Origin of the sequence: Ruegeria sp. HKCCA5839 (assembly GCF_013035585.1) — a bacterium.
In the GTDB taxonomy this organism is placed as follows: Bacteria; Pseudomonadota; Alphaproteobacteria; order Rhodobacterales; family Rhodobacteraceae; genus Ruegeria.
This window is the reverse complement of the sequence record NZ_WQIE01000001.1, coordinates 737255-852050: the sequence shown is the minus strand read 5'-3', so window position 1 is coordinate 852050 and position 114796 is coordinate 737255. Positions and strand designations below refer to the sequence as shown.

The 114796-nt window shown below is 58.6% G+C and carries 108 protein-coding genes and 1 tRNA gene (2 of these 109 cut by a window edge); 55 read left to right on the top strand and 54 right to left on the bottom strand.

Features of this window, described 5'->3' with window-relative positions:
* A protein-coding gene (locus GOV38_RS04145; RefSeq protein WP_171207718.1) for a serine protease crosses the window boundary here: on the bottom strand, nt 1–774 show its beginning. 963 nt of this gene lie to the left of the window's left edge; 774 of the gene's 1737 nt are visible here — the first part of the coding sequence; the start codon lies at nt 772–774; its stop codon lies off the left edge, out of view.
* A 207-nt stretch (nt 775–981) separates the two neighbouring features.
* Between GOV38_RS04145 and GOV38_RS04140 the strand changes: the two genes are divergently transcribed.
* Nucleotides 982–1911: a glycine--tRNA ligase subunit alpha gene (locus GOV38_RS04140; RefSeq protein ID WP_171207717.1), complete on the top strand. Its 930-nt coding sequence runs from the start codon at nt 982–984 to the stop codon at nt 1909–1911.
* A gap of 8 nt (nt 1912–1919) precedes the next feature.
* On the opposite strand, the gene GOV38_RS04135 is transcribed toward GOV38_RS04140, so the two are convergent.
* Nucleotides 1920–2552, bottom strand: a complete 633-nt coding sequence (locus tag GOV38_RS04135; RefSeq protein WP_171207716.1) for a MarC family protein — start codon at nt 2550–2552, stop codon at nt 1920–1922.
* A gap of 78 nt (nt 2553–2630) precedes the next feature.
* On the opposite strand from GOV38_RS04135, the gene GOV38_RS04130 reads away from it, so the two are divergent.
* The 8 genes from GOV38_RS04130 to glmM all read left to right on the top strand — a co-directional run bounded on the left by GOV38_RS04130 (nt 2631) and on the right by glmM (nt 13535).
* The gene (locus GOV38_RS04130; protein WP_171207715.1) at nt 2631–3152 is read left to right on the top strand and encodes a DUF6446 family protein; all 522 of its coding nucleotides are present in this window, start codon (nt 2631–2633) and stop codon (nt 3150–3152) included.
* Between the two features lie 9 nt (nt 3153–3161).
* Nucleotides 3162–4373 (top strand): sodium/glutamate symporter, encoded by a 1212-nt coding sequence (gene gltS / locus GOV38_RS04125; protein ID WP_171207714.1) that lies wholly within the window; start codon nt 3162–3164, stop codon nt 4371–4373.
* Nucleotides 4374–4382: 9 nt separating this feature from the next.
* The gene (gene glyS / locus GOV38_RS04120; protein WP_171212971.1) at nt 4383–6602 is read left to right on the top strand and encodes a glycine--tRNA ligase subunit beta; all 2220 of its coding nucleotides are present in this window, start codon (nt 4383–4385) and stop codon (nt 6600–6602) included.
* Nucleotides 6603–6669: 67 nt separating this feature from the next.
* Complete coding sequence (locus tag GOV38_RS04115; protein WP_171207939.1) at nt 6670–9231, top strand: pyruvate, phosphate dikinase; 2562 nt, start codon at nt 6670–6672, stop codon at nt 9229–9231.
* 186 nt (nt 9232–9417) lie between these two features.
* Nucleotides 9418–10059 carry a cell wall hydrolase gene (locus GOV38_RS04110; protein WP_171098384.1) on the top strand — a complete coding sequence of 214 codons (642 nt, stop codon included), beginning with the start codon at nt 9418–9420 and terminating at the stop codon, nt 10057–10059.
* 179 nt (nt 10060–10238) lie between these two features.
* Entirely contained in the window at nt 10239–11159 is a 921-nt protein-coding gene (locus GOV38_RS04105) for a dihydroneopterin aldolase (RefSeq protein ID WP_171207712.1), read from the top strand.
* 2 nt (nt 11160–11161) lie between these two features.
* Nucleotides 11162–12157 carry a dihydropteroate synthase gene (folP, locus tag GOV38_RS04100; protein ID WP_171207938.1) on the top strand — a complete coding sequence of 332 codons (996 nt, stop codon included), beginning with the start codon at nt 11162–11164 and terminating at the stop codon, nt 12155–12157.
* A gap of 34 nt (nt 12158–12191) precedes the next feature.
* Nucleotides 12192–13535: a phosphoglucosamine mutase gene (glmM, locus tag GOV38_RS04095; protein ID WP_171098390.1), complete on the top strand. Its 1344-nt coding sequence runs from the start codon at nt 12192–12194 to the stop codon at nt 13533–13535.
* Here glmM and GOV38_RS04090 read toward each other — a convergent pair.
* Nucleotides 13532–14434, bottom strand: a complete 903-nt coding sequence (locus GOV38_RS04090; protein ID WP_171207711.1) for a DMT family transporter — start codon at nt 14432–14434, stop codon at nt 13532–13534. The genes glmM and GOV38_RS04090 overlap by 4 nt on opposite strands.
* Before the next feature lie 78 nt (nt 14435–14512).
* Here GOV38_RS04090 and GOV38_RS04085 point away from each other — a divergent pair, with 78 nt between their 5' ends.
* Together GOV38_RS04085 and GOV38_RS04080 are read left to right on the top strand one after the other, a co-directional pair.
* Nucleotides 14513–14824 (top strand): helix-turn-helix transcriptional regulator, encoded by a 312-nt coding sequence (locus GOV38_RS04085; protein WP_171128955.1) that lies wholly within the window; start codon nt 14513–14515, stop codon nt 14822–14824.
* On the top strand, nt 14821–15276 hold the full coding sequence (locus tag GOV38_RS04080) for an SRPBCC domain-containing protein (RefSeq protein ID WP_171207710.1): 456 nt from the start codon (nt 14821–14823) through the stop codon (nt 15274–15276). The genes GOV38_RS04085 and GOV38_RS04080 overlap by 4 nt, the downstream gene beginning before the upstream one ends.
* Nucleotides 15277–15321: 45 nt before the next feature.
* On the opposite strand, the gene ilvC is transcribed toward GOV38_RS04080, so the two are convergent.
* On the bottom strand, nt 15322–16344 hold the full coding sequence (gene ilvC, locus GOV38_RS04075; protein WP_171207709.1) for a ketol-acid reductoisomerase: 1023 nt from the start codon (nt 16342–16344) through the stop codon (nt 15322–15324).
* A gap of 131 nt (nt 16345–16475) precedes the next feature.
* Between ilvC and GOV38_RS04070 the strand changes: the two genes are divergently transcribed.
* On the top strand, nt 16476–16931 hold the full coding sequence (locus tag GOV38_RS04070; protein ID WP_171098398.1) for an Lrp/AsnC family transcriptional regulator: 456 nt from the start codon (nt 16476–16478) through the stop codon (nt 16929–16931).
* Nucleotides 16928–17419 (top strand): Lrp/AsnC family transcriptional regulator, encoded by a 492-nt coding sequence (locus GOV38_RS04065; RefSeq protein WP_171207708.1) that lies wholly within the window; start codon nt 16928–16930, stop codon nt 17417–17419. The genes GOV38_RS04070 and GOV38_RS04065 overlap by 4 nt, the downstream gene beginning before the upstream one ends.
* On the opposite strand, the gene GOV38_RS04060 is transcribed toward GOV38_RS04065, so the two are convergent.
* Nucleotides 17386–18087 carry a GntR family transcriptional regulator gene (locus tag GOV38_RS04060; protein ID WP_171098401.1) on the bottom strand — a complete coding sequence of 234 codons (702 nt, stop codon included), beginning with the start codon at nt 18085–18087 and terminating at the stop codon, nt 17386–17388. The two genes, GOV38_RS04065 and GOV38_RS04060, sit on opposite strands and share 34 nt — an antisense overlap.
* 230 nt (nt 18088–18317) lie before the next feature.
* Here GOV38_RS04060 and GOV38_RS04055 point away from each other — a divergent pair, with 230 nt between their 5' ends.
* The gene (locus GOV38_RS04055) at nt 18318–19445 is read left to right on the top strand and encodes an aminotransferase class V-fold PLP-dependent enzyme (protein WP_171207707.1); all 1128 of its coding nucleotides are present in this window, start codon (nt 18318–18320) and stop codon (nt 19443–19445) included.
* Between the two features lie 10 nt (nt 19446–19455).
* On the opposite strand, the gene GOV38_RS04050 is transcribed toward GOV38_RS04055, so the two are convergent.
* The 3 genes from GOV38_RS04050 to GOV38_RS04040 all read right to left on the bottom strand — a co-directional run bounded on the left by GOV38_RS04050 (nt 19456) and on the right by GOV38_RS04040 (nt 21705).
* Nucleotides 19456–20652 (bottom strand): UbiH/UbiF family hydroxylase, encoded by a 1197-nt coding sequence (locus tag GOV38_RS04050; RefSeq protein WP_171207706.1) that lies wholly within the window; start codon nt 20650–20652, stop codon nt 19456–19458.
* 72 nt (nt 20653–20724) lie between these two features.
* On the bottom strand, nt 20725–20973 hold the full coding sequence (locus GOV38_RS04045; protein ID WP_171207705.1) for a hypothetical protein: 249 nt from the start codon (nt 20971–20973) through the stop codon (nt 20725–20727).
* A gap of 87 nt (nt 20974–21060) precedes the next feature.
* Nucleotides 21061–21705, bottom strand: a complete 645-nt coding sequence (locus GOV38_RS04040; RefSeq protein ID WP_171207704.1) for a pyrimidine 5'-nucleotidase — start codon at nt 21703–21705, stop codon at nt 21061–21063.
* 100 nt (nt 21706–21805) lie between these two features.
* Here GOV38_RS04040 and GOV38_RS04035 point away from each other — a divergent pair, with 100 nt between their 5' ends.
* Entirely contained in the window at nt 21806–22453 is a 648-nt protein-coding gene (locus GOV38_RS04035; RefSeq protein WP_171128966.1) for a GntR family transcriptional regulator, read from the top strand.
* Between the two features lie 2 nt (nt 22454–22455).
* Here the strand turns inward: GOV38_RS04035 and GOV38_RS04030 are convergent, their stop codons facing one another.
* Entirely contained in the window at nt 22456–24327 is a 1872-nt protein-coding gene (locus GOV38_RS04030) for a glycosyltransferase (protein WP_171207703.1), read from the bottom strand.
* 80 nt (nt 24328–24407) lie between these two features.
* Nucleotides 24408–25574 carry a glutamine-hydrolyzing carbamoyl-phosphate synthase small subunit gene (gene carA, locus GOV38_RS04025; RefSeq protein ID WP_171207702.1) on the bottom strand — a complete coding sequence of 389 codons (1167 nt, stop codon included), beginning with the start codon at nt 25572–25574 and terminating at the stop codon, nt 24408–24410.
* Nucleotides 25575–25758: 184 nt separating this feature from the next.
* On the opposite strand from carA, the gene GOV38_RS04020 reads away from it, so the two are divergent.
* On the top strand, nt 25759–26244 hold the full coding sequence (locus GOV38_RS04020) for a GatB/YqeY domain-containing protein (RefSeq protein ID WP_171098417.1): 486 nt from the start codon (nt 25759–25761) through the stop codon (nt 26242–26244).
* 1 nt (nt 26245) lies between these two features.
* Here GOV38_RS04020 and GOV38_RS04015 read toward each other — a convergent pair whose 3' ends face one another.
* The 3 genes from GOV38_RS04015 to ctaD all read right to left on the bottom strand — a co-directional run bounded on the left by GOV38_RS04015 (nt 26246) and on the right by ctaD (nt 29167).
* Nucleotides 26246–26737 (bottom strand): DUF2244 domain-containing protein, encoded by a 492-nt coding sequence (locus GOV38_RS04015; RefSeq protein WP_171207701.1) that lies wholly within the window; start codon nt 26735–26737, stop codon nt 26246–26248.
* A gap of 46 nt (nt 26738–26783) precedes the next feature.
* Entirely contained in the window at nt 26784–27383 is a 600-nt protein-coding gene (locus GOV38_RS04010) for a 2-hydroxychromene-2-carboxylate isomerase (RefSeq protein WP_171098421.1), read from the bottom strand.
* 125 nt (nt 27384–27508) lie between these two features.
* Nucleotides 27509–29167, bottom strand: coding sequence for a cytochrome c oxidase subunit I (gene ctaD / locus GOV38_RS04005; protein WP_171098423.1), 1659 nt, complete (start codon nt 29165–29167; stop codon nt 27509–27511).
* A gap of 278 nt (nt 29168–29445) precedes the next feature.
* Here ctaD and GOV38_RS04000 point away from each other — a divergent pair, with 278 nt between their 5' ends.
* Nucleotides 29446–29865: an HIT family protein gene (locus tag GOV38_RS04000; protein WP_171207700.1), complete on the top strand. Its 420-nt coding sequence runs from the start codon at nt 29446–29448 to the stop codon at nt 29863–29865.
* A gap of 381 nt (nt 29866–30246) precedes the next feature.
* Here GOV38_RS04000 and lipB read toward each other — a convergent pair whose 3' ends face one another.
* Nucleotides 30247–30897: a lipoyl(octanoyl) transferase LipB gene (gene lipB, locus GOV38_RS03995; protein WP_171098427.1), complete on the bottom strand. Its 651-nt coding sequence runs from the start codon at nt 30895–30897 to the stop codon at nt 30247–30249.
* A gap of 39 nt (nt 30898–30936) precedes the next feature.
* Nucleotides 30937–31596, bottom strand: coding sequence for a DsbA family oxidoreductase (locus GOV38_RS03990; RefSeq protein WP_171207699.1), 660 nt, complete (start codon nt 31594–31596; stop codon nt 30937–30939).
* A gap of 143 nt (nt 31597–31739) precedes the next feature.
* Between GOV38_RS03990 and GOV38_RS03985 the strand changes: the two genes are divergently transcribed.
* The 6 genes from GOV38_RS03985 to GOV38_RS03960 all read left to right on the top strand — a co-directional run bounded on the left by GOV38_RS03985 (nt 31740) and on the right by GOV38_RS03960 (nt 38243).
* Nucleotides 31740–31826, top strand: a tRNA-Leu gene (locus tag GOV38_RS03985).
* 393 nt (nt 31827–32219) lie between these two features.
* Entirely contained in the window at nt 32220–33203 is a 984-nt protein-coding gene (locus tag GOV38_RS03980; protein ID WP_171207698.1) for a glycosyltransferase family 2 protein, read from the top strand.
* A 5-nt stretch (nt 33204–33208) separates the two neighbouring features.
* Entirely contained in the window at nt 33209–34156 is a 948-nt protein-coding gene (locus GOV38_RS03975; protein ID WP_171207697.1) for a hypothetical protein, read from the top strand.
* A complete protein-coding gene (locus GOV38_RS03970; protein ID WP_171207696.1) occupies nt 34153–36150 on the top strand; it encodes a hypothetical protein in 1998 nt (665 codons plus the stop codon). Before GOV38_RS03975 ends, GOV38_RS03970 begins: the two co-directional genes overlap by 4 nt.
* Before the next feature lie 73 nt (nt 36151–36223).
* Nucleotides 36224–37216, top strand: coding sequence for a glycosyltransferase family 2 protein (locus GOV38_RS03965; RefSeq protein WP_171207695.1), 993 nt, complete (start codon nt 36224–36226; stop codon nt 37214–37216).
* A 34-nt stretch (nt 37217–37250) separates the two neighbouring features.
* Entirely contained in the window at nt 37251–38243 is a 993-nt protein-coding gene (locus GOV38_RS03960) for a hypothetical protein (protein ID WP_171207694.1), read from the top strand.
* Here GOV38_RS03960 and GOV38_RS03955 read toward each other — a convergent pair.
* On the bottom strand, nt 38240–38542 hold the full coding sequence (locus GOV38_RS03955; protein WP_171207693.1) for a DUF6476 family protein: 303 nt from the start codon (nt 38540–38542) through the stop codon (nt 38240–38242). The two genes, GOV38_RS03960 and GOV38_RS03955, sit on opposite strands and share 4 nt — an antisense overlap.
* Between GOV38_RS03955 and GOV38_RS03950 the strand changes: the two genes are divergently transcribed.
* The 5 genes from GOV38_RS03950 (at nt 38541) to GOV38_RS03930 (ending at nt 42975) form a co-directional block, all read left to right on the top strand.
* The gene (locus tag GOV38_RS03950; protein ID WP_171207692.1) at nt 38541–39569 is read left to right on the top strand and encodes an RluA family pseudouridine synthase; all 1029 of its coding nucleotides are present in this window, start codon (nt 38541–38543) and stop codon (nt 39567–39569) included. The genes GOV38_RS03955 and GOV38_RS03950 overlap by 2 nt on opposite strands.
* 152 nt (nt 39570–39721) lie before the next feature.
* Nucleotides 39722–40618, top strand: a complete 897-nt coding sequence (gene rpoH / locus GOV38_RS03945) for an RNA polymerase sigma factor RpoH (protein ID WP_171098456.1) — start codon at nt 39722–39724, stop codon at nt 40616–40618.
* Between the two features lie 140 nt (nt 40619–40758).
* The gene (locus GOV38_RS03940) at nt 40759–41733 is read left to right on the top strand and encodes a Gfo/Idh/MocA family protein (RefSeq protein ID WP_171207691.1); all 975 of its coding nucleotides are present in this window, start codon (nt 40759–40761) and stop codon (nt 41731–41733) included.
* A gap of 64 nt (nt 41734–41797) precedes the next feature.
* Nucleotides 41798–42067, top strand: a complete 270-nt coding sequence (locus tag GOV38_RS03935) for a DksA/TraR family C4-type zinc finger protein (protein WP_171207690.1) — start codon at nt 41798–41800, stop codon at nt 42065–42067.
* 11 nt (nt 42068–42078) lie between these two features.
* Entirely contained in the window at nt 42079–42975 is an 897-nt protein-coding gene (locus GOV38_RS03930) for a DMT family transporter (protein WP_171207689.1), read from the top strand.
* 2 nt (nt 42976–42977) lie between these two features.
* Here GOV38_RS03930 and GOV38_RS03925 read toward each other — a convergent pair whose 3' ends face one another.
* From GOV38_RS03925 to GOV38_RS03910, 4 genes are all read right to left on the bottom strand, one after another.
* Nucleotides 42978–43463: a GNAT family N-acetyltransferase gene (locus GOV38_RS03925; RefSeq protein WP_171207688.1), complete on the bottom strand. Its 486-nt coding sequence runs from the start codon at nt 43461–43463 to the stop codon at nt 42978–42980.
* A complete protein-coding gene (locus GOV38_RS03920; RefSeq protein WP_171207687.1) occupies nt 43460–45280 on the bottom strand; it encodes a M3 family oligoendopeptidase in 1821 nt (606 codons plus the stop codon). Before GOV38_RS03920 ends, GOV38_RS03925 begins: the two co-directional genes overlap by 4 nt.
* Nucleotides 45281–45362: 82 nt before the next feature.
* On the bottom strand, nt 45363–46346 hold the full coding sequence (locus GOV38_RS03915; RefSeq protein WP_171207686.1) for an alpha/beta hydrolase: 984 nt from the start codon (nt 46344–46346) through the stop codon (nt 45363–45365).
* Nucleotides 46346–46636, bottom strand: a complete 291-nt coding sequence (locus GOV38_RS03910; RefSeq protein WP_171207685.1) for an SCP2 sterol-binding domain-containing protein — start codon at nt 46634–46636, stop codon at nt 46346–46348. Before GOV38_RS03910 ends, GOV38_RS03915 begins: the two co-directional genes overlap by 1 nt.
* 30 nt (nt 46637–46666) lie before the next feature.
* Here GOV38_RS03910 and GOV38_RS03905 point away from each other — a divergent pair, with 30 nt between their 5' ends.
* The 6 genes from GOV38_RS03905 (at nt 46667) to GOV38_RS03880 (ending at nt 52574) form a co-directional block, all read left to right on the top strand.
* The gene (locus GOV38_RS03905) at nt 46667–47275 is read left to right on the top strand and encodes a tetratricopeptide repeat protein (protein WP_171207684.1); all 609 of its coding nucleotides are present in this window, start codon (nt 46667–46669) and stop codon (nt 47273–47275) included.
* Between the two features lie 23 nt (nt 47276–47298).
* Nucleotides 47299–50121 (top strand): helicase-related protein, encoded by a 2823-nt coding sequence (locus GOV38_RS03900; protein ID WP_171207683.1) that lies wholly within the window; start codon nt 47299–47301, stop codon nt 50119–50121.
* 6 nt (nt 50122–50127) lie between these two features.
* Complete coding sequence (locus GOV38_RS03895) at nt 50128–50493, top strand: RNA-binding S4 domain-containing protein (RefSeq protein WP_171098476.1); 366 nt, start codon at nt 50128–50130, stop codon at nt 50491–50493.
* A gap of 65 nt (nt 50494–50558) precedes the next feature.
* Nucleotides 50559–50897 carry a ferredoxin FdxA gene (gene fdxA, locus GOV38_RS03890; protein WP_171098478.1) on the top strand — a complete coding sequence of 113 codons (339 nt, stop codon included), beginning with the start codon at nt 50559–50561 and terminating at the stop codon, nt 50895–50897.
* A 283-nt stretch (nt 50898–51180) separates the two neighbouring features.
* Nucleotides 51181–51690, top strand: a complete 510-nt coding sequence (locus GOV38_RS03885) for a CarD family transcriptional regulator (protein WP_171098480.1) — start codon at nt 51181–51183, stop codon at nt 51688–51690.
* A gap of 122 nt (nt 51691–51812) precedes the next feature.
* Nucleotides 51813–52574, top strand: a complete 762-nt coding sequence (locus GOV38_RS03880) for an ion channel (RefSeq protein WP_171129014.1) — start codon at nt 51813–51815, stop codon at nt 52572–52574.
* On the opposite strand, the gene cobS is transcribed toward GOV38_RS03880, so the two are convergent.
* On the bottom strand, nt 52571–53335 hold the full coding sequence (cobS, locus tag GOV38_RS03875) for an adenosylcobinamide-GDP ribazoletransferase (protein WP_171207682.1): 765 nt from the start codon (nt 53333–53335) through the stop codon (nt 52571–52573). The genes GOV38_RS03880 and cobS overlap by 4 nt on opposite strands.
* A 79-nt stretch (nt 53336–53414) precedes the next feature.
* Here cobS and cobT point away from each other — a divergent pair, with 79 nt between their 5' ends.
* Entirely contained in the window at nt 53415–54428 is a 1014-nt protein-coding gene (gene cobT, locus GOV38_RS03870) for a nicotinate-nucleotide--dimethylbenzimidazole phosphoribosyltransferase (RefSeq protein ID WP_171207681.1), read from the top strand.
* Between the two features lie 32 nt (nt 54429–54460).
* On the opposite strand, the gene GOV38_RS03865 is transcribed toward cobT, so the two are convergent.
* The 3 genes from GOV38_RS03865 to GOV38_RS03855 form a co-directional block, all read right to left on the bottom strand.
* Entirely contained in the window at nt 54461–56344 is a 1884-nt protein-coding gene (locus tag GOV38_RS03865; RefSeq protein ID WP_171207680.1) for a monovalent cation:proton antiporter-2 (CPA2) family protein, read from the bottom strand.
* A gap of 19 nt (nt 56345–56363) precedes the next feature.
* Nucleotides 56364–56819, bottom strand: a complete 456-nt coding sequence (locus GOV38_RS03860; protein WP_171098490.1) for an Lrp/AsnC family transcriptional regulator — start codon at nt 56817–56819, stop codon at nt 56364–56366.
* A gap of 178 nt (nt 56820–56997) precedes the next feature.
* Complete coding sequence (locus GOV38_RS03855; protein ID WP_171207679.1) at nt 56998–59022, bottom strand: hypothetical protein; 2025 nt, start codon at nt 59020–59022, stop codon at nt 56998–57000.
* A gap of 164 nt (nt 59023–59186) precedes the next feature.
* Here GOV38_RS03855 and GOV38_RS03850 point away from each other — a divergent pair, with 164 nt between their 5' ends.
* The gene (locus GOV38_RS03850) at nt 59187–59879 is read left to right on the top strand and encodes an SIMPL domain-containing protein (RefSeq protein WP_171207678.1); all 693 of its coding nucleotides are present in this window, start codon (nt 59187–59189) and stop codon (nt 59877–59879) included.
* A gap of 44 nt (nt 59880–59923) precedes the next feature.
* Here GOV38_RS03850 and GOV38_RS03845 read toward each other — a convergent pair whose 3' ends face one another.
* Both GOV38_RS03845 and GOV38_RS03840 read right to left on the bottom strand, forming a co-directional pair.
* Nucleotides 59924–61216, bottom strand: a complete 1293-nt coding sequence (locus tag GOV38_RS03845; RefSeq protein WP_171207677.1) for an O-acetylhomoserine aminocarboxypropyltransferase/cysteine synthase family protein — start codon at nt 61214–61216, stop codon at nt 59924–59926.
* 72 nt (nt 61217–61288) lie between these two features.
* A complete protein-coding gene (locus tag GOV38_RS03840) occupies nt 61289–62284 on the bottom strand; it encodes a hypothetical protein (RefSeq protein ID WP_371808492.1) in 996 nt (331 codons plus the stop codon).
* Nucleotides 62285–62601: 317 nt separating this feature from the next.
* Here GOV38_RS03840 and GOV38_RS03835 point away from each other — a divergent pair, with 317 nt between their 5' ends.
* Both GOV38_RS03835 and preA read left to right on the top strand, forming a co-directional pair.
* A complete protein-coding gene (locus GOV38_RS03835) occupies nt 62602–63936 on the top strand; it encodes an NAD(P)-dependent oxidoreductase (protein ID WP_171207676.1) in 1335 nt (444 codons plus the stop codon).
* Nucleotides 63937–64005: 69 nt separating this feature from the next.
* Complete coding sequence (gene preA, locus GOV38_RS03830; RefSeq protein ID WP_171098502.1) at nt 64006–65310, top strand: NAD-dependent dihydropyrimidine dehydrogenase subunit PreA; 1305 nt, start codon at nt 64006–64008, stop codon at nt 65308–65310.
* A gap of 154 nt (nt 65311–65464) precedes the next feature.
* Here the strand turns inward: preA and GOV38_RS03825 are convergent, their stop codons facing one another.
* Complete coding sequence (locus tag GOV38_RS03825; RefSeq protein WP_171212970.1) at nt 65465–66358, bottom strand: EamA family transporter; 894 nt, start codon at nt 66356–66358, stop codon at nt 65465–65467.
* 80 nt (nt 66359–66438) lie between these two features.
* Between GOV38_RS03825 and GOV38_RS03820 the strand changes: the two genes are divergently transcribed.
* Nucleotides 66439–66927 carry a MarR family winged helix-turn-helix transcriptional regulator gene (locus tag GOV38_RS03820; RefSeq protein WP_171098505.1) on the top strand — a complete coding sequence of 163 codons (489 nt, stop codon included), beginning with the start codon at nt 66439–66441 and terminating at the stop codon, nt 66925–66927.
* A 209-nt stretch (nt 66928–67136) separates the two neighbouring features.
* Here the strand turns inward: GOV38_RS03820 and GOV38_RS03815 are convergent, their stop codons facing one another.
* Nucleotides 67137–67745, bottom strand: a complete 609-nt coding sequence (locus tag GOV38_RS03815) for a TetR family transcriptional regulator C-terminal domain-containing protein (protein ID WP_171212974.1) — start codon at nt 67743–67745, stop codon at nt 67137–67139.
* Nucleotides 67746–67917: 172 nt separating this feature from the next.
* Here GOV38_RS03815 and GOV38_RS03810 point away from each other — a divergent pair, with 172 nt between their 5' ends.
* The 10 genes from GOV38_RS03810 (at nt 67918) to GOV38_RS03765 (ending at nt 77228) form a co-directional block, all read left to right on the top strand.
* Nucleotides 67918–69168, top strand: coding sequence for a Zn-dependent hydrolase (locus GOV38_RS03810; protein WP_171129033.1), 1251 nt, complete (start codon nt 67918–67920; stop codon nt 69166–69168).
* A gap of 92 nt (nt 69169–69260) precedes the next feature.
* Nucleotides 69261–70715 (top strand): dihydropyrimidinase, encoded by a 1455-nt coding sequence (gene hydA / locus GOV38_RS03805; RefSeq protein WP_171207674.1) that lies wholly within the window; start codon nt 69261–69263, stop codon nt 70713–70715.
* Between the two features lie 54 nt (nt 70716–70769).
* The gene (locus tag GOV38_RS03800) at nt 70770–71567 is read left to right on the top strand and encodes an ABC transporter ATP-binding protein (protein ID WP_171207673.1); all 798 of its coding nucleotides are present in this window, start codon (nt 70770–70772) and stop codon (nt 71565–71567) included.
* A complete protein-coding gene (locus tag GOV38_RS03795) occupies nt 71557–71991 on the top strand; it encodes a GNAT family N-acetyltransferase (RefSeq protein WP_171129039.1) in 435 nt (144 codons plus the stop codon). The genes GOV38_RS03800 and GOV38_RS03795 overlap by 11 nt, the downstream gene beginning before the upstream one ends.
* The gene (locus GOV38_RS03790) at nt 71988–72920 is read left to right on the top strand and encodes an ABC transporter permease (RefSeq protein ID WP_171207672.1); all 933 of its coding nucleotides are present in this window, start codon (nt 71988–71990) and stop codon (nt 72918–72920) included. The genes GOV38_RS03795 and GOV38_RS03790 overlap by 4 nt, the downstream gene beginning before the upstream one ends.
* Nucleotides 72917–73762 carry an ABC transporter permease gene (locus GOV38_RS03785; protein ID WP_171098516.1) on the top strand — a complete coding sequence of 282 codons (846 nt, stop codon included), beginning with the start codon at nt 72917–72919 and terminating at the stop codon, nt 73760–73762. Before GOV38_RS03790 ends, GOV38_RS03785 begins: the two co-directional genes overlap by 4 nt.
* Nucleotides 73763–73821: 59 nt before the next feature.
* A complete protein-coding gene (locus GOV38_RS03780; protein ID WP_171098519.1) occupies nt 73822–74811 on the top strand; it encodes an ABC transporter substrate-binding protein in 990 nt (329 codons plus the stop codon).
* Between the two features lie 140 nt (nt 74812–74951).
* Nucleotides 74952–75665, top strand: coding sequence for an ABC transporter permease (locus tag GOV38_RS03775; protein ID WP_171129043.1), 714 nt, complete (start codon nt 74952–74954; stop codon nt 75663–75665).
* The gene (locus tag GOV38_RS03770; RefSeq protein WP_171207671.1) at nt 75658–76392 is read left to right on the top strand and encodes an ATP-binding cassette domain-containing protein; all 735 of its coding nucleotides are present in this window, start codon (nt 75658–75660) and stop codon (nt 76390–76392) included. Before GOV38_RS03775 ends, GOV38_RS03770 begins: the two co-directional genes overlap by 8 nt.
* A gap of 20 nt (nt 76393–76412) precedes the next feature.
* On the top strand, nt 76413–77228 hold the full coding sequence (locus GOV38_RS03765; RefSeq protein ID WP_171207670.1) for a substrate-binding domain-containing protein: 816 nt from the start codon (nt 76413–76415) through the stop codon (nt 77226–77228).
* Between the two features lie 39 nt (nt 77229–77267).
* Here the strand turns inward: GOV38_RS03765 and GOV38_RS03760 are convergent, their stop codons facing one another.
* From GOV38_RS03760 to GOV38_RS03720, 10 genes are all read right to left on the bottom strand, one after another.
* Entirely contained in the window at nt 77268–78140 is an 873-nt protein-coding gene (locus tag GOV38_RS03760) for a helix-turn-helix transcriptional regulator (protein WP_171207669.1), read from the bottom strand.
* Nucleotides 78141–78266, bottom strand: coding sequence for a hypothetical protein (locus GOV38_RS22450; RefSeq protein WP_256367816.1), 126 nt, complete (start codon nt 78264–78266; stop codon nt 78141–78143). It lies immediately after the preceding gene.
* 17 nt (nt 78267–78283) lie between these two features.
* Complete coding sequence (locus GOV38_RS03755) at nt 78284–79543, bottom strand: c-type cytochrome (protein ID WP_171207668.1); 1260 nt, start codon at nt 79541–79543, stop codon at nt 78284–78286.
* Nucleotides 79544–80743 (bottom strand): formate dehydrogenase subunit gamma, encoded by a 1200-nt coding sequence (locus GOV38_RS03750; protein ID WP_171207667.1) that lies wholly within the window; start codon nt 80741–80743, stop codon nt 79544–79546.
* 76 nt (nt 80744–80819) lie between these two features.
* Nucleotides 80820–81416 carry a formate dehydrogenase FDH3 subunit beta gene (fdh3B, locus tag GOV38_RS03745; RefSeq protein WP_170792313.1) on the bottom strand — a complete coding sequence of 199 codons (597 nt, stop codon included), beginning with the start codon at nt 81414–81416 and terminating at the stop codon, nt 80820–80822.
* Nucleotides 81417–81431: 15 nt separating this feature from the next.
* Nucleotides 81432–84326 carry a formate dehydrogenase subunit alpha gene (locus GOV38_RS03740; protein WP_171098531.1) on the bottom strand — a complete coding sequence of 965 codons (2895 nt, stop codon included), beginning with the start codon at nt 84324–84326 and terminating at the stop codon, nt 81432–81434.
* Between the two features lie 104 nt (nt 84327–84430).
* The gene (locus tag GOV38_RS03735) at nt 84431–84619 is read right to left on the bottom strand and encodes a ubiquinol-cytochrome c reductase iron-sulfur subunit N-terminal domain-containing protein (RefSeq protein WP_171098533.1); all 189 of its coding nucleotides are present in this window, start codon (nt 84617–84619) and stop codon (nt 84431–84433) included.
* Nucleotides 84620–84677: 58 nt separating this feature from the next.
* On the bottom strand, nt 84678–85289 hold the full coding sequence (locus tag GOV38_RS03730) for a molecular chaperone (RefSeq protein WP_171129065.1): 612 nt from the start codon (nt 85287–85289) through the stop codon (nt 84678–84680).
* Nucleotides 85276–85869 carry a DUF3306 domain-containing protein gene (locus tag GOV38_RS03725; RefSeq protein ID WP_171207666.1) on the bottom strand — a complete coding sequence of 198 codons (594 nt, stop codon included), beginning with the start codon at nt 85867–85869 and terminating at the stop codon, nt 85276–85278. The genes GOV38_RS03730 and GOV38_RS03725 overlap by 14 nt, the downstream gene beginning before the upstream one ends.
* On the bottom strand, nt 85866–86420 hold the full coding sequence (locus GOV38_RS03720; protein ID WP_171207665.1) for a DUF3305 domain-containing protein: 555 nt from the start codon (nt 86418–86420) through the stop codon (nt 85866–85868). Before GOV38_RS03720 ends, GOV38_RS03725 begins: the two co-directional genes overlap by 4 nt.
* 245 nt (nt 86421–86665) lie before the next feature.
* Here GOV38_RS03720 and GOV38_RS03715 point away from each other — a divergent pair, with 245 nt between their 5' ends.
* A complete protein-coding gene (locus tag GOV38_RS03715; protein WP_171207664.1) occupies nt 86666–88621 on the top strand; it encodes a 4Fe-4S binding protein in 1956 nt (651 codons plus the stop codon).
* Here GOV38_RS03715 and GOV38_RS03710 read toward each other — a convergent pair.
* The gene (locus GOV38_RS03710) at nt 88615–89343 is read right to left on the bottom strand and encodes a cytochrome c (RefSeq protein WP_171212969.1); all 729 of its coding nucleotides are present in this window, start codon (nt 89341–89343) and stop codon (nt 88615–88617) included. The two genes, GOV38_RS03715 and GOV38_RS03710, sit on opposite strands and share 7 nt — an antisense overlap.
* Before the next feature lie 139 nt (nt 89344–89482).
* Here GOV38_RS03710 and GOV38_RS03705 point away from each other — a divergent pair, with 139 nt between their 5' ends.
* From GOV38_RS03705 to GOV38_RS03695, 3 genes are read left to right on the top strand one after another with little or no spacing between them, the layout of a single operon-like run.
* A complete protein-coding gene (locus GOV38_RS03705; protein ID WP_171129074.1) occupies nt 89483–90544 on the top strand; it encodes an Mrp/NBP35 family ATP-binding protein in 1062 nt (353 codons plus the stop codon).
* Entirely contained in the window at nt 90541–91239 is a 699-nt protein-coding gene (locus tag GOV38_RS03700) for a biotin/lipoate--protein ligase family protein (protein ID WP_171207662.1), read from the top strand. The genes GOV38_RS03705 and GOV38_RS03700 overlap by 4 nt, the downstream gene beginning before the upstream one ends.
* Nucleotides 91236–91715, top strand: coding sequence for a DUF6505 family protein (locus GOV38_RS03695; RefSeq protein ID WP_171207661.1), 480 nt, complete (start codon nt 91236–91238; stop codon nt 91713–91715). The genes GOV38_RS03700 and GOV38_RS03695 overlap by 4 nt, the downstream gene beginning before the upstream one ends.
* A gap of 3 nt (nt 91716–91718) precedes the next feature.
* On the opposite strand, the gene GOV38_RS03690 is transcribed toward GOV38_RS03695, so the two are convergent.
* The 9 genes from GOV38_RS03690 to rocF form a co-directional block, all read right to left on the bottom strand.
* Nucleotides 91719–92219, bottom strand: a complete 501-nt coding sequence (locus tag GOV38_RS03690; RefSeq protein ID WP_171207660.1) for a flavin reductase family protein — start codon at nt 92217–92219, stop codon at nt 91719–91721.
* Between the two features lie 79 nt (nt 92220–92298).
* Nucleotides 92299–93711: a 3'-5' exonuclease gene (locus tag GOV38_RS03685; protein WP_171207935.1), complete on the bottom strand. Its 1413-nt coding sequence runs from the start codon at nt 93709–93711 to the stop codon at nt 92299–92301.
* Between the two features lie 4 nt (nt 93712–93715).
* Nucleotides 93716–94234 carry a hypothetical protein gene (locus tag GOV38_RS03680; protein ID WP_171207659.1) on the bottom strand — a complete coding sequence of 173 codons (519 nt, stop codon included), beginning with the start codon at nt 94232–94234 and terminating at the stop codon, nt 93716–93718.
* Between the two features lie 93 nt (nt 94235–94327).
* The gene (locus GOV38_RS03675; protein ID WP_171207658.1) at nt 94328–96151 is read right to left on the bottom strand and encodes a DUF294 nucleotidyltransferase-like domain-containing protein; all 1824 of its coding nucleotides are present in this window, start codon (nt 96149–96151) and stop codon (nt 94328–94330) included.
* Nucleotides 96152–96259: 108 nt separating this feature from the next.
* Nucleotides 96260–98044 carry a sodium:solute symporter family protein gene (locus GOV38_RS03670; protein WP_171098559.1) on the bottom strand — a complete coding sequence of 595 codons (1785 nt, stop codon included), beginning with the start codon at nt 98042–98044 and terminating at the stop codon, nt 96260–96262.
* A 7-nt stretch (nt 98045–98051) separates the two neighbouring features.
* On the bottom strand, nt 98052–98336 hold the full coding sequence (locus tag GOV38_RS03665) for a DUF4212 domain-containing protein (protein ID WP_170451294.1): 285 nt from the start codon (nt 98334–98336) through the stop codon (nt 98052–98054).
* 181 nt (nt 98337–98517) lie between these two features.
* Entirely contained in the window at nt 98518–99201 is a 684-nt protein-coding gene (locus tag GOV38_RS03660; protein ID WP_171207657.1) for an adenylate kinase, read from the bottom strand.
* Between the two features lie 7 nt (nt 99202–99208).
* Entirely contained in the window at nt 99209–101173 is a 1965-nt protein-coding gene (gene acs / locus GOV38_RS03655) for an acetate--CoA ligase (RefSeq protein ID WP_171207656.1), read from the bottom strand.
* Between the two features lie 498 nt (nt 101174–101671).
* Nucleotides 101672–102592 (bottom strand): arginase, encoded by a 921-nt coding sequence (rocF, locus tag GOV38_RS03650; RefSeq protein ID WP_171207655.1) that lies wholly within the window; start codon nt 102590–102592, stop codon nt 101672–101674.
* Between the two features lie 86 nt (nt 102593–102678).
* On the opposite strand from rocF, the gene GOV38_RS03645 reads away from it, so the two are divergent.
* Both GOV38_RS03645 and mprF read left to right on the top strand, forming a co-directional pair.
* Nucleotides 102679–103107, top strand: a complete 429-nt coding sequence (locus GOV38_RS03645) for an Lrp/AsnC family transcriptional regulator (protein ID WP_171129094.1) — start codon at nt 102679–102681, stop codon at nt 103105–103107.
* Between the two features lie 123 nt (nt 103108–103230).
* Nucleotides 103231–105837, top strand: coding sequence for a bifunctional lysylphosphatidylglycerol flippase/synthetase MprF (gene mprF, locus GOV38_RS03640; RefSeq protein WP_171207654.1), 2607 nt, complete (start codon nt 103231–103233; stop codon nt 105835–105837).
* A 3-nt stretch (nt 105838–105840) separates the two neighbouring features.
* On the opposite strand, the gene GOV38_RS03635 is transcribed toward mprF, so the two are convergent.
* The 6 genes from GOV38_RS03635 to metG all read right to left on the bottom strand — a co-directional run.
* Entirely contained in the window at nt 105841–107391 is a 1551-nt protein-coding gene (locus GOV38_RS03635) for an efflux transporter outer membrane subunit (protein WP_171207653.1), read from the bottom strand.
* Nucleotides 107392–107402: 11 nt separating this feature from the next.
* Nucleotides 107403–108548 (bottom strand): HlyD family secretion protein, encoded by a 1146-nt coding sequence (locus tag GOV38_RS03630; RefSeq protein ID WP_171207652.1) that lies wholly within the window; start codon nt 108546–108548, stop codon nt 107403–107405.
* 21 nt (nt 108549–108569) lie between these two features.
* Nucleotides 108570–108947, bottom strand: a complete 378-nt coding sequence (locus tag GOV38_RS03625; RefSeq protein WP_171207651.1) for a DUF3302 domain-containing protein — start codon at nt 108945–108947, stop codon at nt 108570–108572.
* A gap of 127 nt (nt 108948–109074) precedes the next feature.
* Nucleotides 109075–112212: an efflux RND transporter permease subunit gene (locus GOV38_RS03620; RefSeq protein ID WP_171207650.1), complete on the bottom strand. Its 3138-nt coding sequence runs from the start codon at nt 112210–112212 to the stop codon at nt 109075–109077.
* 3 nt (nt 112213–112215) lie between these two features.
* Nucleotides 112216–113316, bottom strand: a complete 1101-nt coding sequence (locus GOV38_RS03615) for an efflux RND transporter periplasmic adaptor subunit (RefSeq protein ID WP_171130466.1) — start codon at nt 113314–113316, stop codon at nt 112216–112218.
* Between the two features lie 304 nt (nt 113317–113620).
* On the bottom strand, nt 113621–114796 hold the 3' portion of the coding sequence (gene metG / locus GOV38_RS03610) for a methionine--tRNA ligase (RefSeq protein ID WP_171207648.1). It continues 543 nt past the right edge of the window; 1176 of the gene's 1719 nt are visible here — the last part of the coding sequence; its start codon lies beyond the right edge, outside the window; its stop codon occupies nt 113621–113623.

Genomic DNA, 114796 nt, shown 5'->3' with positions numbered 1-114796 from the left:
TGAGCTGGCTTTGAAATGCGCAAAGGGGGCTTCGTACCGGTCAAAGGCCAAAACGCCCAGCGGCAGGTCCAAAGAAATCCCGGCCTGCGCATCGCTGTGGCGCGCCATGCCAACACTAATCAGCGGGGCATTGAACTCGTCCATCAATGTCTTGCGTTGCAGCGTCGTAAGGACACCCGTGGCCTCAAACCCATTGAATCGCTGCCATTCCGCCATCGAACGCCGTGTGCCAGCACCAAAAGCGCCGTCGATTGTCGATGCGTAGTAACCGCCAGCTTTCAATGCCGTCTGCAGATCGCGACGCTCTTGCGCGCTGAGCAACCGCTCACCTTGCAAAGCTTCTGCGCGTGTTTCGTCCGAGGATTGAACGCTCAATCCAAGCTGCTGGTTTGGTTCTGCTGCGGGTTCAACCGGGGTCGAGATGACACCACGGTCCAATACATTTGCGCCAACCGGCCAGAATTGCTGACCCAACTGGTTCGACAGGGCGATGAAACTGTCGCCGGGTATTTGCCCTTCGGCTCGGTAGACGCGCAAGACCTGTTCCGCATCCGCGCGCAGGTAGGGGCCGATCACAATAGCGTACCACCCGGAATTCAGGCGAAACCCGTTCACATCCGGTAGCAGGTCACCATAGGCCTGCGCCCGCTCTTGGGCTTCAAAAAGCGTTGGGCGCGCTTCGACTTGCACCCATACGCCCTGATCCTCCTGGGCTTGCGCAGCGCCCAGACCAATGGTGAAAATAAAGAATATTGCAGCAAATACGCGTGTCATTGTCTGCCCGTTTTATGCAGTGTTTTGTCTGAGGCGGAGACTACGCGAAATAAGCCCCCGAACGCCATGCCTGTGTTACGGGGAATTTGCACTGTGGCCGCGCAGTGACAACCTGTGTGCAAAGGCCCGTTGACGCCCATGGACCCCTTGCATAGGAAGGGCAAAACCGACCGGAACCGGGTGCCCGATGCGCCTAAAGGGAATGTCATGACCGAACCGTCCAGTGCGCCACGCTCTTTTCAGGAAATCATCCTGCGGCTTCAGACCTATTGGGCCTCGAAGGGCTGTGCGATCCTGCAGCCCTATGACATGGAGGTCGGGGCAGGGACGTTCCACCCGGCCACAACACTGCGTGCTTTGGGCTCCAAGGCCTGGGCTGCGGCCTATGTGCAGCCGTCACGCCGTCCGACCGACGGACGCTATGGTGAGAACCCCAACCGGTTGCAGCACTATTACCAGTACCAGGTGCTGATCAAACCCAGTCCGCCGGATCTGCAGGAGCTGTATCTGGGCAGCCTCGAGGCCATCGGCATCGATATGGAGCTGCATGACATCCGCTTTGTCGAAGATGACTGGGAAAGCCCCACGCTGGGCGCCTGGGGCCTGGGGTGGGAGGTCTGGTGCGACGGGATGGAGGTCAGCCAGTTCACCTATTTTCAGCAGGTCGGTGGCCATGACTGCGCGCCTGTCTCGGGTGAGTTGACCTATGGGCTGGAACGTCTGGCGATGTATGTGCTGGGCATCGATCATGTCATGGATATGCCCTTCAATGATCCGCAGTCGCCCAGCCCGCTGACCTATGGCGATGTCTTCAAACAGACCGAGGAAGAATACGCCCGCTGGAATTTTGACGTCGCCAATACCGAGGTTCTGCTGCGCCATTTCGAAGAGGCCGAGGCCGAATGCACGGCCATTCTGGCGCAAGAGGATATCGACCCGAAGACCGGGAAACGGATCATCATGGCTCACCCAGCCTATGACCAGTGCATCAAGGCCAGCCATATGTTCAACCTACTGGACGCGCGGGGCGTGATCTCGGTAACCGAGCGTCAGGCCTATATCGGGCGCGTGCGGGCTTTGGCCAAACAATGCGCAGATGCATTTGTTCAGACCAAAGCGGCCGGGTTCGAGGCCTGATGGCCGCCTCAGGCCAAGCCGGGCAGCAACACTTTCAAACCGTCTGCGATCATGCTGATGGCAATGGCCGACAAGATCATGCCCATAAAGCGGCTCATGATCACGCGGGCCGTGTCCGACAGATGGCGCGCAATGGCCGCCGCGTTCCAGAAGGTCACGAACAGCAACAGGACAACTGCTCCGAAAACGCCGGCATAACCAAGCGCTTTGACGGGTTTGTCAATCTGGTGCGCATAAAGGATCAGTGTCGTGATCGTGCCGGGCCCGACCAGAATGGGAAAGGCCAGAGGGTAAAAGGCGACCGTTGCGGGCTCGGGATAGGCATCCTTTTCCCCCGTTGTTCCATGATGCGAGCTGCTTTCATGTCCGTTCAGCATGTTCAACCCGATCATCAGAACAACCAGCCCGCCTGCCACCCGCAGATGGTTGACGCTAATGCCGAACAGACCCAGCGCCTGGTTGCCCACGGCTGCAAAGGCGCTGCCCAGGATCAGACAATAGACGGCCGTTTTGACCGCAACCTTGCGCTGATCTGCAGGGGGCAGGCCATCTGTAACGCTCAGGAACACCGGCAGGTTGGTGATCGGGTTCATGATCGCAAAAAGGGCCCCGAAAAACCCGACGATAAATGTGGTGTCCATCTTCAAAGCCCTATATCTGAACGGGTTAACTGGGAAACTGTCCGATTTTTCTCGAAGATGAAAGAGGTTGCGTAGGTCATGACCGGCAAACTGCTTGCGATTATCCTTTTGGCCTCAGCCGCTTTGGCCGGTGGTGCGATGTATTACCTGCAGGTCTATGGGTTCTATTACGAGGTCGAGGCGCAACCCGGGCAGGATGTGACCCTGCTGCCGGATGATACAGATACGCCGGTCGCCATTTCTTACGAGCAGTTTCAGGCTATTGACGCGGACAGTTCTCCAATCCGGTATCGGGCCTGTTTTCAAACCGAATTGGGGTTTGATCAGTTACAAGCCTATCAACGTGTCGAAAACCCTGAACCGCTTACAGCGCCGGGATGGTTTGACTGCTATGATGCGGTCGAACTGGCGGATGATCTGAAATCCGGGCGGGCGCAGGCGTTCCTGGGGGCCAAAAACATCCGCTATGGGGTCGACCGGATCGTAGCCATCACCGAAGATGGGGCAGGATATGTCTGGCATGCGCTCAACAATTGTGGGGAAAAGGCCTATGACGGGACAGTGGTTGGCGAAGAATGCCCGCCGCGTCCGGAAAGCTGAAGGACAGCCATGAGCTATGCGGTTGAAATCCCGCAGTTTCTAACCGCAACGCTTGGTTTTGCGGTCTATCTGCTCGGCGCCGAGCTTAACGCGCGGGTGGCTGTTCTGCGACAGTTCAACATCCCCGAGCCGGTAACCGGTGGGTTGCTGGCCTCGTTGGTGGTGTTGGCGCTGTATCTGGTCTTTGGGCTTGAGCTGTCGTTCGAGCTTCAGACCCGGGATTTCCTGCTAGTCCTGTTCTTTGCGGGTATCGGGCTGAATGCGCGGATCGCTGATTTGATTTCGGGTGGCAAGCCCTTGTTTTTGCTTCTGATCCTCACTCTGACGACGATCGTCGCCCAGAACGTCATCGGTGCGGTGGGCGCGACGATCTTTGGCTATCCGGCGCAGGCGGGTGTTCTGTTTGGCTCGGCGGCGCTGATCGGGGGGCACGGGACAGCCATCGCCTGGGCCCCGGCGGTAGGGGACGCTACCGGGCTCGACGGCGCGACCGAGCTGGGCGTGGCCGTCGCAACGCTGGGCCTGGTTCTGGCGGCCCTCGTGGGTGGCCCAATTGCGCGGCTGTTGATCGAGGGCCGCAATTTGTCGCCGGACCGACCGGATGAAGAACTCACCGTCGGATTGCCGGACGAGGCCGGGAAGAGCAAATCGCAGATTGATCACCTCACGATCATGCGGGTGCTTCTCTACCTCAATATCGCGATTATTTTCGGCTATATGCTGAACGAGGTTATCCTGGCGGCTGGCCTCAAACTGCCACTTTTCGTGCCCTGCCTGATCATGGGGATCGTGATCGCCAATCTGCGCACAGCGCTGTTTCCTTCGGCACCGCCGGTCTCTCAGACGCCCTCGCTGGCGCTGATATCCGAATTTGCGCTGGGGGCCTTTCTGGCCATGTCACTCATGAGCCTGCAACTTTGGACCATTGCCGAACTTGGTCTGGCCATTGCCGTGATCATGACCGCGCAAACCCTGTTCACTGTGGTCTTTGTGATCTGGGCGCTGTTTCCGATTATGGGGTCGAACTACCGCGCCGCCGTTCTGGCCGCAGGCTTTGGCGGCTTTGCTTTGGGCGCCACACCCACAGCGATTGCAAATATGACAGCCGTAACCAAGCGATATGGCCCGTCGCCTATTGCCTTTATCGTGCTCCCCCTTGTATCCGCATTCTTTGTGGATATTGCCAATGCCATCGTCATCCAGACGATTGTAAATTTCTAAGGACCGAAAATGCCCGACCTGCTGATCGAACTGTTTTCCGAGGAAATCCCCGCGCGCATGCAGACCCGCGCCGGTGAAGACCTGAAAAAGCGGATCACTGATGGTTTGGTCGAGGCTGGCCTGACCTATTCCGGGGCCGCCGCCCTGACAACGCCGCGTCGTTTGACCCTGGCGGTCGAAGGGCTGCTGTCTGAAAGCCCCACGGTGCGTGATGAACGCAAGGGCCCCAAAGTGGGCGCGCCGGACAAGGCCATCGAAGGCTTCCTGCGCGGCGCAGGGCTGACCCGCGATCAGTTGGAAAAGCGTGAGACCCCCAAAGGCGCGGTCTATTTCGCCATGATCGAAAAACTGGGCCGGCCGGCGGCTGAGATCGTGGCCGAGGTTCTTGAGGCCACCATCCGCAACTTTCCTTGGCCGAAATCCATGCGCTGGGGCAGTGGCCCCATGCGCTGGGTTCGTCCGCTGCACTCGATCCTGTGCATCCTGAGCGATGAGGCAGGAGCGCAAATCGTGCCGCTTACGGTCGAGGGGATCACGGCCGGAGACAGCACGCAGGGTCACCGATTTATGGCGCCAAACCGGTTTTCGGTAACCTCCTTCGAGGATTACGCCGCCAAACTCAAGCGCGCCTTTGTGGTTTTGTCGCCCGAAGAACGAGCCGAGCATATCTGGAACGACGCCCAGAACATGGCTTTTGCCGCCGGTCTTGAGGTGGTCGAAGACAAGGGCCTGCTGGCCGAGGTTGCCGGGCTGGTTGAATGGCCCGTGGTGCTGATGGGGCAGATCGACGACGAGTTCCTCGACCTGCCGCCCGAGGTGCTGCAAACCTCGATGAAAGAGCATCAGAAGTTCTTTTCGGTGAAGAACCCCAAAACGGGTCGGATCGAACGGTTCATCACCGTGGCCAACCGCGAAACTGCCGATAATGGCGCGACCATTCTGGCGGGGAACCAAAAGGTACTGTCGGCGCGTCTGGCGGATGCGAAATTCTTCTGGGAGAACGACCTGCGCGTCGCCAAATCGGACATCACCCAATGGACCCGCGCATTGGAGAATGTGACCTTCCACAACAAGCTGGGCACGCAGGCCGAACGCATCAACCGCATCGCCGCTCTGGCCCGCGAGCTGGCCCCGGTGACAGGCGCGGATGCGGATCAGGCCGAGAAAGCCGCGCGTCTGGCCAAGGCCGACCTGAGCTCTGAGATGGTTTATGAATTCCCTGAACTTCAAGGGCTTATGGGGCGGTATTACATCGAGGCCGCAGGCGAAGACGCCGCCGTAGCCGCGGTGGCGCAGGAACATTACTCGCCGCTGGGACCGTCCGATGACGTGCCCACCGCGCCTTTGTCGGTGACCGTAGCGCTGGCCGACAAGCTGGACACGCTGACCGGGTTCTGGGCGATTGATGAGAAGCCCACCGGATCGAAAGACCCGTTTGCGCTGCGCCGTGCGGCGCTGGGGGTTATTCGGTTGATTTTTGGTAACGATCTACATCTTCGGTTGGATCGCTTTTTTGACAGTCAGTTGGTTCGGGCGGAAAGCGCCATCAACGACGCACTACCGGATGCAAATGTCCGCGATCTTCTTGAAGAAATCGCGCGTCATGGCGTTTTTGGTGGAGCTTTTCAGACCGTCAAAGAAAAAATTGGCGGATTACCTGCGGCGGCATTTCTTGAGTTGGAGAAAAAGGTTCCCGACGCATCCGACGACCTCCTCTCTTTTATCCACGACCGCCTCAAAGTCTTCCTGCGCGACGAGGGCATTCGCCACGACATTATCGACGCCTGTATCGCAATGGAGGGCAATGACGACCTCAACCTGCTGGTCAAGCGCGCCCGCGCTCTGAATGCGGTGATTGCGACTGAGGATGGGGAAAACCTCGTGCAGGGCTTCAAACGCGCCAACAACATCCTGACGCAGGCCGAAGAGAAGGATGGGGTCGAATACTCCTATGGCGCGGATGTGAAATTTGCCGAGACGGACAGCGAAAAGGCGCTTTTCTCCGCTTTGGAACAGGCCGAAGGTCAGATCAATGCGGCGCTGAAGGGCGAAGATTTTCCGACGGCCATGGCAGCTATGGCGGCGTTGCGCGGGCCGGTGGATGCGTTTTTTGAGGATGTGCAGGTCAATACCGACAATGACATCCTGCGGCGCAACCGTCTGAACCTGCTCAGCCAGATACGGCAGATCTGTTCGTCGGTTGCGGATTTGTCGAAGATCGACGGCTAAACCCTTGGGCGCGTAGGGCACGCGCCTAGATCACCCTTGCGTGACCGGCCCATCTGCCTATGCTGCGGTGAAACCAAAAGGTGCCGCAGTGCAGAATAATCCTCATACCACTCTGATCACCTCTGACGCGCCGGTCGCAGCCAATACCCATGGCGGGCGGGCGAAATGCTTGCAACGCTTGGTGCGGCTGGACATGCCGGTGCCCCGGACTGTGGCGCTGTCGTTTGAGTCGGTGCATCAGATTGCGAATGGGAATGTGCCTGATATCTCGGCGGTGTTGGAGCAGTTCGAACCCACCGCGCTATTGTGCGTGCGGCCCAGTTCCGAAGATCCCGATTGGGGCGGCCCCGGCGCGGTTCTGAATATCGGCATGAATGACGCGCGCTATCTGGATCTGTCGGCGGATATGGGCCGCGATGCGGCGGCGGCGCTCTATCTGCGATTTGCGCAAAGTTACGCGACCCATGTGGCGCGTCTTGACCCGGATGTCTTCGACGATATCGACGCTGATGGCCGCGAAGGTCTGAGCCTGACGCTGCGCGCTTATGAGGATGAGACCGAAGAAGCCTTTCCTCAGGAGCGTGGGGAACAGCTGGTCGGAGTTCTGCGCTCCATGGCCCGCGCGTGGGAGGGCACGTCAGCCCGGCTGCTGCGTCAAGCCAAGGGCGCGCCTGCGGATGCCGGGCTGGGGCTGGTCATTCAGGAAATGATCCCCGGTGTCGGGCAGGGCGAGTGTGGCTCAGGCGTGTTGCAACTGGTTGATCCGGCCACGGGAAAGCCGCAGATCACCGGGCGATACCTGAGCCAAAGCCAGGGGCGCGATGCGTTGGGGGAAGGCGTCTCAGCCCTGTTTTTGCAAAAGGATGAGCGCGGCCCCTCGCTGGAAGATGTCGCGCCCGAGGCGTTTTCCGACCTCAAGGCCCATGCGGCGCTGATGCGTGAGAAACTGCGCGAAGAGATGCAGGTCGAGTTCGTTGTCCAGAACGGCAATGTGCATATTCTCGACGGTGTCCGGGTTCAGCGCGGATCGCGCGCAGCGGTGCGGATTGCCGTGCGGCTGGCCGAAGACGGAATCATCCCCCCACAAGAGGCGGTGATGCGGATCGATCCGCATTCGCTGAACGAGCTGCTGCACCGGCAGGTTCATCCCAGCGCCAAGCGCGATGTGTTGACCACCGGCATTGGCGCCAGCCCGGGCGCTGCGACTGGCCGGTTGGTCTTTACTGCTGCCGAAGCACAGGCCGGTGCCGCGCGGGGAGAGCCCTGTATTCTGGTGCGTCGTGAAACCTCACCCGAGGATGTGCGGGGGATGCATGCGGCGGTGGCGGTTCTGACGGAAAAGGGCGGCATGACCAGCCACGCGGCGGTGATCGGGCGCGGGCTGGGTCTGCCGTGTATTGTCGGGGCCTCAGAGATGCGGTTCCAGACCAAGTTGAAACAGCTAGCCGCCCCCGATGGCCGGGTGTTCAAGACCGGAGATGTCCTGACGATCGATGGTTCGTCTGGGCAGGTTCTGGTCGGTGAGCCAGCCATGCTGGAAGCCGCATTGGATGATAGTTTTCAAACACTTATGGGTTGGGCTGATGCCGAGCGAGACATTGCCATCCGCGCCAATGCCGATACGCCCGCCGACGCGCAGACCGCTCGAAACTTTCAGGCCGAAGGGATTGGTCTGTGCCGGACGGAACACATGTTCTTTGATCCCGGCCGCCTGACCGTAATGCGCGAGATGATCTTTGCGCAGACGCCCTCGGGCCGGGCGGCCGTGTTGGAGCGCTTGCTGCCGATGCAACGGCAGGATTTTGTCCAACTGTTCCGCATCATGGAGGGTCAACCGGTCTGTATCCGCCTGTTTGACCCACCGCTGCACGAGTTTCTGCCCACCACCCGTAGCGGACAGCGGGAAGTGGCTGAAGCATTGGATCTGCCTGTGTCGGATGTCGAACGGCGGGTGGATTCGATGAGCGAATACAACCCGATGCTGGGTCTGCGCGGTGTTCGTCTGGGTGTGACTGTCCCCGAGATCTACGACATGCAGGCCCGCGCGATCTTTGAGGCGACGCTGGAGGCGTCAAAAGACGGCGCACCGGTTGTGCCCGAGGTGATGATTCCTCTGGTCTCGGCCAAGCGTGAGGTTGAACTGGTCAGGGCACGTATCGACAAGGTCGCCACCGAAGTTGCGTCGGAACAGGGGCAGGAGTTCGACTATCGTCTGGGCGTGATGGTCGAAACACCGCGCGCGTGTTTGCGGGCGAACGAAATCGCGCCGCACACTGCCTTTATGAGTTTCGGGACCAACGACCTGACGCAGATGACATATGGCCTGTCGCGCGATGACGCGGGCCGGTTCATGTCGGCCTATGTGCGGTTGGGCGTGTTCAACGAAGATCCGTTTCACGTGCTGGATGCAGATGGCGTGGGCGAGTTGCTTCGGTTGGGAGCCGAGCGAGGGCGGGAGGCGCAACCGGGTGTAACCTTGTCGGTTTGCGGTGAACATGGCGGCAACCCCGAATCAATTGCAATCTGTCGCGCGCTTGGATTCGACTATGTCTCTTGTTCGCCCTTCCGGGTTCCGGTGGCTCGGCTGACTGCCGCTCAACTGGCGATTTCTTCTAAACTTGGGGGTTGACGCGGCTCAGGCCCCATAGAAATAGTAGCATCGCACACGCACCATTGTTGAAAGTTTTTAACCGCGTGAGCAATTTTTTACTTGCATTTGCCGAAAAACTGGACGTTCGGCGAATTGTCGGCTATCAGCCTCGTCGCGCCCGCCGGGGGAGGGTTTGGCGCGTATGTGCCTGTGCGAGGTTATCTGATGAAGAGCTACATATTGGCTGTTGCCGTTTCGGCAGCAACCGTGCTGCCCGGTTTGTCATACGCAGACCGGCAGACCGTTGAATCGACAAAGGAAGAACTGGTCGCCCGCAATGAGCTGCCAGCACAAAGCTTCAAAGACTATCTGACTCTGTTCAAGCCGCGCAAAGCGCCGGAACAGATTGAAATGAGCTATACCAAAGACTGGTTGGACCAGCAGCCCGATGCCACCGGAGATGAGCATTTCCGTTGCTTGGCCGAAGCGCTGTATTTCGAGGCACGCGGTGAAAGCGTGAAAGGCCAGTTCGCGGTGGCAGAGGTTATTCTGAACCGTGTCGACAGCACGCGGTTCCCCGACTCGTTGTGCGGTGTGATCCAGCAGGGTACTGGCAAGAAATACCAGTGTCAGTTCACCTATACTTGTGATGGCCAGAAAGAGGTCATTCATGAGAAACGCGCCTATGAGCGCGTCGCCAAGGTTGCACGTGCCGCGATTGATGGGCTGACCGAGGATCTGACCGAGGGGGCTACGCATTACCACACCAAGGCAGTGCGTCCGTCTTGGTCACGCGTTTATAAGGAAACCGCGCGGATCGGTGTGCATATCTTCTATCGCCACAACTACCGGACAGCCAGCAACTGACCAAAGCGCCATCGCGGATTCTGCGGTGGCGTAGCGCGATGTCGTTGACAGATGATGGGGCGTGCGTTGTCGATGGACGACGCATTCAGTGGCTGGAATGGCGTTTACAAGGGTGTTATAGGCCTGCAGACCGCCTAGAAGGGGCGAACTGATCACCCGAGGCCAAAGAGGCGAGACCCATGAGTTCCGAAATCCGCCTTGCGTTTGCGCACCCGTCCGAGCGATCCGAAGCTACCGCGCCGCGTGGGCCGCTGGACCGGATTTCTCTGCGCGATCATATTGTCGACGTCGAGATCGGAGCGTTTCAGGCCGAGCGTGGCACCACTCAGCGTATCTGCTTCAACATCGTTGTCGAAGTGCGACCTTTGACCGGCCCTATTGATGACGATGTCGATCGTATCCTGTCTTATGACAAGGTGACCGAGGCCATTTCTTTTGAGCTGGCGGCAGAGCGGCTGAACCTGCTCGAAACACTGGCAGATCGTGTGGCCGAGCGAATTTTACTTGAGCCACAGGCTGTAAGAGCCTTTGTTCGAATAGAAAAACTTGATCGCGGTCCGGGCGCGCTTGGGGTTGAAATCGTACGTGGCAAAGACGCAGTTGACCCCGACTTGGTCGAGGAAGAACGCCCGCATCCCCGTTTGGTTTTTTTGTCCAATGAAGCGATCGCGTCGGACAAACTGACAAGTTGGATCGATCAGTTGGAAAGCCGTCAGCGTCCGTTGATCCTTTGTGTTGGTGCCGCTGATCTGCCTGTATCGCAAACCGGTCACGCGATGACCCAACGCCGCATCGACCTGCTGGCAATCGAACAGAACGCCTGGGTTCTGGCCGCGCGTGATCATCGCTGTGTTGTGGTCTCGACCCGGACCGAGTTGGATTGGGCGATGCGCAACGGTCAAATCTGTGTCTGGGCACCGTCCAAGATCGTGTTGGATGCGGTGGACGGGCCGTCAGCGGCCCCGTCAGATGCTGTGGCCTTGGCCGCGTGGTTTGCGTCGACGTTTGAAGCCAGCGAAATGATGGTGATCGGAGGCGAATTGCCGGATGCGCCAAAAACGCCTTTGCGCGCGGTATCCGTCGATCAGAAAACCCTGTGACAATGTATTTCCGCCCGCTGGTCCAACATGGTCCTGCACGTCCAAACGGGTCTGTGCCTTTGGCGGGGCGGCAGGATCTGTGGTTTACCCATGCCGAGCAATTGCAGCGGGGTAAGCGTGCGCAGGTCGTGCCTGTGCCGGACATGCCCAGTGACTGGCAAGATCGCCTGACGCGTCCGCGCGCCTCAGTTGCGGCACTGGATATGTCGCGGCCTCAGATTATGGGGATCTTGAACGCGACCCCCGACAGTTTCTCGGATGGCGGGTTGCACAATTCGGTTGAAGCTGCACGGGATGCGGCCCGAGATATGGTGCAAAACGGCGCCAGAATTCTAGATGTCGGCGGAGAATCCACGCGGCCCGGCGCCGATTTTGTTCCCGAGGACGAAGAGATACGGCGGATCCGCCCAGTGATCGAAGCGATCAGTGCCGAGACAGAGGCTGTGATCTCGATCGACACACGTAAAGCTTCGGTCGCGGGGGCCGCGTTCGAGGCAGGGGCAGGGCTGATCAACGATGTCTCGGGCTTTACCTTTGATACCCAGCTTGCACCTTTTTGTGCAGAACACGACGCCCCGGTTTGTGTGATGCATATGCAGGGCGATCCGGCAACGATGCAGGATGACCCGCGTTATGAGGATGTCTTGCTGGACGTGTATGATTTTCTGGCGCAGCAGATTGAGCGGCTAATCGCATTGGGTCTGAAACATGAGCGGATTATTGTTGATCCCGGTATCGGATTTGGGAAGACCCAAGAGCATAATCTGGAGCTTTTGAGAAATATCAGCCTTTTCCATGGGTTAGGTTGCCCAATCCTGCTTGGAGTGTCGCGTAAGGGGCTGATCGGTCAGATCGGGAAAGAACCACGCAAGGATGCGCGCGCGCCGGGATCAATCGCTGTGGCTTTGGCTGGATTGTCTCAGGGTGTGCAGATCATTCGTGCGCATGATGTCGCTGAGACCGCTCAGGCCTTGCGTCTGTGGGCTGCCGTCCGGTAATTCGGACGCAGGCAGGTGTTTCAGGAGAGTATTGATGCGTAAATTGTTCGGAACCGACGGGGTGCGTGGCACCGCGAACACGCATCCCATGACGGCCGAGATGGCCCTGCGCATCGGCGCGGCTGTGGGGCGATATTTCCGCCGCGATGCCTCGGGTGTGCATCGGGTGGTCATCGGTAAGGACACGCGGCTTTCGGGCTATATGCTGGAGAACGCTCTGACCGCCGGGCTAACCTCGACCGGGATGAATGTGTTGCTGTTGGGGCCGGTGCCGACACCAGCGGTCGGGCTGATGACCCGGTCCATGCGGGCCGACCTTGGGGTGATGATTTCGGCCAGCCACAACCCGGCAGAGGACAACGGCATCAAGTTTTTTGGCCCCGACGGGTATAAGCTGTCCGATCAGGCCGAACTAGAGATCGAGCGGCTGATCGAAGAGGGTGTCAAACCTGCCCAGGCGCAGAATATCGGGCGCGCGCGTCGGGTGGATGATGCGCGGTTTCGCTATGGCGAGCGGGTGAAATCATCCCTGCCGCGTGATGTGCGCCTGGACGGGCTGAAAGTGGTGATCGACTGCGCCAATGGTGCTGCGCACCGTACCGCGCCTGAAGTCCTGTGGGAACTGGGTGCCGAGGTTATCCCGGTTGGAATTGCGCCGAACGGAAAGAATATCAACCTCGATTGTGGCTCGACCCATCCCGAATTTGCGGCTGAAACGGTTGTGGCCCATGGCGCGGATGTTGGGATCTGCCTGGATGGCGATGCAGACCGGGTGGTGATCGTCGACGAAACCGGCACCGTGGCAGATGGTGACCAGCTTATGGCCCTGCTGGCCTCGGCCTGGAGTAAGGCAGATCAGCTAAAAGGCGGGGCTTTGGTGGCCACCGTGATGTCCAATCTGGGGCTGGAGCGGCATCTAAGCGCGCAAGGTTTGCGTTTGGAGCGCACTGCCGTTGGTGACCGCTATGTGGTTGAGCGGATGCGTGAGGGCGGGTTCAACCTGGGCGGTGAGCAATCCGGCCATATCGTGATGAGCGATTATGCCACCACTGGCGACGGGCTGATGGCCGGGCTGCATTTCCTGGCGGAAATGGTTTTGTCCGAGAAAAAGGCCTCCGAGCTGTCGCGCCAGTTCGAAACGGTCCCGCAGCTGCTCAAGAACGTGCGCTATGGCGAAGGGCAGGTGCCGCTGGAGGCTGACAGCGTCAAATCTGCGATTGCGGAAGCCGAGGCGCAGCTGAACGGCAAAGGGCGTTTGCTGATCCGCAAGTCCGGGACCGAACCTTTGATCCGGGTGATGGCAGAATGCGAAGATGACGGTCTGTTGACACAGGTGGTGAACGGGATCGTGGCCGAGGTTGAGGCAGCAGCAGGCTAAGCGCGGGTCAGCATTCGTTTCAGGCTGAACCACTGGCTGATGGCCATACCGGTCAGGATCAGCGCAAGCGCGCCGAAAAAGCGCAGGGGCAGGGCCTCGGACAGGATCCAGGCCCCGAACACCATCGACCAGACCGGAACCTGATAGTTCACAAGCGTCAGGAAAACCGACCCGGCGCTGCGCGTTATGGATACCCGCAGCGAGGTGGCAAAGGCGGTTGGTACAAGGCCCAAAACGAGCAAAGCAAGCGTTGGACGGGGCCCTTGCCAGGTTGGTAGCCCCTCGGTCATCAGCAGGATCGGTATCAACACCACGGCACCGACAAGCAGCATCAGCGCAGCCAGGACCAGCGGGTCAATCGGTGGACACCGACGTGTCATGATCGACGAGCTGGCATAGCACAGGGCGGCGCAGATGCAGGCCAGTTGCGCAAGCGGCTCTGCACCTTGTCCCAATTGCGCCAAACCCGGCCCAATCAGCACCAGCGCGCCGGTAAAGCCAAGGCAGACACCAATCAGGCGGCGCAGGTTCATCGGCTCATCCGAAAAGAAGTGCGCAAGCGGCAGCACCATCAGCGGGATCGCGGCCATCGATAGCCCGGCAAAGGCCGAAGGCACAATTTGTTGCCCCCAGCTGAGCAGCATGAACGGCACTGCGGTCGACAACAAGCCGATCAACACAATGGATGTCGCCAGAGCAGGTGTCAGCGTTGGAATGCGGCGACCGGACAGTCGCATCAAAAGCAGCAATGTCACCGCTCCCAGGGTGGTACGTGCCGTGGCAACGGTGATCGGGCCATACCCCTCAAGCGCCATGGCCACGACCATGAAAGTCGCACCCCAAATGAGGCCCAAAGTGAAGACGCCGCTCCAGTCACGCTTTGAAGGTTGTTCAACCATTCCATCCCCTTATCTCGCAGGCTGACCCGTGTCACGAAGGGAATTTGACAAAGAGTAAGTTTATACTTACCGTAAGCTATGACTTACGATAAAGCTCTGTCAGCCCTTGGGGATACCACACGCAGACACGTGTTCGAGGCGGTGGCGCGCAAGCCGCAATCAGTGGGGCAGATCGCGGCGGACATGCCTGTTAGCCGTCCTGCTGTGTCGCAGCACCTTCGCGTGTTGTCCGATGCGGGGCTGGTGATGTGTCAGGCTCAGGGCACGCGGCGCATCTACACGGCCTGTCCCGACGGGCTGGATGCGCTGCGGTCATGGCTTGATCGCTACTGGTCGGAGGTGATGAGCCGATTTGCGGATGAGGTAAATTCAGGGAAGGAAGACGCGTGACCGATCCTATTGTGAAGACTGTTGTTGTCAAAGCCGAGCCCGCGCGCGCCTTTGATATCTTTGTAAACCGTATCGCGAAATGGTGGCCTCTGGAGGGGCACGCGGTATCGGCGGCCCATAACCAGCCCGCGCTTGGCGTGACAATCGAACCTCGGGTCGGTGGGGCGGTTTATGAGACCATGTATGATGGCAACCGCGCAGAATGGGGTGAGGTTTTGGTCTATGAAGAAGGCCAGCGCATCGCGTTCACATGGCACCCGGGGACAAATACGGATTACCCCACCCGTGTTGAGGTGAGTTTTGAAGCGCAAAACGACGCTGAGACCAAGGTGACGCTGACCCATTCAGGGTGGGAGGTCTGGGCAGCCGAGGCTGCGGACAAACGCAAAAACTATGACAGCGGCTGGGATTTTGTGCTGGGCGAGCGTTATGCGAACGCTGTTGCCAATTGAAAAGGGCGGCCCTGTTGGCCGCCCTTTCACCGACAGAAGTCAGGCTTAGTTCTTTTCTTTGTCGACCATTTTACCAGCCGAGATCCAGGGCATCATGGCGCGCAGCTTGGCGCCTGTTTCCTCGATCATGTGCTCGTCATTGGCACGGCGCGACGCTTTGATGGTCGGCTGACCAACGGCGTTTTCCAGCATGAAGTCGCGGACGAACTTGCCTTGCTGGATGTCGTTCAGAACCTCTTTCATACGCGCTTTGGTCTCGTCGTATTTCAGGATACGCGGGCCGGTGACGTATTGGCCGTATTCGGCTGTGTTCGAGATCGAGTAATCCATGTTGGCGATGCCGCCTTCATAGATCAGGTCAACGATCAGCTTCACTTCGTGTAGACACTCGAAATAGGCCATTTCAGGCGCGTAGCCTGCCTCGACCAGAGTTTCAAAGCCGCAGCGGATCAGCTCTACCAGACCACCGCATAGAACAGCTTGCTCACCGAACAGGTCGGTTTCGCATTCTTCGCGGAAGTTGGTTTCGATGATGCCCGAACGGCCGCCACCGATGGCCGAGCAATAGGACAGGCCGATTTCCAGCGCTTTGCCGGTTGCATCATTGTCAACGGCCACCAGGCAAGGCACGCCGCCACCTTTGGTGTATTCGCCGCGTACAGTGTGGCCGGGGCCTTTGGGTGCCATCATGATGACGTCAACGCCTTCTTTCGGCTCGATCAGGCCGAAATGCACGTTCAGGCCGTGGGCGAATGCAATCGCGGCGCCCGGCTTGATGTTGCCATGGACATATTTCTTGTAGGTCTCTGCCTGCAATTCGTCGGGCATGGTGAACATGATCACGTCGCACCACGCAGCCGCTTCGGCGATGCCCATCACCTCCAGACCCTCTGCTGCGGCTTTCTTGGCCGAAGGTGAGCCGTCGCGCAGGGCGATAACCAGGTTCTTCGCACCTGAGTCACGCAGGTTCAGCGCGTGGGCATGGCCTTGGCTGCCATAGCCCAGGATGGCCACTTTTTTGTCTTTGATCAGGTTGATGTCGCAATCGCGATCGTAATAGACGCGCATTTCGCCGGTCCTTTCTGTTTCGATTGCTGTGCTTCTATCCTGCGGGATGAGTATTGGCGATAGGGTCTGGATTGAGTATTGAAGAAAAAGGTGAAGAATAATTCGCGAAATAAGAAGAACCTGAAGAAATCATGCTTGACGATATCGACAGGCGCATCCTGCGCATCTTTCAGGCCGAACCCAGCCTGACCACAGCCGAACTGGCCGAACGATGCCGGATCAGCGCGGGCGTGTGCTGGCGACGGATCGAGAAGATGCAGGCGGCGGGCATCATCGAGGGGCAAGAGGCCGTGATCGACTGGGCCGCATTGGGCTATGCGGTTGAGGTTTCCTTGCGGATTACGCTGGACAAGACGCAACCGCGCGCCTTTGACGAGTTTACCGAAGCCGCGCGGGACGTGTCGGAGGTGATCGAGATCCAGACCTTCCTGGGGCGTGTTGACGTGCGCCTGTCTGTGCTGGCGCGTGACATGACACATTATCAACAGGTGTATCGTGACCGCATTCTGACCCTGCCACACATCGCGGATATCGAGGCGCTGATGCATATCGCGCGTGTCAAACGCGATGAGGTGTTGCCGGTATGATCGAATTGGATGAGGTCGACCGCAAAATCCTGCGCGCGCTTGCACAGGATGTGACACAAAGCGCTGGTGCGTTGGGGCGCCGCTTTGGGCTGTCGCAGCCCGCAACCTGGCGGCGTATTCGCAGGTTGGAACAGGCCGGGGTGATCAAAGGGCGCAGGCTGCGTCTGAATGCCGAAGCGCTGGGGTTTGGGGTAACCGTGTTTCTGGGCGTCAAGCTTGGCCGCAAAGGGCAGATCAGCCTGGAAGATTTCGAACGCGCCGTCAGCGCCATCCCCGAGGTTCAGACCGTTGAGCACGTGTTGGGGCTCTATGATTACCGATTGCGGGTTGTGGCGCGGGATCTGGCCGATTTCGAGCGCGTCCTGCGCCGCCGGATCATGACACTGCCTGGTGCCGGCGACGTTGAGGCAAATGTTCTGCTCAGCGAAGAGCGCTTGCCGGGCCCGATCGGTGATCAGTACTTCGACCGGATACAATACCCAGGATGATGGGTCAGGCGGGCGAACGTCATAGGCTGGCCGTCTTTCCACGTCGTGCGTTCCAATTGGATCATCGACGTTCCGGTCGTGGTGCCCATGAACTCGGCCAGGCGGCCATCGGCGGAAATGGCGGAAAAGGCGATTTCGGCTTCGGTAAAGGGGGCTGCGTTCAACAGCCATTCATGGGGGCCGGAATGGTTCAGATCCGCCGTTTCGATTTCAGGAACCGTTTCAATTACCACCCAGCGTTCTTCCAGCTGGAAGGGGCGGTTGTCCGCGTAATGCATGCAAACGATATGTAGAACGCGTGCGTCCGGATCGACATTCAACTGCGACGTCAGCCAGCGTGGGCTTGAAACCACATTCCGCTCGACCAGCGCATAGCGATAGTCCGAGTTCTGTTGTTCGACGGCCTGGCGCGCCAGGGAAATCTCAAGCTTGGCTTGTTTTCTGGGTTCTTTTTTGACCCGTGTGCCGCTTTTGCGTTTGCGTTCGACAAATCCCTGATCGGACAGTTCGCGCAAAGCCCGGTTGACAGTGGCGCGAGCGCAGCTGAACTCTTCGGCCAGCTGAGTTTCGGTCGGTAGTAAAGAACCTTGTGGCCAAACTCGGGTTTCGATCCGTCGTTTGACCTCGTCCCGGACAACTTGAAAACTGATCCGTCTTTGTTCAGTCACGAATTCAAGACCTCTTCTATTAAAAAGTGAGTGCATATGCTCAGAAACACGCAATGGTGTAAAGGGAGGGTGACTCTGTTTAGCGTCACTTCTTCTCGACTGTTCTGATTTGCTAGCACAAGAAACCGTAAATTTAGCGGTGACTTTACGGAGAAACGCAGCAGATTTGGAACGCTTTACCTTGCGTTCAACAGCGTGCAGAAAGGGGCAAGCCAAGGAAAGGACAAAGCATGCCCGCGCTATTGGATAATGTCGATCCCACCGGTCTGGAAGAGTTTTCGGTTGTCTTCACGGATCGCTCTCTCAACCACATGTCGCAAAATTTTCAAGAGGTTATGCGCGATATCTCGTCCATGCTGCGCGAGGTGTACAAAGCGGATGCAGTCGCCATCGTACCCGGAGGCGGCACCTACGGGATGGAAGCTGTCGCCCGCCAATTTGCCAAAGGAGCCAACGTCTTGGTGGTTCGCAATGGTTGGTTTTCCTACCGGTGGAGCCAAATTATCGAATCCGGCGGGTTAACGGCGTCGGCGACGGTGATGAAGGCGCGGGAAACCGGGAATTCAAGCCCGTCGCCATTTGCGCCCGCGCCAATCGAAGAGGTGGTTGCAACAATTCGCGAGCAACGCCCGGATATCGTTTTTGCGCCGCATGTCGAAACCTCGGCGGGATTGATCCTGCCTGACGACTACGTGGCTCAAATGGCGGCTGCTGCACATGAGGTCGGCGCGTTGATGGTGCTGGATTGCATCGCCTCAGGCTGTGCCTGGGTGGACATGAAGGCAACCGGCGTAGACGTCCTGATCTCGGCCCCGCAAAAGGGGTGGAGCGCGTCTCCTTGTGCCGGTTTGGTCATGCTGTCCAAGCGAGCCGAGGCGCGGTTGGCCGAGACAACCTCGGACAGTTTTGCGGTGGATCTGAAAAAGTGGCGTCAGATCATGCAGGCCTATGAAGAAGGCGGCCATGCCTATCACGCCACGATGCCAACCGATGCGCTGCGCGCCTTTCGCGACACGATGCAGGAAACCCGCGCTTACGGGTTCGAAAAGCTGCGTCAGGCCCAGTGGGCCTTGGGCGATGGCGTACGGGCGATGCTGCGCGACAAAGGGATCGTTTCGGTCGCGGCAGATGGATTTGGCGCGCCGGGCGTCGTGGTCAGCTATACAGCGGATCCCGAGGTGCAGAACGGTAAGAAATTCGCAGCTTTGGGCATGCAGATCGCAGCAGGCGTGCCGTTGCAATGTGATGAGCCCGCAGGGTTCAGCACGTTCCGCCTTGGCCTGTTTGGTCTGGATAAGCTGTATGATGTCGATGGCACCATTGCCCGGCTAAAGCGGGTGCTGGATCAGGTTCTGTAAGGGCAGCGCCTCAGCGCATTCCAAGACCCATCTGCATCAGCGTTTTGCGCACCGGTGGCAGGGAATAAAGTACATTCAGACCCATCGCCCGCGCATCACGCAGCGGACGCGCCTCGATCATCGAGGCGCGGTTCAACAGATCGATACCTTTGACGCGCAGCTCGATCTCGGAATGGCGGGCTTTGTGATAGGCGTCCAGCATGGCTGCATCGCCCAGCCCCTCGGGGTGGGCCTGCGCCAATTCCAGCAGACAGCGCAGATCGCCCAGGGACATATTTAGCCCCTGTGCACCGATAGGCGGGACCACATGCGCCGCTTCGGCCATCAGGGCCAGACGTTCACCGGACAAGCGCTCAGCCGATTGGCTGATGATCGGCCAGATTGTGCGCCGCGAGGCCAGTTTCAGTGGTCCGAACAATCCGCAGGATCGTTCGGTCATCGCCGCCTCGAAGGCCTCTGGTTCCAGGTTCAACAGTTCCACTGCACGGGGGCCACGTTCCATCCAGACAATTGCGGAGGACGGCTGCCCTTGCCAGTCTGGCAGGGGCACAAGGGTAAACGGCCCGCCTGAGCGGTGGATCTCGGTCGAGACATTGTCATGCGGGATCGGGTGGGTGACCGCAAAGGCCAGCGCTTTCTGGCCATAGCGCGTGGTGCGGGTGGCGATCCCAGCGGCTTCGCGCATCGGCGAGTTTCGCCCGTCAGCAGCAATGACCAGTTTGCAGTGGATGCGGCTTCCGTCGCTTAGGCCGACGCGCGCCTCATTGGTGCGGGTGAACAGGTTGACTGTGCCCGTGCCGGGGCGAAAATCCACGTTGGGCAGATCGGCCAGCCGGGCCACCATCTCGCGCCGCAAAAGCCAGTTGGGCAGGTTCCATCCAAAGGGCTTGTCCGAGACATCCGAAGCATTGAAATCGCGTACCACGCGGGGTTCTGGCACATCACCGCCCGCATCCACGATTCGCATGATCTGCAAGGGCGCGGCATCGGCGGCCAGCCGGTCCCAAAGCCCGCAGTGTTCAAGCAGGGTTTGGGCAGGTTGCAGAAAGGCGGTGCTGCGCAGGTCTGACCCGTCCACATCGCGTTCGGTGATCGGAGGGGTCGGATCGACGCATATAACGTCAAAGCCAGCCGTGCCAAAGGCTGCCGCGGCTGTCAGGCCTGCGATTCCGCCGCCAGAAATAAGGATGTCACAGCTGTCACTCATGGGCATGTCTCCGTTCCCGCAGACCTTAGTGCCGCCGGGTAGGGCGTGCCAAGCGACATCCTGTCTCGTGCGTCATCCGCGTGAGATGAGGACCAGGATCAGGAACATGACCGGCACCATCAGAAGCGCGGGAATATAGAGCCCGGGCAGACCGAACAACAGGATCGAACAGCCCCACATGCTAAAGATCGCTGCGGCGGTGTAATAAAGATCCTCGGGCTGTGCATTGGCGGCATCCCGGGCCATCCAGCCAAACAGGGGCACTGCAAACAAAACGCGCTGCCACAAGGGCAAGCGCTGCGGCATCTCTAGCGCAGTCATTGGGGTCTCCGATTCTGTTCGTCGCTAGGCTGGATATGGGGCGAATGCTGAGACTGCGAAACGCACAGATCGTCGCAGTGTGACAGCCTATCGCAGGCGGCCCAGAAAAGCGGTCAGGTCATCGGTGTGGTGATGAATATGGTCGGCCTCATGCGGGTCAGGCGCGACGTGCACGGTGCGCATTCCCATCTGATGCGGCGCAGCCAGATTGCGGGGGTCATCCTCGAACATCGCGGCCTTTTGCGCCTCGATTCCGTCCTGCGCAAAGATCGCCTCGAACGCGGCCTTTTCAGGCTTGGGGCGATAGCCCGCATGTTCGACACCATAGATCGCGTCAAACAGCCCATCCAGCCCGCGCGCCGCCAAAACACGCTCGGCATAGGGCGCTGATCCGTTAGTGTAGACAATGCGACGCCCGGGCAGGGCGCGGATATGGCCGGCCAAGGTGGTGTCGGGCTCCATATGGCTCATGTCTACCTGATGCACCGCATGCAGATAGGGATCAGGATCCAGATCATGTTCTGCCATCAGCCCTGCCAGCGTGGTGCCGTATTCACGCCAGTAATGCGACCGCAGCCTATCGGCCTCAGGGCGGTCGACGCCGATCGCCTGCACCACATAATCCGTCATCAGCACCTCGATCTGATCGAACAGACGCATATGCGGTGGGTAGAGCGTATTGTCGAGGTCGAACACCCATTGGGTGACATGAGAAAAAGCCGGTTTCACCATGGTTCGGGTTTAGGCCGACCGCCCGGTGTTTTCAATGCCACCCTTGATTGCCTCCCCCTGGGACGGATAGACAGGTTCGAACGAATGAATGGAAGTTGTGATGCCCCAGTCGAGACAGTCCAACAAGGACGCCTATGCTTTGATCCTCGAAGCCATTGATGTCGGCGTCTATAAACCGGGCGACCGTCTGGTCGAAAGCGAGCTGGCAGAACGGTTTGGCGTGTCGCGCACCCCGATCCGAGAGGCGTTGCAGCGGCTTGAGACGCAATCGCTGCTGGAACGCGATGGCCGGTCGCTGATCGTTGCCTCGCTGGATCACAACCAGATGGCCGAGCTTTACGTGGTGCGAAGCGAGTTGGAAGGGCTGGCCGCCGGGCTGGCCGCGCGTCATGCGACCGCCGAAGAGATCAAAGTGTTGCAGGATATGGTTGCCGAGGACGCCGCGCTGGTAGGGGATCCACCTGCGTTGTCACGGGCGAACCGTCGGTTTCATGAACAGATCCATCTGGCCTCGCACAACCGGTATCTGGTGCAACAACTGGATCTGGTGCATCGCAGTATGGCGCTGATGGCCACCACATCGCTGGCGGTGCAGGGGCGCGGCGAGATCGCATTGCGAGAGCACAAGGCCATTGTGGATGCCATCGCTGCCCGCGACGAAGAGGGTGCGGCGCGCGCGCTGAAAGACCACATTTCGGATGCCTTCATGACGCGGCTAAAACAAGATGCGGTTGATCGCGAAAAATAGCATCAGCTGACCGGAGATTCTTCTGACGCATGTCCATGTTGCGTCTTGTCCCAGAAGAACGGTTTTACCATCAATTCCCAAAGGCCTTTATAGGCGGCCAGTACACCCAACGGGTAATAAAGGATCATGGTGGGCACCCAAGGGATCAAGAAACGCCGTTGACCTGCGACAACGCCCAACGCTCCGGCTGCGATGTTTGTCAATTCGGCCAAAAGAAACAGCCCGAAAAACACCGGCAACACAGCGGGGCTTGCAACTGTTTCAAACGGGTGCGCCATCCCCAAAGCCGAAAGCCAAAACACCCAAAGCACTGGGGCCAAAAGAAACTGTCCAACCGTTCCCAAAAAGAAGGCCTGAACCCCCAGAAATTTGCGCCAACCAAGCTCTTGCAGTAGTTTTTTGGGTGACCGCATATGCACCAGATAGGTGACCATGAAGCCCTTGAGCCAGCGTGAACGCTGTTTGACCCAGGGCCAGGCGCGGAAATTGGCCTCTTCATAGGTGGTGGTTTCCACAATCTCGGTCCGGTATCCGGCGCGGCAGAGCCTGACGCCCAGATCAGCATCCTCGGTCACGTTGTGAGCATCCCACCCGCGCAGCTTCAGCAGCTTGTCGCGCTTGAAAAAGAATGTGGTGCCCCCCAACGGTACTACCAGCCCAAGCTTGGCGATCCCCGGCAGGATCACCCGAAACCAACTGCTGTATTCAATGGTAAAACAGCGCGACCGCCAATTGGTGCGGGGGTTGTAGTAATCGAGCATGCCTTGCAGGCAGACCACATCCTCGGACGCCTGGGCAAAGCGGCGCACAACGGTTTCGATCTGGTTGGGGACAGGCGCGTCCTCGGCGTCCCAAACGCCCAGGATCTCACCCCGGCAGAAATCAAGCGCATAGTTCATCGCGCGCGGTTTGGTCGTTAGCTTACCCAGCTCGGGCACCTCGACCGTTCGGATCCAATTTGGGAGCCGAACGTTGCCGAGAGTGGCGCGGGTAACCTCGTCGCGCTCTTCCAGCACCAGAACCACATCCAGCAGTGCTTTGGGATAGGTTACCCGCGACAGGCGTTGGACTAAGGCCGTCGCAATCTCACGCTCTTTATAAAGCGGGACCATGATCGATACGGTGGGCAGGCGAATGAAAGGTCGTTTTTCCGGCTCAGGTTCAGGCTCATATCGCAGCAGGTAGGTCATAAGCCCCACCAGTCTAAACATCATGAAAAGACATAGAGTCAGAATGGCCGCACCCAACAGCAGAGCCAGCCCCAGTTGAGGCAGGGAAAAACAACCTGCGCCCAGGGCGGCCAGTGCAATCACGGGCCAGATGCGGGACCGCGCGGTCCAGTTGCGACAACTGTGGGCGGGCCTGACTCGCGCCGCTGCCTTGCGGGCGAGATCTCTTTCATAAAGCCTGCGAATATTCGTCTCGATCTGGTTTGGGTCCGCCAAGACCGGGGCAACGCTATGTCCCTTTTTGCGCAACGCTTTGGACGCCTTTTTGAACAGGTCTGGGCGAGCGGTTGCGATCAGCAGAACGGGGCCCATACGCATCCAGGGTATGAGGTTATGTTCCAGCCAGAACCCGACCGGCATGACGTCGCACAGGTTCGCATCGGCCGGGGTCTGTTCCAGATCAGCAATCTGCAACCCGCTTTGATGGGACAAGGCGGCCATAACTTCTTCGCGCGCGGCCCAGCCTTCGCCAACAAGGATTTCACCCAAGGGTGCTTTCAGACGCGTTTGCAAATGTAGCGCCTTGGCAAGTTGGCCGGGTGTGATGACACCCAGTTCGACCAGAAAGGCACCGATCGGCTTGCGTTTGTCCAGGGCCGGGACCGGGGTCGCGCGTGCGAGATGCTGGAGATTTAACTCAACCATAAAAAAAGACCCTGCCGGTTTAACCTTCGGCAGGGTGCTTACTTAGGGTTAACAGCGGGTTAACAGAAACGAATCAGCTGTTAGACTGTCTCTTTCCGGGCTGCCATTGCAGCGGCAAACCGTTCGAACAGGTAGAAACTGTCCTGCGGTCCGGGCGAAGCCTCGGGGTGGTATTGCACGGAATAGACCGGGCGGTCCGACATGCGGATGCCACAGTTCGAACCGTCAAACAGCGACCTGTGGGTTTCCACTACCCCATCGGGCAGAGATTGTGCGTCCACTGCAAAGCCATGGTTCATCGAGGTGATCTCGACCTTGCCGGTTTCCAGATCCTTGACGGGGTGGTTTGCGCCATGGTGGCCGTGGTTCATCTTGACGGTCTGTCCACCCAGAGCCAGGGCCAGCATTTGATGCCCCAGACAGATGCCAAAGACGGGCAGATCGGTTGTGTCCAAGATCTCTTTGATCATGGGTACCGCGTATTCACCGGTTGCCGCCGGATCGCCCGGGCCGTTGGACAGGAACACACCGTCGGGCTCATAAGCCAATACATCGGCCGCCGTAGCTGTCGCCGGAAGAACGGTTACGTCGCACCCGGCAGAGGCCAGGCAGCGCAAAATGTTGCGCTTGGCGCCGAAATCCAAAGCGACGACCTTGTGCACAGGCGCTTCCTGCCGCTGATAGCCCTCGGGCCAGGCCCACCGCATTTCGTCCCAGCGATAGCTTTGGGCGCAGGTTACGTCTTTGGCCAGATCCATGCCTTCGAGCCCGGCAAAGCCCCGTGCCGCAGCGACCAGCGCCTCGATGTCGAAGTTGCCCTCGGGATCGTGGGCCAAGGCCACATGCGGTGCGCCTTGCTGCCGGATTGCCCGCGTCAGACGACGGGTGTCGACGCCGCCAATGGCAATCCGCCCGCGCCTTGCCAACCAAGCCTTCAATTCTTCAGCAGCACGCCAGTTTGACGGCTCGGTCGGATCCCATTTGACCACCATACCGTCCGCGACCGGATCACCGGTCTCGTCATCTTCAGGGTTTACGCCGACATTGCCGATATGCGGGAAGGTAAAGGTCACAATCTGGCCCGCATAAGACGGATCGGTCATAATCTCTTGGTACCCGGTCATCGCGGTGTTGAAGCAGAGTTCGGCCTCGGTCTGGCCTGTGGCACCAAATCCAATTCCGTAAAAGAGCGTTCCATCTGCCAAAGCCAGACATGCTGTGGGCTTGGACGGGGCGTTCTGGGCCATGGCGCGACTCTCCTATATGGTAAACCGGCGCATACCTAAGGGGGATAAGCCTTTGGGTCAAGCCTGTTCAAATTTTGGGCTATTGTTGAAAAACAATGACTTAGATATATCCGTCTCCCATTGTGCCCGCCTTTTTGTTTCGATATGGTCGGGGTTCATTTTGCCATGGGGATGGACAAACCAAATGGACATGCGATCAAGGGTAACTGCAGCCCTAAAGCAAGCTATGAAAGACAAAGAAGCCGAGCGTCTGTCGACGCTTCGCCTGATCAATGCCGCGATCAAGGATCGCGATATTGCTGCGCGGGCATCCGACAATGAAGAGGTCAAAGGGTGTGGCGATGCGGAGGTTCTTGAAATCCTTGGTAAAATGACCAAGCAGCGCAAGGAAAGTGCGCGTGCCTATGAAGAGGGCGGACGCCTGGATCTGGCCGAGCGTGAATTGCGCGAGGTCGAAGTGATTGAAGAGTTCCTGCCCAAGCAACTGGATGAAGACGAGGTTTCAAGCGCGATTCAAACTGCGATCACGGCCACGGGCGCGGGCTCAATCCGCGATATGGGCAAGGTCATGGGCGAGTTGAAAACGCGCTACACCGGTCAGATGGACTTTGGCAAAGTCGGCCCGATGGTCAAAGACCACTTGTGCGCCGCGTCCAGCAACGGGTGCTGACCTACTGCGCGGCCCCGTCGCGCAGTTTCACCGTCAATTCGTCATAAAGAGCGATCCGTTCTTCTTCGGATAAAAACGCTCCGATCTCGACCTCGCGTCCCTCTCCGATGAGGGTGACGTAATGCGGGACCGGTCCGCCTTTGGCATGCATCTCGGGCCGTGCCCAATAGCGGTTGCAAGTCCAGATCTGATCACCTTTGCGCGGATTATGATGGACCAGACGCGCCTGCGTCCCGCTGAGCGTCAGGACTTCGGAAATGCTGCGCGCGCGATAGTTCATCTCGATCGCCAACCACAGACCCAGCACGGTGATCAGCAGGAACGGTAATAACCCCCACAATATGGCAGAGCCCAGCATCGCCAGCACCGGGATCAGGCCAAACAGAAACACACCCATGACAACGCCCATCGCCCCGCGTGGCGGCAGAGAGTTATGCGGCCAAAGGCGCAGCTCTTGCTCGGTTTCAGACATGGTGTTCCAATGGTACGGCATGGGTGCAGAGATAAACCAGATCAGGCCAAAGTCGAAGGGCTTATCGTCACATCACATGGCCGACACGGGCCCAGGACAGGGCGTCATCCAGCCGATCATCACCCCAGAACACTTCGCCTTGCACAACAAAGCTGGGCGCCCCGAAAACGCCAAGCTTCACGGCTGTTTCGGTCTGCTCGACCAGGGCTTGCTCCATGTCTGCAGCGCGTGCCCTGGCCAAGACAAGCCGAGGGTCCTGTTGCGTGCGGTGCAGAGCCTCGGTCAGAGCGGCCTCGGATCCAGCCTCGACCCCATCTTCGAACCACAGCCGATATAGCGTCTGGGTAAAGCTCTTACCCCAGCCTTCGCTCATCCCCAGCAAGGCGACTTGGTTGGCCAGTTGTAGATCAGAGATCGGGTAAGGTGCGGGCAGGCTGGCATGAATGTGGTACTTTGCCGCCCGCCGTTCGATATCGCGCCACATATAGGCAGACTTCACTGGTTTACCCGCGAAGGGAACGTTCTGCTGCGCGGTCATTACGGTGCGCACGTTGAACGGTCGCCAATTCACAGATGCGTTGTTCTCTGCGCACCACTCATCCAGCCGAGAAATCGTCAGAAAGCTGTAGGTGCTGCCGATCGAGTACCAGAAGTCGAACTCAGCCATTCCAGAGCCTCCGTTCTGTTGGGGGCTCCATCATAGCCCAGAAACGCGCAATTGGCGAATGCGTGATTGCGGGCAAAGAAAAAACCCCGCCACTTGGGCGGGGTTTCCATTGGGTCAGATCGGGATCAGTGCGCGTGGCCTTTGTCCCAGTCTTCCTGCTTGGGCAGCTGCTCGAACGTGTGTTCGGGCGGCGGCGAGGGCAGGGTCCATTCCAGCGTATCCGCGTATTCATTCCAATAGTTGTTCTGGGTCACACGTGCGCCACGGAACAGAGCGTAGAACACGATGCCGAAGAACAGCAGGAACGAGGCGAAGGACACAAATGCGCCGATTGAGGATACAAAGTTCCACTGCGCAAAGGCCTCGGGGTAGTCGATATACCGACGCGGCATGCCCTGACGGCCCAGGAAATGCTGAGGGAAGAATGTCAGGTTGGCGCCGATAAAGAACATCCAGAAGTGGATCTTGCCCCAGAACTCGGAGTATTGACGCCCTGTCATCTTGCCGAAGTAGAAGTAGACCCCGGCAAAGATCGCAAACACGGCCCCCAAGCTCATCACATAGTGGAAGTGCGCGACCACATAGTAGGTGTCGTGATAGGCGCGGTCGATACCGGCCTGCGACAGAACCACACCGGTCACACCACCAACGGTGAACAGGAACAGGAAGCCAAAGGCAAACAGCATCGGAGTTTTGAACTCGATGGACCCGCCCCACATGGTGGCAATCCACGAGAAGACCTTAACGCCGGTGGGTACCGCGATGACCATCGTGGCCAGCATGAAGTAGGCCTGCTGACGCAGCGACATACCAACTGTGTACATGTGGTGCGCCCACACGACAAAGCCCAGCACGCCGATGGCGATGATCGCCCAGACCATCGGCAGATAGCCAAAGATCGGCTTGCGCGAGAAGGTCGCGATCACGTGGCTGATGATGCCAAAGCCGGGCAGGATCACGATATACACTTCCGGGTGGCCGAAGAACCACAGGATGTGCTGATACAGGATCGGGTCACCACCACCGGCCGGATCAAAGAAGGTGAAACCAAAGTTGCGGTCCATCAGCAGCATGGTGATCGCGCCCGCCAGAACCGGCAGAGACAACAGAATCAGCCACGATGTGACAAAGATCGACCAGCTGAACAGCGGCACTTTGAACAAGGTCATGCCCGGGGCACGCATGTTCAGGAAAGTGGTGATCATGTTGATCGCGCCGAGGATCGAGGAGGCGCCCGATACGTGCACGGCGAAAATCGCAAGGTCCATGGACATGCCGCCTTCGGTTGTCGAAAGCGGTGGGTAAAGAACCCAACCCACGCCTGACCCAAGCTGGTCATTGCCACCGGGGCTGAGCAGCGAGGCTACGCCGAGCGAAGTACCGGCAACATAAAGCCAGAAGGACAGGTTGTTCATCCGCGGGAACGCCATATCCGGCGCGCCGATCTGCAACGGCATGAAATAGTTGCCAAATCCGCCGAACAGAGCCGGAATGACAACAAAGAACATCATCAGAACACCGTGATAAGTGATCATCACGTTCCACAGATGTCCGTTGGGGGTACAAGGATCGGCCATGAAGCCTTCGAGGCACATATACTGTACACCGGGGTGCATCAGCTCAAGCCGCATGTAAACGGTCATCGCCACCGAGATGAACCCGGCAATCGCCGAGAAGATCAGGTAGAGAATCCCGATGTCCTTGTGGTTGGTCGACATGAACCAGCGCTGAAAGAACGAGCGCTCGTCTTCATGATCATGACCGTGAATGGCTGCGTCTGCCATTATGGGTGCCTCCTGTTGCAACGACACCGCGCAGCCAGACCTCTCCGGCGCGCGGGTTTCCCGGTGGTTTTAGATTGCGAAGGGGCGACCTTCAATGGTCGAGTTTGATCTGAATCAAGAATAATTGTCGCGGGGCAGGGCCGCAGGCTTGCGATCCCTTCCAATCTGGGGAGGAGAAGTGGGATTTCAAGCACGGCACGACATCTCTGTATTTGTTCCTTGACCGTGGGTTTCATGGACCTCAGAAAAAGAAGCAACAGAACGACCGGAGATCGTCGATGACCGCATATGACCCCGAAAACATCTTTGCCAAGATTCTACGAGGCGAAATCCCCTCAACCCGCGTTTACGAAGATGATGACACGCTTGCCTTCATGGACATCATGCCGCGCACCGACGGGCATCTGCTGGTCATTCCCAAGACACCGTGTCGCAACCTTCTGGACGCAAGCCCCGAACAGTTGGCAGCGGTCATGGCAACAACACAGAAAATGGCTTTGGCGGCAAAAGCAGCCTTTGGCGCCGATGGGGTCACCATTCAACAGTTCAACGAAGCCGCAGGCGGGCAGGAGGTCTTTCACCTGCATTTCCATGTCTTGCCTCGTCACGAGGGCCTGCCGATGCGCCCACCTGGAAATATGGGAGACATGGACGCCATCGCGAGTCATGCCGAGAAAATCCGTGCGGCGCTGAACTAACGCTTCGCTCCGTCCCAAAATTCGTTGCCAAGTTGGCGCGCAGGTCAGGTTTCTCAATGCAACGGGACCGTGGCAGAAAAACTGTCCTGTAAAAGAAAAGTGCCGTTCCGATATGGGGTCGGAACGGCACACTCGTACTCACAACACATCTCGGATCTCGTTGGGTTTTGCCCTCGATCACCGGTAACACACCACTCACTCATGAACGGTAAGTACACATTACGTGGAGTGAGGCTATTTGTGAGGAGCAAAGTGAAAAATCCCTAAATTTTACGGAAATCTGGGGTATTTCACGCTCAAACGGGAAACAGAAGTTTCAGGGGCAATCTATTGTCACCAAACTGTCGTCAGATGACGATTCGACAAACGCATATCAGAGGCTCAGTCGTCGCCAAAAACCGTCTCGAATGTCCTCTGCAGCGCGACATCAACATCTGCCATCGTCACCGGTAAGCCCAGATCGACCAGCGAGGTTACACCATGGTCTTGGATGCCGCAGGGAACGATTCCGCTGAAATGTTCCAGATCAGGTTCCACGTTGATCGAGATACCATGGAAGCTGACCCATTTACGCAATCGAATGCCAATGGCTGCGATCTTGTCTTCGGCGGGCTGGCCGTTGGCAGTCAGAGGCTTGTCTTTGCGTTGAACCCAGACGCCCACGCGTCCCTCGCGAATCTCGCCGGTCACGTTGAATTCTGCCAACGCAGAGATCACCCAATTCTCCAGCTGTTTGACAAAGCGCCGGACATCGTGGCCGCGTTTGCCCACATCCAGCATCACGTAGACAACCCGTTGTCCGGGTCCGTGATAGGTGTACTGGCCACCGCGTTTGCTTTCATAGACAGGAAAACGATCCGGGTCGGTCAGGTCTTCGCGCCGGGCCGAGGTCCCTGCGGTATAAAGCGGGGGATGTTCCAGCAACCAGATACACTCATCCGCCTCGCCAGCCGCAATTGCTGCAACGCGTGCCTCCATAAAAGCGACAGCGTCGTCATAATCGGTCAGACCATCCGAGGTTTTCCATTCCATGGGGTGTCCATAGACCGTCTTTAAGGTCGGGAAAAGGGCTCAGGCCGCTTCGGCCAGGCAACGTTGCAGAACTTGTGCATAGGTGTCCGTACCCTGTGCTCCGGTCAGCAAGTAGTTGCCGCCAAACACCATCGACGGCACACCGGAAATACCACGGCTGGTCCAGAACTGTTGTTTTTCGCGCACCGGTGCGACATGCGCGCCCGAGGTCAGGGCTTCGCGCGCTGCTTCGGGGACGAGCCCGGCAGCCTCGACCGCCTCCAGCAATACATCCGTGTCCGAAACATCGCGTTGTCGGGTGAAATAGGCGTCAAACAGAGCAAGCTTGAGCGGGTGTTGCCGCCCTTGGGTTTCCGCCCAGTCCAACAATTGATGCGCTGCAAAAGTGTTATAGATCCGGCTGCCCTCGTCGAAATTGAAGGCAAAGCCCAGCTCTTGCCCCAAAGCGGTCAACCGATCGCGCGCCTGTTGGCTCTGTTCCGGGGTCGAGCCATATTTCTCGGTGATATGTTCGCGCAGGTTCTGACCATCAGGCCCCAAATTCGGGTTCAACTCAAACGGATGCCAGCGCAACTGCGCCAACACACCTTCCTGCTGCAACGCCATATCAAGCTGACGAAACCCCACGATGCACCAGGGGCAAACAACGTCCGAGACGATATCGACCTGCAAGGTCGGGCGGGGATCTGGTGAAGACATGAGACAGTCCTGAACGTGGTGTTGTTTTGGGTGTGAGCCTTAAAGATATGAAGCCCGGACAGGAATTCAAACCACCTCGGCATTTGCCTCTTCACAATGCCCAAAACACGGTCTATACGCCCCTCTACCAAGTCAATGACAGTGCGGTCGTGGCGGAATTGGTAGACGCGCAGCGTTGAGGTCGCTGTGGGGTAACACCCGTGGAAGTTCGAGTCTTCTCGACCGCACCATTTCACATTTTGATGTGAAGTCCGCTAACAAATCAAAGATTACAGATGCTTGCTGAGTTCTGTGCGCGCTTGGGCCGTTGCGAGCGATCAGGGTTTTGGACTACGACGTGCCCAGGCAAGACGTCATCGCAGAACAGCGCGGTGGGCTTGAAGAAATCCTACGATCTGAAGGAGTTGTTCGCCTCAGTCGGCGGGCGCTTGAGTTCAAGGTCTGCACCCGCGCGCTTTAGAGAGGCAATGTGACATATCAGGGCGCATGAGCCACGTCTATTCAGTTTCGCTCGGTTTACACACACCTCAGTGCAACATCTTCCAAACAATGCGCAGTTCGGTGTCGCGGGTTGGCTTGGGCTTGTGTAAGAAAGGGCTCAAGAGCAAACCAGACCAAAGCACATGTCCCAGACCATTACCGTATTCACCACGATGAAGAACGAAGGCCCCTATATGCTGGAATGGGTCGCGTATCATCGGTCTTTGGGCGTCGACCACTTCGTGATTTTCACCAATGACTGCGAGGACGGCACCGATGAGATCGCGCGGCGCCTGCAGGCGTTGGGTGTGGCCACTCATGTGGACAACGCCGTGGGTGAGGGGGGCAACCCGCAGCACCAGATGTTGCGGCGGGCGCGGCGGCAGAAATGGGTGAAACGGGCCGATTGGCTGCTGTGTCTGGATGTGGATGAGTTCTGGAATATCCGCTGCGCTGACAACAGCTTTGGCGGGTTGATCGAGGCTGTGGAACAGAAAGCAGGGCAGCAGGTCGATGCGATCTCGTTTGCCTGGCGGCTGTTTGGCAGCTCGGGCAATGTGAGTTTCGAAGACAGACCGGTCACGCAGGCGTTTTCGCTGGGGGATAAAGAGTTTCCCTATCACTCGGGCCGGGCTTACGGGCTCAAGACCTTGTTCCGCAACAACGGCAAATTCACCCGTTTTGGGCCACATCGTCCAAAAGGGTTTGATGAAGAGGGCGCGCAGCAGATTGCCTGGTCTGATGCCGGTGGCAATCTTTATCCTGCAAGCGATGTGGGCTGGCGGGCCTGGCGGAATTTTGACCATAGTTTTGGGCGTATCCATCACTACTCGGTGCGGTCGCTGGAAGGGTTTCTTATCAAGCGAGATCGCGGGCGCACCAATCATATCAAGGTCGACCAAGGGCAATCCTATTGGCAGGATATGAATGCCAACAAGATCAGCGACAGCTCGATTATGCCCTTGGCGGAACGGGCCGCGCCCATGCTGGCCGAGTTCAAGGCGGATGTGGAGTTGAGGCGATTGCACGCGCAGGCCTGTGACTGGCATCGCGCCAAGATCTCCGAGATCAAGACACGCCCGGATTGGGTCGAATTCCGGTCCTGGCTGGCCGACAATCTGGTGTGACCGCAATGGATGAAGACCTGCCCAAGGACCTGCGCCAACCCGAGCACCCCGAACGCAAGACTGGGTATGAGCGGATCCTGACCGACCCGCCGCCACCCTGGTTTGTCGAGCTTTACCCCGGAGGATCGGGGCGCGGCGCTTTCGAGAAGCTCGACCGGCATTCGATCTTGTTTCATCACCGCGACAAACGGCGGTTGGTGGTCAGCTTTGACAATATTGCCAATGTCAACGACCTGTCCTTTGCGCGCGAGCCCTGGGGGTGGAAGTTCTTCCGCGATATCGGCTGGTCTCATCTGGGGGTCTTTGCTCGCACCAAAGCCTGGTTCCGGGATCCCGAGATCCTGTCATTCATGCAAGCCAAGGCAGATGCGGGGTTTTTCGCGCAGTTTGATCAGGTGGTTTTTGCAGGCGCATCGATGGGCGGGTTTGGTGCGCTGACCTTTTCCGCACTCGTGCCGGGATCGACTGTGATTGCGTTCAATCCGCAAACCACTCTGGACGAACGTTTGGTGCCTTGGGAAACGCGGTATCGTTTCGGGCGGGTGCAGAATTGGGATTTACCGCTTGGTGATGGGGCCAAGACATTGGAGCAGGCGGGCCGGGCTTATGTCTTTTATGATCCGTTTTTCGAGTTGGACCGGATGCATGCGGCGCGGCTGCAGGGCGCCAATACGGTGCTTTTGAAGACCTGGTTTTCCAACCATTTTGCGGCACCGATGCTGCGAAAGCTGGATATGTTGAAGCCGGTCATGCTGGGTGCGATGGACGCGACATTGGAAGAGGCAGAGTATTACCGCCTGATCCGCGCGCGCAGGACCTTGCCCTGGTACATGCGGGGGATCGAGGCGGCAGGGCAAGAGCGGCACCCGCAGCTTGTTCGCATCGCGCGCCAAAGGTTTCGGCAATTGCGTCGTGCAGCGACGGCGGCAGGCCCGGATGGGGATGACGCATGAGCCGCAACCGGGGCGTCTTTATCGGACAACGCAAAGACCGGTTGGGCGCTCGGCTGCTGATGATGCTGACATGCATCCGCCTGGCCGAAGATTTCGACACAGATTATCGCGTCAACTGGTTTCCAAAGGGCAGCGATGCGCCCGAGCTCGAAAAACCGTCGGAATTGTTCAGCGAAGACTGGATGAAAGCGCAGTTTCTGGACAGTGCCACTTTTGATGCGCTGACTCAGACGGCGCTGCCGATCTGGTCCTTCCTCAACGACGAAAATCCCGATCGTTTGCTGGCCCATCTTGCCGAGGGGCGTTCTGTTTTGGTTGAGGAAGGCTTCGAGGTTCTGTCGTTTCCCTGGGAAGACATCGAGGCCATCCGCCCGCGCTACCGCGCGTTTATCCATCAAATCGGTTTCACCCCCGAGTTGCGCGCCATCATGGACCAGGCGGACGCGGCATTGTCTGGAAAAGGGGTCTCGGCCTATCACATCCGGCGTGGGGATATCCTGAACGGCTTGCCCTGGAAGCACACCACGTGGCCCGCCAAGATCGAGCCCGAGGAGCTATATGAAGCGCATCTGGACAAGCATCCGGGCCGTCCAGCCATCATGTTTTCCGATCAACCCGAACTGATTGCCCGGTTCAGAGAGCGGTACCCGGATCTGATGCAGATGTCCGACATTGCCGATCTGTCCCAACTGTCGCGGGCCAAACGCGACTTTATCGAGCTTTACACCATGTCCCGCGCGGATGAGGTGATCGCACCCTATATCTCGGCCTTTTCCATGGCGGCTGCGCGCATCTCGGGTAATCAGCGGAAAGTGTTTCGGGATGTTCTGACAGAGGATGAAATAGATCAGGCGACCGACCGCGCGATTGCCCGCGTTACTTACGGCCCTGACGGTTTTCTGAACAGATCAGAGGCAGCGCATATCTATGCCAAGATTCTGTTCAATCTGTATAAAATTGGCGAAAAAGACCGGGCCGCCGAAGCGTTTGAAATAGCGGACAGGTTGCTTGCCGTAGGTTCCGACAATGCGTTCCTGCCCTTGTTGCAATCGCTCAACTGTTTCTATCTCGAACGATGGGATGAGGCCGACGAACATGTGACGCAGGCTTTGTCCGGCTCTCAGCTCTGGCCCGAAGATTACGCGGTTGCCTTGGCGCTAAGAGCTGCATTGTTTGGTGAGCAGAAGAAGAGGTGGAGGGCGGGCCAAGACTTTACCCGTGCGTTCTGGGCGAAACCAATCAGACCTGATGTATTGGTTTTTGGGTCCCGTCTGCTCTATCGCGATCAGCTGTCTTTGCGTCTTTTGCCACCAGCAGATTGGTCATTGCAGAAAGTGATCCGCCGTCCCTGGTTCAACTACAACGCCCATGTCGCTCAGCGAGAGGTGCTTAAACGCCTGCCGTGCAATTTCGATCTTTTGCTTTTGGATTGGGCCGATTTGTCCCTGGATCAAAAGGCGAGGCGACTGACAGGGGATCGACCACGGCTTGAGATGTTGCAGGCCGGGTTGCAACGCATGACCGACATTCCAGATGACGATCCGCGTGTGCGCAGTTTTGCTAGTCTTCTTGATGTGCATTTGGGGCAGGTCTCGCGCGGCGACGCGATTGACGAAACCAAAGCAATTGTTGCGGGCCAAAGTGAAAACCCTTTGTACCACAAACGACTGTCTGATCTTTATGAAGCGGACGGTGACTATGCTCAGGCCCGGCTGTCGATGGCCGATGCCTTGGCTTGTGATCCTGAAAACCCGTTCTTGGTCTTTGCCATGGGCCGTTTGCTCGAGCGTGCTGGGGCAACTGAACTGGGTGAAAACCAGATCATCAACGCTGCAGATCTGGATGAATCGACGGCGGCAATTCAAGGGATGGCGGGACAGATTTTGCTGAAACGGGGCAAGAAAAACAAAGCGCGCCGCTACTTGCGCCGCGCGCATGAGCTGTTTCCACCGTATAAACGGTTTGCAAATCAGCTGAAACGTGCAGAACGATAAGCAACAAGAGCAGACCCCACCACAGGCCAAGACAATTGGCCGATACTGGGAACAGGAAGTCGAGGTGAATAACATGAGCGACAATGAACCGCGTTTTGTCAGTGTGACACCGATGAAGAACGAGGGCCCGTTTGTGCTGGAATGGGTGGCCCATAATCAGGCTGTGGGCATTGATAAGATGGTTGTTATGACCAATGACTGCACCGATGGCACCGACGCGCTGTTAAAACGTTTGGACGAGCGGGGGGTCTTGATCCATGTGGACAACAACTCTAGCCGCCCAACCAGCCCGCAGAAGCGCGCTTATAGAACCTTTCTCAAACGCGAATACGCCCGCCCGCAGGATTGGGTGGTCGTGATCGACGCGGATGAGCTGATCAACGTCAAGACCGGCGACAATACGCTGCGGGCGCTGACCCAAGCCATTCCAAAGGCCAAGACAATCTCGATGACCTGGCGCTTGTTCGGCAATGCGGGCGTCGTGGAATATCAGGACGGGTTTCTGTCGGATCAGTTCCGCATGGCGGCGAAAGAGTTCAGCCCAAGGCCGTCTCAAGCCTGGGGGTTCAAGACCCTGTTCAAGCGCGAGCTTTGGGATGCCATCGGTGTGCACCGCCCCAAGCGCCCAACCGTTGAAACGATGGAAGACTGCCATTGGTATAACGGATCGGGTCAGCTGATGCCCGACCGCTATTACGAGGCCAGTTGGCGGTCGGCGCGCGACTCCGTGGGGTATGAGCTTGTGCAGCTGAACCATTATGCGCTGAAATCCTGTGAAAGTTATCTGGTGAAAAAGATGCGCGGGCGGGCGCATCATCTGGGGGAAAGCCTGGGTCTGGAATACTGGAACATCATGAACCGCAATTTTGTCGAGGACCGATCAATCGACGCCATTGCGCCGCGCAAGCAGGCCCGGTTCGACGCGTTGATGTCCGATCCCGAAACGGCGCGACTGCACAAGGCCTGTTGCGCGCTGCATCGCGAGAAAATCGCCGAGCTGCGGCAGGTGCCCGACATGCAGGATCTGATGCGGCAGATGCTGGGGGATCCGGCGGCGGCCCCTTAAGGGGCCACGCCGCTGATGTGACTGAGGAAAAGCGATGTTATGGCTTCACATAGGCATGCCCAAAACCGGCACCACGGCGTTGCAGGGGTTCATCCGAGGCAACGAAAAGGCGCTAAGCCAGGGCGGGCTGCGATACATGCATGCAGGTCGCAAGCGCGAGAGCGATCGCCGTCCGAAAATTAGTCACAACATGATTGCCTTTGACCTCAACGGCAGCGGTGAAGCGGTGGCGGAAATAAAAGAAGCGATGGCGGGGGAATACACCCAGTATCGCGAAGGCACCTGTCTGGTTTCGTCCGAGATGTTCTATTCGGTCGACATGACCGAGTTGGCGCGCATCTTTGCGGACATTCCCAAAGATGAAATGCGGGTGACGTTTTACTGTCGCAGATACTCGGATTTCTTCGAGGCCGATTACAAGCAGCGCGCCAAAAACGGGCGTTTGGCGCCGGGTGGGACAGCCTATATCCGGCAGCGTTTGAAAGCCATCGAGGACGCGCCTCAGACCTATACGTTCACCGGCGCAGCGCGCCGCGTTCGGGCTGCGTTTCCTGATGTTGAGGTTGTGCCCATGCTCTATGATCGGGCCGAGATGGTGAACGGCAATGTCATTGACGACTTTCTGACCCGAATATCGGTTCCGATCCCCGACACGCTGTCCACCGACAGCCCTTCAAATCCGTCTTTGTCACGCCCCGCCAGCGAAGCGTTCGGGATCGTCAGCCGGGCTATGGGACGGCAGAAAAGCCGTCAGTTGCGGCGCAGTGTGTTGGAAGATCCGACGCTTTATCGTCGCCATGATGTGCTTGAGCCCTCGGAACGCGAATGGCTGGACGGGTATCTGGCCGAACATGATGCAGAGTTTCAAACCGAGTTCTTTCCTGAGCGTGCGACGTTGTTCGCCCCGACCGAACTGGATGAAGCCGCCACTCAGTTCCGGCGCGATACGCCGGAAGAAACAGAGGCACTGCGCCGCGCCTCTGAGATCGTGTTTCGGCTGGCGCTGGAAAGCGGGACGCAGGGTTAGTCTACCGGGATCTCCTGCCGCAGCCGTCCGGTTGTCTTGTCAAAGATCAGGATGCGGCTGTCATCGGTCACGACCGCATACCAATTGTTGCCGATGGTGACAGCCTGGGCCTTGGCGCCATCGGGCAATTCGATCTGATCGGGCAGGGTGGGGGTGCGATCCGATAAGCGGATGACAATCAACGCAAAGGTCACTAGAACCCCGCCAATCATCACCGCGGTCAACAGCATGACCATTCGCCGCAGCAATCGCAGCTGAGGCGTTTCCTGCGGTTCCTGAGGGTCGGAAGGGACAGTCATGGGCACCCGCCTGATAGAGTTTCACATCGCGGCTGCGCCGCCGCCTCGCCTTGATAAGGCGCTTTCGCGGGATGTTCCAGACAGCGCCGCCTTGTCGCGCACGCGGCTAGCGCGCCTGATCGAAGAGGGGGCGGTACAGGTGGAAGGGTCCGTGGTCAAAGACCCAAAGGCCAAACCCATCGAGGGCGCGCATGTGGCAATCACATTGGCCGAGGCCGAAGACAGCCATATCGGCCCCGAAGATATCCCGCTTGATGTCATCTATGAAGACGCGGATGTGATTGTGCTCAACAAACCCGCTGGCATGGTGGTGCATCCTGCGCCGGGCTCACCCAGCGGGACATTGGTGAACGCGCTGCTGCACCATTGCGGATCAGAGCTGTCGGGTGTGGGCGGCGTAAAGCGCCCCGGAATTGTGCATCGCATCGACAAGGAAACCAGCGGTCTGCTGGTGGTTGCCAAATCGGATGCCGCGCATCACGGGCTTGCTGCACAGTTCGAAGCTCACAGTGTTGAGCGGTATTACCGAGCGCTGTGCTATGGTGTGCCCGACGCGGGTGACCCGCGCCTGCGCGGGGTTAAAGGGGTCAGTTTCGAGCCCGGCAACATCCTGCGCCTGACCACGCAACTGGCGCGGCACAAGACCGACCGCCAAAAACAGGCGGTGCTGTTTCACGGTGGTCGTCACGCGGTCACCCGCGCTCGGGTGGTTGAGAGCTTTGGCGATCCGGCCTCAGTCGCGTTGATCGAATGCTGGCTGGAAACCGGCAGGACCCATCAGATTCGGGTTCACATGGCCCATGCGGGCCACGGTCTGGTGGGGGATCCGGTTTACGGCGGCAAGCGAAAACTGCCCGCACGGGCCTTTGATGCGGCAACAGCCGAGGAGGTGCGTGGCTTTCCGCGCCAGGCTTTGCATGCGGCAGTTTTGGGGTTCGAACACCCGATTTCGGGTGAAAAGCTTCGGTTTGAAGCCAAATTGCCCTCTGACATGGATAAATTATTACAACACTTGCGCGGGGAATGACACAAACCGCAAAACACGGTGATTTCGAATTTCTTAGCTTTCCTTTATCAACCGTTAATTTCAAACTGCTAGCAGATCCTCTTGAATGATCCGGTATCGGTTCCCATATGCCATGTTAAGGGCTTAAACATATGTCCAGGGGGCAGTAACACATGTCAAATTACAAAAATCTTCCCGCACCAACGCCTGAAGGCGGTCTGAACCGTTATATGCAGGAAATCCGCAAATTCCCGCTGCTTGAGCCGGAAGAGGAATACATGCTGGCCAAGCGTTGGGTTGAGGAACAAGACACGGCGGCCGCCCATAAGATGGTCACGTCGCATCTGCGCTTGGCGGCCAAGATTGCCATGGGCTATCGCGGTTATGGCTTGCCACAGGCCGAAGTAATCTCGGAGGCGAATGTGGGCCTGATGCAGGCCGTGAAACGCTTTGACCCCGAAAAAGGCTTCCGTCTGGCGACCTATGCCATGTGGTGGATCCGCGCCTCGATCCAGGAATATATCCTGCGGTCATGGTCTTTGGTGAAACTTGGCACCACCTCGGCGCAGAAAAAGCTGTTCTTCAATCTGCGCAAGGCCAAAGCCCGGATTGGCGCGTTGGAAGAAGGCGATTTGCACCCCGACAACGTAGCCAAGATCGCCACCGATTTGGGGGTCACCGAAGAAGAGGTGATCAGCATGAACCGTCGGATGTCTGGTGGCGATGCCTCGTTGAACGCCACGGTTGGCTCTGAAGGCGAAGGCACGATGCAATGGCAGGATTGGCTGGAAGACGAAGATGCCGACCAGGCCGGGGATTATGAGGCCCGCGACGAGCTGGAAGCGCGGCGCGAGCTGTTGACCGCAGCGCTTGACGTCCTGAATGACCGGGAAAAAGACATTCTGACCCAGCGCCGTCTGATGGATCAGGCCGTCACTCTGGAAGAGCTGAGCACGCAATACAATGTCAGCCGCGAACGCATTCGACAGATCGAAGTGCGCGCGTTTGAAAAACTGCAGAAAAAGATGCGCGAATTGGCTCGCGAAAAGGGAATGCTGGGCCAGCACTGACCAACCCAAAGCTTGTAAAAGACCGGTCCATGCGGCCGGTCTTTTTTGTTTGGTATTTGCGATCAGTGACATGACAGGCCGGTTGCGCGGTGATAGGGGTGACCAAGTTGGTGGCGCTAACAGGTCGTGGGAGGAGAAAGATGCAGAAACCGGTTCAGTGGGGCATTCTGGGGGCCGCAAAATTCGCGCGTCAGTACATGGGACCTGCCATCCACGCAGCAAACGGTGCCCGCCTTGCGGCACTTGCCACATCCGATCAGGCCAAGGCGGCTCCGTTTCAAGAGTTCTGCCCGGATCTGAACGTTCATGACAGCTATGACGCGCTGCTTGCCGACCCGCAGATTGATGCGGTTTATGTCCCGTTGCCCAACCATTTGCACGTGGAATGGAGCTTGAAGGCGCTGCAAGCGGGCAAGCATGTGCTGTGCGAAAAGCCGATGACGATGCGGGCCGAAGAGTTCGACCAGTTGATCGCGATGCGTGATGAGACCGGCCTGTTGGCGGCCGAAGCCTATATGATCGTACATCACCCGCAATGGCAACTGGCCCGCAAACTGGTGCAGGATGGTGCGATTGGTAAACTCGTGCACGTCAACGGCGCGTTTTCGTTCGACAATCGTGAAGACACGACAAATATCCGCAACCGCGCCGAAACCGGCGGCGGCGGGCTGCGTGATATCGGGGTCTATGTGATCGGGTCCACGCGCTTTGTCACCGGGCAAGAGCCCGAGACCGTGCGCTCTCAGATCCGGTGGGAAAACGGCGTCGACGTCTTTACCGAGATCAACGCACGCTTCCCCGGGTTTACGTATTCCAGCTATGTCTCCACCCGGCTGCATCCCAATCAATGGATGGAGTTCCATGGAGAGGGCGGGGTGATCCGCCTGACCGCCCCGTTCAATGCCCGCGTCTTTGGTGAGGCTCGGGTTGAGCTGCATCGTCCAGGCCTGGAAGTGCAAATCACCCGGTTCCCCGGCGATGATCACTACAAGCTGCAGGTCGAGGCCTTTTGCCGGTCCGTGCGCGACGGCGTTGACTATCCGTGCCCGTTGGAGTTTTCGCGCGGGACCCAAGCCATGATCGATCAGGTGTTTGCCAACTCCGAAACGCTCTGACCCGATATTGCCAAAAGGGCGGGCGCAGGGCTAACCTGTTGCCCACCCAATCAGGAGAGGGATCATGGCTGGTGGCTGGGCACGTGATGGTGCGGTAAGCGAACAGATCGAGGCCTCAATCAGCGATGAGCTTGCGCGCATGCAGGCGCAAAAGCGACCTGTGGGCGAAAGCCTGACCCATTGCGCCGAATGCGAAGAACCGATCCCAGAAAAACGCAGGCAAGCGCTGCCTGGTGTAAAGCTGTGCCTCGATTGTCAGGAGGATCGAGACAGCAGTTTCAAAACGCGCGGGGGCATCAATCGGCGCGGGTCGAAAGACAGTCAGTTGAAATAGGCCAGTTGTAGATGCGCGAGACCAAGCACAAGCCCATGCATTGGATGCAGAGCGGATTGGTGTTTGGCTTCCTGGCGGCCTTTCTGTGGGGCACACACAGCGTCATCGTACGGTTTCTGACAAGTGATCTCGGCGGCTTGCAGATTGCTGTTATGCGTTTGTTCATTGCAGCGCTTGCGATCTATGGAATGCTGCGTCTGATGCGCGCGCGTCCGTCGGTTAAGCTTCGGGATTGGAACTTTCGATTGGCTGTTCTGGCAACCGTTGTGAACTACATCCTGTTTCACATCGGGCTGGAATATACGGGTGCGGCGAACGCGATGGTGCTGGAAAACACCGCGCCTTTCTTTGTGCTGGTCTTTCTGTATTTCTTCGCCAATGCCTCTGTCGGTAGAACCGAGGTTCTGGCGACGGCTTTGGCCATTTTCGGTGTCTTCCTCACAGTCTTTCGGGATATCGAAGGCGGAGGAGATCCTTTGTTCGGGGACCTTCTGGAAATTGGAGCAGGTCTGAGTTGGGCGGTCTTTCTGATCACCAGCAGTCGGGCGATGCAATCCTCTCAGACCACGACCGAGCGGCTCAATTTTCTGTTTGGGATATTCCTGTGTTCGGGCATCTTGCTGATGCCCCTCGCGGCATTCTCGCTGAAAGCGCCGTCTGCTGAGGATTGGGTCTTCCTGTTTCTGCTGGGCATTCTGCCCACTGCGATGGCCTATTATTTCTGGTACGAGGCCGCAGCGCGGGTCTCAACCCTGACCGCAACACTTCTTTTTGCGGCCTCTGTTGTTTTTACGTTTGTCAATTCCGCAATCTTTCTTGGGGCAACAATCACATTGCTTGAAATCATTGGCGCTGCTTTAATTGTCGGCGCGATCTTTTTGACTTCCCTAAAGAAAACCAACGGTTGAGTTCAGCATCGTGCCTGCGCCCACAACGCAAGCGACAGAATATGCTGCGGGCCCGCATCGCCGTGCGGCCAAATTTCGCCAGTGTCGACAAACCCTGCTTTGCGATAGACCGCAATGGCCGCGGGGTTTGCAAGGTTGACCGTCAGAAATATGGTTTCGGCCTGCGGGTAGAGCCTCGGCAAATAGGCCCTGAGCGCCTGCATCGCGGCGGTCCCATAGCCTTTGCCTTGAACCCGATGGTCCAGGATAACGGCGCGCAAGCCCAAATCCTTTTCCGCTGCGAACGGGTAGTCGGTGCCATAGGCGCGGTCGATCTTGAAGATCCCAACGGCACGCCCTTTGGCGTTAATCTGATGCAGATCGAACCGATCCGCTGGTTCGGCCAGAGCTTCGGCCACTGTGCCAGCGAATTTCAACTGATCAGGGCGCAGTCGGATGTCCGCGACCTGATCCGCGTTGTTACGGTCCAGCGGGTGGAGGGTGATCACCCCTCCAACGCTTCCAACTCGTCAATAAAGCCCGAGATCATCGACAGGCCTTTGTCCCAGAATTTGGGGTCGCTGGCATCCAGGCCGAAGGGGGCCAGCAGTTCGGAGTGGTGCATGGACCCGCCCGCGCGCAACATGTCGAAATATTTGTCTTCGAACCCTTCCGCTCCGGCCACGTAGACCGAATAGAGCGCGTTCACCAACCCGTCGCCGAAGGCATAGGCATAGACATAGAAGGGCGAGTGGACGAAGTGGGGTATATAGGCCCAGAAGGTCTCGTACCCTTCCATGAATTCAAATGCCGGGCCAAGGCTTTCGGCCTGAACGCTCATCCACAGCGCGTTGATGTCATCGGGGGTCAACTCGCCCTCACGCCGGGCGGCGTGCAGTTTGCATTCGAAATCGTAAAACGCGATTTGGCGCACGACGGTGTTGATCATATCCTCGACCTTGCCCGCCAGCAGCACCTTGCGCTGCTCCGGTGTCTCAGCCTGATCCAGCATCTTGCGGAAGGTCAGCATCTCGCCAAAGACCGAGGCGGTTTCGGCCAGGGTCAGAGGGGTCGAGGACAGCATCTCACCTTGGCCGGCGGCCAGCACCTGATGCACGCCGTGGCCCAGCTCATGCGCCAGGGTCATCACGTCACGCGGCTTGCCCAGATAGTTGAGCATCACATAGGGGTGCACATCGGTGACGGTGGGATGGGCAAAGGCACCCGGCGCCTTGCCGGGCTTGACGGCGGCGTCGATCCAACCTTTCGAGAAGAACGGCGCTGCAAGCTCGCCCATGCGCGGGTCAAACGCGGTATAGGCGTCCATGACCGTTTTCTCGGCCTCGTCCCAGCCCACAATGCGGGTGTCTTCCATCGGCAAGGGCGCGTTGCGGTCCCAGACCTGCATCACATCCAGACCCAGCCATTTGCGCTTCAACTCGTAATACCGATGGCTCAGCTTGGGATAGGCTGCGACAACGGCCTCGCGCAGTGCTTCGACCACTTCGGGTTCGACATCGTTTGACAAATGACGACCGGTCTGCGCGGTCGGCATGTTGCGCCAGCGATCAACGATTTCCTTTTCCTTGGCCTGGGTGTTGTGCACCCGGGCGAAGGTCTTGATGTTGTCCTGAAAGACGCTGGCCAACTCGCGCGCGGCGGCCTCGCGCTTGGCGCGATCCTGTTCGGTCAGCAGGTTCAGCGTGCCTTCGATATTCAGCTCTTGGCCGTCCACCGTGAAACTCAGACCCGCGATCGTTTCGTCGAACAAACGCTCCCACGCGTCACCGACAACACCCAGATCGTGCAGAAATTTCTCAAGCTCATCCGACAGCTGATAGGGTTTCATCGCACGGATGCGGCGGAATACGGGCTCATACCGGGCCAGATCAGCATTGGCGTCGAAATGCGCCTTGAGTGCGTCATCGTCGATGCGGTTGATCTCCAGTGTGTAGAAAACCAGCGGCGTGGTGAAAACGGTGATCTTTTCCTGCATGTCCGACAGGAATTTGGCGCGGTCAGCATCGGTGGTCAGCTGATAGTATCGCAGCCCCGCAAAGGACATGATGCGCCCGGCGATGCCATTGATCTTTTCATTGCGCGTCACGCAGGTCAGCAAACCTGCGGCGTCCAGTTCCGCCAGCTTGCCTTCGTAATCCGCGGCAAAAGCGGCGCATTCCTGTTCCAGCCAATCCAGATCGCGCGACAGTTCGGGCGCGTCTTCCGACGTATAGAGATCGGTCAGATCCCATTCCGGCAGATTGCCCAGATTGTCAGAGCCGCCACCGGCATTTGCGTCACGGACAGGAAAGGGAAGGTCGCGCATGGATCACCTCGGATTAGCATCTTTTGCCAACATCTAGGCGCGCGAGCTGCAGATCACAAGCGGTGTGACAAAGCTGTGTGGTTCAGGGCTTTTTTCGGCTGCAGGGGCTTCCCGCTTTCATTGACAGCGCAGTTTGGAAATGCGTGGCCAATGCGTCAAAGACAGGGCCCCGAACGTCAGGAGCCTCCATCAGGACTTCGTGTTCACCTTCGGGGATTTCCACCAGCTTGCCCTTGGGCCAGTTGGCCATGCGGGTTCTGATCGCGTAACGGTCCACGATCTGCTCGTGTGACCCCAGATAGGTCAGGCAGGGAGTGTCAGGCGCATTCTGCTCCATCAACCAGCTGCATTCATCAAGTGCCTCGCGCAGCCAAATGGTCGATGGCGCACCCAGTGCCAGATCCGGATATGCGGTCAACTGGTCTTTCATCATCTGAAACATATCTGGATCACGGGTCAGAACATTGCCTTCAAACGGCGCGGTCATGACATAGCTTTCCAAAGACGTGGTCGGCGGTGTTTTCTCGCCCAGGCCAAAACGTGGGCCCCAATAGGCTGTCATCCAGCTGAGTGGCTTCATGATGGGCGAAAAGTAGATGCCCCACATTGGCCCGGTAAAGGCGCAAGAGGCAAAACTGTCATTCTCAAGCACGGCCCGCAGTCCGATAGCCCCCCCCATGGAATGCCCCAGGACATGCCAGGGTTTTGGCAGATCCAGTTGCTCTGCCAATTCCAAAGCCGCACGCACGTCGTGCTGGTAATCGGTGAAATCCGCAACATGGCCTTTGCGAGGGTCATCGAGCAAGCGGTCCGCCATTCCCTGACCGCGCCAATCGATCGCCAGAACGGCAAAGCCCCGATCAATGAATTCCCCGGCGGCGTCGCCATATTTCTCGATATATTCAGTGCGTCCGGGGAATAGAAGAACCGTCCCGATCGCGTCTTGTTCGGGCAGCCAATGCCCGACGCGAATGCGGGTCTCGTCCGCGGTTGTCAGCCAATGGGCCTTTCCACCGGCCGGACCGCCGGCCACGTCTTCATAAAGAGGGGCCGGCGACGAAATCATCAGGCCAGCACCGAAGCCAGCTTCATCGCGATACCCATATCGCCATCCACGCTAAGCTTGCCGGACATGAATGCGCCGGTCGGGTTCAACCCGCCAGACAGGATTTCTTGGAAGGTTTCCGCGTCCGCGCTGAGGGTCACATCGGCCTCGTCATCGCTCACGCGGGCGCCGCTGGCATCCAGAACGATTGCGCCTTCGCCTTCGATGGCGAACTTGGCAGAGGCGTCGAAATCGCCGCCCGACAGTTTTTCGTTCAGCGCGGCTGCGGCTTTTTCAAGAATGTCGCTCATGGTCTTCCTCATTTTGTTTGTGCGCCGTGAATGGACATCCGCGGTCGCAACGCTACACTGACCATTGTTATGGGTATTGCAACACACAAACTCAAAGGTACCGTTGCGGCATTCGTTGTCCTAGTCATGTATTCCTCTACTTGCATTGCGCAAGAAGCGGATTTGCGCGATGAGGCGGCATTATTGGAACAATTGTCGCAATCAACGCCCGAACAGGCGGTCAATATTGATCGGCAATTGCAGTCGCTTTGGTCACAATCGGGATCTGCGTCCGCCGATCTGCTGCTGGAACGCGGCCGCGAGGCGCTGGACGAGGGAGATGCAGAAGCTGCGATCGATCATCTCACCGCTCTGACAGATCACGCGCCCGAGTTCGCCGAAGGATGGCACGCACGCGCTTCGGCGTTTTTTGGAATCGACAGATTCGGTATGGCCGTTGCAGATCTTGAGTATGCGTTGACGTTGAACCCCAACAACTACGAGGCGCTCTATGGTCTTGGGCTGATCTTCGAGATTGTCGAAAAGCCGCAACAGGCTCTGGATGTCTATAACCGCGCCTTGGCTATACATCCCCATCACGAAGAAGTAACCAATGCCGTGAATCGTCTGAAGCCTCAGGTTGAAGGCCAGTCGCTGTAAAGAACAAAGCGCAGGGGGCAAAGGTGAGCGGGTCTTCCCGGGTAGTGGCCGTACTTGGCCCGACCAATACAGGCAAAACACATTACGCGATTGAACGCATGCTGGGGCATCGCACCGGTGTGATCGGTCTGCCGCTGCGGCTGCTCGCGCGCGAGGTGTATGACAAGATCGTCGCCATTCGCGGCCCTTCGGTGGTGGCGCTGGTCACGGGTGAAGAACGCATCGTGCCGGCACGGACCCAGTATTGGGTCTGTACGGTCGAGGCGATGCCCGAAGGCATGGGCGCAGATTTTGTGGCTATCGACGAAATCCAGCTTTGTGCGGATCCCGAACGCGGCCATGTTTTTACCGACCGCTTGCTGCGGTCCCGTGGCACCAATGAGACCCTTTTTCTGGGTTCGGACACGATGCGCGGGGCGATCGCCGCCCTTGTGCCCGAGGCACAATTCGTGCGGCGCGAGCGGATGTCGCAACTGGTTTATGCGGGCTCGAAGAAAATCAGCCGGATGCCGCCGCGCAGCGCGATTGTTGGGTTTTCGGTGGAAAACGTCTATGCCATCGCCGAGCTATTGCGCCGCCAAAAGGGTGGGGCGGCGGTTGTGATGGGAGCGCTCAGCCCACGCACGCGGAATGCGCAGGTCGATCTCTACCAGAATGGCGAGGTTGATTACCTGGTGGCCACGGATGCCATTGGCATGGGGCTAAACCTGGACGTCAATCACGTTGCCTTTTCGTCTCTGACCAAATTCGACGGTCGTCGCATGCGTCCTCTGGCTGCAAATGAGCTTGCCCAGATTGCCGGACGCGCGGGGCGGGGCATGTCCGATGGCACCTTTGGCGTCACCGGTGAAGCGCCGCCGTTGGAGGAAGGGCTGGCGCAGGCAATCATGGACAGCCGCTTTACGCCGATGAAAAAGCTGAACTGGCGGAATGCCGCCTTGCGGTTCGGATCGATTGAGGCGCTGATCGACTCGCTCGAACTTGGCCCTAACAACGAACACCTGATCAAGGCGCGCCCCGCTGATGACCTGAATGCGCTGAAATCCCTGTCGCAAGTGACCGAGGTTATGGCCCGTGCCAGCGACGGCCCTTCTGTCCGTCTGCTGTGGGATGTGTGCCGAATCCCTGATTTTCGCGGTATCAGCCACGCCGAACATGCCAATCTGCTCGAAGTGATCTATGGTCACCTGCACGAAGGCGGATGCATCCCGGATGACTTCATGGCGCGGCAGATTCATCGGATCGACCGCACCGATGGCGATATAGATGCACTGTCCAAAAGGTTGGCTTATATTCGCACCTGGACATATGTTGCACAACGAAACGGCTGGGTTCGTGACGAATCCCATTGGCGTGAGGAAACGCGCATTGTAGAAGACAGGCTGTCGGACGCTCTTCACGAACGTTTGACTCAGCGATTTGTGGACCGGCGCACATCCGTGTTGCTGCGCCGGCTCAAACAGAAGGAGGCCCTTTTGGCCGAAGTAAATGACAAGGGTGAAGTGACCGTCGAAGGCGAATTCGTCGGTCGTCTGGAAGGGTTCCGGTTTATTCCGGACAAGGCTGCGCAGGGAACCGAGGCGAAAGCGCTCAAATCGGCATCTTTGCAAGCCCTCGCGCCGCAATTCCATCTGCGCGCTGACCGCTTCTACAATGCACCCGATACCGAAATTGATTTCACCGATCAGGGCGGCCTGATGTGGGGCGAATATGCCGTCGGCAAACTGGTTGCCGGGGCGGAACCGCTCAAGCCCATGGTCGAAGTGTTTGTCGACGAGGCCGCAGGGCCTGACGTCGAACAGAAAGTGCAGCGCCGGTTGCAGCATTTCATCGACCGCAAGGTGGCCGCACTGTTTGAGCCGCTGCTGAACCTGTCGCGCGATGAGGAACTGAGCGGTCTGGCCAAGGGCTTTGCCTTCCGCATGGTCGAGGCGCTCGGTGTGCTGCCCCGCGCCGGTGTTGCGCAAGAGGTCAAGGATCTTGATCAGGATGCCCGTGGCGCGCTGCGCAAGCATGGCATTCGGTTTGGTCAGTTCACCATCTTCATGCCGCTGCTGTTGAAACCCGCGCCCACGCGGTTGCGTCTGGTTCTGTGGGCTCTCTCCAGCGGTCTGCAGGAATTCCCCGAAGCACCGCCGCCGGGTTTGGTCACCGTACCCGTCGCCAAGGATGCGCCTCAGGGCTATGACACCATGTGTGGCTATCGCGATGCGGGCGACCGTTCGATCCGCATCGACATGCTGGAACGACTGGCCGATATGCTGCGCGCCGAAGACAGCCGGGGCGGTTTTGAAGCCAAACCCGACATGTTGTCGATAACGGGCATGACACTGGAACAATTTGCCGACCTGATGCAGGGGCTGGGCTACAAGGCAGAGCGCGGTGAGCGCGAAAAACTCAAGCCAGCACCGGTTGAACAGCCTGCGACTGAAGCGGCTGAGCAGTCCGTGGCCGAAGAAACCCCAGCGCCCGAGGCCGCTCCGGCAGAGGTCGCCGCACCCGCCGAGGCGCCAGCCGAGGCCACCGACAGCACCGAGGCGGCAGCTGAGGCTACCCCAAGCTCTGAGACGGCCGCCGAGCCGGCATCGGAGGAGCCCGAGGTCGAGGTATACTACACCTTCACCTGGGGACGTCAGCGGCAGCAAAACCGCGGCCCGCGCCGCGAACAGGGGCAGGGCAAGGGTAAGCCGCGCGGTAAACCGCAGGGCAACAAGCTGCAGGGCAAAAAGGGTGGCAAACCTCAGGGTGCCAAGTCCTTCTCATCGCGGCCTCCGAAGAAGGAAAAAGCCATTGATCCGGATAACCCGTTTGCCGCAGCGCTTATGGGTCTGAAGGACGGCAACTGATCGCCGATGGCTCAGGCCAAGCTGCGGATCGATAAATGGCTGTGGCAGGCGCGGTTCTTCAAGACCCGCAGCCTGGCCGCCAAACAAGTCAGTGGTGGCCATGTCAGGCTCAACGGAAACCGGGTGCTGAAAACGGCGCAAACCGTGGCCCCGGGCGATGTTTTGACCTTTCCGCAAGGGCGCATCATTCGCGTTGTCCGTGTCGAGAACCTCGGGGAACGGCGGGGCCCAGCCTCTGAGGCGCAGACGTTATACTTTGATATGACGGAAAAACAGGAAAGCGCTCCCAGAAATCCGGGATATGAAGGAAAAGGTCGTCCGACCAAGAAAGAACGACGTGCTATCGATCTTTCTCGCATGTCTGATGACTGATCTGATCTTGCGAAGACCGTCAGACTGAACTAGCTAGTCGCCAAGCCCTAAACAGGAATTGACCCATGACCTATGTCGTTACAGACAACTGCATCGCCTGCAAATACACAGATTGTGTTGAAGTTTGCCCTGTAGACTGTTTCTACGAAGGCGAGAATGCTCTGGTCATCCATCCTGACGAATGCATCGATTGCGGCGTGTGCGAACCGGAATGCCCGGCAGACGCTATCCGCCCCGATACCGAGCCGGGTATGGAAGGCTGGGTCGAATTCAACCGGAAGTATTCCGAGCTTTGGCCGGTGATCGTGACCAAGAAAGACCCGTTGCCCGAGGCTGAAGAGCGCGACGGCGAAGAGGGCAAGCTTGAAAAGTATTTCTCGGAAGCACCCGGTGAAGGCGGCTGAGCGATTCGCGGCAAAGCCCGTGGTGTGTGGTTTAGATTTTTCCGCTAAGTCCCTGCCTTGAAACGTAAATCAATGTATGCGCACCCGCATCACTTCCGGATGTCGCATTTTTGTGATATAATAGGTGACTGAACGATTACTGAGATGGGGATGTACTCCTTAAGTATGACTGCTTTGGAGTTCTGATTTTGCGACAAACCTGCTGCCTGACGGGGCCAAGTAAGGCACCGCACAGGTTGTTTTGTCGTCTCACGTCCCGATCCGCAACCAAGGATGAACCTGTATGTCAAAGTCGAAAAAGCTCGAGTTCCGCCCGAATGATTACGTCGTCTATCCCGCCCATGGCGTGGGTCAGATTGTCTCGATCGAAGAGCAGGAAGTCGCGGGCTATGCACTAGAGCTGTTTGTGATTTCTTTCGAAAAGGACAAGATGACGCTGCGCGTGCCGACGAACAAAGTGACCGAATCCGGTCTGCGCTCGCTCAGTTCACCGGATGTGATCAGCCAGGCGATGAAAACGCTGAAAGGCAAGGCCAAGGTCAAGCGCGCGATGTGGTCGCGCCGCGCGCAGGAATATGAACAAAAGATCAATTCGGGCGATCTGATCTCGATTGCCGAAGTGGTCCGTGACCTGCACCGCACCGATGATCAGCGTGAGCAAAGCTATTCTGAGCGTCAGCTTTACGAGGCCGCGCTTGAACGCCTGACCCGCGAAGTTGCAGCGGTATCCGGCGCGGATGAGTTGGCTGCAGCCAAGCAGGTTGACGAAGTGCTGACATCGCGCGCTGCCTGATTGCCCAATCGGGTACCGAACAAGGCCGCTCCGTTCGGGGCGGCTTTTTTCGTTCTGGGTGCTTGGCCTTTAAGTTCAAAGACTGTAGTTTTTGAATGTCTGCAAAGGGATGCACGCTCAGAATGAAGCAGACTGTCAAGTATCTGTATATCAGTCACGATCCGGTTTCGGTCTGGTTCCGTTATGCCCTGATCGTGTTTGATATCGCGACCATCGTGTTTTTCGTGGCGACCGCACATGTCTCGCATGGTCCGGGCATCACGACCGCAAGTTTTGTCGTTGGGTTTCTGATCCTGTTGGATTTTTCCGCCCGGCTGTGGATTTCAAAAGACCGCTGGAAGTTGCTGCGCCAGATCTACACGCTGGCCGATATTGTGGTGATCCTGTCCCTCTTTCTCGATCCGTTTCTGACGGGCAATCTGGCCTTCTTGCGGATCCTGCGCGCATTGCGCCTGATCCATTCCTACCATCTGCTCAGGGATCTGCGACGCGACAGCACATTCTTCCGCACGCATGAGGATGCCGTCATCGCAGCCATAAACTTGCTGGTGTTTGTCTTTGCAACCTCTACTGCTGTCTTGGTGTTCTTCATCCCGGACGACACCCAGACCCCGTATATCGATGCGCTGTATTTCACCATGGCCACGCTCACGACCACCGGGTTTGGGGATATCACGTTGCAAACGCCGGGTGGCAAGCTGTTTTCAGTGTTTATCATGGTGGTGGGTGTGGCGCTGTTCGTGCGGTTGGCGCAGGCGATCTTCATGCCGCAGAAAGTGCGATACAAATGCCCGGGCTGCGGGTTGTTTCGCCATGATCCAGACGCTGTGCACTGCAAGCATTGCGGCGCGACCCTCAGGATTGAAACGGGAGGTGCGTCTTAGAGCAATGCAACCAGGGTCAACAGAACCGTCACTTCGGTCAGCTGTTGAGTTGCGCCGAGTATGTCACCCGTCTGACCTCCAATCTTTGCCTTGGCTATCTTTGCGACGGCGAAAGCTGTTCCGCATGACAGCAGAACGGGCAGGATAGCTCCGGCACCCAATACCAATCCGGCCAGTGATACAGCAAGAAACAGACCCAACCCGACGCTCGACGCCGGTGGCCGTCCTACCGATTGGCTGAGCCCGGACTTACGGGCATTGGGCAAGAAATGCATCAGCACGGGCATCAAGCTTCGAGAGACCATACAGGCAGCAAGGATACCGGTGAACATGTCGGCATGGATCAATGCAGCGATACCGGTGATACGCAATGTTTGAACCAGCCCAAGCGCCAAAACGCCATAGGTGCCGATCTGGCTGTCCTTCATGATCTCCAGACGACGTTCGGTCGTATAACCGCCCCAAAGCCCGTCGAATAGGTCAGCCAGGCCGTCTTCATGCATCGCGCCGGTCACGACGATTAAAACGCTTACAACCAGCGCGGCACTCACAAAGGCGGGCAGGCTAACCCAGATGGCCAACCAACCTGTCAGCGTCGCCAACGCGCCGACGACAAGCCCCACGATTGGAAAGGCCCAGACCGCCGTGGCTTGCCGCGCAAAGGCCGTTTCGGGCAAGCGGGGCGTGGGCAAGCGTGTCAGCAATACGAAAGCCAGCGGAATATCCCAGCGGGAAATCGGCTGTGTGTCGTTTTTGTGCACGTGCAGGCCTCTCTCGGTCTTGTCGCATTGGCCACAATGGTTAAACACACAGGACCACTGTGATGCAACGAGGCTTTGAATGCTGCCTGACTTGAATGACTTGAACGATTTCCGTGCTGCTCTGGCTGAGGCTCCGTCTACGGATGCACAGGCAAGGCAAGATGCCAGTGATCGGAATGCGCAGCTGACCAAGCCTCCTGGCGCTTTGGGACGGCTTGAAGACCTTGCGATCTGGTATGCGGGTTGGCGCGGCGATGCACGGCCAAAGATTTTGACACCGCAAGTGATCGTGTTTGCCGGAAATCACGGGGTGACGGCGCAAGGGGTTTCGGCCTTTCCACCCGAAGTGACCGTGCAGATGGTGATGAATTTCGAACATGGTGGCGCGGCCATCAACCAGCTGGCCAAGGCCGCCGGGGCGCAGATGGATGTGTATGCGTTGGATCTGGACCGCCCGACGCAGGATTTCACCGTTGGACCCGCGATGAGCGAGGACGAATTGTTGACGGCACTGCGTATCGGCTGGAACGCGGTTGATCCGCAATCGGACCTGCTGGTTGTCGGAGAAATGGGGATTGGCAACACCACACCCGCTGCCGCCCTTGCATGTGCTTTGTTCGGCGGTGACGCAGGCGATTGGACCGGGCGGGGGACGGGTGTTGACGATGCGGGCCTGGCCATCAAAACCCGTGTCGTGGCCGAAGGCGTCGCCCTGCATGCTGGCACGGGTGACGGGCTTCACATCCTGCGTTGCCTGGGTGGCCGCGAGATCGCCGCGATGGCGGGCGCGATTGCTGCAGCACGCGTGTTGCGTATTCCGGTCGTTCTGGACGGGTTCATTTGTTCAGCCGCCGCGGCCTGTCTGGCGCAGCTGTCCGAAACAGCTTTGGATCATACAATCGCGGGGCACCAGAGTGCCGAAAGCGCCCATGCCGCCCTGTTGGACAAACTGGGCAAAGAGCCACTGCTCAGCCTGGGATTGCGGCTTGGTGAAGGGTCGGGTGGGGCGTTGGCGATCAACATCCTAAAAAGCGCCGTGGCGTGCCATTCGGGCATGGCGACCTTCGCCGAAGCAGGCGTTTCGGACGGCTGAAACGAACCGGCTGGCCCTGTCCAACGACAGGGTCAGGCGGATTTCTTGTCTGTCTCTTCCGCCATTTCCAGCAGCGCAGTCTCAAGGTCTTTTTCCAGCTGTCGCGACCGCTCAATATACTTTTTGTTGTCTGCGGTCGGAACACCGGGCACCCAAAGCTCGGCCAGTTCTCGGACAGAGGCGCGATCATGTTGGTAAAAGGTCTGCTCGGCCTGCGCGGCCTCGTATTCGCTGAGGCCGATATTTTCCAAAACATAGCGACCAGCGCGTAAGGATCCGTCAAACAGCTCGCGCACGATGTCATTAGCGCCTGCTTGATAGAGTTCGTACACATGGGTCCGGTCGCGAGCACGGGCGATGATATGCAGGTCAGGGCGTTGGCGGCGGGCATAGCTCACCAATCGTGTTGCCTGTTTGCGGTCATCCATCGCCACCACCAAGACAGCCGCTTTTTCGATCCCAGCGGCGCGCAGCAATTCTGGGCGCGTCGGGTCGCCCAAAAAGCCTTTCACCCCAAAGCGGCGCATCAGCTGAATGGTTTCGATGTCATGGTCCAGAACGACGGTCTTGAAGCCACTGGCCTGAACAAGCCGGTTCACGATCTGACCGAACCTGCCTATCCCGGCGATGATCACCGGGCCTTTTTCATCAATGTCATCGGGTTCGACTTGGTGTTTGTGATCTTTTGCGGCTCGGCTGAGCAGATCATAGAGGATAAACAGAAGCGGGGTGATCAGCATGGTCAATGCTATGATCATCAGCAGCTTTTGCGACAAGGCGGGGGGGATGACGTTTTGCTGCGTCGAAAACGCCAGCAGGACAAAACCGAACTCACCCGCCTGTGCCAGGCCCAGGGTAAACAACCAGTGATCACGGCCTTTCAGTTTGAAGGCGCGGCCCACGATGAACAGGATGATGCCTTTGACAAGGATCACCAGCAAGGCCAGCCCGATCAGATCAAACGGGTCGTCAAAGAAAAAACCCACATCGATACCGGCGCCAACCGTGATGAAAAACAATCCCAATAGCAGGCCCTTGAAAGGTTCAAGGTCGCTTTCCAGCTCGTGCCGAAACTCAGAGCTTGCCAGAACGACACCCGCCAGAAACGCGCCCAAAGCAGGTGAAAGGCCAACAAGCGTCATCAGGAAGGAAATGCCTACAACAATCATCAAGGCCAGCGCGGTATACATTTCGCGCAAACGAGTGGCGTGGATGAACCGAAACAGCGGACGGGTCAGATAGATCCCGGCCAGGACGACAAAGGCAACAGCCCCGATCGTGACGAGCGTGACCGCCCAGCCCGGAAGCCCTTCGACCAGTGACAGGGTGTGATGGGGGTCGACCCCGTGCCCCCCATGCTCCCCCCGATCAATAGAGCCGTCAGTATTGAAATGGGCCACTGCAGGCAGTGCAAGCAGTGGCAGGAAGGCCAGTATGGGGATAACCGCGATGTCCTGCGTCAGCAGCACCGAAAATGTTGCGCGCCCGCCATTGGTCTGCATCAGGCCTTTCTCGGACAGGGTCTGCAACACGATGGCGGTCGATGACAAGGACAGCGTCAGCCCCACAGCAAGAGCGACTGACCAGGGTTGCCCGGTGTAGAAAGTCACGGCAGCGATCACCGCTGTGGACAGCCCGACCTGAAGGCCACCCAACCCCAGCAACTTGTCCCGCATATCCCACAACGCGCGGGGCTCCAATTCGAGCCCGATCAGAAACAGCATCATAACGACGCCGAATTCCGCCACATGTTGCAGGCTTTCTGTCTCGGCCCCCACCAGCCCCAGAACCGGGCCAATGGCGATACCCGCCGCCAGATAGCCCAACACAGACCCAAGCCCAAGCCGTGCCGAAAGTGGAACAGCGATTACGGCTGCCGCCAGATAGATCGAGGCCTGATAGAGGAATTCGTTCATTGTTGTCCTTCCTGGGCCCTCAGGTGGGCAATGGGGCGTCGCGTTTGAGCTGATCCATGACGATCTGGCTCTGAACCCGTGCAACAGCAGGATGCGGCAGGATCACCTCGTGAAGCAAGCGATTGAGCGCTGACAAGTCGTCACAATAGACGTGAAGCAGGTAATCGGCCTCACCGGTCATCGTCCAGGCGCTGCTGATCTCGGGGCGGGCGTTGACCATGCGAGCAAAGCTTGCGGATTGTTCGGGGCCGTGGGTGCTGAGATGGACTTGGATAAAGCCCTGAACCTGAAGGCCCAGTTTCACCGGATCCAGCCTTGCGGTATAGCCGGTGATAAAGCCGTCGGCCTCAAGCCGCTGCCGTCTGCGCCCCGCCTGACTGGCAGAGAGATTTAGGATCTCTCCCAATTGCTGAGCGGTGAGATGCGCGTCCTTTTGCAGGGCAGATAACAGTCGTGTGTCGGTATCGTCGAGCATGTGCACAAAAATTCCGTCTCGGTCGGGTTTCATGCGGCAAACGCGCATGGGTCAAGGCTAGCGGAACAGCAAGGATAGATACAGGGTCTGTCGGCCTCCGCGTCTTGCTTGCGCGTGTTTGGCTTGGCGCGATTGCGGCGATGCTGGAAAAGGCAGATCCGCATCCTTGACCGCTGGGTCAACCGCTTGGGATCTTCAATGTCAGATTGCGGCCGCGCTTCTGGTATCGCAACTCGCTTTCTCCAATCGCGACAACATTGCCACCATCCAGCCTGTCGCCCACTTTCAGCTTCTTGTAACGACCGCTGGGCAGGCGCACCAGGGCACGGCGGTTCGAGGGCGTGCCGTAGACGCCAATCAGGTTGAGCTGACGCAGATTGATCGCGTTGTCGATTGTGGCTTGCCGTGCAACCGAGGCAGTCGTCGGTATTTTGGGCGTAACCGAGCGCGGCGCAACCGAGCCTGCTTCGTCTGTGTCGGTGTTGACATTGGCTGTCGACCCAAGCGACGCGCCGGAGGCGGCAGGGCGCTGTGCCACCTGAATGGCGATATTGCTGGGGCGTGATTTGGGACGCGGCACAGTGATGGTGGCCACAAGTTCGGGTGTTTCGTCCACCGTTGGAGGTGGCGGTGGTGGCTGCAGACCTGCAGGCCGAACCTTGGGGCGTAGCGCGGCAAGCTCATCACGCAAACGTCCGCCATATTGCTGCCGTTCAAAACGTTCGGGCAAATCAACTGGTCGCACTCGCGGGCGATAGCTGGCCAGCCTTTGATCGGCCTCGGGTGCTTCGGGCTCTGCTTCGAACCGAACCGGTGGGCGCGGCGGTACCTTTTGTGGCGGGCCAGCAAAGACCATGACACCGCCCGGGTTCAACGTTCCTTCAGCGCTGGGGGTCACCAAACCGCGTTCGTCCAGCACAAACCGTTGCCCTTGCTGGCTGGGCAGTTCTGCCTGATCGAAGGGTTTATCCGTTTCAAGACTGTCCAAAGCGGGCAGGGCGACTGCATCAAATGACATCACAGGTTGAGCCACCGAGCTGTAATAGAACTCGGTTTCGGGCTCAATGACCGGGTCGATCAAAGGCGAGGGGGCAACCGGTAGAGCCCCTGTGAATTCCAGAATTGGTGCCTGCGGTGCATCAGCGGGTGCGACCTGTTCCACCGTTTCCGGCGGGGTCTGTAGCGCTTCGAGAATGGCGGCATCAGTGGCGCTGAGTGCTGGGGTCCCAGTCGTCGTACCCGATTGCGCCTCTTCAGTTACTGCGTCAGCGGTTTCCAGGTCCGGCGGGCTTTGGGTTGGAACGGGTGCGTCTGCAACTTCTGGCTCGGACAGTGCCAGTTCTGGGGGCTCCAATCTGCTGGGCTCGATTGGCGAGACCGGTGTTGCCGGAGCCTCTGACGCTTGCGGTGCCAATGCAACGTTTTCGGCGGATGGACCCGCTTCAAAATCGGCCGTTCCAGGCGTCGCGATTTGTGGGGGAATCGAGGGCGGGTCCACATCCGCACTGTCGGTGCGAACCAGTGACCACGCTCCGAGCGCTACACCCAACGCTACCGAGGCCACGGCAACCGGTAGGCCATGCCGTTTTAGATCGAACTGCGCTGCCCAGGCTGTTGCTGTCCCGGAAACCTGCCCCAGAACACGCTGCGCAGTCGCGACGAGATCTGGATGATGCGCCGGTTCTTCGGGTTCTTCTGTTGCCTCGTCCAAGGTTTCGGGAGCAGCTTGCTCAAGATCAAATTCGAAGATCTGTCCGGTGGGGGAATTTTCGTCTGACGCATTCACACCAAAAGATTGCGGAATGAAGCCATGGCCGGTTGCAAATGTCTTTGCCTCGTCCAAGGTCTTGCGGGTTACTGCGGCAACCTGAACCTCGTCGCCATCTGCGATTGTCGAATAGACGAGCTCCTCGAGCGCATAAGGCGTCGCCGTCTCAAGAGTTTCCCTTACTTTTTGCCGGGCTTCTTCGTCGGTCAGTTCACCCGTGTCGACTGTCAAAAACCGGATTTGTTGCTGCGGTAACAAGAGCGTGCAGGCCAGGTGGTTTTCGATGGCGAATCCCCGGTCACGCAGCGCCCGTACTTCTGCATTCAGATCTGCTGATTCCAGTGGGACCGAGCCAATACAATACCAATCTCCATCGGATTGGTGATGCAGGGAAATTCCGGTTTCAGAAAAAGTCAGCGCGAAGGCAGGTTTCATAATCCGGTGGAACCACAAACATCAGTTTCAATGCAAACGCTTTGGCGTCTGGTGCCAGAGATTAGAGCAGGAACCCGCCGAGGGAAAGGAAAAGCACGACCGTGCCCTTGTATGGCAAGGTCTTGCCGCCCCATCTATAGGATGAAGTCATAGGAGAGTTCACCTTGAAGACACTTGCTTTTTTGGCGGCGTTGACGGCCGCAGTCTCTGCGATGCCCGCTGCTGCGGAAGAACGTCGCATCACCGTTGACGCGTCGGGAACCATTCAGGCCGAGCCCGATATGGCGACGATCACGCTGGGTGTCACGAATGAGGACGCGCAAGCCTCGGTTGCGATGCAGGCCACATCGGATGCAATTGCGCAGATCCTGGGCCGACTTGAGGCGTTTGGGCTGGAAGCGCGCGACGTCCAGACACGCGACCTGTCGCTTTCTCCGGTCTGGAGCGGCCGTAATCAAAGCGGTGAGACACCGGAAATCACCGGCTTTGTTGCCTCAAACCGTCTGTTTGTGCGGGTGCGTGATCTGGATCAGCTGGGGCAGATCATGGATGCGGTGATCCAGGACGGCGCAAATGATTTCGGCGGGCTCAGCTTTGGGGTGCAGGACCCTAAACCGCTGGAGGCCGAAGCTCGCGCCAAAGCAGTTGCCGAAGCCACCGCCAAGGCCGAGCAATTGGCGCAGGCCGCGAATGTGTCGCTGGGTCCGGTGCAGATGATCCGCGAACAGGGTGGGGGTATCCGTCCGGTCGCCGAAATGCGCGCCTTCAACGTGGCCGCAGACAGCGGCGTGCCGATTGCAGGCGGCGAAATCTCGGTGACCGTCAACGTGTCGATGGAGTTCGCAATATCTCAATGACCTTGAACGCGGGCGCACAAAGCTGTGCGCCCGCGACGGTTCCTTCAGGCGCTGGCTTTTGACAGGGCCTGATCCAGATCGGCGATCAGATCGTCAGCGTCTTCGATCCCGATCGACACGCGCACCACGCCCGGACCGGCCCCAGCGGCCTCTTGCTGTTCTGGCGTCAACTGGCGGTGGGTGGTCGAGGCCGAGTGGATGATCAACGACCGCGCGTCGCCCAGATTGGCCACATGGCTGAAGATTTCCAACGCATTGACCAGCTTGATACAGGCGTCATAACCGCCCTTCACCGCAAAGGTGAACAGCGCCCCGGCACCGCGCGGATAGTTTTTTTGCACCCGGTCATAATAGGGGGATGAGGGCAGTCCCGCATAGGTCACATAGTCGACCCGGTCATCTGCCTCCAACCAGGCCGCGATTTTCTTGGCGTTCTCCACATGACGCTCCATCCGCAGGCTCAGCGTCTCGATCCCCATCAGCGTGTAATGCGCCGCTTGCGGGTTCATTGTCATGCCCAGATCGCGCAACCCGATGGCAATGCCGTGGAAGGTAAAGGCGAGCGGGCCAAAGGTCTCGTGGAATTTCAGGCCGTGATAGGCGGGCTCGGGCTGGCTGAGCGAGGGGAACTTGTCATTGGCCGACCAGTCGAACTTGCCAGAATCCACGATGCAACCGCCAGTGACAGTGCCGTTGCCGGTCAGGTATTTGGTGGTCGAATGAACCACCAGCGTGGCACCCTGCTCGATGGGGCGGCACAGGTAAGGCGTGGCCGAGGTATTGTCGACGATCAACGGAATCCCCGCCGCATCAGCCACATCGGCCAGCGCGCGGATATCGGTGACATAGCCACCGGGATTGGCCACGGACTCGCAGAACACCGCGCGGGTGTTGTCGTCAATCGCGGCTTTCACAGCGTCCAAATCGTCGGTATCCACGAATTTCGCCGACCAGCCAAAGCGTTTGATGGTCTGGCTGAACTGCGTGACGGTGCCACCATACAGCCGGGTCGAGGCCACGACATTGCAGCCAGGCCCCATCAGCGGGAACAGCGCCATGATCTGAGCCGCATGGCCGGACGAACAGCACACCGCACCAACGCCGCCTTCCAACGTCGCGACACGTTCTTGCAAGACGGCTACGGTTGGGTTGGTTAGACGGGAATAGATAAAGCCGACCTCTTGCAGGTTGAACAAGGCTGCGGCGTGATCGGCATCGCGGAACACATAAGCCGTGGTCTGATAGATCGGTGTCTGGCGGGCTCCGGTCGCGGGGTCCGGGCGGGAGCCTGCGTGGATCTGTAGCGTATCAAAGCCGTAAGTGGGGCCGTCTGACATGTTGAAATCTCCCTTTGGATTATAGCGTTAACCAATCTCTAGGCCATTGACCGCGTCCGCACAACGCTCCGGTTATCGCTGCCACAACCCCTTGGCCTTGATCGCCTTGCGAATGGCCTGTTCGCGCTGGGGCAGGTTGTCCTGATCAAACATCTCGCGGATCTTGGCGCCTTTGCCCTGAATGACCAGCTTCTTGATCGGGTCATAGGTCTTGAGCACTTTCTTGACCTTGTTGGGGGCCGCGACGGTTTCCAGAACGTCGATCACATGATCGCTTTCGCGCGCATAAAGCAAAGGGAACAGGCGATAGTGACAGCTGACCGACCCATCCAGCAGTCCCTTAGGCAGAACATCGCGGCCACCGCCAAAGGAATGGATCACCAAAGGCAGGGCAACTTGATCCAGCCAGGGATCAAGGGTCTGGCCGGTGAGCTCGGGGATCTCTTCGTCGCGAATGGTGCGGGCATAGTCCAGAAACCGCGCACCGAATTGGCGGGGGCATTTGTAAAAGAAAAAGCCTGCGTTGAAATAGAGATACCGGCGCCAGTAGTCCTTGGGCTGCGACGTATCGATCGAGCTTTCAAAGTCCAACCCGAACCGGTCATAAAGCGCGCGCCAAATCCCGTCATAGCCCGGGCCATAAAGCGTCGGGCGTGGCCAGGTGCCCTCGACCTTTTGCGACGCACCGGGGCGGTCGAAGTCAAAGGGCACATCTGCCAGTTCACCGGTGATCAGCGTATCGCTGTCAAACAGGATAAACGGCTCATCTTCGGGCAGGGCCAGCAGCGCTTCGATCTTGTTGCCTTGCGGATAGCTCGCGCCAAAGACATGCGAGTCAAACGGCACGATCTCAGCCCCCAACTGATCCAGCGCTTTCAGCACGTCGGGGTTCTGAATGCTTGGGTCTTGCGGCCAAAGCGGGCCCGTTTGCGGCACCGCCACCAATAGGCGACCGGAAAAGCCGGGGGAGCTGTGGCGCAGCGAGGCGGCGAACAGAAGGGCCTCGTATTGCAGGCGGTTGTTTTGCCCGATGATGACAACATTGAACTTCGAGGTCTTGGCCATCATGCCTGCACTTTCTTGCCTGAGGGCCTCGTAAGCCCCGAATGGGTTCGGGATTACAGCAACGCGTCAGATGCGTCAAAACCCGATCTCTTTGAGTGCGCTGCTGGAATTTGTTTTCGTGCGTCGACGTTAGGGGCAGGACATCGCAAAACCGGGCCCAAACACGTTTTGCCTCAAATTTACTCGGATGTGGTGCGAGATGGTCAAATCTGAGCGTCGATTGGCGGTTTTTGACCAAATGATAAATTTTACCAGTTGATAAAAAAATTTTTTGTGCCAAGCTGAAACGCATAACAAACATATCTACAGGGAGTAGAGTGATGGCACAGGGCCAGATGGCACCCGGCATCGTTGCCGGGCGGCTTTCCAGCGATGAGTTGACATCGAACTTCAGCGATCTGCATCCTCCGCTGCAGCCTCATGAGGCGGCTGTGGCCGCAGATCGGTGCTATTTCTGTTACGACGCGCCATGTGTGACGGCCTGTCCAACGGATATCGATATTCCGCTGTTCATCCGTCAGATTCAGGCCGCGCAACCGCAATCCGCTGCGCGCACGATCTTTGACCAGAATATTCTGGGCGGCATGTGTGCACGGGTCTGCCCGACCGAAACCTTGTGCGAAGAAGCCTGCGTGCGTGAGGCGGCTGAGGGCAAGCCGGTCGAGATCGGTCGCTTGCAGCGCTATGCCACCGATACATTGATGGCAGCGGATGAGCATCCCTTTGAACGGGCCGCGCCCACAGGGAAAACCATTGCCGTCGTGGGCGCCGGACCGGCAGGTCTGGCTTGCGCCCACCGGCTGGCCATGCTGGGCCATGACGTGGTGATCCATGAAAGCAAGCCCAAGGCGGGCGGGCTGAACGAATACGGTATTGCTGCCTATAAATCGACCAATGATTTTGCGCAGGCCGAGGTCGATTGGCTGCTGAAAATCGGTGGCATCACCATCGAGACCGGGTCCGCTCTGGGCAATGGCGTGTCGATGGAGGGGCTGCTGGATGCATATGACGCCGTGTTCCTGTCCATCGGTCTGGCGGGTGTGAACGCGCTGCGGGCGCAAGGGGCCGAAAAAGACGGCGTGCGTCACGCGGTCGACTTTATCTCGGATGTGCGGCAGGCGGATGATCTGGCAAACTTGCCGGTTGGACGCAATGTCGTGGTGATCGGCGGTGGTATGACCGCTGTAGACGCGGCGGTGAAATCCAAGCTGCTGGGGGCCGAGCATGTGACCATCGCCTATCGGCGTGGTCGCGACGCCATGGGTGCCAGCCGCTATGAACAGGATCTGGCCGCTTCGCACGGGGTACGGATCATGACCAATGTTCAGCCGGTGGCTGTGCATGGCAATGGCGCTGCGGTCGAGATCGAGCTGGAATACACCTCAAGCGAAGGCGGCAGCCTGAAGGGGACAGGCGAAACAATACGTGTTCCCGCAGATCAGATCCTCAAGGCGATTGGCCAGAACCTGGATGGCGCGCCAGAAGGGTTGCAGCTGGACGGCAACAAGATTGCCGTCACGGGCGCTGGCCGGACATCGCTGGCCGGGGTTTGGGCCGGGGGCGATTGCGCTGCTGGTGGCGAAGACCTGACCGTGACCGCCGTGGCCGAAGGCCGGGATGCCGCAATGGACATCCATGCTAGCCTGTCCGCGTGACACATGGGTTGCGCCATGAATACTTGTGAAAAGATGAAGATGCAGAACCGCATCAGGGAGGCCGGATAAATGGCTGATTTGACGACGAACTTTCTGGGAATTTCAAGTCCGAACCCGTACTGGCTGGCCTCGGCGCCGCCCACGGACAAGGAATACAATGTCCGCCGCGCCTTTGAGGCCGGTTGGGGCGGTGTCGTGTGGAAAACGCTGGGGGCCGAAGGTCCTCCGGTGGTGAACGTAAACGGCCCGCGTTATGGCGCGATCTATGGCGCAGATCGGCGGTTGCTGGGGCTCAACAATATTGAGCTGATCACTGATCGTCCGCTTGAGGTGAACCTGGAAGAGATGGCCCGGGTCAAGTCCGACTATCCTGATCGCGCGCTGATCGCTTCGATCATGGTGCCCTGCGAGGAAGAGGCGTGGAAAGCCATTCTGCCGCGGGTGATGGAGACCGGCGCGGATGGGATCGAGCTGAACTTTGGCTGTCCCCACGGGATGAGCGAGCGTGGCATGGGCTCCGCCGTCGGGCAGGTGCCTGAATATATCGAGATGGTGACCCGGTGGTGCAAAAAGTACTATGACCGCCCGGTCATCGTGAAGCTGACACCCAATATCACCGATATTCGCAAACCCGCAGCAGCGGCCAAGAATGGTGGCGCGGATGCGGTGTCACTGATCAACACGATCAACTCGATCACCAGCGTCAATCTCGACACGTTCAGCCCCGAACCCTCGATTGACGGCAAAGGCAGCCACGGAGGCTATTGCGGCCCGGCGGTCAAACCGATTGCGCTGTCGATGGTGTCCGAGATCGCGCGGGATCCGGCCACCCACGGTATGCCCATTTCGGGCATCGGTGGCGTGACCACGTGGCGCGATGCGGCCGAGTTTATCTCGCTGGGTTGTGGCAATGTGCAGGTTTGCACCGCCGCGATGACCTATGGCTTCAAGATCATTGATGAGCTGACCGCAGGCCTGTCGGAATGGATGGACGAAAAGGGCTATTCCAGCGTTGATGAGGTCATTGGCCGTGCAGTGCCCAATGTCACCGACTGGCAGTATCTGAACCTGAACTACATCGCCAAGGCCAAGATCGATCAGGACCAGTGCATCAAATGCGGTCGCTGCTATGCGGCCTGTGAGGACACCAGCCACCAGGCGATTGCAATGTCCGAAGATCGGGTGTTCGAAGTGATCGACGAGGAATGCGTGGCCTGTAACCTCTGTGTTGACGTTTGCCCGGTCGAGGGCTGCATCTCGATGGAGCCGATGGCTGCGGGAGAGATCGATCCACGTACCGGGCGCGAGGTTCAGCCCGAATACGCCAACTGGACAACGCATCCCAACAATCCGATGGCCAAAGCGGCTGAATGATTGGGACCGGAAGGATCGGGATGGGCGTCGCTGACGCCCAGCCCAGGCGGTAAGCGTTAAAGAATGCCGCGAAAGGATGCAGACGACTAGACCTTGTGTTTCCCGACGCGAACATCCGACGACCCTTGTCGGATGTTCGCTGCAAGCCCATGCTTCATGATTTCTGCACCGCGGCCACTGTTGGCTTAGTCGATACTGGCTTCGATCTCAGAGCGTATTGACCAACGAACACGCTCAGGAGGACGACAATCATTCCAATGCTTTGCGGAATACTCAGCGTTTCATTGAGAAAGAACCAACCGAGCAAAGCCGCACTCATTGGACTTAGAAGGCCCAGTATCGAAGCCGCTGTTGGTTGGATGATACGGATGCCGCGCAACCAAATAATGTATGTCAGGGCCGCGCCGATAAGGCCCAGATAGGCTAGCCCTAAGACGTTCGTTCCGCTTATCGTCGACCAATCCGTTGGCGCAAAAGGAGCAAAGGGCACCAAAAGCAAGCCGCCAGCCGTCAATTGCCAACTCGTAAAGGTCAGAGCGCTAACCGTCGGCTGCCATTTTCGGCTCAGCACGGTGCCGAAGGCCATGGATGCAGACGCGGCAATACCTGCAACAACCCCCCACATATCCAGCTTCGCTTCGGGTGTCAGGACGAGAAGTGCAACCCCGACAGCGCCCGCCGCGACTGCGAACAGTGAAAGCACCTTTATTGGCGATCCGAGCAAGAAGCGCGATGCGAAGATGACCACAAACGGCTGCAATGCCCCCATCACAGCTGCGACGCCGCCGGGTAAACGATATGCGGCAAAGAAGAGTAGTGACCAGAATATCGCGAAATTCAATGCGCCCAAAACGAACATCTTCCAGACCCAGTGACCGTGGGGGACTTCGCGCACTAGGCACAACAGAAGGAGGCCAGCGGGCAGAGCGCGCAGGACAGATACGGTCAGTGGATCAAGGTTGGGTAGGAACTGTGTGGTGACAATGTAACTGCTGCCCCAAACAAGCGGGGCCAGCGCCGTGAAGGCAAGATCAAAGGGGCGGGACATCGGGATCTCCAATTTATCTCGACGTAGAGATAAAAGCAATTAACTTGACGTCAAGATAAAAATCCATTCTGTGTTGTAGCATGTTCGATATTGAAGAGATCAGAGCGCAGTGGGCAAAGCAGCGGCCAGACATTGACACCGGACCAATGGGCGTGATTGGCAGGGTGGTCAGATTGTCGGCTCTCTACAGCGAAGAGATGGGCAAGACCTTTGTAAAACACGGGCTGAGCGCGTCGAGTTTTGATGTGTTGGCCACGCTTCTGAGGTCGGGGCCGCCCCATGCGCTGTCGCCTAACCAACTGCTTGCGACGATGATGGTGACGTCAGGCACAATGACGAACCGCATTGACCAGCTTGAAAAGGAGGGCTTAGTGGCGCGTGTCCCGAACCCGGAGGACAAGCGCAGTGTCCATGTGAAGCTCACAGCGAGCGGGATAGAAAAGATTGACGCCGCCGTATCAGACCACGTTGTTGTTCAGAAGCAATTGGTTGAAGGGCTGTCCGAATTGGATCAGTCTGAGCTGAACACCATGCTGGATAAATGCCTTTCGTCCTTCGCGGATAGGTAAAAAGCAGACTTTAAGAGCTCTTCATCGAACGGCGGCTTTGTCCGCAGAGCCGACCATTATCGAAGTGACTTCAGGGTCTGCATTTGCAAGTGAACGCCCTGTCGAGGAATTATCTGAGAGGATCGTGGATGCGAAACCTCAGCAAACCAAGGGCGGGCTTATGACGGCTTATTTGTTTGGGCGCAGGCTGGTCGCAGTCGCGGCCCATCTTAAGGCGTCAGAAGCTTCCAATAGAGCAGATCCACAAAGGGCTCTGCGCCTTCAAACGGGTCTTCGTCACCCAGGATGGCGCGAACCTGCACGTCGAAATCGGCATAGTGCTGGGTCAAGGCCCAGATCGAGAAGATCAGATGATAGGGGTGCACCCGCGCGATTTTGCCCTGATCCATCCAGCGGGTCAGGATGATGACTTTGGAATCGACCAGAGCTTTCAAGTCGTCGGACAAAGCGGCATGGATGCGCGGTGCACCCTGCACCAACTCATTGGCAAACAGACGGCTTTCGCGCGGCAACTCGCGGCTCATTTGTAGTTTGCGCTGGATATAGGCCAGAATCTCTTCCATCGGGTCGCCGTTTTCGTCAAGCGCATGCAGGGGCGCCAGCCAGACCTCGAGCAAGCCAGACAAAAGCGCAGTGTGAATCGCCTCTTTCGACGGGAAATAGTAGAGCAGATTGGGTTTGCTCAACCCGGCCTCGGAGGCGATTTGATCTACGGTTGCACCCCGGAACCCATGTGCGGAAAACACGTTCAGAGCGGCGTCCAGAATCATGGCGCGGTTCTTTTTCTGTATTCGGGTTGGGGCGCGGTCTTTCGGCATGTTTTCTGGTCGTCTCATTTTGCGCCAATCTGGCGATTGCACTGCTAAAAATTCGGGCTGCGCCACGCAATTTCTTGACTGGTGTTGAACCCGTGATAGCCTGAGTTTGACCAGATGGTCAAATCAAGACAGAAAAAAGCGAGCTTAATCGCAAGCGACAGGGAAAATGACTATGGCGGCTCCGGCGCAGAACCTCAGGATTAATGGCGACAGGCTTTGGGACAGTCTGATGGAGATGGCAAAGATCGGCCCCGGCGTGGCCGGGGGCAACAATCGCCAGACGCTGACGGATGAAGATGCGGAAGGCCGCGCGCTGTTTCAGACCTGGTGTGAAGAGGCGGGCTGTTCCATGGGGTTGGATCAGATGGGCAACATGTTTGCCCGCCGCGAAGGCACCGATCCCGAGGCGCTGCCGGTCTATGTGGGCTCGCACCTGGATACCCAGCCGACGGGCGGCAAATATGACGGCGTTCTGGGGGTTCTGGGCGGGCTAGAAGTGATCCGCACGCTGAACGATCTGGGCATCAAGACCAAACATCCGATCGTTGCGACCAACTGGACCAATGAAGAGGGGACGCGCTATGCGCCGGCGATGTTGTCGTCGGGCGTGTTTGCCGGGATGCACACGCAGGATTGGGCCTATGACCGCGAAGATGCCGAGGGCAAGAAATTCGGCGATGAGCTGAAGCGGATCGGCTGGCGTGGTGATGAAGAAGTGGGCGCGCGCAAGATGCATGCGTTCTTTGAACTGCATATCGAACAAGGGCCCATTCTGGAAGCCGAAGGCAAGGATATTGGCGTGGTCACCCATGGCCAGGGGCTCAGCTGGACTCAGATCACCGTGACCGGCAAGGATGCGCATACCGGCTCGACCCCGATGCCGATGCGCAAGAATGCCGGTTTGGCCATGGCGCGTATTCTGGAGAAAGTGGATGAGATAGCCTGGTCTCATGCGCCGCATGCGGTCGGCGCGGCAGGGCATATCGATGTGTTTCCAAACTCGCGTAACGTGATTCCGGGAAAGGCAGTGTTTACCGTCGATTTCCGCTCACCCGAGTTGGAGGTGATCACCGATATGGAGAACCGCCTGCGGGTGGCGGCAGAAGATATCGTCAATGAGATGGGACTCGAGATCGCTTTTGAAAAGGTTGGCGGCTTTGATCCGGTGAAGTTTGACGAAACCTGCGTGAGCGCTGTGCGCAACGCCGCTGAACGGCTGGGCTATTCGCATACCGATATCATCTCGGGCGCGGGGCATGATGCCTGCTGGATCAATCGGGTCGCGCCCACCGCGATGGTGATGTGCCCCTGCGTCGACGGGTTGAGCCATAATGAGGCCGAAGAGATCAGCAAGGATTGGGCCGCGGCCGGGGCGGATGTTCTGTTTCATGCGGTTGTCGAGACCGCCGAGATCGTGGGTTAGGGGGCGCTGCCCCCGTCGCCCGTTGGGCGACTCCCCCGAGGTATTTTTGAACAGAAGAAGCACGCGGCGCAGACCGCGATAGGGAGAGTAAAATGAGCACTGTGATCAAGAACGGAACCGTGGTGACAGCGGATTTGTCCTATAAGGCCGATGTTCTGGTCGAAGGTGGCGTGATCACCGAGATCGGGATGGATCTGAAGGGCGACAAAGAGCTGGATGCCACCGGCTGCTATGTCATGCCAGGTGGGATCGACCCGCATACCCATCTGGAGATGCCCTTTATGGGCACCTATTCCAGCGATGATTTCGAAAGCGGCACGCGGGCAGCCTTGGCCGGTGGCACCACGATGGTGGTTGATTTTGCACTGCCCAACCCCGGCGAGAGCCTGCTGGATGCGCTGAAACGCTGGGACAACAAATCGACGCGGGCCAATTGCGACTATTCCTTCCATATGGCGGTGACCTGGTGGGGCGAGCAGGTCTTTGACGACATCAAGACCGTCATCGAGACGCGTGGCATCAACACATTCAAGCATTTCATGGCCTATAAAGGCGCGTTGATGGTGAATGATGACGAGCTTTTTGCCTCGTTCAAGCGGCTGGCCGAGCTGGGCGGTATCGCGATGGTCCATGCCGAGAATGGAGATGTGGTGGCCGAGCTCAGCGCCAAGCTGCTGGCCGAGGGCAATGTAGGCCCCGAGGCGCATGCATATTCCCGGCCGCCGCAGGTTGAGGGTGAGGCCACGAACCGCGCGATCATGATCGCCGATATGGCCGGTGTGCCGCTTTATGTGGTGCATACGTCCTGTGAAGAGGCGCATGAGGCTATTCGCCGGGCCAAGATGAACGGCAAGCGGGTGTGGGGTGAGCCGTTGATCCAGCATCTGACCCTGGATGAGAGCGAGTACTTCCACCAGGACTGGGATCATGCTGCGCGCCGTGTCATGAGCCCTCCGTTCCGCAACAAACAGCATCAGGACAGCCTGTGGAATGGGTTGCATTCGGGGACGCTGAGTGTTGTGGCCACGGATCATTGCGCCTTTACGACCGAACAGAAACGCTATGGCGTGGGGGATTTTACCAAGATCCCCAATGGTACGGGTGGGTTGGAAGACCGAATGCCGATGCTGTGGACTCATGGGGTGAACACCGGCCGTCTGACCATGAACGAGTTCGTGGCAGTGACATCAACAAACATCGCCAAGATACTGAATTGCTATCCGAAAAAAGGCGCGGTTCTGGTGGGTGCAGATGCCGATCTGGTGGTTTGGGATCCCGAAAAGACCAAGGTGATCAGCGCCGATACGCAGCAATCAGCGATCGACTACAATGTGTTTGAAGGCAAAGAGGTCAAAGGCCTGCCGCGCTTTACGCTGACCCGGGGCCAGGTGGCTGTGCATGATGGCGAAATCCGCACGCAGGAAGGCCACGGGGAGTTTGTGGCCCGAGAGCCGAACGGGCATGTGAACAAAGCGCTGAGCACATGGAAAGAACTGACAGCCCCGCGCCCGGTAGAGCGGTCGGGTATTCCGGCGACAGGCGTTTGATCGACGCGGGCCGCCATGTGGCGGCCTACCGTTTCGTGTTTTCAAGGGGATGGAATGAATACTGCAACTCAACCTCAGCCTGTTGTCGAGGCGCGACAACTGGATCTGACGTTTCAGACCAATGACGGGCCGGTGCACGCGCTCAAGGATGTGAAACTGACCATCGACAAGGGCGATTTTGTCAGCTTTATCGGACCTTCGGGCTGCGGAAAGACGACGTTTCTGCGTTGCGTCGCGGCGTTGGAGACGCCCACCGGGGGGTCGCTGACGGTCAATGGCATGACACCCGATGAGGCACGGCGCAAGCGGGCCTATGGCTATGTGTTTCAGGCGGCGGGGCTTTATCCGTGGCGGACCATTTCCAAGAATATCAAACTGCCGCTTGAGATCATGGGCTATTCTGCGGCGGAACAGGATGAGCGGGTGAGCAAGGTCCTGGAGCTTGTTGATCTTGAAGGGTTTGGTGCCAAATTCCCCTGGCAGCTCTCGGGTGGGATGCAGCAGCGGGCCAGTATCGCGCGGGCGTTGGCGTTTGACGCGGATATCCTTCTCATGGATGAGCCGTTTGGCGCGCTGGATGAGATCGTGCGTGATCACTTGAACGAACAGCTTCTGGCGCTTTGGGCGCGGACGGAAAAAACCATCGGGTTTGTGACCCATTCGATCCCCGAGGCGGTGTATCTGAGCACAAAGATCGTGGTGATGAGCCCTCGGCCCGGGCGGATCACGGATGTGATCGACAGCCCTCTGCCGAAAGAGCGGCCCTTGGACATTCGCGACACGCCCGAGTTTATCGAAGTTGCGCACAGGGTACGCGACGGGCTGCGGGCAGGGCATTCCTATGACGACTGACACGCAGATCAGGCGCGCCACGCACGAAGACACATTGGCCTGCGCCAAGGTTGTTCATGCCTGGGCGTCTGAGACCGATTGGATGCCGGACGAACTGCCGGTGGAGCAATTGGCCGGGCTGATCCGCGACGCGTTTGACAGCCGTGAGATCTGGGTCGCCGGTGATCCGGTGGATTGTTACATGTCCGTCGATCCTGCCCAGAAGAAGATTGGCGCGCTCTATTGCCGACGGACCGGGCAGGGCATCGGCAAGGTGTTCTTGGATAAGGCCAAGGAAAATCGGGATTTCCTGTGGCTGACGACGCATATCCCAAACACATCTGCGCAGCGGTTTTACCTGCGTGAAGGGTTCGAAGTGACGGCAGAGGAACCGCCAGTGCCCCCGGATACCGTGCCGGTCTATCGGATGGAGTGGCACGCATGAAGCAGGCCCTTGCAGTTCTTACCGTGTTGTTCGCGATTGTCGCGATTTGGTACGCAGCGGTTGCGCCGATGAACATTCGCGTGGCCTTGGATCAGGCGGAACGTGCCGGAGAGCTTGTGACGCCCAAAACCGCCCGTGACCGGCGTGAGACGTCGACCTGGGTACTGATGGCGAAAAACCCAAGCCATATCTCGACTGGGTATGCGCTGGACCGTCCGCGTTTACCCGCGCCGGATCAAGTTGCGCAGGAGCTTTGGAAGACCACTGGAGAAATGGTGGTAAAAGGGCGCGCGTTTTCGAAACGGTCGCTTATTTATCATGCCGGGATCACGCTGCAGTCTACCTTGTGGGGGTTCCTGCTGGGCACCACGTTGGGGATTTTGGCGGCAGTTGCGATTGTCTATTCTCGCGTGGCGGATATGAGCCTTATGCCCTGGGCCATCATCAGCCAGACCATCCCCATTGTTGCACTTGCGCCAATGATTATTGTCGTTAGCTCTCAGGTCGGGATCGAAGGGCGCGGTGTGCCCAAGGCGATTATCTCGGCCTATCTGTGCTATTTCCCGGTGCTGGTCGGGATGGTAAAAGGGTTGCGCTCGCCCTCGCTGCCGCAACTGGACCTGCTGAAAACCTATAACGCTTCGGGAACACAGGGTTTCTTCAAGCTGCGGTTGCCGTCTTCTTTGCCGTATCTGTTTACCTCGCTCAAGGTGGGGATCGCTGCAGCATTGGTTGGAACAATTGTCGGAGAATTGCCAACAGGGGCAGTTTCGGGTTTGGGTGCGCGGATTTTGATCGGTGACCAATTTGGGACGCCTCTGGCGATCTGGGCGGCTTTATTTGCCGCGGCGATTTTGGCGGGCCTTCTGGTGACGCTGCTGGATCTGCTGCAACGTATCGCGTTACGCCGCATGGGGATGAACACATGACCTGGCTGTCTGTTTCGTTGCTATTCTGGGGCTTGGCCTGGTGGGCCAACTACCGGCTGGCGATTTCAAAATATCGCAAGACCCGTGGTGCCCGCGTGCTGGTTCCGGTGTTGTTCGGTGTGACTTTGCTGGTTCTATGGGAAGGTATTGTGCGCGGGTTGAACGTCTCACCGGTCATTCTGCCACCACCGTCCGACGTCGCCGATGAGTTTATCCGGTCGTCCCATATTCTGTGGGAGGATTTCAAACAAACGGTCTTCAAGGGTGCGCTCACCGGCTTTTTCATGGGATGCGTTGCGGCCTTTGCCTGTGCGATTGCCATTGACCGTTCAGCGTTTTTGACCCGTGGTTTGTTGCCGATCGGGAATTTCGCGGCGGCTTTGCCCATCGTTGGCATCGCACCCATTCTGGTCAGCTGGTTCGGGTTCGACTGGCAATCCAAAGCCGCCGTTGTGGTCGTGATGGTGTTCTTCCCCATTCTGGTCAACACGGTTCAAGGCCTGCGCGAGTCTGATGCGATGCAGCGCGACCTGATGCGGACTTATGCAGCCAGCTATTGGCAAACGCTTGTCAAACTGCGTCTTCCTGCCGCGATGCCGTTTATCTTCAATGGGTTGAAGATTGCAACGACCCTTGCTTTGATCGGCGCAATTGTGGCTGAATACTTTGGGTCCCCGACACGGGGCATGGGGTTCAGAATCTCGACGGGCGTGGGAAGTCTGGAAATCGATCTGGTCTGGGCCGAGATCGCCGTGGCGGCGTTGGCCGGCACAGTATTCTACGGTTTGGTCGCATTGATCGAAAAAACGGTGACCTTCTGGCACCCGTCGCAACGAGGCTAACAACAAAATTCAAAAGATCCCGGAAGCGGGGCACTAAACTCAACTAGGAGAAGATGAAGATGAATAAGCTAATCAGCGGGGCGGTTGCCGCCTTTGGTCTGGCCGCCAGTTCTGCCTGGGCCGCAGACGAAGTGACACTGCAGTTGAAATGGGTCACGCAGGCCCAGTTTGCGGGCTATTATGTCGCTGCGGACAAAGGTTTCTACGAAGAAGAAGGACTGGACGTCACCATCCTGCCGGGTGGACCCGACATTGCGCCCACTCAGGTGATCGCTGGTGGTGGGGCCGACGTGACCGTGGAATGGATGCCCGCGGCACTGGCCGCGCGCGAAAAGGGCCTGCCTTTGGTCAACATTGCGCAGCCTTTCAAAAGCTCTGGCATGATGCTGACCTGCTGGAAGGACGCTGGCATTTCTTCGCCCGAAGACCTCAAGAACCGCACTCTGGGTGTTTGGTTCTTTGGCAATGAATTCCCGTTCATGAGCTGGATGAGCCAGTTGGGTATCGACACTGGTGGAAAAAGCGAAAGCGGCGTCGAAGTTCTGAAACAGGGCTTTAACGTCGATCCGTTGCTTCAGCGCCAGGCCGATTGCATCAGCACCATGACGTATAACGAATACTGGCAGGTGATCGATGCGGGTGTGAATCCTGACGAGCTGGTGACCTTCAAATACGAAGATCAAGGCGTGGCCACGCTGGAAGACGGTCTTTATGTGCTGGAAGAAAACCTGGACGATCCTGCTTTTGTCGACAAGATGGAGCGTTTTGTGCGGGCCTCGATGAAAGGCTGGAAATACGCCGAGGAGAACCCGGACGAGGCGGCTCTGATCGTTCTGGACAATGACGAAACCGGCGCACAGACCGAAACCCACCAGAAACGCATGATGGGTGAGATCGCCAAGTTGACTGCCGGTTCGAACGGAACGCTGGATCCGGCGGATTTCGAACGGACCGTTGATACGCTTTTGGCGGGCGGCTCTGATCCAGTGATCACTGCCAAGCCCGAAGGCGCCTGGACCCATAAAGTGACGGATGCAGCGCTGAACTAAACGCTGTTTTTCCCAGAATGAAACGCGGTCCCGTTTGGGGTCGCGTTTTTTGTGTTCAGCCGACTCTTGACCGTATTGAGATGGCGTACTCTACTGTCAAATGACGCATTTACTGCGAGATAAATTAGTTTCGGTAGAGCATGCAGGGGTTTGCAGAAGAATTCAGAATGGCGGTGTCTCTGATCCTTCAAGGGGATGCAGAGCTGTGGGCCATTGTGATGCTGTCTCTTCGGGTGTCGGTCCTGGCGGTGCTGATTTCCGCGCTGATCGGGATGCCGATTGGCGCGGCGCTTGCAGTTGCACGCTTTCCCGGACGTCGGGCTTTGATCATCCTGATGAACGCGCTGATGGGCTTGCCGCCCGTGGTCGTGGGCCTGTTGGTCTATCTGATGCTGTCGCGGTCGGGCCCGCTTGGCGTGCTGGAACTTCTTTATACGCCCATAGCGATGATCATCGCGCAGGTGGTTCTGGTCACACCGATCATTGCCGCCTTGACCCGGCAAGTGGTCGAGATGCTGGCCGAGGAATACGCGGAACAACTGCGCTCGCTGGGCGTGTCGCGCTTGTCTTCGGTGCCGGTGCTGTTGTGGGACGCCCGCCTGGCGCTGGTGACGGCTTTGCTGGCGGGATTTGGCCGCGCGATTGCCGAGGTCGGGGCGGTGATCATCGTGGGCGGCAACATCAACCATGTAACGCGGGTGATGACCACCACCATCGCGCTTGAGACCTCAAAGGGCAATTTGGCGCTGGCCTTGGCGCTTGGTGCCATTCTGATTGGCATCGCCGTGGCCGTGAACGCGATGGTCAGCGCTTTGACCCTACGGGCCGAGCAGGAGGGGTTGCGTCATGCGTGACTTGGCACCTGAAACCGGCGCTGGCCTGAAGGTACGAGGGTTGAGGCTTGCACGCAAAGGCTCGGTTCTGCTGGACGTGGCAGAGCTTCGGTTGGACGGCCCCGGACCAACCCTGATCCTTGGCCCCAATGGCGCCGGTAAAAGCCTGCTGCTGCGGTGCCTGCACGGGTTGATCTCAGCCGATCAGGGGCAGGTGCTGTATCGGGGTGATGTCTTGACTGCAGAACACATGGCGCGCCAAGCGATGGTGTTTCAGCAACCGGTGCTCTTGCGCCGCTCGGTCGCGGCGAATCTGGACTTTGTGCTAAAACGTCAGGGATTGAGCCGTGAGATCCGCAAGGCTCGGATCTCGGCACTTTTGGCCGAAGGCGGTTTGCAAGACAAGGCCCGTCAATCCGCGCGTTCTCTTTCAGGGGGTGAGGCGCAGCGGCTGGCCATTCTGCGCGCGCTGGCCACGGATCCCGAAACGCTGTTTCTGGACGAACCCACCAGTGCATTGGACCCAAGCGCCACGCAGGTGATCGAACAGATGATCCGGCGTGCCTCGGCGCGTGGGGTGCGCATCGTCATGGTCACGCATGATATCGGGCAGGCCCGGCGTCTGGCGGCGGATATCGTGATGATGCAGGGCGGTCGCGTGGTCGAACATGGTGCGGCCAAACAGGTGTTGGACGCACCGATAACGCAAGCTGCGCGCCGTTATTTGGCGGGTGGGCTGGTAACCTGATTCAATCATTTGGAGATGACATGATCCGCGCAATGATCAAAGCGGCCCTTGTGGCTATTGCCGTGACAGCGGGCCAGAGCCGGGCCGAGTCGCCGTTCATCATCGTGCAATCCACCACCTCAACGCAGAATTCGGGGCTGCTCGATTTCATTCTGCCGGGGTTTGAGGCTGAAACCGGCATCGATGTGCGGGTGGTAGCCGTGGGCACCGGGCAGGCAATCCGCAATGCAAGAAATGGCGACGGGGATGTGCTGCTTGTGCACTCGAAACCCGCAGAAGAGGCTTTTGTCGCCGACGGTTGGGGGGTCGAACGGTTTGATGTTATGTATAACGACTTTGTCCTGGTCGGTCCGAAATCGGATCCGGCGCAGGTTAAAGGTGGGGATGACATTGTTGCTGCCCTGACAGCCGTGGCAGAGGCTCAAGCGCCCTTTGCCTCGCGCGGGGATGACAGCGGCACCCATAAGGCCGAACTTGGCCACTGGGCGCGCACGGGCATCGACCCGACGGATGCGTCCGGGACGTGGTATCGCGAAACCGGGTCGGGCATGGGGGCCACATTGAACATTGCAAGCGGTATGGGAGCCTATGCGCTGACAGACCGGGCCACGTGGCTGAGCTTTGGCAATCGCGGGGACTTGGACATACTTGTCGAAGGCGACCCGGCCTTGTTCAACCAATATGGCGTGATCCTTGTGAATCCCGAAAAGCACTCAGGCGTGCGCGCCGCAGCGGGGCAGCGGTTTATTGACTGGTTGACCGGCCCGGACGGGCAGAGCGCGATCGAAGCCTATCAGCTGGATGGCCAGCAGCTCTTTTTTCCGAACGCAAAGTGAATTGGCCTGTGGTGCGCGTATTCGTGAAAAGATAAAGCCTTATCCGTTGGCTCCATTGAAGTGAACCTGGCCCAAACCGCTCAGGTCATAGCCGCCCATTTCACCAGCGCGTGCGTGAAACCTGTCGCTGCGCAAAAAGCTGAGAAGCTGCTGCATCGGAGGGTCGAAATAGGCGCGGCGCCAGATGGCAAGGTCCAGCCGCTCGGTATGGGTGGGGGTGAATTCCAGCCCGTAAGATTGCGCCAACGCCCCCAGACCAAAACCGATATCAGCCTTCCCATCGCGCAGGGTCGCGGCCAGGTCTTCTTCGGTGCGGGCGCAACCGGGCAGGGTGTTGAGATCATCGAGCGACAGCCCATGGGCCGTGAGCTGTTTCTCGAACAGGCGCTGGCTGGCGGCGCTGTTCTGACGAAGGATGATGCGGCGGGATTTGAGGTCGTGAAACTCGGATGGTGCGTCTTGGCCTGCGGCCAGCAGAAATCCCCGTTGGCGTTGGGCAAGTTCGACCAGCACCACAGGCGCTTCGCCCAGCGTGTCGCGCAGCGATTGTGTGTTGAACCCATGCTCTTCGTGGATATGCAGGGCCGCGGCCTGCGCGCTGCGCTCTTTCAGCCGGGTCAGCCCGTCAAAGGAGCCATCGTAATAGGTCGCAAGACCCGACCCGCTTTCCCGCAACGCCCAATCCAACAGCGGATCATGGCTGCCCGCCACAATCGGTGGCAGCGGTGGTTCGGCCACCTGCGGGCCAGACCGTGAGGCGTTGAGCCAGGCGATGATCTCGGCCCTTGGGAACAGCAGCTTGCCCATGGCCCTGACGCATGGCACTTCGCCGGACGAGGCCAGATCATAGGCTTTGCGCTCGCCAATGCGCAGCAATTCGGCCAGTTCGCGGGTGGTCAGGTATTGTGACATTCAGTCCAGGCGCACCGCAGGACCGGATGTTGTGTCGGCGGCGCTAAAGCCGATCTGGTTCAGCACAGCGGGCGCGGCGAAGGCGATCACGACCATTGCAGCAGCGGCGGCAAGAAAGGCTTTCATGGATCTCCTCTGGTCTTCTATGGCGCGCCTGTGGCTTGGCGCAGGAACTCGATCAGATCAACGCGGTCTTGTGCTTCGGTGATGCGTTGCATGGGCATCTTCGAGCCGGGGATATAGTGGTCCGGCCCTTCGTCGAACAGGGCGTCAATTGTTGTCTCATCCCAAATGATATCAGAGTCTTGCAGGATATCCGAGTAGAAATATCCCGGCAGCGTCCCGGCCCTGCGCCCGAAGATCCCGTGCAAGGTTGGACCGGCGCGGCGCTGGCTGTCGGGGGTCAGGCTGTGACAGATCGAGCATTTGCGCGCAAACTGCCGCTCGCCATTGCTCATGGCGTTCGGGTCTTTGAAGAAACTAGGCTCGGCGGCGGCCATCTGGTCCTGGTCGCCCAAAGTGGCGATGGGCCAGCTATACATCGCCTCGTCGATGCCGCCCGCGTGGATGTTCTGCCCGTCCGGCGAAAAGGCCAAAGCCCAGACCGGGCCGCGCAGAGTGGCGCGGAAATCCTGAGTGATGCGCCAGTCGACCGTGTCGATCAGCATGATATATCCTTCGCCGTCGCCCACCGCCAATGTCTGCCGGTCCGGGCTGAGGGCCAGTGCCAGGATCGGGCGGCGGTCCAGGGTAAAGTCGCGCTCTGCGCCGGTGGAAAGGTCAAGGATACGGGTGACGCCATCGACCGCGCCATAGGCAATCCAGTTGTCTTGTGCATTCAGGACCAATTCATTGATCCCAAAGCCGTGTTCGACAAGGCGCTGGCGCTCGGACGCGGATGCCACATCCCAGATGCGCAATGACCCGTCCATGCCGGCCGAATAAAGCAGGTCTCCGTCGGGTGAGAACACCACCGCGTTCACGCCGCCTCCTGTGGGCCCCAAGACTGTCGGGCTTGAACCGTCGATGGGCCAAAGCCCAATCGAGCCGTCCCAACTGGCCGTTGCTACATGGGTTTTCGAAGCAGCAAGCCCCACGATCTTGCCTTTGTGCTGCCCCAGAACTTTGCCGCCGGGCCATTGGCGCAGGGTGAAGTCATCACCTGCAGAATAGAGGGCTGTACCGTTGAACGCGACGACGTTGACCGCCGCTTCATGCCCCTCTAGCCACTCGGGTGCCTGATCGGTCCAGATGGCAACGGAATTGTCGAAACTGGCGGTGGCGATGCGCCCATCAGGTGCGGTGGCGATGCCCATGATCGGCCCGCCATGGCCTTTGAGCGTAAAGAACTCTGCAAGGGCGGGCAGGGGGATCAGCGCAAAGGCCAGAACCAGCCCGCGCATTTATTCAGCGGGAGAGGTGGCGGCTTTGCCAGCCTCTTTTTCCTGAACCTCTTCCAGCCACAACGAATGGTGTTCGCGGGCCCATTGCTCCTCGACCTCGCCGGTGCCCATGGCGTCGAACGCGCCTTCCATTCCGACCGAGCCGAGATAGATATGGGCGATGATGATGGCGATGAACACATAGGCCACCATCACGTGCCAGACCTGCGCGTATTGCATCTCTTCTTGCGGTGACATCTGCACCGGCAGGTTCAGGCCAAACATCTGCGGGATCCCGGTGGAATTGGCGATTGCAAAGGTCTTGGCAAACATCGGCAGTTCGAACGGAAACAGCAGCGAAAGGCCCGACAAGCTGATTGAGATACCCAACAGGATGCAGGACCAGAAGATAATCTTTTGTCCGGCATTGAACTTTCTGGCGGGCGGGTGGCTGCCCTTGGTGAATAGCCCGCCGCCAGCGGCCAGCCATTTCAGGTCGGTCCGGTTGGGAATGTTATGGGCGATCCAGTTGAGGGTTACGATGATCAGGCCCAGCATGAAGGCCCAAGCCAGGTTGTTGTGAAGCCATTTGCAGGCCTGCGCGATGGTTGCGAAGCCTTCCTTACCGAAAAGCGGGATCAGGAAGTCGCGGCCATAGAGCGTCAGCAGCCCTGTGATGCCAAGGATCAGGAACGATCCGGCAAACAGCCAATGGCCAAAACGTTCGAAACTGTTGAACCGCGTAACCGTGCGACCGGTTTTGTCGCCATCAATGCGAATACGCCCGCGCAGCAGAAAGAACAGGATGATGATCGCCAGCATCCCGCCCAGGATGTAGGTGCCATATTCGCGCAGGGGCCCGGTTCGGAACGCCCACCACCACATGCCACCGTCCTGAATCAGCACACTGTCAGCCGGCCCATTAGAGGATACGGTCACATCCGCCGATCCATAACGCAGTTGCCGATAGACATCGCTGTCCGAGGCTACCCCGCTTGGGCCAAACTGCCCTAGTAAACCTTCGACATTGCCCTGTCCGGTATTTTCGGACCGATAGCTGTTATCGACCTTCTCGCCGCGCTGTCGGGCCAGGATATCCTCAAGCGTGGTGGCGCCGCCAGTCTGTGCGCGATCGGGTTCGGCTGTATCCCCTGTGGTTTGGGCCGCAGCCGAAAGAGTCAGTCCAAGGGTGAACAGGATTGCAGTGAGAAAGCGCAGCATCTGAACCTCGGTCAAAATCCAAGATCAGATGACCCGCAAGGGCTGCGGGTCATCCGTTTTGCTTTATACGACGGGCTCAGCCGTCTTTCTGGTCGTAGGCTGTACCCCAGCCCCAGGCGCCCGAACCGAAGCCGCGCGCCACGACGCGCTCACGATAGACGGCTGACACCACATCGCCGTCACCGGCAAGCAGGGCCTTGGTAGAACACATCTCGGCGCAGATGGGCAGTTTGCCCTCGGCGATCCGGTTACGCCCGTATTTGGCGAACTCTGCGGTCGAGTGCGTTTCTTCGGGGCCACCAGCGCAGAAGGTGCATTTGTCCATCTTGCCGCGTGATCCGAAGTTGCCCGCCTGCGGGTATTGCGGCGCGCCAAAGGGGCACGCGTAAAAGCAATAACCACAGCCAATGCACAGGTCCTTGGAGTGCAGGACAACCCCTTCTTCGTTCTGATAGAAGCAGTCGACCGGGCACACCGCCATGCAGGGCGCGTCTGAACAATGCATACAGGCGACTGAGATCGAGCGTTCGCCCGGGTCACCGTCATTGATCGTCACCACCCTGCGGCGGTTCACGCCCCACGGCACCTCGTGCTCGTTCTTGCACGCGGTGACGCAGGCATTGCACTCGATGCAGCGTTCGGCGTCGCAGAGAAATTTTGCTCTTGCTGCCATTATCTCTTCTCCTCCTTACGCTGCCCAGATCTTGCAAAGAGTCGCTTTGGTCTCTTGCATCTGGGTCACTGAATCATAGCCATAGGTCTGGGCGGTGTTGGTACTTTCACCCAGAACGTAAGGGTCAGCACCGGCGGGATATTTGTGCCGCTGGTCCTCGCCCTGGAAATGGCCGCCAAAGTGGAAGGGCATGAAGGCCACGCCTGCACCAACCCTGTTGGTCAGCATCGCCATTACCTTGACCTTGCCACCTTCGGGACCTTCGACCCAGACCTGTGATCCGTCGCGAATGCCAAGGTTGTTGGCATCACGGGGATTGATCTCGACGAACATGTCCTGCTGCAACTCGGCCAGCCACGGGTTCGACCGTGTCTCGTCGCCGCCGCCCTCATACTCGACCAAACGACCTGACGTGAGGATTATTGGATAATCCTTTGAAAAGTCGTTCTTTTGGATCGACGCATAGAGCGTGGGAAGACGATAGGCGTGCCGGTCTTCATAGGTTGGATAGTCCTCAACCAAATCACGCCGGTTGGTGTACAGCGGCTCGCGATGCAGCGGGATTGGATCCGGGAATGTCCAGACAACCGCGCGGGCTTTGGCATTTCCGAACGGTGCGCAACCATGCGCGATCGCAACCCTCTGGATGCCGCCCGAAAGGTCGGTCTTCCAGTTGGTTTCCGGCCCTGCAACCGCGTCGATTGCAGCGCGTTCCTCGGCCGTCAGATCACCGTCCCAGCCAAGATCCATCAGCATCTGCATCGTAAACTCAGGATATCCATCCTGAATTTCCGAACCGACACTATAGACCCCGTCGGCCAACAGGTTGTCGCCATCGCGCTCCACCCCGAAACGGGCGCGGAAGGTCAGGCCGCCTTCGGCCACCGGTTTGGACATGTCATAGAGGTTTGGAGTCCCCGTATGACCCATCTCCGGCGTTCCCCAGCAAGGCCAGGGCAGTCCGTAATATTCACCGTCGTTCGGGCCTCCGATGGCTTGCAGCGTTGTCCTGTCGAACGTGTGCTGGTTGGCCATATGGCTTTTCAGCCGTTCCGGCGACTGGCCGGTATAGCCGATAGTCCAGAGCCCCGAGTTGAACTCACGCGTGATGCTTTCGACATTCGGGGTTTCAGCGTCCTCCATCTCGATATTGCGGAAAAGCCGATCTGCCCAGCCAAACTTGTTTGCGAACTTGGCCATGATGACCTCATCCGGCAGGCTTTCGAACAGCGGATCCACCACCTTGTCGCGCCACTGCAGCGACCGGTTCGATGCCGTGACCGAGCCACGGGTTTCGAACTGCGTACAAGCGGGCAACAGGTAGACGCCGTCAGTTCGGTCGTGCAGTACAGCCGAGACGGTGGGATACGGGTCGATCACGACCAGCATGTCCAGCTTCTCCATCGCTGTCTTCATTTCCGTCATCCGGGTCTGCGAATTGGGTGCGTGGCCCCAAAGAACCATGGCCCGGACGTTGTTGTCCTGATCCATGTTGGCCGGGTCTTCCAGGACCCCGTCGATCCAGCGGGACACCGGAATGCCGCGCTCGTTCATCAGAGGTTTGTCTTTCCCTTCCTTGTCCTTGATCGTCGCGAACTGACCTTTCAGCCAATCCAGATCTTCACCCCAGACACGGCTCCAATGGCCCCAGGCACCTGCGGACAGGCCGTAATAGCCGGGCAGCGTATGGGAGAGAACACCCAGGTCCGTCGCGCCCTGCACGTTGTCATGGCCACGGAAGATGTTGGTGCCACCACCCGAGGTGCCCATGTTGCCAAGCGCAAGCTGAAGCACGCAATAGGCGCGGGTGTTGTTGTTGCCGTTGGTGTGTTGGGTTCCTCCCATACACCAGATCACGGTGCCGGGACGGTTGTTTACCATAGTCCGGGCAACGCGCTTGAGCTGTGAGCCGGGAACACCGGTTACGCGCTCGGTCTCTTCCGGGTTCCAGTTGGCCACTTCGGTGCGGATCTGATCCATACCCCAGACACGGGTGCGGATGAACTCTTTGTCCTCCCAGCCGTTGTCGAAAATGTGCCACAGGATACCCCAGATCAGCGCGACATCGGTACCGGGACGGAACCGCACGTATTCGTCCGCATGGGCCGCGGTGCGCGTAAAGCGCGGATCGCAGACGATCAGGGGGGCATTGTTCTGCTCTTTCGCGCGCAGAACGTGCAGCAGCGAGACGGGATGCGCCTCGGCCGGGTTGCCGCCGATGATGAAGATGGCCCGAGAGTTATGGATGTCGTTATACGAATTGGTCATGGCGCCGTAGCCCCATGTATTCGCAACACCCGCAACCGTGGTCGAGTGGCAGATACGGGCCTGATGGTCCACATTGTTCGTGCCCCAATAGGCGGCGAATTTGCGGAACAGATAGGCCTGTTCGTTATTGTGCTTGGCCGAGCCCAGCCAATAAACGCTGTCCGGCCCGGATTCGGCGCGGATATTCATCATGCCGTCGCCGATCTCGTCGATCGCCTGTTCCCAGCTGATGCGTTTCCACTCTCCGCCTTCCTTTTTCATTGGGTATTTCAGGCGGCGTTCGCCATGGGCGTGCTCGCGGACCGAGGCCCCCTTGGCGCAATGTGCACCCAGGTTAAACGGGCTGTCCCAGCCGGGTTCTTGCCCGACCCAGACGCCGTTTTGCACTTCGGCCACAACGGTACAGCCGACGGAACAGTGGGTGCATACGGATTTGATGTTTTCGACCGCGGCGTTGGCCGCTGTCTGGGCGCTGGCTTGCGTCACGGTTCCACCCGTGGCGCTGATCGCTGCCAGGCCGCCGATCGTCAGGCCCGAGCCACGCAGAAATGCGCGGCGATCGACGGTTTTCTCGCCGATCTGGGACAGGATACTTGTCCGCTGGGGGCGTCTCGCAACCCCGTTGGTCTTTTTCCTAAGCATTGGTTTCCTCCCTTGCGCGCCGTGTCAGCCACGGCTGGCTTGGTACTTCTGGTGCCGACATCAGGGCCAATCGCAACCGTCCGTCGGGGTGAAAACGTCCGATCCTAGAACCGGGTGCTTTCGATGTAGGCGCGGGTATGCGCTGTATCCTGCATCCGTGTGTCATCCACCGGCAGCTCGGCTGCCTCGGCTTCACCGGTCAGGCTGGCGGCGGCAACAGCAGCAGGTGCTGCGGTTCCGGCCAGTTTCAGGAAGTCGCGGCGCGTGGCGCCTTCTTCCTTTTTCTTGCTCATGGGCTCCTCCTGTCCCAATTGCGATTTGGTGCCCACCCGGGCACCGGCGAATGGCGGGCTAGGCCGCCGTCATTCGGAACGCTTCCCGTTCGATCTCCATGAACACACGGCCGGCAGTCCCGACCGAGGCATAGAGGACCGAGTTCTCGGCACCTTCCAAATCCGAATAGAAATGCGCGGCCCAAGGGCCGATATGTTTGCTCCAGAACGTCTTTTGATCCTCAAGCGATGCCGGTTTGCCGAACCGTCCGACAATCATGCCGGCCATCATCTCCATCATCGAGGCTATATTGTCTTCGGGTTCATACACATTGGGCGCACGGGTAATCCCGCGCGCGGCCATGTCATTGCGCAGCTGCGCCAGCGGTTTTTCATTCAGAAAACCAGTGAGATAGAAACTGGCATATGGCAGCAACTCGCCCCGTCCCAGACCGATGAACAATGCGTTGAACTCACGTTCGGCAGCAGCGGGTTTTGTCACCTTGGCCACCCGCGCCATAGCCTGAATGGCCTGACCCAGATCCGAGTCGTCACCGCTGAGCCCTGCCATCTGATCCAGCAACAGCTGGTCTGGTGGTCCCGCCAGCAGCAAGCCCAAAAAGTTATAGAAATCCGCGCGCAGGCGATCCTCGGGTGAGACGTCCAGAATATGCGCGTCAGGTGCGGTCATGCGGTTGTCCTTCAAATTCAAACGTCATGCGGCGCGGGGCAGGGGGCAGGTCAGCCTCGGGCTCTTCGATCTCAGGCTCTTCGGTTTCAGCCATCACAACAGGTTCGGGAAGGGGTTCGGCTTCGGGCTCTGACGCGGCCTCTTCCGGTTCTTCCGTTGTTTCTGCTTCCGCTTCGGCTTGCGCCGCCAAGGCCTCGACATGGGCCATCATGCCTTTGCCAACCTGATAGGCGGTCTGCAGGTTTTCGATCACACAGGCCGCATCGGTATAGTCCTCGCCGTAATCAATCAGCCCATCCACATTGGCCAATACGGGATTGAGCCGCCACAACCGGCGCAGCGCGCGGCGACGCAGGCGGTCAGGCACTGCTTTGGCCATGAAGCCCGACACATCATCGCCCGGTTGAAGCGCATCCGGGTCAGGCAGGTCGAACTCGGCCAATATCTCGGCGTCGGTTTTGTCCTCCAACTCGGCATGCTGTTCGGCGACAATCTGCTGTTCCGCGACCAGCGCTTCGGCTTTGGCTTCGGCCTCAACGGCGGCCTTGCGGCGCGACCAGAAATCGCCAGGCCTGCTCATTGCATCACCCTGCGCGGTGCGCGATACACATCCGAGGCCTGGCGGATCCGCGCGTCGCCTTTGCCGTCTTCCACAAGATCAACACGTTTCTTGTCGCGGCGGCGTTTGACAAATACCTCGTCGCGGTGATGCTCGAGCGTGAAATCCCGCAGCCAGGCAATCAATCCTTCGGTCATCGGGATCTTCTCGACGATCTCTTCACCTGTATCGGCATAGTCCTGACCTTCGTAGGGCGAGGCTGTGATCAGAACGGCATTTAGCGGTGTGTCGCCCTTCAACTCGTCTCGCAACACCAGATAGAGCGAGGGTTGGCTATCGGACAGATTAACACGGTAGGCCTCGGTCTCGTCCGCCCAAAGGGTCAGCGTCAACGTGGCCGCGTGGTATTCAACCGCGTCCCCTTCACGGCGCATCTCGACCCAATCTGCGGGTCCCGCGCCGGGCAAGGCAGCAACAGCCCGCCAGTTCCACTTCGCCCAGCGTGTAACTCCGGGTGTTTTGCGCACGACGACGCCAACTGGCATTTCAATCTGGTTTGCGGCCCTAGCCAACAATTCCTCCCCGAGACGGCTCTCCCCTGCCACCTCTGCCTCCCACTATGATACATAAAGTAGCGTTCTGCCAAGAAAACTTTGCGCATCTGACCGCGGCGTTGTCGAAAAAGTCTCATCTCAAATTCATCGAACCAGATCCGCGCGTATCGATCCGCGTTTTATCCGCTGCGAACTGCTTTGCATTGCCAGCCTCTGGATTACGTCTAAGGTAGCAAAGCCGGGGTTCAGTCGGGGAGGAATGGATGACCGCCAAGATACTTCTGTGTGATTGCGAAGGGACGCAGGCCGTTAAGGCTGACAGTATTTCCGGGGCCTGCGATGCAGCTTGTTCCAAAGTCTACACCGCGCTCTGTACCCGCCAATTGGAAGCGGCGGCTCAAATGATGCAATCTGAAGGCCAGGTGGTTGTCGCATGCGGTCAGGAAACAGAGGTGTTCCGCGATTTGGCCGAGGATCTTGGGGTTGAACAGCCCGGTTTCGTCGATCTGCGCGACCGGGCCGGCTGGTCCGAGCAGGGAGTCGATGCGGGGCCCAAGATGGCGGCGCTTGCAGCCGAGGCGTTGGTGTCCCAACCTGTGACCCCAAGTGTGGATGTGATCAGCGAGGGCACTTGCTGCATCATTGGCCCCGGAGCCGCTGCTTATGATCTGGCGGCTTTGCTTTCAGATACCCTGGCGGTGACTGTGGTGGTCACCGATGATGAGGACCCGCTCAGCCGAGCCTATGACGTCGTGCGCGGTCAGCTGCGCAGCGTCAGTGGGGCGTTGGGTGGATTTAGCTTGCGGCTAGACCAGCTGCAGCAGCTAGAACCGGGCGGTCGCGGCGCCTTTGGCTGGAGCCCAGCGCGGGACGGGGCCGTGTCGCGATGTGACATCGTGGTCGATCTTACCGGTGGCACACCTTTGGTTGCGGCCCCCGAAAAGCGCGAAGGGTATTTGCGGGCAGATCCCAAAGACCCGATTGCCGTGACCCGGCTGGCGCTCGAGGCCATGCAACTGGTCGGCACGTTCGAAAAGCCGCTTTATGTCCGGCTGGACGAAGCGCTTTGTGCCCATTCACGGGCCGAGCAGACTGGGTGTTCCAACTGTTTGGATATCTGCCCAACTGGGGCAATCACCCCGGCTGGTGAGCATGTTCAGATCGACCCGATGACCTGCGCCGGGTGTGGGTCCTGCGCTGCGCTCTGCCCCTCGACCGCTATCACTTATGAGGATCCGCCCGTCGCGGCTGTACTGTCACGTATGGGGGTCTTGGCGCGGGCCTACCGCAAGGCCGGGGGACATGCGCCGCGCCTTTTGGTCCATGACGGTCATGGGGCCGAGATGATCCGGCTTGCCGCCCGGTTCGGTCGGGGCCTGCCTGCCGATGTCATTCCCTTCGAGCTGAGCGTGGTCTCGGGCTTTGGCCACGCAGAGCTGCTGGCCGGTCTGGCGCATGGCTTTACACGTGTCGATGTTCTGGTCTCGCCGAAAACCGAGCGCGCTGCACTGGATCGCGAGCTTGAGCTGGCGCAGGCCATCGCCGGGCCGGACAAGCTGGGTCTGATCGACATTCAGGACCCGGATGCGATGTCGGATGCACTTTATGCTCAAGACGTGCCCGAACCGCTGGCAGAGCCGGTGCTGCCTCTGGGCAACCGTCGCCAAATCGCCCGTCTGGCAGCGCAGGCGCTGAACTCGGGGGCAGAGGCGCCTTTGCCCTTGCCGCAAGGCGCGCCCTATGGGGCGATTGCAGTCGATACCGACAGTTGCACCCTGTGCCTCAGCTGTGTATCGCTTTGCCCATCGGGAGCATTGATCGATAATCCCGACAAACCTCAGCTGAATTTCCAGCAGGATGCCTGCCTGCAATGCGGGCTGTGCAGCACCATTTGCCCGGAAACGGCTATCACCCTGGTGCCCGAATTGGACCTGAGCGACGGCGCATTGTCGCAACGGGTGCTCAATGAAGAAGAGCCCTATGCCTGCGTTGAATGCGGGGCCTTGTTTGGGGTCAAATCCACAGTTGAACGGATCATGGACAAGCTGGCGGGCTCGCATCCGATGTTCGCCAGCTCGGATCAGGCGCGCATGATCCAGATGTGCGACAATTGCCGCGTGAACGCGCAGTTCCACAGTCAGGACAATCCGTTTGCCTCAAAGCCACGTCCCAAAGTGGTGACGACGGATGACTATTTCTCAAAGCGCAAGGATCACTGAAGTTGCAGAGGGGCCCCAAGGTCGGCCGCATCCATGACCGAGACAAAAGCGATGATCGCCTCAAGATCATCGAGCGTCATCTCTACCGGGTGAATGGGCGAGGGGCGGTCGGCGGCGAAAGGCGGCGTGACATCCTCGATCTGGGTGAAAGACGGGTGCGGGTTCAGGGCAAAGAACGCCTCGAACCGTTCCGACCAGTTGGGCATCGCGCGCAGCACCGCAAAAGACGGGGTCGAGCCCAACCCGTTCATCCGGTTCTTGGGGCCGATCACATGGCAGCGTCCGCAATGCGTCATCGACAACTCTTCGCCCAGAATCACATTGCCATCGATCACCAATTCGATCTGATCCTGCGCCACTTCGAAACTGGCGCTGAAGGGGGCTCCCTGATCGGGGGTAAAGCTTTCGACCGTGCGTTTTCCGATATCCGATCTCAGCCAGTCGCGAAACCGTTCCTGCCTGGAATCCTCGGTGATGCTGAGGTAGAAGACTACACCGTCGCGGGCAAAGACGGGTTCACCCTCAGGCCCGGCGCTCAACGACATTTCTCCGGCCTCATCCGCAATAACACGAATCCCGGTCTTGAGAGAGAAGCGCGGAAGGATATGTTGCAAAAGGCCCGAGTTTGCCACCGCCTCTGGGGCGACAAGCCCAAGCGCCTGCTGGCCCAAGGAAGGGCTGGCGGTGAGCGTCAGGCTCAGGCACAAGAGAACAAAGCGCATGGTCTAGCCTAGCGGGCAGCGGGCCAGGGCGTCAAATGAACTGAAAAATGAAGAAGACGGAGAGACATGCAATGAGCGGCGACGGGTTTATGTCGATACGCAAAGCCCCCCAGATGGGGCAGATCAAGGGGAAGGGCGCATGAGCATCCGTGACGCGGTTCTGGCGAACCTCAAAAAGATCACCGATCCGGTCTCGGGTCAGGACATTGTCAGCGCCGGTGTCGTGCGTGCGCTGAACGTGGATGGTGACACGGTGCGATTTGTGCTCGAGATTGATCCCAAACACGCCGAAAAGATGGAACCGGTGCGGGCCACGGCTGAACAGGCCGCGCAGATGGTTGACGGTGTTTCCAAGGTCTCGGCCATGTTGACCGCGCATTCCGACAAAGCGCCGCCGGATCTCAAGCCCAAACCCAAACCGTCGCAGACCGGCCCCCAGGCGGTGCCGGGTGTGGACCGGATTATCGCTGTCGCCTCGGGCAAGGGCGGGGTGGGCAAATCCACAGTGTCGGCAAACCTGGCTTGTGCGCTGGCAGCCGAAGGCCGCCGCGTGGGCCTTCTGGATGCGGATGTCTATGGGCCGTCGCAACCCCGGATGCTGGGCGTCTCGGGCCGACCGGCCAGCCCGGATGGCAAGACGATCCTGCCGCTGCGCAATCATGGCGTCACCATGATGTCGATGGGGCTGATGACCAACGAGGGTCAGGCGGTAGTCTGGCGCGGTCCGATGCTGATGGGCGCGCTGCAACAGATGATGGGGCAGGTGCAATGGGGCGCTCTGGACGTTCTGATCGTCGACCTGCCGCCCGGAACCGGAGACGTGCAACTGACGCTGAGCCAGAAGTTCCAGGTGGATGGCGCGATAGTTGTCTCGACACCACAGGATGTGGCCCTGATCGATGCCCGCAAGGGGATCGACATGTTCAACCAGCTCAAGACACCGATCCTTGGCATGATCGAGAATATGTCGACCCATATTTGCAGCAATTGCGGGCATGAAGAACATATCTTTGGCCATGGAGGCGTTGCTTCCGAGGCGCAGGCCCTGGGTGTGCCGCTTCTTGGGGAAATCCCGCTGCATCTGGACATCCGTCTGGCCGCCGATGGCGGTGCGCCGATTGTGGTGACGAAACCCGAAAGCGCGCAGGCCGAGGCGTTCCGCAAGATCGCTCGCGACCTGATCGCCCAAGGCAACGCATGAGCGAACCGGTCTTTCCCCCCTTGCTCTCGGGTCACCCGGTTCAGGGTGGGGAAGACCCGTTCGAGCGGGCGCAGGCCATGGCCGCACTTGGCTGTGATGCGGGCACCGTCGTTTACAACATACAGGCCAATTACCTTCGGGTGGCGATTGTGTTTGCCCCCGAAGTTGGCTTGCAGGACGCCATAGCGATGCTGCCGCTTTGCGCGGTTGGTTTTCAGAACGCGCTGGGGGCGCTGGCTCCGCCCGAGGTTGCCGTGCATCTGGGCTGGTCAGGCGAGATCCACGTAAACGGCGCGCGCTGTGGTCGGTTCAGGGTTGCCGCCGCGACGGGCGAACCCGAAGCAGAGCCCGACTGGCTGATCGTTGGATGGGAGCTCACGCTGCTGCAAACGAGTGACGCACCGGGGGAAACGCCTGACGTGACTGCGCTTTACGACGAAGGCTGTGCCGATGTCTCTGCAACTCAACTGGTCGAAAGCTGGTCGCGCCACATGCTGACCTGGCTCAATCGCTGGCAAGAGGATGGCAACGCGCCGCTCCATGCCGAATGGATGGGCCTCCTGCGTGGCGTCGGTGAACCCTTGGCTGACGGTGGCGTCTTTCTGGGCACCGACGAACGCTTTGGCATGCTGATCCGGGACGGGGCCGACACGCAACTGCGCGCCCTGACCGAACTGTTGGAGAACACGCAATGAAACTGGCCCGCGCGATCCATTTCGATGAAAGCGACATGAACGTGTTCCACTCACCCGCCAGAACTGGCGAATGGTGCATTTCGGGCGGGTTTGAATTTTCGAACTGGGGCGAGGGCGATCTGGAAGGCAAGGCCCGACAGGCCTTTGCCAATGGCTGGCTGGGGCTGGAAACCTTTGGGCGGGTGACCTTTGTGGCTGTCACGCAGGTGGAGCCGGCTGAGGTTGAGCAGATCGCGCAGAACCTGGCGGATCACTTTGTGCGCTTCTATGGCGCCCCGTCAATCGATCAGGCCCTTGGCGTGGCGCGGGATGAGATTGCCCAGATGGCCGAACTTTGCCACGAACACGCGCCCAACACGCTGTTGACCGTCGCGCGTGAATTGGGCAGTGCCGGGGTGCACGAGACCTATCGCATCATTACCCCGCAAGACGCACAGCTAGAGGCTTTGGCCGTTCACGGATCGCTGGACGACTGAAACCTAGAACAGGTCGGTAAACCCGCCGAATTGCCCGCGTTTAAAGATCAAACCCTGACCTTTACGGTGCAGCACTTTTTCAACATGACCAATCAGGATCAGGTGATCTCCGGCGTCGTGGCGGTCAAACAGGCGGCAATCGAACCGTGCCAGACAATCAGCCAATACAGGTCGCCCGGCCTCATCCGCTGACCATTCAGCATGTGAGAAATCAAGCCCGTCGCGCGCAAAATTCAAGGCCTGTTCCTGTTGATCCTGCGCCATCACATGGATCGCATAATGCGAGCAGGTGCTGAAGGTTTCAAAACGGTTGGAGTCCTTGGCCAGGCACCACAGCACCAAAGGCGGGTCCAGTGACACGGATGCAAAAGAGTTGACCGTGATCGCCCGCGGCCCATCGGGCGCCGACGCGGTGACCACTGTGACCCCGGTCCCAAAACACCCCAGCGCCTCGCGAAAGGCGCCGCTTTGATCCGGTGTCGGGATAAAGATCTTTTCGGTCATCTCGTGCTCTTACCTCGGGCTCGGATGACGTGCCATGCGCAGGCGGGTTTGTCCATCAAAACTAGGCGGGGCGGCCAGATCAGTTCAGATCTTCCAGCAAACGCCCATGTTTACGCGTTTCGACGACGACTTTTCCAAACGTTGTCAAGCCGCGTGCCTGCAACATGGGCAGCATCTTGACCAGAACCTCTGCCGTCGCCACAGCGTCGCCCAGCGCTGTGTGACGCAGCGCTTCGGGGATGGTGATGTCCAGCCGCGCACAAACCGCGTCCAGTGTGTGCGTCTCGCTGGCACCAAAAAGCACCGCCGACAGCAGCACTGTATCCAGAATCGGATGGGACCACTCGACCCCCATTCTGCCGGAATGCCGGTGCAAAAACGCCATGTCGAACGGGGCATTATGGGCGACAATGATGGCATCGCGTGCAAAGTGATGAAAACTGCGCCCGGCCTCGACGATATCCGGCGCGCCCCGGACCATGCGATCGCTGACGCGGTGCACGCGTGTCGATGCGGCAGGGATTGGAATGCCCGGGTTGACCAGCGTGTCGATCTTTTCGCCTTCGACAATTCGGCCTTTGACCACACGCACGGCACCGATCTGAACGATCTCATCTTTGTGGGGTAAAAGCCCTGTGGTTTCGGTGTCAAAAACAACAAAAGTCAAATCGACCAGGTGCCGGTTCTCAAAGCCTTCATCCGCATCTGTTTCCAGAAGGTCGAAGTCATAGACCAGCGGGCGCGCGTCGTTGGGGGCAATCTGAGCGGCGCTGTCGTCAAAGATCAGCATATAGCCGGGTGCGCCGCCCAGCGGTTTCATCCGAGCGGAATAGCTCTGCCGCCCATCGACACTGGTCAAAGAGCATTCGACCTCAAGCCCAGTGCGCACCATCTCTTTATACGAATCCGTTAATCCGGTGCTTTCGAGATAGTCAAACAGCGAGGCGTTCAGTCTGGGATGCGCGATTTGGGCCAGAACTTCGGCGGCCTGTGCGTCGTAAAGTACGATCTGGTGTTTGGGCCCGGCCAACAGCATGGCCACCGGGATCTCGGTCAGCAAAGCGGTCAGACGCTGCTTTTCACTTGCCAAATGCGCGGTTTCTGCAGCGACGGCCTCGGCCGTGCTCATTGCGGTGTCAGACAGTTGATCCGCCAGACCGGCAGCTGCTGGGGCCAGATCCCCAAGATAACGCGCGGCCTTGAGATCAAGGTCCGAGCTGACACCGGCATGCGCGCGGGCGCGTAATTGGGCTGACAGGCGTTCAATCGGCTTTGCGATATTGTCGTCAAACAGCAGCCAGACCCCGACGACCAACGCCAGCAAGCCAAACGCGATCAGGATTTGAGCAAAGACGAAGGCATTCAACAATCCGGGATCATCGACCCGTTCATAGCTGATCCACAAGGCCAGCGCGCTGACGACAAGCCCGCCCAGTGCCAATAGGCAGAAGAACAGAAATATCCGCAGGCGCAGGCTTAATCGGTTCAGCACGGGTTCAGACCTCGCACGTGGCCTTGATGACAGGATCGCTGCCTGTGGCTTTGAACCATTGGGCATTCAGCAGCTCTCCATCGGCCGAGAACTCGGCCCCGTCCGCCAGATTGGCCCGGCTGTTTTCGGCACAATTCACCGCCACGGGCACCATCGAGACAGGCGCCCAGCGGCCAAAGAAGTACAGGTCAACAAGTCGTTGATCCGGAACGCTTTCATTGGTGCGGACCGAGACCGTGTCGATCGCTGCAAACCGATCTACAAAAGGAACCGCATAGGTCCAGGGGCGATAGAAGGCCCGGCTTTCGACCTCTTGCACTACAGTCAGCGCGTCTGGCAGTTGATCCTTGGTGCGGTTGTACCAGGAGTACTCGCTGGTGATCGTCATTGCGATCATGCCCACGCCCGCCGCAACCGGAGCCGCCCATCGTGGAAGGCGACCACCTGTCAGCTTGTTCAGCAGCATGACAACACCGGCAAAAGCCAGGCCTGCAAATACCGTCCCGATCAGCTCCAGAAACATGTCTTTTCCCCTCCTATCGGGCGCGACCCGCCCCTTCTTCTCGTTCCAAATACGGTCGCCGAAGGCGATTCTGCCCTTTGGGCCCGCGTATCGCTATCCCAACATGCCCTTGCCGTGCCCAATCGCCGATTGCATGGTTTTTACCACGACAAAGGCGTTACGCAGATGACTTCGCTCAAAGTCAGACAAAACAGATGGCGGCAAGTAGTTGTCCGGTTTCTGTCCGGCCTTGGCCCGTCTTACCTGATGTTCTAGCCGGGTTTCGGCAATTAGGTCATAGGCATCCAAAAGGTCCCGCGCACCCGACGGGCTTAGCACACCCGCAGCCTCTGCCGCCTTCAACCGTGCCCGCGTGTTGACCCCCGTCAATTGTCCTTGCAGCGCATAGATGCGCCCCAGATCGACAATTGGGACGACGCCGTTGTGCTTCATATCCAGCGTGTTGCGGTGCTCACCGGACCGGATGGTGGCAAAGCCGCGCAACAACCCCAAGGGGGGCGTATGCTTCAACGAGTTTGCCACCATATGGGCGACAAAGATCGAGTTGGCATTGGCCGCCGCCAGCGTCTCGGCCTGAAGGTCGGTAAACAGCTCGAACGCGCCGCCAATGGGGCGCAGATCGAACATCACTGAGGCGAGCATTTGGGCTTCGGGGTTGGGTTTGGAGATCCAGTTCTCGAAATAGGACCGCCAAACATGTAAGGGCTGACACCAGCGCGGATTGGTCGCCATCATGTCGCCCGGACAGTAGAAATATTCGCAAGTATCCAGCCCGTCGGACACGAATTTGGCCAGATCCGCGAAATAGGCCATGTCGCCTTCGGTGACGCTGTCATCCAGCATCAGGCAATTGTCCTGATCTGATACGCCCGTCTGCTCCTGCCGTCCCTGAGAGCCACAAGCCAGCCACAGGTAGGGAACAGGTGGCGGCCCCAGCTTTTGTTCAGCCAAAACCAACAAGCGGCGCGTGGCCGTATCGGCGATATCCGTGATCAACCGGGTAACAATCTCGTGCCGATTGCCACCTGCAACCAGTTGAACCAGCAATTGCGGGATCTCGGCGGTGACCGCTGCCATCTGCTCTGCCGTGTGCGCCTGAGCGATGCGGCGTACCAGTTCGGCGGAATTGACAGCCTGGTAATGGGTCAGATCAGTTTGCGTGACGATACCGACCAGCTTGTTGCCCTGAGCAATGGGGATATGACCGATGCCACGCTCCATCATCACGTGCAGTACATCCGACCCGATATCAGTCGGGGACAGGGTGAAAGGATCGGCGGTCATGATATCCGAGACTGTTGTTGTCTTGGGCAAGGCTTCAGCCACGAATTTGCCCGACACATCGCGCAGCGTGACAATCCCCAAAAGCGCCTCATCTTGGGTGACGCAAAGCGAAGAGATATGCTTGTCGCGCATCATCTGAGCGGCCTGTTGAACAGATGTGTCAGGCGAACAGGTTGCGGGGTCGCGCGCCATCAAGACATCTATCAGGCTTGTGGCCAGGCTTTGCGGGGTGCTGCGCTCGGTGCGTGTGCGGTTGAAGAAATTGGCCACGACATCATGGCCCTCAATCAACTCACGCACCAGGTCAGGGGGCAGAACGATCAGAACCGACGGGGTTGTGGCCGTCGCATGGGTTGCAGCCTTGCCATCTTTCAGCAGACCGCGTTCACCAAACGAATTGCGCAGTCCCAACTGCGACACGACCGAGCCGTTCTGATCGGTTATGTCCACCTGTCCGTCATAGATGACAAAGACACCGGGCAGGGAATGACCCAATTCGTAAACCTTGCCGTCTTCCTCGACCTCCCAGACCTCAATTTGGCTCGCCAGCTTTTCCAGCGCCTCGGGGGGCAGCGAGTCATAGGGGTGGACGGATTTCAGAAACCGCGCGATTTCGTCATGAGACAGAGGCATTTAGGTTCTCTGATGCTTGGTGAAAAAAGTCCCGCCCGGTGGTGTGCCAGGCGGGAACAGTAAGTCGAAAGATGCGGTCGAAGACAAGAGCCGCCGACCGCAACACACTCAGTGATCCTGAGCCACGCCCGCACCACGGGGAATGCGCACGCTTTCGACCAGATCTTTGATCTCCTGCGGAGTTTCCTTGGTCATGCCGGCCACCACGTAGGCGACACCGAAGTTGACCATGGCACCGATCGCGCCGAACGAGGTCGACTTGATCGGACCCAGCAGCGGGTCTGCATCTGTGAAAGAGTTGGTGCCCGGGATGAACAGCCAGCCCTTGTGCAGGAAGATATAGACCAGTGTGACGACCAGACCAGCCAGCATACCAGCGACCGCGCCGGTGTTGTTGATGCGGGTCGAGAAGATCCCCATCATCAGCGCCGGGAAGATCGAGGCCGCCGCCAGACCGAAGGCCAAGGCCACGGTTTGCGCCGCAAATCCGGGTGGGTTCAGGCCCAGCCAGGTTGCCACCACAATGGCTACGGCCATCGCGATCCGTGCTGACAGAAGTTCACCTTTTTCCGAGATCTGCGGGTTGATTGCGCCCTTGATAAGGTCGTGGGACACAGCCGATGAGATCGCCAGAAGCAAGCCCGCAGCTGTGGACAGTGCGGCAGCCAGACCACCGGCAGCGACCAGACCGATCACCCAACCAGGCAGGTTGGCAATCTCGGGATTGGCCAGAACCAGGATGTCGCGGTTGAACTTGGTCAGCTCGTTGCCAACCCAGCCTTTTTCTTCCGCAAGCGCCTGCATCGATTCAGACTTGTCATTGTAGTACTGAATCTTGCCGTCGCCGTTCTTGTCTTCCCAATCCAGCAAACCGGTTTTCTGCCATGTGGCCATCCAGTCATAGCGCGGATCATTGTCGATTTCCTCGACAGACACGGCGCCACCATCGATGCCGCCATTGGGCCACATCATTTCACTGATGTTCAGACGAGCCATTGCGCCAACCGCAGGGGCGGTCAGGTACAGCAGCGCGATGAAAACCAGCGCCCAGCCAGCAGACCAACGTGCGTCGGACACTTTCGGAACGGTGAAGAAGCGCATGATCACGTGCGGCAGACCGGCTGTACCGATCATCAGCGACAGCGTGAACAGCACCATGTTCAACGTGTTCGAGTGGTGGGTCGTATATTCATTGAACCCCAACTCGGTCACGATGGCATCCAGCTTGGTCAGCAGAGGCTCACCGCTGGCGGTATCCCCGAACAGACCCAGCGCCGGAACTGGCGTGCCGGTCAGCTGCAGCGAGATGAAGATTGCCGGGATGGTATAGGCGGTGATCAGCACGCAGTACTGAGCGACCTGAGTGTAGGTCACACCCTTCATCCCACCAAACACCGCGTAGGCAAACACGACGCCGGCGCCGATCAGCAGACCGGTGGTGTTGCTGACCTCAAGGAAGCGGCCAAAGGCCACGCCCACGCCGGTCATCTGACCGATCACATAAGTAACCGAGGCCACGATCAGACAGATCACCGCAACGATACGAGCGGTCTGGCTGTAAAAGCGGTCGCCGATGAATTCCGAGACGGTGAACTTGCCGAACTTACGCAGGTAGGGCGCAAGCAGCAGAGCCAGCAGAACATAACCGCCGGTCCAACCCATCAGGAAGGTCGAGTTGTCATAGCCGGTAAAGGCAATCAGGCCCGCCATCGAGATGAACGAGGCCGCAGACATCCAGTCTGCCGCTGTCGCCATACCGTTGGTGACCGGGTGAACGCCGCGACCAGCGGCGTAGAATTCGGATGTGGAACCCGCGCGGGCCCAAATCGCGATGCCGATGTAAAGCGCGAAGGATGCGCCAACAAACAGCAGGTTGATGGTAAACTGATCCATGGCTCGCTTACTCCTCGTCCACGCCGTATTCAGCGTCCAGCTTGTTCATGCGCCAGGCGTAGTTGAAGATCAGCACCAGAAAGACCAGGATCGATCCTTGCTGAGCAAACCAAAAGCCCAGATCTGTGCCGCCAACAGAGATGCCGGACAAAAGCGGACGCAGCAGAATGCCGAATCCGAAAGACACCAGCGCCCAGATCGCGAGGCTGATGTAGATGAGGCGCAGGTTGGCCTGCCAATAGCCCTTGTCGGCCTCGGCAGTCTGCGCGGAGTTTGTAGACTGATCCGCCATTGCGGTTTCCTCCTTCACTTCCTCGTTGGCGGCCCTTTGCGCAACTCCTCCAGCGCGCTGGACCGCTTCTCGAATGTACCAAACGCCCCGTGACGTCAGGCAAAACTTCTCTGGTCCGCCAAGGCGGTTCCGTTGAAGTATTCTGTTCAGGATCAAAGCCTTGCGGCTTGTCTCCTCCCCCTTAACTCATCGCAGCGCCCACGATCTCTTCAAGATCGCGGGCGATGTCGTCGATCTGGCCCATAGCGTCTGTGCGTTTCAGCACGCTTTGGGCGTCGTAATATGTGATCAGTGGTGCGGTTTGCTCATGATAGGCCACCAGGCGCGCGGCAACGGTTTCCGCGTTGTCATCGGCCCGGCGTTTGAACTCGGTTCCACCACAATTGTCGCATTTGCCCTCAACAGCGGGGATCTTGAACGTGTCGTGATATCCTTCGCCGCACATCGCGCATGTATAGCGACCCGAAATGCGGGTCACCATTTCCGCGTCTTCAACCTCAAGGCTGATTGCCGTGCTGACCTTCTGTCCCGATGTGGCCAACAGGTCATCCAGGGCCTTGGCCTGAACCGTCGTGCGCGGAAACCCGTCCAGGATCACTCCCTTTGTGCAATCCGGTTCTGCCATCCGGTCACGTAAGATCGCGATCACAATCTCGTCGCTGACCAGTTCGCCTGCTTCCATCACGGCCTTGGCCGCCTGACCGGCTTCGGTCCCCGCAGCAACTGCGGCGCGCAAAAGATCTCCGGTGCTCAATTGCACCAGACCAAACTTGTCTTCCAGCATACGGGCCTGCGTTCCCTTCCCGGCGCCCGGAGGGCCGAGAAGGATCAAAACAGCGGGGCGGGTGAGTGTTTCTGCGACCATCATACCCTCACGAATTTGCCCGGTTTGCGATCAGGTCTTCGACAACGGACGGATCCGCCAGGGTGGATGTATCTCCCAAAGAGCCGAAATCGTTTTCCGCAATCTTGCGCAGGATACGACGCATGATCTTGCCCGAACGTGTTTTGGGCAGACCAGGCGCCCACTGGATCACATCCGGGCTGGCAATCGGTCCAATCTCGGTCCGCACCCAGGTGCGCAGTTCTTTCAGCAACTCATCCGAGGGATCACGGTCATTCATCAAAGTGACATAACAATAGATGCCTTGGCCTTTGATTTCATGCGGATATCCAACAACTGCGGCTTCGGCGACGGCGGCATGGGCGACCAGCGCACTTTCGACCTCGGCGGTGCCCATACGGTGGCCCGAGACGTTGATCACATCATCCACGCGCCCGGTGATCCAGTAATCGCCATCTTCATCGCGGCGGCAACCGTCGCCGGTAAAGTAATAGCCTTTGTAATCCGAGAAATAGGTTTTCTCGAACCGCTCATGATCGCCCCAGACGGTGCGCATCTGCCCGGGCCAGCTGTCCCTGATGCACAAAACGCCTTCAACCCCGTTGCCCTCAATTTCGACACCCGACTGAGGGTCCAGAACCACCGGTTCGATCCCAAAGAACGGTTTCATCGCAGATCCCGGTTTCATCGCATGGGCACCGGGCAGAGGGGTCATCAGGTGACCGCCGGTTTCGGTCTGCCACCAGGTGTCGACGATGGGGCATTTGCCCTTGCCGACAACCTCGTTGTACCAGTTCCAAGCTTCGGGATTGATCGGTTCACCCACGGTACCAAGGGTCCGCAGATCGCTTAGGTCGTGCTTTTCAACCCACTCGCCGCCCTGGCCCATAAGGGCCCGGATTGCGGTTGGGGCAGTGTAGAATTGGTTGACCTTGTGCTTGGCGCAGACCTCCCAGAACCGGCCCGCATCGGGATAGGTGGGCACACCCTCAAACATCAGCGTGGTCGCGCCATTGGCCAGCGGGCCATAGACGATATAGCTGTGCCCGGTCACCCAACCGACATCAGCTGTACACCAGTAGATGTCGCCATCATGGTAATCAAAGGTGATCTCATGGGTCATGGCGGCATAGACGATATACCCACCGGTGGTATGCACCACGCCCTTCGGCTGCCCGGTCGATCCCGAGGTATAAAGGATGAACAGCGGGTCTTCGGCGTTCATCTCGGCCGAGGCGCAATAATCATCAGCTTCCAGCGCCATTTCGTTATAGTCAAAGTCGCGCCCGTCGATCCAAGTGGTCTGACCCCCGGTACGCTTGACCACAAGACATTTTACTGTGTCGGGGCAATGCAGCAGGGCGGCGTCGGCGTTTGACTTCAACGGGGTCTTGCGACCCCCGCGCGGTGCCTCGTCCGCCGTAATGACAACCTTGGCATCACAGCCATTGACCCGCGCTGCCAGAGCGTCTGGCGAGAAACCGGCGAAGACAATGGAATGGATTGCACCGATCCGTGCACAGGCCAGCATTGCATAGGCGGCCTCGGGGATCATTGGCAGGTAAATGACAACACGATCGCCTTTGCGCACACCCATGGATTCCAGAATGTTGGCCATGCGGCAGGTGCGGCGGTGAAGCTCGGCATAGGTAATGTGCTGTGCGGCATCCGCTGGATCATCCGGCTCCCAGATGATCGCTGTCTGATCGCCGCGCGTCTCAAGATGGCGGTCCAGGCAATTGGCCGAGACGTTCAGCGTGCCGTCCGCGTACCAGTTGATCTTGACCGAACCGAAATCATAGTTGACGTCCTTGACCTGGCTGAACGGCTTGATCCAGTCGATCCGCTTGGCCTGCTCGGCCCAGAATGTATCAGGATCACTGATCGACGCCGCATACATATCGGCATATTTGTCCGCATCTACATGCGCACGCGCGACGGTTTCTGCAGATGGCGGATAGGTCTTGGCATCTGCCGGGGCAGCGGTAGTCATTGTTGAGGCTCCTCCCTCTTGGATTGGACTATGTCGGACCGATAATGCCTGCCGATCTGGCAATGTCGATCCTGTTCCTCCCACTTTGCATCATAGCTGGGATGGAAAATTATGGAATAAATTGCTGTAAAGCTTGGATTTGTTTGTAAAGAAGTTTTTGGATTTCACTGGATTTTGTAAACAAAGCTCAGCGCGACATAAAAATATCGTTATCAAACAATTAATAAACTGTAATTCGTCCAGGATCGAAAGCCAGCGCGCCCAAAACCTGTGATCGCTAACGTGTTTGGCCGGGTTTCATTCCCTGACGCGATCTGGGTGCCCAACCACATGACAGGATCGGCCGGAAAGCGGAGTCCGCTCTTCTTCGGTACAAAATAACCTTGGGGGAGTCGCGGCTTGCTTCGGCTGCGGCAGAGGATTCTCTAGATCAACGGTTTTTCTTCGCTGGTCCCTAGCAGGGAGCACATACCAGCACAGTATTCGGTGCAAGTTGGTTTAGAAGCTTCGCGTCGGCCGGTCAAAGATCCGCCGCCCCATAAGAGACGCTGCCAAGTCGACCATCAGTTTCGCGGTGCGCCCGCGTTCATCGAGGAACGGGTTCAACTCGACCAGATCCAAAGAGCAGACGAGTCTGCTTTCGTGCAGCAATTCCATCACCAGATGTGCCTCGCGCTCGGTGGCGCCTCCGGGCACCGTTGTACCGACCGCGGGCGCGATGGAAGGATCCAGAAAATCCACATCCAAGGACACGTGCAAAACCCCATTTGCAGCGCGAACCTTTTCGAGGAATGCCAGCAAAGGTGCCTTGATGCCATGTTCGTCAATGCTGCGCATATCGGCCAGCATCGCGTGATCTTTCTCAAGTGCTGCGCGTTCTTCGGGGTCGACAGAGCGCAAGCCGATCATTCCGACGCGGCTTGTTGGAACCGGGCTTGCCGGCGATGGAAAAGCATCAAAACCGGCTTGGCCGGTCACGTAGGCCACAGGTGTCCCGTGCAAATTGCCGCTGCCAGAGCTGGAGGGCGTGTGAAAATCGCTATGCGCGTCGAGCCACAATACAAAAAGGGGGCGCCCAATCCTGTCTGCGTGCTGTGCCATGCCAGACACCGTTCCCATAGAAAGGGCATGATCGCCCCCCAGAAATATGGGTACGCCCTGTTGCGCCGCGTCACAGGCCGCGCGGCAGAGCGCCTGGGTCCAGCCAACGCATTCCGGCAAAGCGAACAGATGATCGCTTTCTTCCATATCCACTTGGTCTGGCTGCGTGTCCCCCAGATCCGTGACGTTGTGCCCAAGATCAGCGAGGGCCTCAGCCAGGCCTGCCACGCGATACGCATCGGGCCCCATGCGGCACCCCTGACGGCGTTTCCCGGCATCCATCGGTGCGCCGACCAGAATGATGTTCTGCTTGTCCATACGTTCTTTTAGCCGCACAGGCCGGATTGCCAAAAGGGGGCAAAGTGAACAATAAGAAACTCAGCTTATCATTTTGGGAATACAGAGTGGACGAATTGGACAACAGGCTGCTGGCGGCTTTGCAACGGGATGCTCGGGCGTCGCTGTCAGAACTGGCCCAGTCATTGGGCGTAACGCGCACCACCATACGCAGCCGGTTGCAGCGCTTGAAACAGTCGGGTGAGATTGTGGGCTTTACGGTCCTGACCCGTCAAGGCGTTACGGAGAGCCCCGTGCGCGGACTGATGATGCTGGGGATCGAAGGGCGCGGCACGGAAAGGATCATGTCTCGCATCGCTGCGATGCAAGAAGTAAGGGCCGTGCATTCAACCAACGGCAGTTGGGATCTGATCGCCGAGATCGGCACCGAGACTTTGGCCGAACTGGACAAGGTTCTGTTTCAAATTCGTCGCATGGAAGGCGTGACGCGATCGGAAACCAACCTGTTGCTGTCAACGCGGACCGGACGGTCATGATCGACTGGGCACAGGCCTTTGATCTACAAGGGAACTGTGCAAAGTTGCGTGCGAAGTGCCGAAAAAGAGAACGGGGTGGCGAGGTCGAACTGGCAGACCCGTATGGCAAAAAGGGCAGGGGCAATGGCTGACCAAACCAGCGAACGGAACGCAACAGTCGCGCTCTGGATCCAGCGTGTGACCGGGCTTTTGGAAAAGCCCTGGGTCCGTATCATCATACCGGTTCTCGTCACAGGTATCGCCCTTGCGGTGCTGCACGATTTGTCTGCGCATGTGAAGTGGTCGGATGTCACATCAGATATCCGCGCCAAGCCGTGGACGATCATGGCATATGCTGTGTTTTGGACGGCATTCAGCTTTTTCTCGCTGTCGTTTTACGATGTCTTCGCTGTCAGAAGCGTGGCCGATGGCACCGTGCCTGCGCCTGTCGCCGGTTTGGCGGGGGCAAGCGGTTACGCTGTGTCCAATTGCCTGGGGTTTTCCTACATCACTGGAACGGCCATCCGCTATCGCATCTATGCCTCACTGGGTCTTGATCTGGAGCGCGTTGCGGGTGTGATCGCCACCTCATGGGTGGCGTTCTGGATGGGTCTGACCTTGATCATGGGGATATTGCTAACGCTTCATCCCGATGGGATTTCCAAGGTTCTGCCCATCAGTGACACGGCAGAGACGGTGATCGGGATTGCGTTGCTTCTTGGTCTTTTGTGTCTGTTTGTCTGGCTGTCCAAAGGCGGGCGACGTATTGGCTTGGGTGGGTTCGGGTTCAACCTTCCGGGCGGCAAGCTGGCCGGGATGCTGACTGTAGCGGCTTTGGGCGATGTCTTTGGCGCATCCATGGTGCTCTATGTGCTGATGCCCGATGATCTGGGCGTTGGTTTCCCGTATTTCTTCGCCATCTACGTGGCCGCTATTGCAGTGGGTATCGTCAGCCATGCGCCCGGCGGCATTGGCGTTTTCGAAGCGACACTTATTGCGGGTCTTGGTGCGTCTGGACGATCAGACGTGGTTGCAGCGCTGTTGCTTTACCGGCTGGTCTATACGTTCTTACCGTTTGCCGTCGCAACTCTGGGCATCGCACTGGCATCAGCTTTGACCCATAGGCAAAGGATCGGTGGCGCGGCAACATGGGTTTATCGCGCGATCCGGCCCATCGTACCGATGGTGGCCGCAGGCGTGGCAGCGGTGGCTGGGGTGATCCTGTTGGTTTCAGGAGCGTTACCCGCAGATTCTCAAAAACTTGGCGTGTTGCGCGACGTCCTGCCCTTGTCATTCGTCGAGGCGTCGCATCTGGCCGGAAGCGCGATTGGCGTGTTGCTGCTGCTGGTCTCTCGCGGCTTGTTCCGAAAGCTCTATCGCGCCTGGGTGGTGGCGATGCTGTTGATGGTTGCAGGGTTCTGCGCTTCGCTTGCCAAGGGGTTGGACACGCACGAAGCCATATCAATGCTGGTTACAATCGGCTTGCTGGCGATGTTTCGTGACGCCTTTTACCGTGTCAGCGGAGCGTCGATCTTTCGGCTCAACATCCCCTGGTTGGTCAGTGTCGTGGCTTTGCTGGCGGTGATCTTCTGGATTGGGCTCTTTGCCTATTCTCATGTCCAGTATCAGAATGCCTTGTGGTGGGATTTCGCCTGGAACGCGGATGCCTCGCGGTTCTTGCGATCGAGCCTTGTGGTGGCGGTGATCCTTGGCGTCGTGGCGGTGAACTCTCTGTTCGGTCGTGAAATCCCAGCGCCCAAGCGCACCGAGATCCCACCCGTGGTTGAACGGCTGGTGATGGAGAGTGAGGACACCGAAGCCCAGATATCCTTGACCGGCGACAAGCAGTTCCTGATCTCGGATGATGACAGCGCGTTTCTGGCCTATGCGGATACCGGCAATGCGCTGATCACCAAGGGGGAACCGGTGGGGGATGAGAAAGCAGGCCAACAACTGATCTGGCAACTGCGCGAAATGGCGGATCGGGAAGGCAAGCTTTGTGCTTTCTACAGCGTGTCGACCAAATACCTGCCAACTTTCCTGGATCTTGGGCTGTCGATCCTCAAGATCGGGGAAGTTGCCCGGGTGCCGCTGACCGACTTCTCATTGGATGGCAAGTCGCGCAAACGCTTCCGCCAAGCCAAGAACCGGGCCGAGCGAGAAGGGTACACGTTCGAGATCATCCCGAAAGAGGAGCTGGCACCGGTCTTGCCGGAACTACGCGCCATTTCCGATCATTGGCTGGCGAAGAAAGCCGGGGAAGAGAAAGGCTTTGCCCTCGGCGGGTTTGATGACGCTTATCTGTCTTACTTCGACCACGCGGTGTTGCGGGACGAGACGGGTAAGATCATGGCCTTTGCCAACCTGTTTCAAGGTGGCAACAAATCGGAATTGTCGCTGGATCTAATGCGGTACGAGCCCGAAAGCCCCAGCTTTGTCATGGACGCTCTGTTTGCCGAAATGATGACATGGGGGGCCGAGCAAGGGTTCCACTGGTTCTCATTGGGGGCAGCGCCGTTTTCGGGGATCGAGAACCGGCAACTGGCCTCGCTGTGGAACCGGATCGGCGGGTTTGTGTATGAGCATGGCGAGCAGTTCTATCACTTCGAAGGCCTGCGCAGTTTCAAGCAGAAGTTCGACCCGGAATGGAGCCCGAACTATCTGGCCAGCCCCGGTGGTCTGGCGGCGCCGCGCATCCTTTATGAGGTGAACATCCTCATTTCAGGAGGGTTGCGGGGCCTGACGAAATAGCGATCAGTTCAGACTGGCGCGGGTCGGATCCTGCTCCAACAGATCCCCCCAATCGGTGCGATAGGCCATTTCGGCCAGAACAGTCTCGGGCAGGAATTCCTGGCTTTGACGAATTTGCCACCCACCGCCCAGACCTTTGTAAATAGCCACCAGGTTGGACGACACCTGCTGTCGCGCCTCGATCAAGTTGGACTCAGATTGCAGCAGGGCGGTTTGGGTATTCAGAACACGAGAATAGCTGGCAATCCCGTCGCGATATTGGTCGACCGCAATCTCAGACGCGCGGCGCGAGGCTTCGACGCTGCGCTGATAGAACGTGACCTGCTTGCGCGCCTCAGAATAGGCGACCATCGCGCTTTCCACCTCGGAATAAGCCGACAGGACCGTGTTCTGATAATTGGCGATCAGCGCCTGATAGGCCGCGTCCTGCGCGCGGACATTGTTCTTGATGCGCCCATAGTTCAGCACGTTCCAGACCACGCCGGCACTGGCCAGCCCGGTGGAGCTGTTCGAGCTGAACAGGTTCTGACCACCCGACGCTTGCAGCCCGACCGCGCCCGACAGAATGAATTGCGGGTATAGATCCGCCAACGCGATGCCCACTTGCGCCGATTGGGTTGCTGCGGCCAGTTCCGCCGCGCGTACATCCGGTCTGCGGCGCAACAGCTCAGCTGGAACGCCGACTGCAACATTGGCTCTGGCGCTGGGGATGCGGCCCGAATTGCCCAACAGGCTGGTCATCCGCGACGGGGTTGTCCCCAGCAGCACCGCTAGCGCATTTTTGGCCTGCTGCAATTCGGTTTCCAACTGCGGCACGATGGCTTTGGTATTGTTCAAAAGGGCTGTGGATTCCTGCACGTCCAACTCGGTCGTCACCCCGTTGTTGAATCGCAGCTGGGTCAAATCCGCCGATTGCTGCTGCAGCGCGATATTCTCTCGGGCGACGCCCAGACCTTCTTGCAGGGACCTTATGTTGATATAAAGCGCTGCTACGTCACCGGTCAGCGTCACCAAGGCGTCATCGTAATTGGCAACCTGCAGCGCCAGGTTCGACCGCGCCGCCTGCACGCCGCGCCGCTGAGCCCCCCAGGCGTCCAGCTCCCATTGCGCGTCAAAGCCCACTTGCGAAGTCGAGAATTCCGTATCCAGAGGGACGATCTGCCGGATGTCGGAAATCGGCCCCAGATTGTCACTGATCTGACGCCGTTCTGCCGAAGCCCCCAACACTTGTGACTGCGGGTACAGCTCGCCAAAGGCGATACCCAGCTGCGCCCGGGCTTGCAAAACGCGCGCTCCGGCCACTTGCAGGCTCAGGTTCTGGGCATAAGCCTGGTTGATCAGCTTGTTGAGCGTCGGATCATTGAAAGTTTGCCACCACCGCACCACCGGCGCGCTGCGCGATGTGAGGCCATTGGCGCTGGCGTCCGGGCTGTTCACTTCGATCCACTGTTTCACCACCGGAGAATTCGGGCGCACGAAATCAGGCCCGACCGGCGTGCAGGCGACAAGGGTCGCGGCACAAAGCGCGGTGCCCAGCAGCTGGCGGAGTGTCATGGCGCGTCCCATCAGATATCCAGCGGTCGGATGAAGTTGGCGAAGGAATAAAGGCGGATGTTGATGCGCCTAAGGAACTCGAAACTCTTGCCCTGACCGGTATAGATCGCAACCGCCGCATGACCGCCGGCCGGGAAGATACGGTCTTCGGGCACATCCACGGTGATCTGCACCGCAATCCGACCCGGAAGTTCGGGCAGCTCAAAGCCGGGCAGGCGGCCCGAGGGCAGGTATTGCCCCTGACGGGTGGCCCACCAGATCGCCTCGACCTTGCCGGTCAGGATCTCACCGGGATAGAGGTCCAGCGCCACTTCAACCGGCTGACCAACCTCGACGAACTTCAGGTTCTGCTGTCGGAAAGTGGCCAGGATATAGGGATTATCTTCGGTCACAAAACTGGCGATCGCACCAAGGCGGATGTCACCGACAACCAACCCGGGCCGCGCCTGTTGCGAGACGATCATGCCGTTTTCAGGCGCATAGATCGTGGTGTTGTCGAGAAAATACTGGGCCTGATCCAGCTCGGCCTGTGCCTGGATGATGCCGGTATTCACCCCGTCGATCTGGGAATCCAGCGCCAGATTGGCTTTTTCCAGATTGGCCACCGCCTCTTTGATCAGCGCCTCATCTTCGGTGACCTGCTCGTTCCAGCGATCCAGCTCGTCCTGCCGCGCGCCGCCTGCGGGAACAAGGTTTTCATACCGCGCTTGCTGGGTCTGGGCATAAGCCAGTTGCGCCTGCGCCCGTTCCACTGCCTCGGCGGCTGCGATCACGTCTTGTTCTAGGATCTTGGCGTTTTGCTGAGCCCCCACCAGCTGCGCCTGGGCCTTCTTGACGGCCAGCGCATAGACGGTGTCGTCAAAGCGATAGAGCGGCTCGCCTTTGGTGACGATGGTGTTGGGTTCCACCAAAACCTCGGTCAAAAGCGTCGGCTGGGTCAGCTTGGGCAGGATCTGGATGGTCGAACGAACCACATGGCTGTCGGCCGAGAAGGGTTGAAAGAAGCGCAACGCGACCAGAAAGATCAACAGAAGATGCGCACCGACCCAGAACGAAACGATGCCCCAGGCCACGTTAAACTTCAGCCATTGCGCCTTGAAGAAAACAAACCAGACGAAAATGATGTAAAATAAGGTGATGCCGAGGGCGACAAACATGGTTTCAGAATTCCTTCGGCCTTAGCTTTTCTGTGTGCCGTCTGCGGTCGGCATATCCGAGTCGGTTTGCTCTTGGTATTCCGGCTTGATGTCGCCACCCAGTCGCGTGATCTCATCCCGGATGGCTTTTTTCTCTTCGTCCGGACCACGGCGCATATCGATGGTGACGCCATCATGGAAGGCCCAGATAAAGGCGTGGACCCAGGGGATAATGGCCAGAAATCCCATCCAACCCATGATTTTGACGGCTTCGGCATGGGGGTGATTACGCTTGATGGCGATGCGACCGGGCAAACCCATAATGAACAGGAACACCCCCATCACCGCCGCAAGCAACAGGATCAATGCCACAAATGTCAGGTAGTCATAATAGCCCAGGGGCTGCCCCAAAAGTCCCATGCCCGCCTCTCAGATTTGTAAGGTTGCTCTATCCTCAAACGGGCACAACCTGTCAGTCAATTACTTTATGGTGAATCTTTGCAAAGTAAGACGCCCCGCAAGTTGGACGGGGCGTCGGTCTGTTGTATTACGAGGTTTCAGCGGTTGCGTCAGGTTTGCTTTTGCTGCCTTTCAGCCACTCGCGCAGGCTTTGCATCAAGGCATAGAGCACCGGCACCACGATCACGCCTACCAGTGTTGCAGCGAGCATCCCGCCGAAGACAGCAACACCGATGGCCTTTTGGCTGGCCGCACCCGCACCGCTGGCGGCCAGCAGCGGAACCACGCCCAGCAGGAAGGACAGGGCGGTCATCATCACCGCGCGGAAACGTTGATATGCGGCCTCGGCTGCGGCCTCTTTGATCGACAGGCCTTTGGCGCGTTGTTCCATCGCAAACTCGACGATCAGAATGCCGTTCTTTGAGGCCAGCCCCACCAGCATGATCATCCCAATCTGCGTGTAGAGGTTGATGTCACTGCCCACGATTGCCACAGCCGCGACCGCTCCGAACAGGGCCACGACGACGGACAAAAGGATCGACACGGGCATCGACCAGCTTTCGTATTGCCCCACCAGGAACAAATAGCCGAACAGGATCGCGAGCCCCAGGATCACGATCACGAGCCCACCCGAGGCCAGCTGTTGCTGCGCGGTGCCTGTCCATTCAAAGGCATAGCCGGGGGGCAGTGCGGTGGCGGATTCCTCGGTCATCACAGTGATCGCATCGCCCGAGGACAGACCCGGTGCCGGGACCGCCGTGACAGTGGCCGACCGGAACAGGTTGTGTCGTTTCAGCAGAACCGGTCCCAACACGTTTTCGACATCGATTAGCGTACCCAGCGGTACCATCTCACCCTGTTGCGAACGGACATAGAGGTTTGCGATATCGTCGACAGTGTCGCGATAGCTGCCATCGGCCTGGATCATTACGCGATAGACGCGGCCAAAAAGGTTGAAGTCATTGACGTAATACGAACCCAGCTGCGCCTGCATGGTCTGGAAGATCTCGGCGACCGACACATCCAGCGTCTTGGCCTTTTCCCGATCCAGATCGACAAACAACTGCGGAACATTGGCGCGGAAAGTCGTATAGGCCTGACCGATCTCGGGTCTCTGGTTTGCCGCATAAACAAACGATCCCACAGCCGAGGCCAGATCCTGCGGCGTGCCACCGCCGGTCTGCTGCACCTCCATCTCAACCCCGGCAGACATGCCCAGGCCCTGAATGGGTGGCGGGTTGAAGGCCACGATGGACGCCGCAGATTCGCCATAGGCAATGGCCAGAACCTTGCCAAGGATCGCATTGGCGCTCAGGTCGTCCTCCTGCCTGTCGGCCCAGTTTTCCAGATTGACAAAGATCGCAGCGCCATTGGTGGTGGTGCCGTTCAACAGGGAAAACCCGTTGACCAGAACCGTGCTGGACACGCCCGGAATTTGGCGGATCTTTTCATCGACACGCGCGGTGACAGTTTCGGTCCTCTCCAACGTCGCGGCGTCGGGCAGTTGGATGTCGACAAACAGGTAACCGTTATCTTCGAGCGGTATGAACCCGGCTGAGGTGTTGGACATGATCGTCCCGGTGCCCAAACCCAAGCCTGCCACGATGGCCAGGGCTATGGCCGGGAAGACCAACAGCTTGCGGACAATCGCGACATAGCCATTGCGGACAGTGCCGATAAAGCTTTCGAACATGGCCAGCAGCCCCTTTGGGGGGCCAGACCGGGCGCGCAGAACCAAGCCGCACAAGGCGGGCGAAAGCGTCAGCGCGTTGATCGACGAGATCACAACAGCGGTCGAAATGGTCACGGCAAATTGCGAATAGAGCCTACCTGAGATGCCCGGCATAAAGGTTACCGGCACAAACACGGCCAGCAGAACAAGCGTGGTTGCGATGACCGGGCCTGTGATTTGCCCCATGGCTTTGCGGGTGGCCTCTGCCGGTGGCAAGCCCTCATCCGCAATGATCCGTTCGACGTTTTCAACAACAACAATCGCGTCGTCCACCACGATCCCAATGGCCAGCACAAGCGCAAACAATGAGATCGTGTTCAGCGACATTCCAAAGGCCAGCAGAAAGGCAAACGTGCCGATCAGCGAGACCGGAATGGCCACCGCCGGAATGATCGTTGCCCGCCAACTGCCCAGGAATACAAACACCACCGAGATCACGAGGACAAAAGTCAGGATCAAGGTCGAGACCACATCGTTCAGGGACGCTTCGACAAAGTCGGTGGTGTTGAAGGGAACTTCATATTCCACATCGCTTGGAAAGGCGCGGGACAGGCGTTCAAGCTCTGCCTGCACGCGATCAGATACGGCCAAGGCGTTCGCACCTGGCGCCTGATAGATCCCAATCACGGTTGCCGGAACCGCCTGGAAATAGCCCGAGGCAGAATAGAAGGCGGCCCCCAGCTCGACCCGCGCGATGTCGCGCACGCGGACAATCGCGCCTGCATCGCCTGTGCGAATGACGATATCGCCAAACTCTTCGGCGGATGTCAGGCGACCCTTGGACTTGATCGTATACTGAAAGGTCTGGCCCTCGGGCACTGGTGGTGAACCAATCGAGCCTGCAGAAACCTCGATATTCTGTTCCCGGATCGCATTGATCACATCACCCGGAGTGATCGACAAAGCAGCCATCTTGTCCGGATCCATCCAGATCCGCATGGCATATTCCAGATTGGTCAGAACATCCGCCTTGCCCACGCCTTGCACGCGCGCCAGCGCGTCGCGCAGGTTGATCGAGGCATAGTTTGACAGGAACACGCTGTCATAGGTGCCATTGGGCGAGGTCAAAGTGACCAGCATCAGCATGTTGGTCGAAGATTTCTGCGTCACCACGCCGGACGAGGTGACCTCGGTGGGCAGTGATGACATTGCCTGCGCAACGCGGTTCTGCACATTGACCGAGGCGATATCCGGGTCTGTGCCGACCTCGAACGTGACGTTCAGGGAATAGGACCCGTTGTCTGACGATGTGGACGTCATATAGATCATATCGTCCACACCATTGACCTGCGCCTCAATCGGGGCGGCCACGGTGTTTTCGACCGTTTCGGCATTGGCGCCGGTATAGGTGGTGGTCACGCTGACCACGGGCGGCGTGATATCAGGGAACTGCGCCACCGGCAGCACCATATAGCCGATACCGCCCATGATGGTCAGCACCAGCGAGATGACAAGCGCCAGCTTGGGCCGGCTGATGAACAGGGCAGAGAACATCAATTATTCTCCCGGCTGTTCAGAGGCGACAACCGCGTCCACGGCCACACCCGGGCGAACGCGCTGCAGGCCCTCGACAATCACGCTTTCCCCTTCGCGCAACCCGTCCAGCACGATGATCGCTGTCCCGACCGTGTCACCGGTGGTGATATAGCGCTGTTCGACCATCTGCTTGTCATTGACCACCAGAACAAACTCACCGCGTTGGTCCCGTTGCAGGGCTGCCTGTGGAACAAGGACTTGCAGAGTGGGTTCCAGAGCTTCGATCTGAACATTGACAAACGCGCCGTCCAGGATCAGGCGGTCGGTGTTTTCGAACTGCGCGCGCAGAGTGATGGCACCGGTCAAAGGGTCGATGCGGTTGTCGATGAAGACAATCGTGCCGGTTTCATCCAACTCCTCTCCGTTTGGCAATACCACGTGCACATTGGGGCTTTGCGGACTGTCCGCGAGCGAGGCCGCGTTTTCACCAAAGGATTGCAACACCGAGGTGAACATTTTTTCGTTGATCGAAAAGTTCACATAGATCGGTGTTTCCGACACTATGTTGACCAAAGGCGGATTGCTGGGGCCTACGACATCTCCGACACTGGTGGTGACTGACCCGATCCGCCCGTCAAACGGGGCATGGATTTGGGTGTAGCTGAGGTCCAGCTCGGCCTGTTGGATGGCTGCGTTGGCGGCTTTGACCTCTGCCTCGGCAACCAACTCATTCGCGCGCGCAATGTCACGTTCCGATTCCGGGGTGGCGTCGCGCTTATACAGCTCTTCCTTACGGGCGAGGTCGACCTTGGCCAGTTCCAAATTGGCTTCGGCCCGGTCCAGATCCGCCTTGCGTGCCTGCAAAGTTGCTTCGTAGAGGTCGGGCTCAATGGTGAACAACAAGTCACCGTCCTTCACCGTGGCACCGTCTTCGACCTCGCGACTGTTCAGAAAGCCGTTCACGCGGGCGACGATATCGACATTGTTGATCGCTTCGGCCCGTCCGATAAACGTGGCCTCATCCGTGATTTCTTCGGTATAGGCGGCTGCGATCGACACTTTCGGCGCGGCGGCTTGATCTTGCGCGGCGACCGGATGCGCCAGCCCCAAAGGCACCAGCATCAAGGCTGAGACCAAAAACCTGTAAGTGCAAAAGGACAGGGTGGAGGAAGGGGACATGGCAGACGCCTCGATCGATTTGGAACAAATGTCACCCGGCCCGCGCATTCTGCTGGGCCGAGTCGGTAAAGCTTGGTCTCAGGATGACTTCTTTGGGACTAATTCTCAAGCGCGATGAGTCATCGACTTTTGGCGGTCAGCACAAAAAGTTTCAGCAGATAAGCCGGTTTAGATGACGGTCACGCTCGCGCCAAATCGAAAACAGGGGACCAGCGGCCCCCTGTTTGAACGTGCAATTTTTGTTTGTTCAGCTGCGTGTTCCGGCGAATTTTTCCTGCCAGTCCTCGCGCTGCTCATCGGTGATTTTGGCAAATAGAACCTCGGGCACTGTGAACTCATGCCCCGCAGGCAGCGCACCAAGCGCGTCTTCGACGTCATCGGGCCAGCTTGTATCCAGCGTGTTCATCGCGCTCAGCATCCGGGCTGAGGTGTCGGGGATGAACGGCGCGCTGAGAACGGCATAGAGACGGATCAGGTTCAGCCCCAAGCGGACCTGAGCTGCTGCCTGTTCTGGATCTTCCTTGAAGGTCGACCAGGGGGCCGCCGATTGCAGGTATTCGTTTCCGGCAACCCAAATCGCCCGCAATTCCTGCGCCGATTTGCGAACCTCCATGGCCTCCATGAACCCTTCATAGGCACGGACGCGTTTGGTCAACTCAGCAATCAGCGCCTGTTCACGCTCACCAAATGCACCACCTTCGGGCACGGCCTCACTGAATTTCGAGCGGCAGAATTTGGTGATCCGGCTGACAAAATTGCCCAGCACATCGGCCAAATCCTTGTTGACCGATTGCTGGAAGTTTTCCCAGGTAAACTCGCTGTCGCTGCTTTCAGGCGCATGGCTCAACAGCCACCAGCGCCAATAGTCTGACGGCAGGATCTCAAGCGCCTGGTCCATGAACACGCCGCGTCCCTGGCTGGTCGAGAATTGGCCGCCGTCGTAGTTGAGGTAGTTGAAGGATTTCAGGTGGTCGACCATCTTCCACGGCTCACGTGACCCGAGAATGGTGGCCGGGAAAGAAAGCGTGTGGAAAGGCACGTTATCCTTGCCCATGAATTGCACATAGCGCACGTCATCGGCACCCTTGTCGGTACGCCACCACCGTTCCCACTCGGCATCCGGTTTGCCGCTGGCATCGGCCCATTCCTTGGCGCAGGCGATATATTCGATCGGCGCATCGAACCAGACGTAAAAAACCTTGTCCTCCATGCCCGGCCAATCCTGATCACCTTTCTTGACCGGCACGCCCCAATCCAGATCGCGGGTAATGCCGCGGTCTTGCAGACCATCACCGTCATGCAACCACTTTTTGGCAATCGACGTGGTTAGAATCGGCCAATCGGTCTTGCTGTCGATCCAAGCGTCCAACTGATCCTTCATCGCCGATTGGCGGAGGTACAAGTGCTTGGTCTCGCGCACCTC

Coding starts and splice junctions, on each gene's coding strand:
- GOV38_RS04140 (WP_171207717.1), top strand. CDS start 982: ATGACCGAACCGTCCAGTGCGCCACGCTCTTTTCAGGAAATCATCCTG.
- GOV38_RS04135 (WP_171207716.1), bottom strand. CDS start 2,552: ATGGACACCACATTTATCGTCGGGTTTTTCGGGGCCCTTTTTGCGATC.
- GOV38_RS04130 (WP_171207715.1), top strand. CDS start 2,631: ATGACCGGCAAACTGCTTGCGATTATCCTTTTGGCCTCAGCCGCTTTG.
- gltS (WP_171207714.1), top strand. CDS start 3,162: ATGAGCTATGCGGTTGAAATCCCGCAGTTTCTAACCGCAACGCTTGGT.
- glyS (WP_171212971.1), top strand. CDS start 4,383: ATGCCCGACCTGCTGATCGAACTGTTTTCCGAGGAAATCCCCGCGCGC.
- GOV38_RS04110 (WP_171098384.1), top strand. CDS start 9,418: ATGAAGAGCTACATATTGGCTGTTGCCGTTTCGGCAGCAACCGTGCTG.
- GOV38_RS04105 (WP_171207712.1), top strand. CDS start 10,239: ATGAGTTCCGAAATCCGCCTTGCGTTTGCGCACCCGTCCGAGCGATCC.
- folP (WP_171207938.1), top strand. CDS start 11,162: ATGTATTTCCGCCCGCTGGTCCAACATGGTCCTGCACGTCCAAACGGG.
- glmM (WP_171098390.1), top strand. CDS start 12,192: ATGCGTAAATTGTTCGGAACCGACGGGGTGCGTGGCACCGCGAACACG.
- GOV38_RS04090 (WP_171207711.1), bottom strand. CDS start 14,434: ATGGTTGAACAACCTTCAAAGCGTGACTGGAGCGGCGTCTTCACTTTG.
- GOV38_RS04085 (WP_171128955.1), top strand. CDS start 14,513: ATGACTTACGATAAAGCTCTGTCAGCCCTTGGGGATACCACACGCAGA.
- ilvC (WP_171207709.1), bottom strand. CDS start 16,344: ATGCGCGTCTATTACGATCGCGATTGCGACATCAACCTGATCAAAGAC.
- GOV38_RS04070 (WP_171098398.1), top strand. CDS start 16,476: ATGCTTGACGATATCGACAGGCGCATCCTGCGCATCTTTCAGGCCGAA.
- GOV38_RS04065 (WP_171207708.1), top strand. CDS start 16,928: ATGATCGAATTGGATGAGGTCGACCGCAAAATCCTGCGCGCGCTTGCA.
- GOV38_RS04055 (WP_171207707.1), top strand. CDS start 18,318: ATGCCCGCGCTATTGGATAATGTCGATCCCACCGGTCTGGAAGAGTTT.
- GOV38_RS04050 (WP_171207706.1), bottom strand. CDS start 20,652: ATGAGTGACAGCTGTGACATCCTTATTTCTGGCGGCGGAATCGCAGGC.
- GOV38_RS04045 (WP_171207705.1), bottom strand. CDS start 20,973: ATGACTGCGCTAGAGATGCCGCAGCGCTTGCCCTTGTGGCAGCGCGTT.
- GOV38_RS04040 (WP_171207704.1), bottom strand. CDS start 21,705: ATGGTGAAACCGGCTTTTTCTCATGTCACCCAATGGGTGTTCGACCTC.
- GOV38_RS04035 (WP_171128966.1), top strand. CDS start 21,806: ATGCCCCAGTCGAGACAGTCCAACAAGGACGCCTATGCTTTGATCCTC.
- GOV38_RS04030 (WP_171207703.1), bottom strand. CDS start 24,327: ATGGTTGAGTTAAATCTCCAGCATCTCGCACGCGCGACCCCGGTCCCG.
- carA (WP_171207702.1), bottom strand. CDS start 25,574: ATGGCCCAGAACGCCCCGTCCAAGCCCACAGCATGTCTGGCTTTGGCA.
- GOV38_RS04020 (WP_171098417.1), top strand. CDS start 25,759: ATGGACATGCGATCAAGGGTAACTGCAGCCCTAAAGCAAGCTATGAAA.
- GOV38_RS04015 (WP_171207701.1), bottom strand. CDS start 26,737: ATGCCGTACCATTGGAACACCATGTCTGAAACCGAGCAAGAGCTGCGC.
- GOV38_RS04010 (WP_171098421.1), bottom strand. CDS start 27,383: ATGGCTGAGTTCGACTTCTGGTACTCGATCGGCAGCACCTACAGCTTT.
- ctaD (WP_171098423.1), bottom strand. CDS start 29,167: ATGGCAGACGCAGCCATTCACGGTCATGATCATGAAGACGAGCGCTCG.
- GOV38_RS04000 (WP_171207700.1), top strand. CDS start 29,446: ATGACCGCATATGACCCCGAAAACATCTTTGCCAAGATTCTACGAGGC.
- lipB (WP_171098427.1), bottom strand. CDS start 30,897: ATGGAATGGAAAACCTCGGATGGTCTGACCGATTATGACGACGCTGTC.
- GOV38_RS03990 (WP_171207699.1), bottom strand. CDS start 31,596: ATGTCTTCACCAGATCCCCGCCCGACCTTGCAGGTCGATATCGTCTCG.
- GOV38_RS03980 (WP_171207698.1), top strand. CDS start 32,220: ATGTCCCAGACCATTACCGTATTCACCACGATGAAGAACGAAGGCCCC.
- GOV38_RS03975 (WP_171207697.1), top strand. CDS start 33,209: ATGGATGAAGACCTGCCCAAGGACCTGCGCCAACCCGAGCACCCCGAA.
- GOV38_RS03970 (WP_171207696.1), top strand. CDS start 34,153: ATGAGCCGCAACCGGGGCGTCTTTATCGGACAACGCAAAGACCGGTTG.
- GOV38_RS03965 (WP_171207695.1), top strand. CDS start 36,224: ATGAGCGACAATGAACCGCGTTTTGTCAGTGTGACACCGATGAAGAAC.
- GOV38_RS03960 (WP_171207694.1), top strand. CDS start 37,251: ATGTTATGGCTTCACATAGGCATGCCCAAAACCGGCACCACGGCGTTG.
- GOV38_RS03950 (WP_171207692.1), top strand. CDS start 38,541: ATGGGCACCCGCCTGATAGAGTTTCACATCGCGGCTGCGCCGCCGCCT.
- GOV38_RS03955 (WP_171207693.1), bottom strand. CDS start 38,542: ATGACTGTCCCTTCCGACCCTCAGGAACCGCAGGAAACGCCTCAGCTG.
- rpoH (WP_171098456.1), top strand. CDS start 39,722: ATGTCAAATTACAAAAATCTTCCCGCACCAACGCCTGAAGGCGGTCTG.
- GOV38_RS03940 (WP_171207691.1), top strand. CDS start 40,759: ATGCAGAAACCGGTTCAGTGGGGCATTCTGGGGGCCGCAAAATTCGCG.
- GOV38_RS03935 (WP_171207690.1), top strand. CDS start 41,798: ATGGCTGGTGGCTGGGCACGTGATGGTGCGGTAAGCGAACAGATCGAG.
- GOV38_RS03930 (WP_171207689.1), top strand. CDS start 42,079: ATGCGCGAGACCAAGCACAAGCCCATGCATTGGATGCAGAGCGGATTG.
- GOV38_RS03920 (WP_171207687.1), bottom strand. CDS start 45,280: ATGCGCGACCTTCCCTTTCCTGTCCGTGACGCAAATGCCGGTGGCGGC.
- GOV38_RS03915 (WP_171207686.1), bottom strand. CDS start 46,346: ATGATTTCGTCGCCGGCCCCTCTTTATGAAGACGTGGCCGGCGGTCCG.
- GOV38_RS03910 (WP_171207685.1), bottom strand. CDS start 46,636: ATGAGCGACATTCTTGAAAAAGCCGCAGCCGCGCTGAACGAAAAACTG.
- GOV38_RS03905 (WP_171207684.1), top strand. CDS start 46,667: ATGGACATCCGCGGTCGCAACGCTACACTGACCATTGTTATGGGTATT.
- GOV38_RS03895 (WP_171098476.1), top strand. CDS start 50,128: ATGGCTCAGGCCAAGCTGCGGATCGATAAATGGCTGTGGCAGGCGCGG.
- fdxA (WP_171098478.1), top strand. CDS start 50,559: ATGACCTATGTCGTTACAGACAACTGCATCGCCTGCAAATACACAGAT.
- GOV38_RS03885 (WP_171098480.1), top strand. CDS start 51,181: ATGTCAAAGTCGAAAAAGCTCGAGTTCCGCCCGAATGATTACGTCGTC.
- GOV38_RS03880 (WP_171129014.1), top strand. CDS start 51,813: ATGAAGCAGACTGTCAAGTATCTGTATATCAGTCACGATCCGGTTTCG.
- cobT (WP_171207681.1), top strand. CDS start 53,415: ATGCTGCCTGACTTGAATGACTTGAACGATTTCCGTGCTGCTCTGGCT.
- GOV38_RS03865 (WP_171207680.1), bottom strand. CDS start 56,344: ATGAACGAATTCCTCTATCAGGCCTCGATCTATCTGGCGGCAGCCGTA.
- GOV38_RS03860 (WP_171098490.1), bottom strand. CDS start 56,819: ATGCTCGACGATACCGACACACGACTGTTATCTGCCCTGCAAAAGGAC.
- GOV38_RS03855 (WP_171207679.1), bottom strand. CDS start 59,022: ATGAAACCTGCCTTCGCGCTGACTTTTTCTGAAACCGGAATTTCCCTG.
- GOV38_RS03845 (WP_171207677.1), bottom strand. CDS start 61,216: ATGTCAGACGGCCCCACTTACGGCTTTGATACGCTACAGATCCACGCA.
- GOV38_RS03840 (WP_371808492.1), bottom strand. CDS start 62,284: ATGATGGCCAAGACCTCGAAGTTCAATGTTGTCATCATCGGGCAAAAC.
- GOV38_RS03835 (WP_171207676.1), top strand. CDS start 62,602: ATGGCACAGGGCCAGATGGCACCCGGCATCGTTGCCGGGCGGCTTTCC.
- preA (WP_171098502.1), top strand. CDS start 64,006: ATGGCTGATTTGACGACGAACTTTCTGGGAATTTCAAGTCCGAACCCG.
- GOV38_RS03825 (WP_171212970.1), bottom strand. CDS start 66,358: ATGTCCCGCCCCTTTGATCTTGCCTTCACGGCGCTGGCCCCGCTTGTT.
- GOV38_RS03820 (WP_171098505.1), top strand. CDS start 66,439: ATGTTCGATATTGAAGAGATCAGAGCGCAGTGGGCAAAGCAGCGGCCA.
- GOV38_RS03815 (WP_171212974.1), bottom strand. CDS start 67,745: ATGCCGAAAGACCGCGCCCCAACCCGAATACAGAAAAAGAACCGCGCC.
- GOV38_RS03810 (WP_171129033.1), top strand. CDS start 67,918: ATGGCGGCTCCGGCGCAGAACCTCAGGATTAATGGCGACAGGCTTTGG.
- hydA (WP_171207674.1), top strand. CDS start 69,261: ATGAGCACTGTGATCAAGAACGGAACCGTGGTGACAGCGGATTTGTCC.
- GOV38_RS03800 (WP_171207673.1), top strand. CDS start 70,770: ATGAATACTGCAACTCAACCTCAGCCTGTTGTCGAGGCGCGACAACTG.
- GOV38_RS03795 (WP_171129039.1), top strand. CDS start 71,557: ATGACGACTGACACGCAGATCAGGCGCGCCACGCACGAAGACACATTG.
- GOV38_RS03790 (WP_171207672.1), top strand. CDS start 71,988: ATGAAGCAGGCCCTTGCAGTTCTTACCGTGTTGTTCGCGATTGTCGCG.
- GOV38_RS03785 (WP_171098516.1), top strand. CDS start 72,917: ATGACCTGGCTGTCTGTTTCGTTGCTATTCTGGGGCTTGGCCTGGTGG.
- GOV38_RS03780 (WP_171098519.1), top strand. CDS start 73,822: ATGAATAAGCTAATCAGCGGGGCGGTTGCCGCCTTTGGTCTGGCCGCC.
- GOV38_RS03775 (WP_171129043.1), top strand. CDS start 74,952: ATGCAGGGGTTTGCAGAAGAATTCAGAATGGCGGTGTCTCTGATCCTT.
- GOV38_RS03770 (WP_171207671.1), top strand. CDS start 75,658: ATGCGTGACTTGGCACCTGAAACCGGCGCTGGCCTGAAGGTACGAGGG.
- GOV38_RS03765 (WP_171207670.1), top strand. CDS start 76,413: ATGATCCGCGCAATGATCAAAGCGGCCCTTGTGGCTATTGCCGTGACA.
- GOV38_RS03760 (WP_171207669.1), bottom strand. CDS start 78,140: ATGTCACAATACCTGACCACCCGCGAACTGGCCGAATTGCTGCGCATT.
- GOV38_RS22450 (WP_256367816.1), bottom strand. CDS start 78,266: ATGAAAGCCTTTCTTGCCGCCGCTGCTGCAATGGTCGTGATCGCCTTC.
- GOV38_RS03755 (WP_171207668.1), bottom strand. CDS start 79,543: ATGCGCGGGCTGGTTCTGGCCTTTGCGCTGATCCCCCTGCCCGCCCTT.
- GOV38_RS03750 (WP_171207667.1), bottom strand. CDS start 80,743: ATGCTGCGCTTTCTCACTGCAATCCTGTTCACCCTTGGACTGACTCTT.
- fdh3B (WP_170792313.1), bottom strand. CDS start 81,416: ATGGCAGCAAGAGCAAAATTTCTCTGCGACGCCGAACGCTGCATCGAG.
- GOV38_RS03740 (WP_171098531.1), bottom strand. CDS start 84,326: ATGCTTAGGAAAAAGACCAACGGGGTTGCGAGACGCCCCCAGCGGACA.
- GOV38_RS03735 (WP_171098533.1), bottom strand. CDS start 84,619: ATGAGCAAGAAAAAGGAAGAAGGCGCCACGCGCCGCGACTTCCTGAAA.
- GOV38_RS03730 (WP_171129065.1), bottom strand. CDS start 85,289: ATGACCGCACCTGACGCGCATATTCTGGACGTCTCACCCGAGGATCGC.
- GOV38_RS03725 (WP_171207666.1), bottom strand. CDS start 85,869: ATGAGCAGGCCTGGCGATTTCTGGTCGCGCCGCAAGGCCGCCGTTGAG.
- GOV38_RS03715 (WP_171207664.1), top strand. CDS start 86,666: ATGACCGCCAAGATACTTCTGTGTGATTGCGAAGGGACGCAGGCCGTT.
- GOV38_RS03710 (WP_171212969.1), bottom strand. CDS start 89,343: ATGCGCTTTGTTCTCTTGTGCCTGAGCCTGACGCTCACCGCCAGCCCT.
- GOV38_RS03705 (WP_171129074.1), top strand. CDS start 89,483: ATGAGCATCCGTGACGCGGTTCTGGCGAACCTCAAAAAGATCACCGAT.
- GOV38_RS03700 (WP_171207662.1), top strand. CDS start 90,541: ATGAGCGAACCGGTCTTTCCCCCCTTGCTCTCGGGTCACCCGGTTCAG.
- GOV38_RS03695 (WP_171207661.1), top strand. CDS start 91,236: ATGAAACTGGCCCGCGCGATCCATTTCGATGAAAGCGACATGAACGTG.
- GOV38_RS03690 (WP_171207660.1), bottom strand. CDS start 92,219: ATGACCGAAAAGATCTTTATCCCGACACCGGATCAAAGCGGCGCCTTT.
- GOV38_RS03680 (WP_171207659.1), bottom strand. CDS start 94,234: ATGTTTCTGGAGCTGATCGGGACGGTATTTGCAGGCCTGGCTTTTGCC.
- GOV38_RS03675 (WP_171207658.1), bottom strand. CDS start 96,151: ATGCCTCTGTCTCATGACGAAATCGCGCGGTTTCTGAAATCCGTCCAC.
- GOV38_RS03670 (WP_171098559.1), bottom strand. CDS start 98,044: ATGGATCAGTTTACCATCAACCTGCTGTTTGTTGGCGCATCCTTCGCG.
- GOV38_RS03665 (WP_170451294.1), bottom strand. CDS start 98,336: ATGGCGGATCAGTCTACAAACTCCGCGCAGACTGCCGAGGCCGACAAG.
- GOV38_RS03660 (WP_171207657.1), bottom strand. CDS start 99,201: ATGGTCGCAGAAACACTCACCCGCCCCGCTGTTTTGATCCTTCTCGGC.
- acs (WP_171207656.1), bottom strand. CDS start 101,173: ATGACTACCGCTGCCCCGGCAGATGCCAAGACCTATCCGCCATCTGCA.
- rocF (WP_171207655.1), bottom strand. CDS start 102,592: ATGGACAAGCAGAACATCATTCTGGTCGGCGCACCGATGGATGCCGGG.
- mprF (WP_171207654.1), top strand. CDS start 103,231: ATGGCTGACCAAACCAGCGAACGGAACGCAACAGTCGCGCTCTGGATC.
- GOV38_RS03635 (WP_171207653.1), bottom strand. CDS start 107,391: ATGACACTCCGCCAGCTGCTGGGCACCGCGCTTTGTGCCGCGACCCTT.
- GOV38_RS03630 (WP_171207652.1), bottom strand. CDS start 108,548: ATGTTTGTCGCCCTCGGCATCACCTTATTTTACATCATTTTCGTCTGG.
- GOV38_RS03625 (WP_171207651.1), bottom strand. CDS start 108,947: ATGGGACTTTTGGGGCAGCCCCTGGGCTATTATGACTACCTGACATTT.
- GOV38_RS03620 (WP_171207650.1), bottom strand. CDS start 112,212: ATGTTCTCTGCCCTGTTCATCAGCCGGCCCAAGCTGGCGCTTGTCATC.
- GOV38_RS03615 (WP_171130466.1), bottom strand. CDS start 113,316: ATGCTGGTGCCTTTGGGGCTGGCGCATCCGGTCGCCGCGCAAGATCAA.